General features: G+C 51.9%; 96 protein-coding genes. 53 read left to right on the forward strand and 43 right to left on the reverse strand.

Going from position 1 to position 115,343, the window contains the following annotated elements; all coding sequences use genetic code 11:
- From ACKWCC_RS03805 to ACKWCC_RS03815, 3 genes are all read right to left on the reverse strand, one after another.
- A partial coding sequence (locus tag ACKWCC_RS03805) for a transposase (RefSeq protein ID WP_413994579.1) occupies window positions 1-369 on the reverse strand: 369 nt, incomplete at its 3' end.
- A gap of 286 nt (window positions 370-655) precedes the next feature.
- The gene (locus ACKWCC_RS03810; RefSeq protein WP_413994580.1) at window positions 656-1,135 is read right to left on the reverse strand and encodes a CAP domain-containing protein; all 480 of its coding nucleotides are present in this window, start codon (window positions 1,133-1,135) and stop codon (window positions 656-658) included.
- A gap of 211 nt (window positions 1,136-1,346) precedes the next feature.
- On the reverse strand, window positions 1,347-1,835 hold the full coding sequence (locus tag ACKWCC_RS03815) for a CvpA family protein (protein WP_413994581.1): 489 nt from the start codon (window positions 1,833-1,835) through the stop codon (window positions 1,347-1,349).
- A gap of 84 nt (window positions 1,836-1,919) precedes the next feature.
- Between ACKWCC_RS03815 and ACKWCC_RS03820 the strand changes: the two genes are divergently transcribed.
- The 4 genes from ACKWCC_RS03820 (at window position 1,920) to ACKWCC_RS03835 (ending at window position 5,966) form a co-directional block, all read left to right on the forward strand.
- Window positions 1,920-2,276 carry a hypothetical protein gene (locus ACKWCC_RS03820; protein WP_413994582.1) on the forward strand — a complete coding sequence of 119 codons (357 nt, stop codon included), beginning with the start codon at window positions 1,920-1,922 and terminating at the stop codon, window positions 2,274-2,276.
- Entirely contained in the window at window positions 2,276-2,581 is a 306-nt protein-coding gene (locus tag ACKWCC_RS03825) for an antibiotic biosynthesis monooxygenase family protein (protein WP_413994583.1), read from the forward strand. Before ACKWCC_RS03820 ends, ACKWCC_RS03825 begins: the two co-directional genes overlap by 1 nt.
- A gap of 208 nt (window positions 2,582-2,789) precedes the next feature.
- Window positions 2,790-4,277, forward strand: a complete 1,488-nt coding sequence (gene glpK, locus ACKWCC_RS03830; protein ID WP_413994584.1) for a glycerol kinase GlpK — start codon at window positions 2,790-2,792, stop codon at window positions 4,275-4,277.
- 27 nt (window positions 4,278-4,304) lie between these two features.
- Window positions 4,305-5,966, forward strand: coding sequence for a glycerol-3-phosphate dehydrogenase/oxidase (locus ACKWCC_RS03835; RefSeq protein ID WP_413994585.1), 1,662 nt, complete (start codon window positions 4,305-4,307; stop codon window positions 5,964-5,966).
- Here ACKWCC_RS03835 and ACKWCC_RS03840 read toward each other — a convergent pair.
- Window positions 5,963-6,961, reverse strand: a complete 999-nt coding sequence (locus ACKWCC_RS03840; RefSeq protein WP_413994779.1) for an NAD(P)H-dependent glycerol-3-phosphate dehydrogenase — start codon at window positions 6,959-6,961, stop codon at window positions 5,963-5,965. The genes ACKWCC_RS03835 and ACKWCC_RS03840 overlap by 4 nt on opposite strands.
- Window positions 6,962-7,088: 127 nt before the next feature.
- Here ACKWCC_RS03840 and ACKWCC_RS03845 point away from each other — a divergent pair, with 127 nt between their 5' ends.
- Window positions 7,089-8,009, forward strand: a complete 921-nt coding sequence (locus tag ACKWCC_RS03845; protein WP_413994586.1) for a nicotinic acid mononucleotide adenyltransferase — start codon at window positions 7,089-7,091, stop codon at window positions 8,007-8,009.
- Window positions 8,010-8,416: 407 nt separating this feature from the next.
- Here the strand turns inward: ACKWCC_RS03845 and ACKWCC_RS03850 are convergent, their stop codons facing one another.
- Both ACKWCC_RS03850 and ACKWCC_RS03855 read right to left on the reverse strand, forming a co-directional pair.
- A complete protein-coding gene (locus ACKWCC_RS03850; protein ID WP_413994587.1) occupies window positions 8,417-8,734 on the reverse strand; it encodes a hypothetical protein in 318 nt (105 codons plus the stop codon).
- A gap of 326 nt (window positions 8,735-9,060) precedes the next feature.
- Window positions 9,061-9,909, reverse strand: a complete 849-nt coding sequence (locus tag ACKWCC_RS03855; RefSeq protein WP_413994588.1) for an AraC family transcriptional regulator — start codon at window positions 9,907-9,909, stop codon at window positions 9,061-9,063.
- Window positions 9,910-10,215: 306 nt separating this feature from the next.
- Here ACKWCC_RS03855 and ACKWCC_RS03860 point away from each other — a divergent pair, with 306 nt between their 5' ends.
- From ACKWCC_RS03860 to ACKWCC_RS03875, 4 genes are all read left to right on the forward strand, one after another.
- Complete coding sequence (locus ACKWCC_RS03860; protein ID WP_413994589.1) at window positions 10,216-11,196, forward strand: phytanoyl-CoA dioxygenase family protein; 981 nt, start codon at window positions 10,216-10,218, stop codon at window positions 11,194-11,196.
- 90 nt (window positions 11,197-11,286) lie between these two features.
- The gene (locus tag ACKWCC_RS03865) at window positions 11,287-12,873 is read left to right on the forward strand and encodes a SulP family inorganic anion transporter (RefSeq protein ID WP_413994590.1); all 1,587 of its coding nucleotides are present in this window, start codon (window positions 11,287-11,289) and stop codon (window positions 12,871-12,873) included.
- 67 nt (window positions 12,874-12,940) lie between these two features.
- Window positions 12,941-13,312 (forward strand): DUF2237 family protein, encoded by a 372-nt coding sequence (locus tag ACKWCC_RS03870; RefSeq protein WP_413994591.1) that lies wholly within the window; start codon window positions 12,941-12,943, stop codon window positions 13,310-13,312.
- A gap of 498 nt (window positions 13,313-13,810) precedes the next feature.
- Window positions 13,811-14,239 (forward strand): ORF6N domain-containing protein, encoded by a 429-nt coding sequence (locus ACKWCC_RS03875; RefSeq protein WP_413994592.1) that lies wholly within the window; start codon window positions 13,811-13,813, stop codon window positions 14,237-14,239.
- 346 nt (window positions 14,240-14,585) lie between these two features.
- On the opposite strand, the gene ACKWCC_RS03880 is transcribed toward ACKWCC_RS03875, so the two are convergent.
- The 3 genes from ACKWCC_RS03880 to ACKWCC_RS03890 all read right to left on the reverse strand — a co-directional run bounded on the left by ACKWCC_RS03880 (window position 14,586) and on the right by ACKWCC_RS03890 (window position 17,488).
- Entirely contained in the window at window positions 14,586-15,050 is a 465-nt protein-coding gene (locus tag ACKWCC_RS03880; protein WP_413994593.1) for a RidA family protein, read from the reverse strand.
- Between the two features lie 338 nt (window positions 15,051-15,388).
- Window positions 15,389-16,693 carry an alpha/beta hydrolase family protein gene (locus ACKWCC_RS03885; protein WP_413994594.1) on the reverse strand — a complete coding sequence of 435 codons (1,305 nt, stop codon included), beginning with the start codon at window positions 16,691-16,693 and terminating at the stop codon, window positions 15,389-15,391.
- A 111-nt stretch (window positions 16,694-16,804) separates the two neighbouring features.
- On the reverse strand, window positions 16,805-17,488 hold the full coding sequence (locus ACKWCC_RS03890; RefSeq protein ID WP_413994595.1) for a DsbA family oxidoreductase: 684 nt from the start codon (window positions 17,486-17,488) through the stop codon (window positions 16,805-16,807).
- A 390-nt stretch (window positions 17,489-17,878) separates the two neighbouring features.
- On the opposite strand from ACKWCC_RS03890, the gene ACKWCC_RS03895 reads away from it, so the two are divergent.
- Together ACKWCC_RS03895 and ACKWCC_RS03900 are read left to right on the forward strand one after the other, a co-directional pair.
- Entirely contained in the window at window positions 17,879-18,466 is a 588-nt protein-coding gene (locus ACKWCC_RS03895) for a TlpA family protein disulfide reductase (RefSeq protein ID WP_413994596.1), read from the forward strand.
- 226 nt (window positions 18,467-18,692) lie between these two features.
- A complete protein-coding gene (locus tag ACKWCC_RS03900; RefSeq protein WP_413994597.1) occupies window positions 18,693-19,031 on the forward strand; it encodes a hypothetical protein in 339 nt (112 codons plus the stop codon).
- Between the two features lie 107 nt (window positions 19,032-19,138).
- On the opposite strand, the gene ACKWCC_RS03905 is transcribed toward ACKWCC_RS03900, so the two are convergent.
- Genes ACKWCC_RS03905 through mutY form a run of 5 tightly spaced genes read right to left on the reverse strand, consistent with a single transcriptional unit; the run spans window position 19,139 to window position 23,546 of the window.
- Window positions 19,139-20,089: a pyridoxal-phosphate dependent enzyme gene (locus ACKWCC_RS03905; RefSeq protein ID WP_413994598.1), complete on the reverse strand. Its 951-nt coding sequence runs from the start codon at window positions 20,087-20,089 to the stop codon at window positions 19,139-19,141.
- Between the two features lie 11 nt (window positions 20,090-20,100).
- Entirely contained in the window at window positions 20,101-20,658 is a 558-nt protein-coding gene (gene gldD / locus ACKWCC_RS03910; RefSeq protein ID WP_413994599.1) for a gliding motility lipoprotein GldD, read from the reverse strand.
- Window positions 20,648-21,976 (reverse strand): gliding motility-associated protein GldE, encoded by a 1,329-nt coding sequence (locus ACKWCC_RS03915; protein ID WP_413994600.1) that lies wholly within the window; start codon window positions 21,974-21,976, stop codon window positions 20,648-20,650. The genes gldD and ACKWCC_RS03915 overlap by 11 nt, the downstream gene beginning before the upstream one ends.
- 22 nt (window positions 21,977-21,998) lie before the next feature.
- The gene (locus tag ACKWCC_RS03920; protein ID WP_413994601.1) at window positions 21,999-22,472 is read right to left on the reverse strand and encodes a single-stranded DNA-binding protein; all 474 of its coding nucleotides are present in this window, start codon (window positions 22,470-22,472) and stop codon (window positions 21,999-22,001) included.
- A gap of 24 nt (window positions 22,473-22,496) precedes the next feature.
- Entirely contained in the window at window positions 22,497-23,546 is a 1,050-nt protein-coding gene (mutY, locus tag ACKWCC_RS03925; RefSeq protein ID WP_413994602.1) for an A/G-specific adenine glycosylase, read from the reverse strand.
- A gap of 125 nt (window positions 23,547-23,671) precedes the next feature.
- Here mutY and ACKWCC_RS03930 point away from each other — a divergent pair, with 125 nt between their 5' ends.
- The 5 genes from ACKWCC_RS03930 (at window position 23,672) to ACKWCC_RS03950 (ending at window position 28,592) form a co-directional block, all read left to right on the forward strand.
- A complete protein-coding gene (locus ACKWCC_RS03930) occupies window positions 23,672-23,962 on the forward strand; it encodes an HU family DNA-binding protein (protein WP_413994603.1) in 291 nt (96 codons plus the stop codon).
- 266 nt (window positions 23,963-24,228) lie between these two features.
- A complete protein-coding gene (locus tag ACKWCC_RS03935) occupies window positions 24,229-25,776 on the forward strand; it encodes an Rne/Rng family ribonuclease (protein WP_413994604.1) in 1,548 nt (515 codons plus the stop codon).
- Window positions 25,777-26,566: 790 nt separating this feature from the next.
- The gene (locus tag ACKWCC_RS03940; RefSeq protein ID WP_413994605.1) at window positions 26,567-26,767 is read left to right on the forward strand and encodes a DUF4177 domain-containing protein; all 201 of its coding nucleotides are present in this window, start codon (window positions 26,567-26,569) and stop codon (window positions 26,765-26,767) included.
- Window positions 26,768-26,771: 4 nt separating this feature from the next.
- A complete protein-coding gene (locus ACKWCC_RS03945) occupies window positions 26,772-27,599 on the forward strand; it encodes a DUF3667 domain-containing protein (RefSeq protein ID WP_413994606.1) in 828 nt (275 codons plus the stop codon).
- A 483-nt stretch (window positions 27,600-28,082) separates the two neighbouring features.
- Entirely contained in the window at window positions 28,083-28,592 is a 510-nt protein-coding gene (locus tag ACKWCC_RS03950) for a regulatory protein RecX (RefSeq protein WP_413994780.1), read from the forward strand.
- Here ACKWCC_RS03950 and ACKWCC_RS03955 read toward each other — a convergent pair.
- From ACKWCC_RS03955 to bioA, 5 genes are all read right to left on the reverse strand, one after another.
- Window positions 28,582-29,088 (reverse strand): DUF6646 family protein, encoded by a 507-nt coding sequence (locus ACKWCC_RS03955; protein WP_413994607.1) that lies wholly within the window; start codon window positions 29,086-29,088, stop codon window positions 28,582-28,584. The two genes, ACKWCC_RS03950 and ACKWCC_RS03955, sit on opposite strands and share 11 nt — an antisense overlap.
- Before the next feature lie 44 nt (window positions 29,089-29,132).
- Complete coding sequence (locus tag ACKWCC_RS03960; protein ID WP_413994608.1) at window positions 29,133-29,996, reverse strand: cupin-like domain-containing protein; 864 nt, start codon at window positions 29,994-29,996, stop codon at window positions 29,133-29,135.
- Between the two features lie 65 nt (window positions 29,997-30,061).
- Entirely contained in the window at window positions 30,062-31,153 is a 1,092-nt protein-coding gene (gene bioB / locus ACKWCC_RS03965) for a biotin synthase BioB (RefSeq protein WP_413994609.1), read from the reverse strand.
- Between the two features lie 140 nt (window positions 31,154-31,293).
- On the reverse strand, window positions 31,294-32,469 hold the full coding sequence (locus tag ACKWCC_RS03970; RefSeq protein WP_413994610.1) for a beta-ketoacyl synthase N-terminal-like domain-containing protein: 1,176 nt from the start codon (window positions 32,467-32,469) through the stop codon (window positions 31,294-31,296).
- An 8-nt stretch (window positions 32,470-32,477) separates the two neighbouring features.
- Window positions 32,478-33,761 carry an adenosylmethionine--8-amino-7-oxononanoate transaminase gene (gene bioA / locus ACKWCC_RS03975; protein WP_413994611.1) on the reverse strand — a complete coding sequence of 428 codons (1,284 nt, stop codon included), beginning with the start codon at window positions 33,759-33,761 and terminating at the stop codon, window positions 32,478-32,480.
- A 183-nt stretch (window positions 33,762-33,944) separates the two neighbouring features.
- Here bioA and ACKWCC_RS03980 point away from each other — a divergent pair, with 183 nt between their 5' ends.
- A complete protein-coding gene (locus ACKWCC_RS03980; protein WP_413994612.1) occupies window positions 33,945-34,739 on the forward strand; it encodes a glycosyltransferase in 795 nt (264 codons plus the stop codon).
- On the forward strand, window positions 34,739-36,229 hold the full coding sequence (locus tag ACKWCC_RS03985; protein ID WP_413994613.1) for an ArnT family glycosyltransferase: 1,491 nt from the start codon (window positions 34,739-34,741) through the stop codon (window positions 36,227-36,229). The genes ACKWCC_RS03980 and ACKWCC_RS03985 overlap by 1 nt, the downstream gene beginning before the upstream one ends.
- 13 nt (window positions 36,230-36,242) lie before the next feature.
- Here ACKWCC_RS03985 and ACKWCC_RS03990 read toward each other — a convergent pair whose 3' ends face one another.
- The 3 genes from ACKWCC_RS03990 to ACKWCC_RS04000 form a co-directional block, all read right to left on the reverse strand.
- Window positions 36,243-37,217, reverse strand: a complete 975-nt coding sequence (locus ACKWCC_RS03990) for an NAD(P)H-dependent flavin oxidoreductase (protein ID WP_413994614.1) — start codon at window positions 37,215-37,217, stop codon at window positions 36,243-36,245.
- 258 nt (window positions 37,218-37,475) lie between these two features.
- The gene (locus ACKWCC_RS03995) at window positions 37,476-38,378 is read right to left on the reverse strand and encodes a DMT family transporter (protein ID WP_413994615.1); all 903 of its coding nucleotides are present in this window, start codon (window positions 38,376-38,378) and stop codon (window positions 37,476-37,478) included.
- A complete protein-coding gene (locus tag ACKWCC_RS04000) occupies window positions 38,375-38,728 on the reverse strand; it encodes an arsenate reductase family protein (RefSeq protein WP_413994781.1) in 354 nt (117 codons plus the stop codon). Before ACKWCC_RS04000 ends, ACKWCC_RS03995 begins: the two co-directional genes overlap by 4 nt.
- 82 nt (window positions 38,729-38,810) lie before the next feature.
- Here ACKWCC_RS04000 and ACKWCC_RS04005 point away from each other — a divergent pair, with 82 nt between their 5' ends.
- Entirely contained in the window at window positions 38,811-39,272 is a 462-nt protein-coding gene (locus ACKWCC_RS04005) for a DinB family protein (protein WP_413994616.1), read from the forward strand.
- Here ACKWCC_RS04005 and ACKWCC_RS04010 read toward each other — a convergent pair.
- On the reverse strand, window positions 39,269-40,012 hold the full coding sequence (locus ACKWCC_RS04010; RefSeq protein WP_413994617.1) for a DUF3298 and DUF4163 domain-containing protein: 744 nt from the start codon (window positions 40,010-40,012) through the stop codon (window positions 39,269-39,271). The genes ACKWCC_RS04005 and ACKWCC_RS04010 overlap by 4 nt on opposite strands.
- A gap of 207 nt (window positions 40,013-40,219) precedes the next feature.
- Here ACKWCC_RS04010 and ACKWCC_RS04015 point away from each other — a divergent pair, with 207 nt between their 5' ends.
- From ACKWCC_RS04015 to ACKWCC_RS04030, 4 genes are all read left to right on the forward strand, one after another.
- A complete protein-coding gene (locus tag ACKWCC_RS04015) occupies window positions 40,220-41,371 on the forward strand; it encodes a cystathionine gamma-synthase (protein WP_413994618.1) in 1,152 nt (383 codons plus the stop codon).
- 144 nt (window positions 41,372-41,515) lie between these two features.
- Window positions 41,516-42,859 carry an NADP-specific glutamate dehydrogenase gene (gdhA, locus tag ACKWCC_RS04020; protein WP_413994619.1) on the forward strand — a complete coding sequence of 448 codons (1,344 nt, stop codon included), beginning with the start codon at window positions 41,516-41,518 and terminating at the stop codon, window positions 42,857-42,859.
- A gap of 118 nt (window positions 42,860-42,977) precedes the next feature.
- Window positions 42,978-43,697, forward strand: coding sequence for a DNA repair protein RecO (gene recO, locus ACKWCC_RS04025; protein WP_413994620.1), 720 nt, complete (start codon window positions 42,978-42,980; stop codon window positions 43,695-43,697).
- On the forward strand, window positions 43,684-46,110 hold the full coding sequence (locus tag ACKWCC_RS04030; RefSeq protein ID WP_413994621.1) for a TonB-dependent receptor: 2,427 nt from the start codon (window positions 43,684-43,686) through the stop codon (window positions 46,108-46,110). Before recO ends, ACKWCC_RS04030 begins: the two co-directional genes overlap by 14 nt.
- 215 nt (window positions 46,111-46,325) lie before the next feature.
- Here ACKWCC_RS04030 and ACKWCC_RS04035 read toward each other — a convergent pair whose 3' ends face one another.
- Together ACKWCC_RS04035 and ACKWCC_RS04040 are read right to left on the reverse strand one after the other, a co-directional pair.
- The gene (locus ACKWCC_RS04035) at window positions 46,326-46,787 is read right to left on the reverse strand and encodes a hypothetical protein (RefSeq protein ID WP_413994622.1); all 462 of its coding nucleotides are present in this window, start codon (window positions 46,785-46,787) and stop codon (window positions 46,326-46,328) included.
- A gap of 295 nt (window positions 46,788-47,082) precedes the next feature.
- Window positions 47,083-47,787, reverse strand: coding sequence for a hypothetical protein (locus ACKWCC_RS04040; protein WP_413994623.1), 705 nt, complete (start codon window positions 47,785-47,787; stop codon window positions 47,083-47,085).
- A gap of 385 nt (window positions 47,788-48,172) precedes the next feature.
- On the opposite strand from ACKWCC_RS04040, the gene ileS reads away from it, so the two are divergent.
- The 4 genes from ileS (at window position 48,173) to ACKWCC_RS04060 (ending at window position 53,735) form a co-directional block, all read left to right on the forward strand.
- Window positions 48,173-51,613, forward strand: a complete 3,441-nt coding sequence (gene ileS, locus ACKWCC_RS04045) for an isoleucine--tRNA ligase (protein WP_413994624.1) — start codon at window positions 48,173-48,175, stop codon at window positions 51,611-51,613.
- Window positions 51,614-51,616: 3 nt separating this feature from the next.
- A complete protein-coding gene (locus ACKWCC_RS04050; protein ID WP_413994625.1) occupies window positions 51,617-52,000 on the forward strand; it encodes a TraR/DksA family transcriptional regulator in 384 nt (127 codons plus the stop codon).
- A 408-nt stretch (window positions 52,001-52,408) separates the two neighbouring features.
- Complete coding sequence (locus ACKWCC_RS04055) at window positions 52,409-52,972, forward strand: hypothetical protein (protein ID WP_413994626.1); 564 nt, start codon at window positions 52,409-52,411, stop codon at window positions 52,970-52,972.
- A gap of 31 nt (window positions 52,973-53,003) precedes the next feature.
- Window positions 53,004-53,735, forward strand: a complete 732-nt coding sequence (locus ACKWCC_RS04060; protein ID WP_413994627.1) for a lipoprotein signal peptidase — start codon at window positions 53,004-53,006, stop codon at window positions 53,733-53,735.
- Here ACKWCC_RS04060 and ACKWCC_RS04065 read toward each other — a convergent pair.
- Window positions 53,699-54,280 carry a 5-formyltetrahydrofolate cyclo-ligase gene (locus tag ACKWCC_RS04065; RefSeq protein ID WP_413994628.1) on the reverse strand — a complete coding sequence of 194 codons (582 nt, stop codon included), beginning with the start codon at window positions 54,278-54,280 and terminating at the stop codon, window positions 53,699-53,701. The two genes, ACKWCC_RS04060 and ACKWCC_RS04065, sit on opposite strands and share 37 nt — an antisense overlap.
- 502 nt (window positions 54,281-54,782) lie before the next feature.
- On the opposite strand from ACKWCC_RS04065, the gene uvrC reads away from it, so the two are divergent.
- The 9 genes from uvrC to ACKWCC_RS04110 all read left to right on the forward strand — a co-directional run bounded on the left by uvrC (window position 54,783) and on the right by ACKWCC_RS04110 (window position 68,583).
- The gene (gene uvrC / locus ACKWCC_RS04070; protein ID WP_413994629.1) at window positions 54,783-56,573 is read left to right on the forward strand and encodes an excinuclease ABC subunit UvrC; all 1,791 of its coding nucleotides are present in this window, start codon (window positions 54,783-54,785) and stop codon (window positions 56,571-56,573) included.
- Window positions 56,566-58,854, forward strand: coding sequence for a patatin-like phospholipase family protein (locus tag ACKWCC_RS04075; protein ID WP_413994630.1), 2,289 nt, complete (start codon window positions 56,566-56,568; stop codon window positions 58,852-58,854). Before uvrC ends, ACKWCC_RS04075 begins: the two co-directional genes overlap by 8 nt.
- Window positions 58,855-59,171: 317 nt before the next feature.
- Complete coding sequence (locus tag ACKWCC_RS04080) at window positions 59,172-59,969, forward strand: DUF3108 domain-containing protein (protein ID WP_413994631.1); 798 nt, start codon at window positions 59,172-59,174, stop codon at window positions 59,967-59,969.
- A 6-nt stretch (window positions 59,970-59,975) separates the two neighbouring features.
- Window positions 59,976-60,944 (forward strand): tryptophan 2,3-dioxygenase family protein, encoded by a 969-nt coding sequence (locus tag ACKWCC_RS04085; protein ID WP_413994632.1) that lies wholly within the window; start codon window positions 59,976-59,978, stop codon window positions 60,942-60,944.
- A gap of 2 nt (window positions 60,945-60,946) precedes the next feature.
- The gene (locus ACKWCC_RS04090) at window positions 60,947-62,239 is read left to right on the forward strand and encodes a M23 family metallopeptidase (RefSeq protein WP_413994633.1); all 1,293 of its coding nucleotides are present in this window, start codon (window positions 60,947-60,949) and stop codon (window positions 62,237-62,239) included.
- Window position 62,240: 1 nt separating this feature from the next.
- Window positions 62,241-63,878 carry a glucose-6-phosphate isomerase gene (gene pgi / locus ACKWCC_RS04095; RefSeq protein WP_413994634.1) on the forward strand — a complete coding sequence of 546 codons (1,638 nt, stop codon included), beginning with the start codon at window positions 62,241-62,243 and terminating at the stop codon, window positions 63,876-63,878.
- Window positions 63,879-64,127: 249 nt separating this feature from the next.
- Window positions 64,128-67,304 (forward strand): TonB-dependent receptor, encoded by a 3,177-nt coding sequence (locus ACKWCC_RS04100; RefSeq protein ID WP_413994635.1) that lies wholly within the window; start codon window positions 64,128-64,130, stop codon window positions 67,302-67,304.
- A 98-nt stretch (window positions 67,305-67,402) separates the two neighbouring features.
- Window positions 67,403-67,843, forward strand: coding sequence for a hypothetical protein (locus ACKWCC_RS04105; protein ID WP_413994636.1), 441 nt, complete (start codon window positions 67,403-67,405; stop codon window positions 67,841-67,843).
- Between the two features lie 146 nt (window positions 67,844-67,989).
- Entirely contained in the window at window positions 67,990-68,583 is a 594-nt protein-coding gene (locus ACKWCC_RS04110; RefSeq protein ID WP_413994637.1) for a 3-keto-disaccharide hydrolase, read from the forward strand.
- A 69-nt stretch (window positions 68,584-68,652) separates the two neighbouring features.
- Here ACKWCC_RS04110 and ACKWCC_RS04115 read toward each other — a convergent pair whose 3' ends face one another.
- A complete protein-coding gene (locus ACKWCC_RS04115; RefSeq protein ID WP_413994638.1) occupies window positions 68,653-69,726 on the reverse strand; it encodes an endonuclease/exonuclease/phosphatase family protein in 1,074 nt (357 codons plus the stop codon).
- Window positions 69,727-69,847: 121 nt separating this feature from the next.
- Between ACKWCC_RS04115 and ACKWCC_RS04120 the strand changes: the two genes are divergently transcribed.
- Both ACKWCC_RS04120 and ACKWCC_RS04125 read left to right on the forward strand, forming a co-directional pair.
- Window positions 69,848-72,577 carry a carboxypeptidase-like regulatory domain-containing protein gene (locus tag ACKWCC_RS04120; RefSeq protein WP_413994639.1) on the forward strand — a complete coding sequence of 910 codons (2,730 nt, stop codon included), beginning with the start codon at window positions 69,848-69,850 and terminating at the stop codon, window positions 72,575-72,577.
- 1 nt (window position 72,578) lies between these two features.
- A complete protein-coding gene (locus ACKWCC_RS04125; RefSeq protein WP_413994640.1) occupies window positions 72,579-73,961 on the forward strand; it encodes a DUF5689 domain-containing protein in 1,383 nt (460 codons plus the stop codon).
- Between the two features lie 7 nt (window positions 73,962-73,968).
- Here the strand turns inward: ACKWCC_RS04125 and ACKWCC_RS04130 are convergent, their stop codons facing one another.
- The 3 genes from ACKWCC_RS04130 to ACKWCC_RS04140 all read right to left on the reverse strand — a co-directional run bounded on the left by ACKWCC_RS04130 (window position 73,969) and on the right by ACKWCC_RS04140 (window position 77,347).
- On the reverse strand, window positions 73,969-74,376 hold the full coding sequence (locus tag ACKWCC_RS04130; RefSeq protein WP_413994641.1) for a response regulator: 408 nt from the start codon (window positions 74,374-74,376) through the stop codon (window positions 73,969-73,971).
- A gap of 554 nt (window positions 74,377-74,930) precedes the next feature.
- Window positions 74,931-75,326 carry a response regulator gene (locus ACKWCC_RS04135; protein ID WP_413994642.1) on the reverse strand — a complete coding sequence of 132 codons (396 nt, stop codon included), beginning with the start codon at window positions 75,324-75,326 and terminating at the stop codon, window positions 74,931-74,933.
- A 5-nt stretch (window positions 75,327-75,331) separates the two neighbouring features.
- Complete coding sequence (locus ACKWCC_RS04140; RefSeq protein WP_413994643.1) at window positions 75,332-77,347, reverse strand: PAS domain-containing sensor histidine kinase; 2,016 nt, start codon at window positions 77,345-77,347, stop codon at window positions 75,332-75,334.
- A gap of 897 nt (window positions 77,348-78,244) precedes the next feature.
- On the opposite strand from ACKWCC_RS04140, the gene ACKWCC_RS04145 reads away from it, so the two are divergent.
- The gene (locus ACKWCC_RS04145) at window positions 78,245-78,709 is read left to right on the forward strand and encodes an ankyrin repeat domain-containing protein (protein ID WP_413994644.1); all 465 of its coding nucleotides are present in this window, start codon (window positions 78,245-78,247) and stop codon (window positions 78,707-78,709) included.
- 17 nt (window positions 78,710-78,726) lie between these two features.
- Window positions 78,727-79,503: an amidohydrolase gene (locus ACKWCC_RS04150; RefSeq protein ID WP_413994645.1), complete on the forward strand. Its 777-nt coding sequence runs from the start codon at window positions 78,727-78,729 to the stop codon at window positions 79,501-79,503.
- Window positions 79,504-79,583: 80 nt separating this feature from the next.
- Here the strand turns inward: ACKWCC_RS04150 and ACKWCC_RS04155 are convergent, their stop codons facing one another.
- Both ACKWCC_RS04155 and ACKWCC_RS04160 read right to left on the reverse strand, forming a co-directional pair.
- On the reverse strand, window positions 79,584-81,206 hold the full coding sequence (locus tag ACKWCC_RS04155; protein ID WP_413994646.1) for an Ig-like domain-containing domain: 1,623 nt from the start codon (window positions 81,204-81,206) through the stop codon (window positions 79,584-79,586).
- Between the two features lie 47 nt (window positions 81,207-81,253).
- Entirely contained in the window at window positions 81,254-81,829 is a 576-nt protein-coding gene (locus tag ACKWCC_RS04160) for a ComF family protein (protein WP_413994647.1), read from the reverse strand.
- A 171-nt stretch (window positions 81,830-82,000) separates the two neighbouring features.
- Here ACKWCC_RS04160 and ACKWCC_RS04165 point away from each other — a divergent pair, with 171 nt between their 5' ends.
- Window positions 82,001-82,897, forward strand: a complete 897-nt coding sequence (locus ACKWCC_RS04165; protein WP_413994648.1) for a hypothetical protein — start codon at window positions 82,001-82,003, stop codon at window positions 82,895-82,897.
- Between the two features lie 37 nt (window positions 82,898-82,934).
- The gene (locus ACKWCC_RS04170) at window positions 82,935-84,476 is read left to right on the forward strand and encodes a glycine--tRNA ligase (RefSeq protein WP_413994649.1); all 1,542 of its coding nucleotides are present in this window, start codon (window positions 82,935-82,937) and stop codon (window positions 84,474-84,476) included.
- 207 nt (window positions 84,477-84,683) lie between these two features.
- On the opposite strand, the gene ACKWCC_RS04175 is transcribed toward ACKWCC_RS04170, so the two are convergent.
- Window positions 84,684-85,157, reverse strand: a complete 474-nt coding sequence (locus ACKWCC_RS04175; protein ID WP_413994650.1) for a glutathione peroxidase — start codon at window positions 85,155-85,157, stop codon at window positions 84,684-84,686.
- A 551-nt stretch (window positions 85,158-85,708) separates the two neighbouring features.
- Here ACKWCC_RS04175 and katG point away from each other — a divergent pair.
- Window positions 85,709-87,961, forward strand: coding sequence for a catalase/peroxidase HPI (katG, locus tag ACKWCC_RS04180; protein ID WP_413994651.1), 2,253 nt, complete (start codon window positions 85,709-85,711; stop codon window positions 87,959-87,961).
- Window positions 87,962-88,143: 182 nt separating this feature from the next.
- On the opposite strand, the gene ACKWCC_RS04185 is transcribed toward katG, so the two are convergent.
- Entirely contained in the window at window positions 88,144-88,956 is an 813-nt protein-coding gene (locus ACKWCC_RS04185) for a phytanoyl-CoA dioxygenase family protein (RefSeq protein ID WP_413994652.1), read from the reverse strand.
- Window positions 88,957-89,085: 129 nt separating this feature from the next.
- Between ACKWCC_RS04185 and ACKWCC_RS04190 the strand changes: the two genes are divergently transcribed.
- Window positions 89,086-89,943, forward strand: a complete 858-nt coding sequence (locus ACKWCC_RS04190) for a helix-turn-helix domain-containing protein (RefSeq protein WP_413994653.1) — start codon at window positions 89,086-89,088, stop codon at window positions 89,941-89,943.
- A 112-nt stretch (window positions 89,944-90,055) separates the two neighbouring features.
- Here ACKWCC_RS04190 and ACKWCC_RS04195 read toward each other — a convergent pair whose 3' ends face one another.
- The 3 genes from ACKWCC_RS04195 to ACKWCC_RS04205 are packed head-to-tail and all read right to left on the reverse strand — an operon-like array spanning window position 90,056 to window position 95,837.
- A complete protein-coding gene (locus ACKWCC_RS04195) occupies window positions 90,056-92,218 on the reverse strand; it encodes a glycoside hydrolase family 97 protein (RefSeq protein WP_413994654.1) in 2,163 nt (720 codons plus the stop codon).
- A gap of 15 nt (window positions 92,219-92,233) precedes the next feature.
- Window positions 92,234-93,721 carry a vanadium-dependent haloperoxidase gene (locus ACKWCC_RS04200; RefSeq protein ID WP_413994655.1) on the reverse strand — a complete coding sequence of 496 codons (1,488 nt, stop codon included), beginning with the start codon at window positions 93,719-93,721 and terminating at the stop codon, window positions 92,234-92,236.
- A gap of 43 nt (window positions 93,722-93,764) precedes the next feature.
- Complete coding sequence (locus ACKWCC_RS04205; protein WP_413994656.1) at window positions 93,765-95,837, reverse strand: TonB-dependent receptor family protein; 2,073 nt, start codon at window positions 95,835-95,837, stop codon at window positions 93,765-93,767.
- A 52-nt stretch (window positions 95,838-95,889) separates the two neighbouring features.
- On the opposite strand from ACKWCC_RS04205, the gene ACKWCC_RS04210 reads away from it, so the two are divergent.
- Window positions 95,890-96,654, forward strand: a complete 765-nt coding sequence (locus ACKWCC_RS04210) for an exodeoxyribonuclease III (RefSeq protein ID WP_413994657.1) — start codon at window positions 95,890-95,892, stop codon at window positions 96,652-96,654.
- 45 nt (window positions 96,655-96,699) lie between these two features.
- The gene (locus ACKWCC_RS04215) at window positions 96,700-97,740 is read left to right on the forward strand and encodes an aldo/keto reductase (RefSeq protein ID WP_413994658.1); all 1,041 of its coding nucleotides are present in this window, start codon (window positions 96,700-96,702) and stop codon (window positions 97,738-97,740) included.
- 118 nt (window positions 97,741-97,858) lie between these two features.
- Here ACKWCC_RS04215 and radA read toward each other — a convergent pair whose 3' ends face one another.
- The 5 genes from radA to panC all read right to left on the reverse strand — a co-directional run bounded on the left by radA (window position 97,859) and on the right by panC (window position 102,796).
- Window positions 97,859-99,220, reverse strand: coding sequence for a DNA repair protein RadA (radA, locus tag ACKWCC_RS04220; RefSeq protein WP_413994659.1), 1,362 nt, complete (start codon window positions 99,218-99,220; stop codon window positions 97,859-97,861).
- Window positions 99,221-99,407: 187 nt separating this feature from the next.
- Complete coding sequence (locus tag ACKWCC_RS04225; protein WP_413994660.1) at window positions 99,408-100,550, reverse strand: alpha/beta hydrolase; 1,143 nt, start codon at window positions 100,548-100,550, stop codon at window positions 99,408-99,410.
- Window positions 100,551-100,577: 27 nt separating this feature from the next.
- Window positions 100,578-101,543: a lysylphosphatidylglycerol synthase transmembrane domain-containing protein gene (locus ACKWCC_RS04230; protein ID WP_413994782.1), complete on the reverse strand. Its 966-nt coding sequence runs from the start codon at window positions 101,541-101,543 to the stop codon at window positions 100,578-100,580.
- Between the two features lie 43 nt (window positions 101,544-101,586).
- Window positions 101,587-101,937, reverse strand: coding sequence for an aspartate 1-decarboxylase (gene panD, locus ACKWCC_RS04235; protein ID WP_413994661.1), 351 nt, complete (start codon window positions 101,935-101,937; stop codon window positions 101,587-101,589).
- 13 nt (window positions 101,938-101,950) lie between these two features.
- Window positions 101,951-102,796, reverse strand: coding sequence for a pantoate--beta-alanine ligase (gene panC / locus ACKWCC_RS04240; RefSeq protein WP_413994662.1), 846 nt, complete (start codon window positions 102,794-102,796; stop codon window positions 101,951-101,953).
- Window positions 102,797-102,900: 104 nt separating this feature from the next.
- Between panC and ACKWCC_RS04245 the strand changes: the two genes are divergently transcribed.
- The 7 genes from ACKWCC_RS04245 (at window position 102,901) to ACKWCC_RS04275 (ending at window position 114,597) form a co-directional block, all read left to right on the forward strand.
- Window positions 102,901-103,710, forward strand: coding sequence for a glycogen/starch synthase (locus ACKWCC_RS04245; protein WP_413994663.1), 810 nt, complete (start codon window positions 102,901-102,903; stop codon window positions 103,708-103,710).
- A gap of 5 nt (window positions 103,711-103,715) precedes the next feature.
- Complete coding sequence (locus ACKWCC_RS04250) at window positions 103,716-105,620, forward strand: DUF4270 domain-containing protein (RefSeq protein ID WP_413994664.1); 1,905 nt, start codon at window positions 103,716-103,718, stop codon at window positions 105,618-105,620.
- Between the two features lie 332 nt (window positions 105,621-105,952).
- Entirely contained in the window at window positions 105,953-107,797 is a 1,845-nt protein-coding gene (glmS, locus tag ACKWCC_RS04255) for a glutamine--fructose-6-phosphate transaminase (isomerizing) (RefSeq protein WP_413994665.1), read from the forward strand.
- Window positions 107,798-108,130: 333 nt separating this feature from the next.
- Window positions 108,131-110,914, forward strand: a complete 2,784-nt coding sequence (locus tag ACKWCC_RS04260) for a TonB-dependent receptor (RefSeq protein WP_413994666.1) — start codon at window positions 108,131-108,133, stop codon at window positions 110,912-110,914.
- 19 nt (window positions 110,915-110,933) lie between these two features.
- On the forward strand, window positions 110,934-112,568 hold the full coding sequence (locus tag ACKWCC_RS04265; protein WP_413994667.1) for an SGNH/GDSL hydrolase family protein: 1,635 nt from the start codon (window positions 110,934-110,936) through the stop codon (window positions 112,566-112,568).
- 166 nt (window positions 112,569-112,734) lie between these two features.
- Window positions 112,735-114,243: a F0F1 ATP synthase subunit beta gene (atpD, locus tag ACKWCC_RS04270; protein WP_413994668.1), complete on the forward strand. Its 1,509-nt coding sequence runs from the start codon at window positions 112,735-112,737 to the stop codon at window positions 114,241-114,243.
- 75 nt (window positions 114,244-114,318) lie between these two features.
- Window positions 114,319-114,597, forward strand: coding sequence for a F0F1 ATP synthase subunit epsilon (locus tag ACKWCC_RS04275; protein ID WP_413994669.1), 279 nt, complete (start codon window positions 114,319-114,321; stop codon window positions 114,595-114,597).
- A gap of 186 nt (window positions 114,598-114,783) precedes the next feature.
- On the opposite strand, the gene ACKWCC_RS04280 is transcribed toward ACKWCC_RS04275, so the two are convergent.
- Window positions 114,784-115,230, reverse strand: a complete 447-nt coding sequence (locus ACKWCC_RS04280; protein WP_413994670.1) for a hypothetical protein — start codon at window positions 115,228-115,230, stop codon at window positions 114,784-114,786.
- Window positions 115,231-115,343 lie beyond the last annotated feature (113 nt).

The raw sequence follows: 115,343 nt of genomic DNA on the forward strand, positions 1-115,343 counted from the left end.
GTCGAAACTCTCGGCCCCCATCCTTTTCCTGATGTCCACGAACACCGTGGGATGGAACGGCTCCTTGGGCTGGAAGGCCGGAAGGCCGCAGAAGTACTGGAGGTAGACGTTCTCGGCGATCATGGCGACGGTGCCGCGGTCGTCGAGCCCCAACCTGTGCTTTACGATGATCGCACCTATCACCATGCGCACGTCGACGCTCTGACGGCCGCAGGTGCCGCTGAGCTTTTCCGAGTACACGGCGGCCAGTTCGTCCCAGGGAATCAGCGCCGCCAGTTTTACCCAGCGGTTGTCGGCCAAGAGCTCGTTCTCGAAAGGGGTGGAAAATCCGTTCAGCGTAAGTTGGTTCGATGGCGTATATTTGATCATAACTGCACGGGTCTGTTACCCTAAGTTAGGGAAACCCGTGCACTTGTACAACGGAATTCGTCGATTGTTCAAAAACAAAATGCTGATTGTTAATATCTTACGTTCCCGTTGATAGAAAATCAGCAAGCCCTAAGGTAAGGTTCATTTCGTGGAGTGGGGATTGCATCTTTCACGAAAAATTCGCCCGTACTTTTATGTGGCTGTAAAAGTCGCTTTTAAGGACGTGGTGGCCATCATGTTCTTTGTTGTTCTCAAAAGGGCTTGTGCTCCTTTATCTGGTATGGCCTTATTTTTTGTAGAACAGTTGGGTATAGTAGTAGTTGCCCGTGCCATCTTCCTTAACGCTCACCGCGGTATGGGTAAAATCATCTTCCATGGTCTGTTTGTGGGCGCTGCTGTTCTGCCAGGAGGCAAAGGCCGCTTCGGCCGTATTGAATTTGCGGGCCACGTTTTCCCCAACTTTTACGGCCTCGGATTCCGCGGCAATCTTGGCCGCCCTTGCGCTAAAATGATCGTGGCTCAGTGTTCCCTGGGCAATCATGTAATCCGTGTGCTCATTGGCATATGTATAGGCCACTGCACTGAATTCCAAACTGTTTTTGCCCAAGGATTTGCGGTGGGCATTGATCAAGGCCAGCACCTCCCCTTCCAATTGGGCATTGTTTGTGTTTTCTTCAAGAAAAAGTTCTTGGTCCCCCGCGTCCTTGGTGCATGAAAACAGCATCATCAACAACATAGGGACCGCATATAGCAGCCTCATTTTCATATTGCGTTCTATTGCAAGTAGGTACAAGTGGCCGTGTCAAAGCCTGTGGATAAGATGCGGGGCAACTGTGTTCTGGTTCCGGTGGGGAATCCCGGAAGCATAATGTTAGCCATTAAAATGGCGTGAAGGAGCAAGGTCACCCTTTTTTCGATGAAAAGCAAAAAAACGGGGAGGAAAGGTAAAGGGCAAGATGTTAATGGGGGGTCTAAGTTTAGGCCCTGCCTGCAAATATATAGTGGTGCACCACGGTACCAACATGATAAATGGGCCCATAGAGGGCAGATTCTTGCTTGGAGCTCTCCGGCAATACCCCCAGATCGTCGGTTACCCTTGTAAAATAAACCATTGTCATGCCCAGGACCACAGCTACTTTTAGCGCTCCGAAGAGTGCTCCAAATATTCTGTTCGGCAATCCCAAAAGAATGGCCTGCACCAATTTGGTGAGCACCTTTCCCGCTAGGTGAACGCCAATGACAATGAGAACAAACGTAAGCACAAAGGCAGCGACATGCACCGTTCCCTGTTCCCAATGGGTCCACTGCGCCAGCTGCTCCCCGGTAAGGTCAGAGAAATGGATGGCCCCATAGACCCCGGCCACCAAGGCCGCCAAAGCGGCAAGCTCTATGAGCAGTCCGTTTTTAAAGCCCCTGTACGCCCCCCATAGCAACAGTGCGCCCAGCAGAATATCCAAAGTGGTCATAAACAGATGTTTTCACAAATATAGAATTTTGATCACTACCTTTGCAGGGCACAATGCCATTGAGGTGTCAATCAATCTACAAAAATGTCAAGAGATACGGTCTTAAAGGAAAGATGGGAGCTGTTGGTGGAGAAGCTTTCGGCCAAGTTTTCCGATGGCGACCCCCTGGAGCTCGATGCCATTATCTACTTGGTTGGGGTACAGGAACTGGGGCAATACCACAGGAAGTACAAAAAAGATGAAAAGGTAAATTTAATGCACATTGCCATTTGTAGGCTATTGGAGCCCTATGGCTATTACGAGTTCCATTTTTTTGATGACGATGGATGGCCCCACTACACCGTTAAGGAAGAGCTGCCTCCCCTGAAGGCGGGAGAGCAAACCGTGCTGATGAAACAGGCCATTGTGGATTACTTTTTGGAAAAGGAAATCATCTCCTAATGACGTCCCCGCACTATTATGCCGTTATCTTCACCTCACTTCGTAGGGAAAACAGTCCAGGGTACGAGGAGATGGCCCGGGCAATGGAGGCCCTGGCCAGAAAGCAGCCCGGATTTCTCGGTATGGAACATGCCCGCCAAGAACTGGGCATTACCGTGAGCTATTGGGAGAACAGGGAGGCCATTGCGGCTTGGAAACGGCACGCAACCCACCAATTTGCCCAAGAGAGGGGAAAGGAAGATTGGTACGCTTGGTACCGGATAAGGGTGTGCCGGGTGGAAAGGGACTACGAGTTTAAATCCTGAACGTTTCAAAGCGCGCGAGGAGTATTTAAAAAGCCATGGGCGCACTGGCGTTCCCTGCCTGTAGCCTGGCTTTGCCAACCGGTGCGTTGGGCGTTGGCCACGGGAAGTTTCCCCCTTGCCAAGTTCTCAATTGAAGCGCAGATCTATTTGGATGGTCATTGTGCTTGCCCGTGATAATCCCTATCTTTAGGGTTCTTATTTCATAAAGATGGCAGAAGAATATATCATAGCCCTGGACCAGGGCACCACCAGCTCCCGCGCACTCTTGGTAGATGTGCAGGGCAAGATACAGGGTATGGTGCAGCGGGAGTTTCAACAGATTTTCCCCCAGTCTGGATGGGTGGAACATGACCCCAAGGAAATTTTGGAAAGTCAGATGGGCGTACTGCGGCAGTTGATAAAAGAAAAGAAGGTGTCCCCATCCCAAATAAAGGCCATTGGCATTACCAACCAACGCGAGACCACCGTGGTCTGGGACCGGCATACGGGAGAACCCGTGTACAACGCCATAGTATGGCAGGACAAACGCACCGCGGATATCTGTGAGCACCTAAAAAACCAAGGGCTCACCGAGCACGTTCGCAGCACCACGGGTCTGGTCATTGATTCCTATTTTTCCGGAACCAAGGTAAAATGGATCTTGGACCACGTGGAGGGCGCCAGGGAAAGGGCGGAAAAAGGAGACCTGCTCATGGGCACCATAGACAGTTGGCTGGTGTGGCACATGACCTCGGATAAGAGACATGTAACCGATTATACCAACGCCTCCAGGACCATGCTCTACGATATTGCCAAGTTGGATTGGGACAACACCCTATTGACCGCCTTGGGCATACCCAGATCCATGCTGCCCCAAGTAAGACCATCTGCCCACCATTTTGGCGATTACGAACTGGAGGGGGCCAAGGTGCCCATTGCCGGCATTGCCGGAGACCAGCAAGCGGCACTTTTTGGCCAGGGTTGTTTTGAAAAGGGAACGGCCAAGAACACCTATGGCACAGGATGTTTTATGTTGATGAACACCGGTACGGAGCCGCAATTCTCAAAAAATGGATTGCTCACCACCATTGCCTACGGCCTGGACGGTGAGGTGCACTATGCCCTGGAGGGCAGTATTTTCATTGCCGGCGCCGCCGTGCAATGGTTACGGGACGGCCTGGAACTTATTGAAAATGCCCACGAAACGGAAGCCTTGGCAAAATCCGTGCCCGGTGAAAATTCCGTTTACGTGGTGCCTGCCTTTGCCGGCCTGGGAGCACCCCATTGGGACATGTACGCCCGTGGGGCCGTTTTTGGCCTTACCCGGGATACCGGAAAGGCGCACTTGGCCAAAGCCACCCTGGAGTCTTTGGCCTACCAGACCAAAGACATTCTAAAGGCCATGGAGAATGACAGTGGGCTCCAATTGAAAAACCTAAGGGTAGATGGCGGGGCATGCGCCAATAACCACTTAATGCAGTTTCAGGCAGATATTTTGGACACCGAGGTGCACCGTCCGGAGGTCATTGAATCCACCGCTATGGGGGCCGCGTTTTTGGCGGGCATTCAAGTGGGCCTGTGGACGCAGACAGATATTGATCAGACCCGCCCCATAGACAGGATTTTCAAATCTACCTTTGATCGGGTAAAACGGAAACGCCTCTACGATTATTGGAAGAAGGCCGTGGAAAGAAGCAAGGGCTGGCTGGATCACTGATCGCCGCCCACAAAAAAAGAAAAAGCTATGAAGAACATTAAATTCTCCAAGGATGGGAGAAAAGACAGCATTGCCAAACTGGGCAGTGAAGCGTACGATCTTTTGGTCATAGGCGGGGGCATCACCGGGGCAGGCATTGCCCTGGACGCCGCTTCCCGGGGTCTGAAAACGGCCCTGGTGGAAAAGAACGATTTTGCCAGTGGCACCAGTAGCAAGAGCACCAAGCTGATCCACGGCGGGTTGCGTTACCTAAAACAGTTCGATTTTTGGTTGGTGAAGGAAGTGGGCTCGGAACGGGCCATTGTCCATAAATTGGCGCCCCATTTGGTACTGCCCGAAAAAATGCTGCTGCCCCTGATCGAGAACGGTTCGTACGGCAAATGGCTCACCTCCATTGGCCTAAAGGTGTATGATATCCTGGCCGAGGTGACCGGGGAAGACAAACGTAAAATGCTGGAGAAGAAGGAAGCCAAAAAATTGGAGCCCCTTTTGCCAAAAAAAATATTGAAGGGCGCCGGTTATTATGCAGAATACAGAACGGACGATGCCCGCCTTACCCTGGAAAACATCAAGACCAGTCTGCAGTACGGGGCAGACTGTCTCAACTATGCCGCGGTGAGAGCCTTTGATTACGATGACGGACAAGTGTGCGGGGCCCAAGTGGAAGACGTGCTCTCCGGTGAAACCTTCCACATAAAGAGCAAATACGTGATCAGCGCGGCCGGGCCTTGGGTAGATGAGCTCAGGAGCATCAACAATTCCAAAAAGGGGAAGCGCCTGCACCTCACCAAAGGGGTGCACTTGGTTTTTCCCCACCACAAATTGCCCGTAAGGCAATCGGTTTATTTTGATGTGCCAGATGGCCGCATGATGTTTGCCATCCCTCGGGGAAAGGTCACTTACGTGGGCACCACGGACACCAATTACCATGACAACAAGGACAAGGTGGGCACGGATGTGGCCGATGCCATCTACCTCATTTCAGCGGTGAACAACATGTTCCCGGACATCCAGTTGGAGATGGAGGACATTGTCTCCTCCTGGGCCGGCTTGCGCCCCTTGATCCACGAAGAGGGCAAGTCTGCCTCGGAACTTTCCAGAAAGGACGAGATTTTCACCTCAGATTCCGGCCTGATCAGCATTGCCGGCGGAAAGCTCACGGGCTACCGTAAAATGGCCGAGCGCGTGGTGAACCGTGTAACGGAGAAAATCAGGGAACAGGGGCAAAGCACCAAGGAATGCTCCACGGCCACCATACCCCTTTGCGGCAATGACTTCAAGAAGTTCAAGCACGTACAGAAATACATTGACGATGTTGCCACAAGGCTGGCAACCGATGGTTTTGAACGGTACCAGGCCTGGTATCTGGTCACCACCTACGGGAAACAGACCGAGACCATATTGGAGAACTACGCCAAACGAAAGGAAAAGGACCACGCCACCCGCCTACTACTGGCCGAACTGCAATTTGGGATCGATTTTGAGATGATCCACAACCCGGCCGATTTCTTTATCCGCAGAACCGGAAGGCTCTATTTTGACATTGACAGCGTGCGCACCTATCTGGACCCCGTGTTGCAAGAGTTTAAAACCGCCCACGGGGCCACCGAGGCACAATTGTTGGCGTGGAGGGAAACTATGGAGGAAGCCTTGACCGAACACTCGGATTTCTCCCTGCAAAGGGCCTAGTCCAATTGATCCGTCAGGGCCGTGAACGTTTGTTTTGCGTTGGCACCATGGTACAAAATGGCATGAACCGCATCAATGATGGGCGTTTCACAGGGCTTGTTAAAGTTCTCTTTTAAGATGTAGGCACTTTTTGTTGCATAATACCCTTCTGCCACCATGCTCATTTCCATCATGGCGCTTTTAACCGTATATCCCTTGCCGATCATGGTGCCGAACATCCGGTTGCGGCTAAAGGTACTGTATCCGGTGACCAATAGATCGCCCAGATAAGCAGAGTTGTTTATGTTCCGCTTCATCTTGTGCACGCGCTTTATAAAACGTTTCATCTCCCGTATGGCATTGCTCATGAGCACGCTCTGAAAATTGTCCCCGTAGCGCAGCCCGTGCGCAATACCGGCCGCCACCGCATAGATGTTCTTGAGCATGGCGGCATATTCCGTTCCTATGATGTCATCACTGATCTTTGTTTTAATGTGGTCGCTTTTCAGGGCATTGGCCAATTGGTGGGCCTTTTGGGCATCCGCACAGGCCAAGGTAAGATAGGACAGGCGCTCAAGGGCCACCTCCTCTGCATGGCAGGGACCGGTGAGCACGCCTATATTGTTGAATGGAACGCCATATTCATTGTGAAAGTGCTCCCCAACAATAAGTCCGGTTTCCGGAACAATGCCCTTAATCGCAGAAAACAGGGTCTTGTCCTTTAAGGGCACGGACAAGGGTTTAAGTTCGCTTTCCAAGAACGCCGAGGGAATGGCAAAAATGAGCACTTGGGCCTGGCTCACGGTGGTGTTTATATCGTGCGAGAGCTGCAGCATGGGCTTGGGGAACTCCACCGAGCTCAGATAATTGGGGTTGTGGCCAAAACGCTGCAAATGGGCAATGGCATCTTGGTTGCGCATGTACCATCCTATGGTATGCCCGTTTCCCGTGAGCATTTTGGCTATGGCGGTGGCCCAACTGCCGCCACCGATTACCGCAAAAGTGGTCTGTTTCATAAAGCTAAACTCCTTGGCCCACAAAACTACCAATTATTTATAAGCTTTTTAATCATTGATTTTCAATAACTTAGCTAATATGGCACGATGCTTGTTTTCCTTATGGTGAACCTTAAAACCATCTGTTATGAAAGCACTGAAGCACACCTTGGGACTCCTGCTAATGGCCGCCTTGCTGTTCTCCTGCACCAGGGAGGTCTTGGTCAGTGACAATTTCATAACGGCCTCGGCCTTCAATACGGAGCAAGTGCTGCAGTCCTTTGATCTGTGGTACGTGGATATCCACGCCACCCAGGGCAGGGGCGAGGTGCCCTTTCTGCAAAGGGCCTTTACCGTGTCCTTTGATCGGGGCACCCTTTACGCCAACAACAACATTGTGGGCATTGGTAAAACCGGTGGTGGTCTGGGCATTGATGTAGGGTTCTACCGCGCCCTGAACGGAGCCGTGGAAGTGGACCATGACGTGGACGGTCTGTGGACCTTGGAGATCTTTGCCGTGGATCGGGCCACTTTGGAGCTTTACGATCCCAGGTCCGACACTTCTTATTTTCTCATCGGTTACCAAAGAAATACCTTTGACTATGACCGGGTGTTCTACGAGAACATCAATTATCTTGTGCAGGAGTACGATGCGTGGGAAAAGACCTTTACCAGTAATGAAGGGGCCATCAACGATTTTGATCGCGAAAATTACCTGCAATTTCTCCCCTCCTTCTTCCGATCTTCCGTGGATTTGCCCGGAACACCGATCGGTGCCCTACAATGGGATTTTGAGGGGAATTACCAAGTGTACGATGTGGCCAATGACCCCAGTCTAAAGACCCTGACCCTGGAATATGATTTTATGGGGAACGATTATTTTGAGCTGTACGTGATCAACGACAGTACCATAGAACTGTACCACCCGGACAGTGGCACCGTGTACGAATTTAAGGGCAGGGGCTACCAGCAATATTTGAAGCGCGCCAAGGGTACGGCGGACAAAAAACGAAAGAAGATCAACAACCCCACTATGAGGGTGAAACGCAGTAGGGCAAGCGTGAAGTGAAGCAGCATCCAAGGAACAAGTATGGAGTATCAAGTACCGAGTATTGGGTACCAAGTATTGGGTACTGTGTGTCGAGAGCCCATTTTCCTGATTTAGGTTGAATGGAATTGATTTGGCGACACTATCCCACTGGGGAGATTGTTTTTTTTGATTTAGGATGATAACTCCGCTTACGGCACTTCGCTTCTGTCCTCGTTCCACCGTCTTGGCGAGGAGCCGGCAATGTGTTGAAGCCCGAAATAAGGCCTCCGGCGCCGCGGCCATGCTGTTGATATGTGGCCGATAGTTTTTGGTGGGCAGTTTTAGTCCGTGGAGGGTAGTCCCTTGGGATTTTACTTGTCCAGTCAAAGGTTTCAAATCTCAAATCTCAAATCTCAAGTCTAGTATCTACTATCTCCTTCCCCAAATCACTCCTTTGCCAGTTCCAGGGTCTGCACCGTTCGCGCGCCATCGGTGGACTTCCATTTCTGGTAACGGTTCTTGTCCTCCATTTTGATCCAGGTCTTGGATAGGTCGGAATTTTCACCGTCTATGGTCACCTGTTGTTCGGTGGCGGTCCACGTAAACGGACTGCTGTCCTTTTCGGTAACGCCCAAGAGGGAATAGTTCAGGTTTTTTTCACCGGTGCCATTTCGGTTAAAGGTAATGGTGCCTATGTCCATCACCGTCATTCCCTGTTCGCCGGCCGTGGTGCGATCGTACTTTTGAACATTCCAGGTGCCCACAATTTTTGGGGCACAGGAGCCTAAGAAAAGGAGTGTTGAACAAACAATAAGTGTGATTCTAAAAAATGTCATGGCAAAAATGGTTTGATTGGCACCGCCAAAGGGTTTGATGCTCCCAGGCTTGCCTCGAAATTAAAATCCAGTTTCTCATGAATGCCTCGTGGGCTTGCCCCCATGGTAGTTTACTTTTAACGGCTTACGGGCCTTCCCTTTGAAATTGACTTAAAGCCAAATGTCCTTAAAGGCCAACACCCAAGCTTTTAACGTTCCCTGGGCACCGGTACAAATATGGCAAAACTGCCTCTCCGGCATTGCGGCTATCGCATTTATTTTTGCTTCGTTCTCTTTTGGAAGGCAGACGGGTTTTCTCCGGTGAGGTTCTTAAAGACCCGGTTAAAGTAGGAAAGGCTCTCAAATCCGCAGGCAAAGCAGGCTTCGCCCACGTTACTCCCGTTCAAGAGCATGCGCTGTGCCTGTCCCACCCGGTATTGGTTTAAAAAAACAATGAAGGTGGTGCCCGTGTTTTTTTTAAAGTAGCGGCAAAAAGCCGGCTTGCTCAAATTGCAGAGCGCGGCCATTTCCGCCACGGCAATGCGCCTTTGGTAGTGCTCGTCCACATAGCTGTGTATGGCCCGCAGCCGCTTTTGTTCCTTTTGGTTGTAGCGGTTCACAAAGGGTTTTTTGTGCAACAGTTCAAATTCCGTGCTTTCGGAAAGTCGCTTTAACACGTGCATGACCTGCATAAAGAAGGGAAAGGGCTCCAAGCCGACCAAGGTCTTCATCAAGGCGCCCACTTCCTTTTTGGTATCCCCGTAAAAGGCAATGCCATATTTGGAAAGTTCCAAGAGGCGCTCTATCTGTTTAAGGTCGGCCAGCCCTTCCAAGATCACTTCCTTAAAAGTGGGCTTTATGTGCAGCACCTCCTTTTGGTAGGGGGTGGTAACACCGTGGTCAAAATTGAGATGGGGAATGTTGGAGCCAATGAGCACCAGGTCGTTTTCACGATATTCCGAAATATGGTCGCCCACCATCCTCTTGGCGGAGGCCCCCTCTATGTACACCAGTTCCAGTTCCGGATGAAAATGCCAATAGAAGAGGTGACTCAGCTTGGGGTTGTGCAACAGCCTGAACGGGCTGTTGGATTCTGGTGCAATGGTCTCTAGGGCTACTTTCATGGTTTTGCTCAACGTTGGCGTCACTAGGTTCAAGGGAACAATGAAACATAGACAAAAAAGGTGTAGGGCATCAAGCCATCGATTTATGCTGCAAGAGCGGCCATCGGTGCTTCGGTTTTTTCTCTTTTTGCCTGCTGTTCAAGGGATGGGTCATCCACCTAAACTTCATCAGAAATTATACAAAATATACTAATTTGAGACCATCGACCCAATTTAAAGTTAATATTGTTCAACTAATGAGCAATATCGGTAAATTTTTTCAAGGTTCAGGGTTTTATTTTTGATACCATTAAAAACGGAAAGAAAATGATGAAGCAAGAAGGGAGGCAGAATAGGGCCATGGCCAATAAGGACCATAAAGACATTCCCGGTAACCCGAGCACGGCCACCAGCAGCTCCCAAAAACTCAATGACCGGAGCAATGGAAAACCCTTGCGTGTCCTGAGCGAGGAAGATTGGGAATTTTGGAAGCACAACGGCTACATTGTCATAAAGAACGCGGTGCCCAAGGAACAGGTTGCGCAGACCGCAGCTTTCCTATGGGAATTTGATGAAAAGGATGCCGCTGACCCCAGCACTTGGTACGCCCCGCCCCGGGCAGAAATGAAGATGAAGGAGCTGGCGGGCACCGGAATGGTAGAGGTGTACAACCACCAGACCTTGTGGAACAATAGACAGACCCAGCGGGTGTACGATGCCTTTGTGGATGTCTGGGGCACCGAAAAACTATGGGTTACCATTGACCGGGCCAATCTTAATTTTCCGCAACGGGCCGGTGAGGAGCGGGACGGTTTTATACATTGGGACTACGACCCCGAGACCAAGCCCCAGAATGTGCAGGGCGTATTGGCCCTGGCCGATCAGACCGATGAGGAAATGGGAGGCTTTCAGTGTATTCCTTGGCTGTACCGCAACTATGACACTTGGAAAAAGGACCAGCCGGCGGACAGGGACCGCTTCCAGCCCAATCTGGAAGGCCTTCGGGACAAAATCGTTAAAGTGAAAATGGCCGCCGGAGACCTACTGATCTTCAACAGCACGGAGCCGCACGGCATAAGGCCCAATCGCTCCAAGGACAAGGTGCGCATGGCACAGTACATTTCCATGATGCCGGCAGAGGAAGACAACGAGGCCCTTAGGGACTGGCGCATACATTCCTGGAAAAATCGGGTGGCCCCAGAAGGCTATGCCTTTCCGGGAGATCCAAGAAACTGGGAACAGATCAAATACAACACTGCTGTCTTGAGTCCCTTGGGCAAAAAGCTGTTGGGGCTGGACAAATGGTAACAACGTATCTCCTTAATTTGGTTAAGTTGGTCCCATAATCCCTGCCCTGAGAATAAAATGGTATTTTTGCGCGCTTCAAAACAGCACGTAATGCGCAAGTACTTCAATCTTTTCGATTTTAAACAGAAGGTGAACTACAAGACCGAGATCCTTTCCGGTCTTACCGTGGCCCTTGCCCTGGTGCCAGAGGCCATTGCCTTTGCCCTAATCCCCGGGTTTTCTCCCCTTACCGGTCTTTACGCCGCTTTTGTCCTTTGTCTGGTGACCTCCATTTTTGGAGGACGGCCGGGAATGATCTCCGGGGCAACCGGGGCCGTGGCCGTAGTTTTCGTGGGCCTGATCCTGGAATTGAAACGCAATTTTCCGGACATTGCCCCCGAGACCATACTGAACTACGTCTTTGCAACCGTGATCATTGCCGGGCTGTTGCAGATCTTGGCGGGCGTGCTGCGCCTTGGAAAATTCATTCGCTTGGTGCCCCACCCGGTCATGTTCGGCTTTGTGAACGGCTTGGCCATTATCATCTTTATGGCCCAGTTCCCAAACTTTTACCAAAAGGGAACGGAAGAACTCTTGTCCTTTACGCCCTTTTCCGTGATGTTGGGACTTACGGTGCTCACCATGGCCATCATTTGGGGCCTGCCCAAGATCACCAATGCCGTGCCCTCTTCTTTGGTGGCCATTCTGGTGGTCTCCGCCATTGTCATTGGTTTCAACGTGGACACCCTTACCGTGGCCGATACCATGGGCGAGGGCGAGACCATAAAGGGAGGTTTTCCGCCCTTGTCCATTCCGCAGATTCCCATTACTTGGGAGACCTTCACCATTATTTTTCCCTATGCCGCCATTGTGGCGGGCGTGGGGCTGATCGAGAGCCTGCTCACCTTGAACATCATTGACGAGATCACGGATACCCGGGGCAGCGGCAATAGGGAGTGCGTGGCCCAGGGATCCGCCAATATCCTTTCCGGCTTTTTGTCCGGTATGGGCGGTTGCGCCATGATCGGCCAAAGTCTGATCAACACCTCTTCCGGGGCAAGGGCACGCTTGTCTGGCATTACGGCGGCGGTGATGCTGCTGGTCTTCATCATGTTTGGCAGCGGATTGATCGAACGCTTGCCCATGGCGGCCCTGGTGGGCCTTATGTTCATGGTGGCCATTGGCACCTTTGAGTGGGCCAGTTTCAGGACTTTTGGAAAAATGCCCAAGAGCGACGTGGTGGTCATGGTATTGGTTACCCTCATTACCGCGGTGACCCATAACCTGGCCGTGGCCGTGCTCCTGGGCGTGGTCATCTCTGCATTGGCCTACGCCTGGGAAAATGCCAAAAGGATCCGTGCCCGGAAATACGTTGATGAGCACGGCATAAAACACTATGAAATCTACGGACCACTGTTCTTTGGCTCCACCACCTTGTTCAACGAAAAGTTCGATGTGCCCAACGACCCCGAGGAGGTGATCATTGACTTTAAGGAAAGTAGGGTCTCGGACATGTCCGGCATAGAGGCGTTGAACAAGATCACCGAGCGTTACGCCAAGGTGGGCAAAAAGGTGCACCTGCGCCATTTGAGCAAGGACTGCATTAGACTGCTCAAAAATGCGGACAAGATCATTGATGTGAACGTTTTGGAGGATCCCACCTACAAAGTGGTGGTGGACCGCATCAGCCAAAAATAGGCAGGGATCGGGGCCAAGTTTTTGAACCTCTTCTTTTTTCGTCGTAATTTTAGAAAAACAAATGGTTATGGAGCGCAACGTGTTGGGAACTGAACTGCAGGAATGTTGCCAAAACCCAAAAACCGGGTTTTACAGGGACGGATTTTGCCGTACGGGAAACGAAGATGTGGGCACCCACGTGGTCTGCTCCATCATGACCGAGGAGTTTCTGGTGTACACCAAGGCCCAAGGCAATGACCTGAGCACCCCACTGCCCATGTACCAATTTCCGGGACTGCGGCCGGGCGATCATTGGTGTCTCTGCGCCAGTAGATGGAAACAGGCCTACTTGGCCGGAAAGGCACCCGAAGTGGTGCTGGAGGCCACCCACGAAAAGGCATTGGATTACGTGGATTTCCAATGGCTCTTGGAGCATAAGCATACGCCCGCCAAGGGGTGATATGGGCCTAAGAGGACGGCATTGATCATAGCCCACGGTTTAAACCGTGGGCTATGGGAAATCTACGGATAACCAAACCGTTTTAACGGTTTAAAAACGTGACGCTATGCCACACTCTCAATAAAATTTGGATTCACGCAATATGGTCCGCCAAGAATATGAGGAAAGGAGCAATCGGATATAAACAACACCATTCGTCCTGGTGAATCCAACCAAATTCCAATGCCCGGTCTTGACCTTAATTTACCGTAAGCAGGGCCGTGGCCTCGATCTCCACTTTCCAAGAATCCAGCCCCAAAATGGGCACGCCCACCAAGGTGCTGGCCGGCATATCGGTGTCACCGAGCAATATGTTCAGGGCAATCTTGAAAACCTATAGGAAGTGGTAAGAATCTATCACCCGTTATCCTGATATCATAAATTGTCATTTCAAAAACCTATTTTTACAAACCATCAATACAGACCGAATGAGCGATAAATTGGCCATAACTCTACCAAGTGGAGACCAAACAACTGAAAAGGCAGGTTCGCAGGAACATTGATCGGTTTCCAAAGGATTTTATGTTCGAGATCAACAAAGAGGAGTTCCAAAATTGGAGGAGCCAATTTGGCACCTCCAATGCATCAGACAAAATGGGTCTCCGATATGCCCCTATGGTGTTCACCGAACAAGGGGTCGCCATGCTATCGAGCGTACTCAACAGTCCAACGGCCATAAGGGTCAATATCCAGATCATAAGAGTGTTCACCAAGATTAGGGAAGTATTGACCGACAAGTTAAACCTAAAACTGGAAATCGAGGAGATCAAGAAGAAGCTCAGCAACCAGAGCAAGAACATTGAACTGGTTTTCAATTATCTTGACGAGCTTACCAAAAAGTTGGAGACACCGGAAAAGCCTCGGAACAAAATAGGCTACAAGAACTAGTCCCAAGGGAAAAAAATCCACACCGTTCATCCTTCACGGCTCACTCGATCTTTTTTTGTCCTTCCGTACCCAAAGGCCCATTGGGCTTTTTATGCGCCAAGCGCATTTGCAGCAGATTGTAGCGTGCTGGGCAACTCCGATCATCTGCGCCGTGGAGAAACCTGATGCATAAAAACCTACCCAAAGCAATTTACATAACGTTGTATTACGCCACCACCTGACCGCTCATAATAACGGGACGTAAAATTGCCCTCGCCCACACACTCAAAACTGAACCAAAATGGGCAAAAAAAGGCGTCACTCAAGATGTGTGCTCTTGGCAATAAAACGGATTAAGATTTACGATTTAGTTAACGGGAAGCACGGCCGTGGCCTCGATCTCCACTTTCCAGGAATCCAGCCCCAAAATGGGTACGCCCACCAAGGTGCTGGCCGGCATATCGGTGTCACCGAGCAGTTCCTTTCTCACGGCACGGAACACGGGCAGCATATCGGGCGAATAGTCCACCACATAGGTGTTGTACTTTACCACATCATCAAAACTGGCACCACTGTTTTCCAGGGTTTTCAAGAGTTTGCCCAGCGCATCCCTAAACTGGGCCTCAAAGGTGGGGCCTTCGCCCACTTGTCCCGAAATGTAGATGGTCTTGATGCCGTTGGCCTCCACAATGACGGCCTCGGAGTAGCCTTCCCTGGGATCCACGACCGTTTTTAACAGGGAGGTTCCGGTAGCTTCTTGGGGCGTAACTCGTTGGGGGGCTTCCTTACAGGCCATCAACAGAACAAAGAACAAAAGAAAGGTGTTTTTCATGGTGTAACCGTGTTTGCCGCGCCCATTGGGTACGCGCTGTGAATGATGTTGTTTTTACTAAGGTTGGTGCTACCACGAATGTTGTGGAAACGAAAATGGTTTTTGGCCAGACCAAGGATTTCAGAATGTAGCACGTAAGACCAAAAACACCTCCCATTACCAACACCCATAAAGTAAGTGGCCGTAATTTATGGAACTACAAATATAAAAACCTACGCCTTGGTCTTTCCGTCCTGGGTCAAAATTGTGAATCAGGATTTTTTGCCCACAAATGTAATGGCAAAACCCATCATTTGGGTTAAAAGGAAGGGCGCAGCCTAAAAAAAGCTGCCCGGCACCTACATTCCCTTGGCGTGGCGCAGTTCCATCCCCGTGGAAGAGCGCGGGACAAAACCTTCCCAAGTTTCCTCGTTGGAGTGCTGCGGAAGGCTCAGATATTTGCCGTAGTCCTGGTTTTTTAGGTGGATGCCCAAAAAGGCGCTTACAAAATGTTGGTTTATATTGTTTATTCTGCGCTGGTCCCAAGAAGGTTCGGCATAGCGGTAATATTCATCTATGTGCAATCCGGGCCGCAATGCCTCGGCCGGTGGTGGGTTCGGGGCCACGTTGTGCCTGGCGTTCAGGTAGGTGAGCAAGTAGCGATCGGCGTTCACACTGCCCTCATAAATGGCCTTCACCCCTTTTTCATAGCCCGAAATATCATCCTCGCTGCCGGCCACAAAAAAGGTGGGCACGGTAAGGCCCTTGAGTCCGTCCGCGTCCCAAATGCCCCTGGTCATGCCCCAGGGGGCAAAGGCCACAATGGCCTTGATGCGCGGATCCGATCCCCCTTGGTACGCCTCGTTGCCGGCCAGTAGCGGATTTATGGCCGTGCTGCCCCCGGTCATGCCGGCAAAAAACTGTCCCAGGCCAGCGCTGTAGCCGGCGCCGCCCACGTTGAGCACGCCATAACCGCCCATGGAATACCCTATGATGCCGGTATTGGACGTATCCATTATGCTGCCCAAGGGGTCGTTATCTCCCGATGCCTCCAAACGCGCCATGGCATCAACGGCGAAAGAGATGTCCTTGGCACGGTTCAATAAAGTACTGTGAAAGGCATTGGCATCCTTGAAAGTGGAATCTGTATGATCAAGGGCCAGTACCACATATCCTTTGGAGGCCAGGTTTTCCGTGAGGTAGGTCATGATATAGCGGCTGCCCACATATCCGTGGGAGACCACCACCAGGGGAAACTTCCCGTCTCCGGTGCTTGGTGGGGCGTCCCTATGGGCCCGGCCGTAAAACTGGAAGGGAACCAGGGGCCTAAGGCTGTCGCCCCGGGTGCCCATCACCTCTTTGTAGCTTTCCAGTTTGTCCTTGTGGGCACCAGCTTGGGCCGGGTACCAGATCTCTGCCCTGATGGGCCGATCGTACCGCACTTCCCTTTGGGGGGTGGAGTTCAAGATATCCAGTTGATCGGTGTGCACCAGGTCCAAGGTGCGGACACCAACGGCATAGGGTCCGCGGGCCGCCAGTTCTGGGGCGTCTGGCAGGGCATCACCGTACACAAAGGTGTCTTGCGCAAAGGTCGGGGCAAGGCATAAAAACAACCATAAAAAGAGCCATGGGCGTTGGGCCTTGTTATTATTTAAAAGTGACATATCGCAGCTGTTATCGTTGGTCTTTCAAGATAGCCATTTTTGGGCAATGCGTTGGGTTTTTCCAGTTTTTGGCAACCTCAATTTCCCCAGCATGCTTGTGCCACGGAAATTCTAGCAGCCGTCCGTACCGCATTGGTCGCCCTCAGAAATTGCTTTATTGGGGGCCAATGTGGCAAAAGCCTCCAAAAAGGCCTCTGGCGGTTGTGCCCCGCTGATGCCGTGGGTGCCGTTTATGATGAAAAAGGGCACCCCGGTGACCCCCATTTGCTGGTAATGCGCTATTTCCTGCTTTACGGCATAGGCCATTTCCCCATCGGCCATCACCTGCCTCGTTTTTTCTGGGCTCCAACCAAAATCGGCCATGATGTTTTCCAGTACATCGGGTTCGTTCAAGTGCTTTTTCTCCACAAAATAGGCAGACAGAAACCGCTCTTTGAGTGCTGCCTTGAACCCTTCCGCTCCGGCGGCGTTCAAGAGCTGGTGCAAGGGGAGGGTGTTCATGGCCCTTTGTTCCGGATTCCAGTTGAAATCGATGCCCACCGTCTTCCCAACCGATGTCAACCTGTTCAGCATGGCTTCGGTCTTATCGGCATCCCCAAATTTTTGGGCCAGATAATCAAAAAGGTTCAGGCCCTCTTTGGGCAATTGTGGGTTCAGCTCAAAAGGGTACCAACTCACTGTGATCGGGGTGCCTTTCCATTGGGACAGGGCTTTTTCCAGATTTCGTTTTCCAATATAGCACCAGGGACAGGCCACGTCAGAGACCACGGCCACCGTTAGGGTTTCTTCTTGCATCGTGTTTTTTTGTAAATGTCAAAATTAATCAAAAGGGGGCTAACCGCCAGCCTCGCAAAATATCTTTCAAGGGGAGGTGGGCAGGGCTCCTTTCCGGTGCTGCCACATCTATTTGGGCAGTACAGGTTTAGTACATCCAATATGATCTTCCAACTGTTTTGATCACCGGTACCGAAAAGGAACCCTGGGGCGGGCCCGCCCATACCGAAAGGCACGTTCGGGCGGGCCCGCCCGTAGCGCAAAGGAACATTCGGGCGGATGCCTCAATCGCAAAAGTCATGATTTTATGGGGCTTGGCCCACTCACTACGAAAGTCCAATACATCATCCGGGATAAAGCGATGTTAAAAAGGACCATCAACCTTTTTAAAAACAATAATTTTGTGGGGTGATGGAGAAAAAAAAGAAGAAATGGGACTACGGGAACGTGTTTTTGGGGATCTTTTTGATCCTGCTCCTGATCCCGCAGACCCGTACGCCGATCACCGTGGCCGTGAACCAATTGAAGATGATGGTCTTCTCCCCATCCGAGATGGATGCCAATGACCAACTTCAATTGGATGCCTTTGAATATCACGTGGCCGATCTATACGGAAACAGCCGTTCTTTTGGCATAGGCAAAGGAAGTCCTGTTTTCTTGGGCTACTGGGCCACCTGGTGCGGTCCCTGCATTGCAGAACTGCCCAGCATACAAGAGCTGCATGCAGATTATGGAGACCAAGTGCAGTTTGTGCTGCTTACCCAGGAAGCACCGGAGGTGGTGCGCGCATTCTTGGACAAAAGGGGGTTGGACCTCCCGGTGTTTTTTCCGCAAATGGATACGCCCAAAACACTCTATGAGAGCAGCATCCCCACCAACTATATCATTGATGGCCAGGGAACCGTACGGGTCAAGGAAACGGGGGCGGCCAACTGGAACAGCGGCAAAGTGCGCAAACTTTTGGACGGTATGCTAGGCAAACCGCTTTCAGCATGGTGAACCTATGCCCATTCGCGGATGCAATGCGCTTACAATTTTTTATCTTTGTGGGGGTTATGGATCACCATGACGAGACCGTTGCTTTCCCAAACCTCCCGCTTTCCGATGGAGCCATGACCATGCCTTAAAAATAAAAATGATGAGATACCTTTCCCTAAGTGCCGTATTGGTTTTTTTCTTGGCGTTCCAAAGTTGCCAGGAGGAAGCGCCCAAGCAAAACCCCCAAATGAAAAAAGTCATGGACATCCACGATGAGGTGATGCCAAAAATGGGTCATTTGGGCAGGTTGGTGGGCCAGTTAAAGCCCATGGCCGATTCCTTGGGGATGGATTCCCCCCACGGAAAAGCAATGCGCGACCTCCAAGATGCCAACACCACCATGATGGATTGGATGAGAGGTTTTGGCGATCGTTTTGGACCGGAAGAGATCATGAAGGGCAAGCCCTTGACCGAGGAAAAACAGGCTTGGTTGGATGAAGAGGAGGAAAAGGTAAAGGTGGTGAAGGAAAAAATAAACGGCAGCATTGCCCGTGCCGAAGCTCTTTTGAACGAAGGGGCCAACTGATGCTTGCCCCCTGTTTCCCGCACCAAAGTTGTTTATTGCCTTCCCGATTTTTAGGAATCTAAGGGAAAGCTCTGGGACCGCCGTTTTGTTGCCCCTTATGCTAATGGCTACCCAAAGGGCAGCCGGTCCAGGTCCACATTGCCACCGGAAATGATGACCCCCGTTTTTTTGGCCCTGTAGCGTTCCGGGTTTTCCTTGGCATCCCGCAGCAGGGCGGCCACGGTCACGGCGCTGGATGCCTCGATGACCATTTTCATGCGCTCCCATACCAGGCGCATGGCCAGCACAATTTCGTCTTCCGTGACCCGTACAATTTTTTCAACGTGTTGTTGTATGATGGGAAAATTCTTGTCGCCCAGTACCGTTTTCAATCCATCTGCGATGGTATCGGTACTGTCGTTGCCCTCTATTTTTCCGCTCAGCAGGGACCGGTAGGCATCGTCCACGGCAAAGGGTTCCCCGCCCAACACCCTGCAGTCCGTGCCCAAGTGGTGGGCCGCCAGGGCAGAACCGGCAATGAGCCCGCCACCGCCCACGGGGCAGAATATGGCCCGCAGTTGGGGCTGGGATTCCAAAAGTTCCACGGCCGCGGTACCTTGGCCCAAAATGACATCTTCATTGTTGGAGGGGTGCAGGAAGCTTGCCCCCGTTTTGGCCTTGATCTCCGCTGCCATACCTTCCCTGGCCTTCAGGTTGGGTTCGCACTCGTAAATGGTGCCGCCGTAGGCCTTGACCCCTTGCTTTTTGATCTTTGGTGCCGTTCGGGGCATGACAATGTGGGCCGGTACCCCCAAGGTTTGGGCCGCCAGTGCCAAGGCCTGGGCAAAATTCCCCGAGGAATGTGTTACCACCCCTTTTTTGCGCCGGGCTTTGGGCAGGCGCAAGATGGCGTGCGCGGCGCCCCGTATCTTGTAGGCACCGGCCCGCTGGAAGTTCTCGCACTTAAAGAAGACCTCGCCGCCCACCATGGCATTGATCTGCCGGGAAGTGAGCACGGGGGTGTTGTGCACATGCGGTGCTATGAGCCGGTGGCACTGCAAAAGGGCTTCTTGGGTCATTTTTTATGGTTTTATCGCCATTCCAGGGTTTCAATGATGTTCCGGACATCATTTTCCAGGTAGGTGGCTGCCGGTAAAATGGAATCGTAATTGGGTCGGGACTCAAAATAGATGGCCCCCGTCATGAAATGCTCGGTGCTGTCCGTGACAAAGAACTGGGACTGGGAGGCCGCATTCCCCTCTACCACAAAAAGGGAACCGTACACTTTTTTTTCCGGGTTTACATAAGGTTGTTCCATAATGTTGAATGCCTTTGCCGCATGTTCATAGCTCAGCTTTTTTGCGTCCCTGATGAGCGTCTCCAGGTCTTGGCCCACCTTTCTGTAGCTCAGGAAGATCGCGCCCTTCATTTCTGGATAGGAAATGGTGATCCCTTTGGGCCCGTTCATCTTGGCTTGGCCCACCGCATTGTACGAAAAGGCGAAATTCTCTGTTTCCAATGGGGCCAGTTTTCCCGCGGGGTAGTCCAGGCGCAACTGTGCCTTGGGCTTGGGCACCGGGGTTTCCTGGCATGCCGTGGCCAGTAGCAGCAAGCCCATCATCAACATAAAATAGCCTTTAGATTTCATGGGGCAGGGTTATTTTAATTCGCTTCAATCTTTTTTTGTCCAAACTTTCCACGATAAAGGTGTAGTTCTCAAAGCGCACTTTTTCCCCTCGCCTGGGAAAATTGCCGGCAATTTCCAGCACAAAGCCCGCTATGGTCTCAGACTCGCCCTTTCTTTCCTCAAAAAGGGATTCATCTTCCAGTTTTACCACCCGGTAAAAATCCTTGAGATTGGTTTTGCCATCAAAGACATAGTTGTGATCGTCCAATTTGGAGAAGACCAGGTCTTCGTCATCAAATTCATCGCTTATGTCGCCCACGATCTCTTCAATGATGTCTTCCAGGGTAACAATGCCGGAGGTGCCCCCATATTCATCGACCACCACGGCCAAGTGGTTCTTTTTTTCCTGGAACTCGTCCAAGAGGTCGTCCAATTTCTTGTTCTCGGGCACAAAATAGGGCTCTCGCAGCAGAGAGGTCCAGTTAAAGGATTTGCGCTCCAAATAGGGCAGCACGTCCTTTACGTAGAGCACTCCGGTAACTTGGTCCAAGTTTTCGGAATACACGGGAATGCGGGAGTACCCGTTGTTTTTGATCTCTTCCAGAACTTCCGGGAACTTGAGCTGGTCGTTCAGGGCAAAGACATCTATTCTGGGGCACATGACCTGTTTGGTGTCCGTGTTTCCGAAAGACACAATGCCCTCCAGTATCTTTTTCTCCTCTTTGGTGGTGTCCCCGTCCGTGGTGAGCTCCAGGGCCTGGGAGAGGTGGTTTACATTGAGGCTGGACTTTTCCCTGCCCAGCTTTTTGTGCAGAAAGAGCGTGCCCGACCGCATGGGCAGGCTCAGGGGCGAAAAGATAAAATCCAGCACGGCCAAGGGGTAGGCCATAAAATGCGAAAAGCTCAGCCGGTTCCTGTTGGCATAGACCTTGGGGAGGATCTCCCCGAACATGAGGATCAAAAAGGTGGCCACCACCACCTCCAACAAAAACCTCACGGAAATGAACTGGAAGAGTACTTGGTCCACGGAACGGAACAGGGTGTCGCCAATGGTGTTGAAGAGCAGCACAATGCCAATGTTAATGGTGTTGTTGGTGATCAAGATGGTGGCCAACAGCTTTTTGGGGCGTTCCAACAACCGTATGAGGATATTGCCCTTGGCGGTCTTGGTTTCGGCCACTTGTTTCAGTTCCGTTACGGAAAGGCCAAACAGGGCCACTTCGGAACCGGATATCATGGCAGAGCACAGTAGGAGCACCACCATGGCAATGATGTTGAATGTAAGGACACCGTCCAAAACCAGGGTAGGAGCGAGTGCTAAGAGGGGGTCAGGGTCCAATGTTGCCTATTTAGGGTCATGACTAGAAGGGAAGGTCCCCGTCCGGTCCGGGTTCGGATACCTGTGGGGCCTGTTTGGGTTCCGATGGGTTCTCTGGGGCGGCAGGTCGTGGCGCCGCTTGTTGCTGGGGCGCGGTAGGGGCTCCGGGCTCCGGGTTGTTCTTGGTGGAAAGGAAGGTAAATTCCTGAACGTGCACTTCCGTGGTATAACGGGTATTGCCATCCTCGCCCTGCCACTGTCTGTTCTTCAGGCGGCCCTCCACATAGACCTTGTCTCCCTTGCCCAAATATTTTTCACATATCTCCGCAGCCTTGTTGCGCACCACAATATTGTGCCAGTCCGTGTTGGTAACGCGTTCGCCGGTCTGCTTGTTGGTGTAGGTCTCATTGGTGGCCAAGGGAAAGCGGCCAATACAGCCGCCGCCCTCAAAATAGTGCATTTTGATCTCATCGCCCAAATGGCCAATTAGCATGACTTTGTTCAGTGTGCCGCTCATAATGGAAGTTTAGGTTCAAAAGTACTAAAATTTAAATGTTTTGATGAAGTCCGCGATCAAAACGGGCACGGGGTAGCGGTGCAGGTCTTCTCCTTTGATTTCGTTGGGCAGGGCCTCGTTGATGGGAACCGGCCAGAACTTGGTGTACAGGTGTTGGTGCGACAATTTGTGCACCACTTGCTTTTCGTTGTAGAGATGGGGTTGCGGCGTGTGCTTCACCGCAAGCACCTGCTTGGCCCCCAAGGCCACTTCGGGCTGTTGCAGTTCCCGGTCCGATTCCAGCAGCGGAAATTCCCACAGGCCCTGCCAAATGCCTTTTCCGGTGCGCTGCCGGAGCACGGTACGCATATGGCCATCGCCATCTTTTCTCACGGGAACGAGATAATTGAAATAACGTTTGCGCACCTTGTTCTTTTTGATCTTAACGGGCAGCACGCCCACTGTGCCATCCCTCAGGGCCACGCAGCCATCCTGCAGCGGGCACTTGGCACAATCGGGGTTTTTGGGCGTGCACTGCAGCGCCCCGAACTCCATCAGGCCCTGATTGTAGTCCCTGGCGTTCTCGCGGTCCATGACCTCTTGGGCCAAAGCGCGGAAATACTTGGTCCCGGCAGTACTGTTTATGGGCAGCTCCACCCCGTGGTACCTGGCCAGTACCCGGTACACGTTGCCGTCCAGCACAGCTTGGGCCTCGTTAAAGCAGATGGAGGCCACGGCACTGGCCGTATAATCCCCCACACCCTTTAGGGCCAAGAGCGATTTGTAGGTTTTGGGAAATTGGCCCCGGTGTTCATCCACCACCATTTTTGCGGCCGCATGGAGGTTCCTGGCCCGTGAATAATAGCCCAGGCCTTGCCACAGCTTCAAGACCTCTTCCTCGGTGGCCGCGGCCAAATGGCGCACCGTGGGAAAGGCGGCCACAAAGCGAAGGTAATAGGGCGTGCCCTGCGCCACCCGGGTCTGTTGCAAAATGATTTCGGACAACCAGATCCGGTAGGGGTCTTGTGTCTCCCGCCAAGGAAGTTTTCGCTTGTTCAGGGCATACCACGCCCCAATTTTTTTGTTAAAAGACATGCCCAAAAATACGAAGCCTTCCCAGAAGGCGTTGATGAACTTAAAATTAGCCCATTAGAAAGAAAGATTGAATTTAATTTATATATTTGCAAGCCTAAAAAACACAGAAATTCTAATTTAGTAAAATGACGAAAGCGGAAATTGTATCGAAGATCTCAGATAAGCTGGGAATGGAAAAAGGAGATGTGCAGGCAACGGTAGAATCTTTTATGGAGGAGGTAAAGACGTCATTGGAAAGTGGTGACAACGTATATTTGCGCGGTTTTGGCAGTTTTATCATCAAGACCAGGGCAGAGAAGACCGGAAGGAACATTTCCAAGAACACGACCATAAAAATCCCTGCGCACAACATTCCCGCCTTTAAACCGGCAAAGGTCTTCGTGGAGGGCGTAAAGAGCAATGTACAAGTTAAATAAATAATCTAAAAAGGAACTTTATGCCGAGTGGTAAGAAACGTAAGAGACATAAGGTAGCTACCCACAAGCGCAAAAAGCGTAGAAGAGCTAACCGACACAAGAATAAGAAAAAGTAGTTTTTTAACTACTTTTTCTTATTCTTGACGTTCTTTGACATAGGGGCCCTTGCAATGGGCTTCGGCAGATGGAACCACATCTGTTTCAATATTGTTTAATCCGTTTGCGGACCCATTTTATCCGGGTGCGTAAATACTAAATATATACAGGTGAATAGAGAATTAATCGTAAGATCAAATTCCGATGCCGTGGATTTTGCCCTGTTAAAGGACGGTAAACTGACCGAGCTGCACAAAGAGGAAGAGAACAACAACTTCTCCGTTGGCGATATTTTTTTGGCCAAGATAAGAAAACCCGTTACCGGGCTCAACGCGGCCTTTGTGAACGTAGGTTATGAAAAAGATGCCTTTTTGCACTATCACGATCTTGGGCCACAGCTCTCTTCCATGCTCAAGTTCATTAAGCAAGTGAGCACGGGAAAGTTAAAGGATTACGCCCTCAAGAATTTTCCTTTTGAGAAGGATATTGACAAGCACGGCGTGATCACCGATGTGATCAAGGCCAACCAGTCCCTTCTGGTACAGATCGTAAAGGAGCCCATTTCCACCAAAGGCCCCAGAATAAGTTCGGAACTGAGCTTTGCAGGCCGTTATTTGGTCATGGTGCCCTTCTCGGACCGTGTTTCGGTTTCCCAGAAAATTGGGAGCAACAAGGAAAAAGACCGTTTAAAACGTTTGGTAAAGAGCATTAAGCCCAAAGGGTTTGGCGTTATCATCAGAACGGTGGCAGAAGGCAAAAAAGTAGCGGAACTGGACAAAGATCTAGAGAATTTGCTGGATAAATGGACCGCCATGTGCGGCCAATTACAGCGTGCAAAAACACCCTCCAAAGTGCTTGTGGAAGTCAACAGGGCGTCATCCATCCTCAGGGATGTATTCAACGATTCCTTTACCGGGATTTTTGTGGATGACACCACCCTGCACCAGGAAATCAAGGACTATGTGGCAGAAATTGCCCCCGAGAAAGCATCCATAGTAAAACTTTATACGTCCAGGGTGCCCATTTTTGAAAAATTTGGCATTGAACGACAGATAAAGACCTCTTTTGGCAGAACGGCCACCATGAGCAGGGGCGCCTACTTGATCATAGAGCACACAGAGGCCCTGCACGTCATTGACGTGAACAGTGGCAACCGTTCCAACAAGGCCAAGAACCAAGAGGATACGGCTTTGGAAGTGAACCTTCTGGCAGCGACCGAAATAGCCCGGCAACTCCGTTTGCGGGACATGGGCGGCATCATTGTGGTAGATTTCATAGACATGGGCAAGCCCCAGCACAGAAAAAAGCTTTTTGAGCATCTCAGGGACGAGATGAAGGACGATCGCGCAAAGCACAAAATATTACCGCCGAGTAAATTTGGACTCATCCAGATTACAAGGCAAAGGGTACGACCCGAAATGAACATAAAAACAACGGAGGAGCACCCCAACCAGAAAGGGGCAGAAGTGGAAGCGCCCATTGTTTTGATAGACAAGATAAACGTGGATCTGGAGCGGCTTTTAAAAGGCCCCGCCAGGGACAACACCATCATTCTTAACATACACCCGTTCATTGCGGCGTACATTACAAGGGGTTTTCCCTCCATCCGCACCAAATGGTTCTTGGAGCACAAGAGGTGGATAAAAATCCAACCCAGGGACGCCTACACGTACCTGGAATACCGTTTTAAGAACAAAGACGGAAAGACCATTTATTGAGTGTCCCATCTTCTAGGGACATTCCATTTATGGAAAGATACCTTAAAAAGCGACCCAACTGGGTCGCTTTTTTTTTTGGATAAAAATCAAGGTATCCATCTGGGGGTAAATCCTTCATCCTTGCGCAAAAGGCTTTAACCCAAATTATGTATTGGAACTTCGTTATGAAGCTTCGAGATACAATGAATACTCGGGTTACATCGATTTTAGCATGGCACCGCTAGGGTTACATTGCAAAAAGTAGCGCAGCGGCAGTATTCGCCGTAGCTCGGGGCTGTAATAGATTTTCTAGTGCTATTTTGGGTTTAACGCTCCCTTTTTTTGGATCCGGTTCATCTTTCGTTTTGTGCTCCTGCGCCAGTATGAAGGCGTAAAGCGCAGGGCGTATGGCCTTAGATGGTCTGTTTTTAGTCGCCTTTGGGCGAAGTTGAAACCTATGTATGGCTAGTGCCCAACGTTCTGTGCAGTTTGGTCAATGGGAGGTATTGACCTGTGCATTTCAAATAGCTGTCACCATGGAACGGGGGTGTGCCAAGTGCTCCAAAAAAGCGAAAAGTGCTGCATGGCGAACCAAGCGATCAAAAAAACACCTATATTCATTCACCAAACCAAACCAAGCAGACCTAACGTGAAATGAGCCATAACAAACCTTGATGCCCACCGAAATCGCAGATTCAAGAGCGCCTTGTTCACAAAGGGGCAAGCTTGTGAGCACATGTTTGTTGGCTAATTGCACTCGCCTGAACCGGAACGGGCAGGCCTGACCCATAAAACCAATAAAAACCAACCGATGAAAGAGTATAAAGTGGCTTCCTTCCTTCTGTATTCAAAATTGACGCTGGACAGCAAGCATATTTTGAACGATTCCACCGAGCGTATTCAAGAACTTTTGGACGAGCACGCCGCCCAAGGCTGGTCCCTGGTCTCCACCGATGCCTCAAAATTTGGATACGCCATGTACTATTACCTCTATTTTCAGCGAACACGTTAAGGGCATGGACAATGAACAAGGGCAATTGATGGTGTTCTCGCAGTGTAGAAACTGCAGCACCCAAATGACGGAAGTTTCCAGTTTTTGCGCCTGCTGTGGTGCAAAAGTGATCCGCGAGCGCATTACGGTAAAAGGCCTATTGGCCAATGTGGCCCAGACCGTTTTGGGTTGGGACAACACCTATTTTGTTACCATAAGGCACATGTTGGCCAAGCCCGGGGTGTTGCTGCGCGCCTATATGGAGGGCACCCGAAAAAGATACATGAACCCCTTTTCCTTTCTGCTCATTGGCATGACCCTGGCCATATTCACCTTCAATTCTTTTGATGAGCACTTTGTGCGGATGAACCAAGATGTTCAAAAAAGCCAGATGGAGTGGATGGCTGAAACCCTTGGGGGGCCGTATGCCTCGGCCGAGTTCCAAGAGGAGCAGCTGGCGGACAGTGAGAGTGCCATACGATTTCAATTGAAATACTTTAACCTGCTCACCGTGCTGCTGTTGCCCCTTTATACCTACCTCGCTTTTTTGGTCTATGGCCGGCCCTATAATTTTGCGGAGCACCTGGTGGTGAACAGCTATGTGCAAGGGGTGAGCTTCTTGAGCATTACCTTGTTCTTCATGCTGAGTTTGGTGACCCATCCGTTCGTTTACATGGTCAATTTCCTCTTTTTGGTATGGCTGTACACCTATGCCTACGGCAAGCTTTATAACTTGTCCCTGGGGCAGTCCCTGCTCAAGGTGTTTGTGTTCTTGGCCCTGCTGTTGGTTTTCATCATGGGCATCGCCGTCATTTCTGTTGCGGCCGGTTTTCTTATCGGTTATTTAGGGTAGCGGAATGTACAGCACAGCTATACAGTGCTTGGCTGCTGTATTTGGATTGATGATGTAGGCTGTGGATTAACCCAGATTTTGCATTGGAAGTTCCCCGCCCGAAACGGAACGGGCAGGTATTACGGCTGCAAATCCCTTCAAAATCAATCGTTGCACTGACTTTTGCTCACTCACCATAGCGGTGGCTACCCGCCCGTACCGAATGGCACGTTCGGGCGGGCCCGCCCGACTGAGTCATTCAGGCGGGCGCCTCAATCGTAAAAGTCTTGATTTTATTGGGCTTTACACCCTGATAACGTAAGTCCAGTGCATCATCTGGGTTAAACGGTAGGTTTGCAGGGTTGGTAAATCAATGCTGTTCTCAACCAAAGCTGTAATGTACTGGCGCTACATTCAATTTTGCGTATGAATTGCCGAATGGTTACCCAAGCCATGGCAATACAGATGTCCTCCCTTGCTGCCATTTCCTATCTTTGTTTGGAGATGGTACCAACGCCCATCCGAGGACAGATCACTATGCAGCACAAGCACTACACGGTTCAGGAAGCCACTAAAAAAATGGAGCATTTTTGCGCCTACCAAGAGCGATGCCATAAAGAAGTGGTGGCCAAACTGAAAACCATGGGGATGATTCCCTTGGCGGTGGACCAGATCATGGGGCACCTTATCCAGGGGAACTACCTCAATGAAGAACGCTTTGCCCAAAGCTATGCCCGCGGCAAGCACAGAATAAAAAAATGGGGCAGAAAGCGCATTGAGCGGGAACTGAGGCAAAGGGACATCTCTGCCTACAATGTGCGCAGGGCCCTGCAGGAAATCCCGGAGGACACCTATCTGCAAACCTTGGAAGCACTGGCGCTCAAGAAATGGGAGCAGCTGGGCAAGGGCAACGTGCAGGCCAGAAAAAGAAAATTATCCCAATACCTCCTGTACCGGGGCTGGGAGCCCCATTTGGTGTACGATCTTGCCCACAGGCTCGGGGCTAAAGGTTAAAGCTCACCCCCAAACTAAAGAGAAATTGGTTCAGTAGTTCCTCTGCAGGGCTTACTATATCTGTCTTGTAGCGGGCTATGGGCGCGCCAATCTCAGTGTAAACACCAAAACCGTCCGAAAAGAAGTAGCGGGCGCCCAAGTGCCCCCCAAAATTCTTTAGCCCCAAGCTCAGGCCTGGATAAAGGTCAAAGTTGCCGCCGTTGTCGATCACATTGGCCAAATTGGCATTGAGGCGCACACGCAGATCAAAACGTTCCGTGAAATCGGCATTGAGGCTTTCCTTTACCCCGAGCACGTAAGAAGACCAAACACCTACGGAAAGGTTGGGCCCCACGCCATAGTCATAGGAGGCCACGATACCGGACCCGTTCTCCTGGAAGTTGGCCCCCAATTGAAATTTTACGTCCCCTTTGCCGTCAAAGGCCTGGCCTGTGGCGGTCCAAGCACTGCCCAGCATCGCTGCGACAAAGAACAAGTAGAGCTTCATGGTTTTCATAGTCAAGTGTTTTTAGGGTTAATGTTGGGGCAAAGATATTGAAATCATGAGAGGCCCCTTTGTTTTTCCGTGCGCAAAATGGCCTGTTCGTTCTTATGGTCTATCCACGCCTGTCCTTTCAGTTTTCGCATCAGCACATCGTAGTGGCGCATGATGGCCACATTGTAAACGGCCTTGGCCAGATGCCTCGGGTTTTTGGCCATGCTTCTAAGGCTCATGGAAAAGCCAGGGGTAAGGTACTTCATATAGTGCCAGTAACCTTCAGGCATGTACAGCACCTCCCCGTGCCCCAAATGGGTTACATATCCTTTGGCACGTTTCAGGGCCGGCCATTTGTCGTAGTCTGGATTGGAGAAGTCAATGCTCTCATGGGTGATCAGTGAGTGGGGCACTTTATAGAGGTGGGGTGTTTGTTCCTGTGAAAAGAGGATGCATTTTTTTTTGCCCTCAAAATGAAAATGGAAGATGTTGCCCAGGTCAATATCGTAGTGCATGAAGGTGTGGGAGTCCCTTCCTCCAAAAAAAAGCATGGGCAGCCCCTTCATGAACCGTAGGCCCATATCCGGATAGGAAAAATCCTGTTGCAGCTGGGGCACTTCCTTGAGCACGTTCCATAGAAAAATGCGGTATTTGGTGGGTTCTTTCTTCAACAGCGCCACATAATCGCGCATTTTCATCGTGGCATGGGGCTCGTTGAAACCGTCCTTGTGCTGCACGGGCCTATCGTCGTAGAGCGGCACTTGCTTGTCTCCGGCCACCTGGGCCATATAGTCCAAGTTCCATTTGTGGTGGGCAGGCCAATCCACAACGCCCTTTTCCAGAACAACGGGACGCTGCGGACGGTAATATTGCTCAATGAACGCCGTTTTGGTCAAGGCTTTTTCCCTTGGAATCTCTGTTAACGTCAAGACCTGTTCTTTTTAGCTGTTGTACACTGCCCGTAGGCGACATGGCCCAGGCATTTGGAACATCTTTAAATGGGTTTGGCCTTCTGCTTGGCCGCCTCGTTTCTTGGAATACTGTGCCCCGGCCGTGTCCATTTGGGCTTCTCGCCCTGGGGAGCGTACTTGGAGTCCGCTGCCTCCACGGTTTTGGGCTGGGATATTTTGGTGAACGGTTTTTGGGGTTTCAGTCCCAACAGGGCAAACATGTCCATGTCCTCGTTCACATCGGGGTTCGGGGTGGTCAATAACTTGTCTCCGGCAAAAATGGAGTTGGCGCCCGCGAAAAAGCACATGGCCTGTCCTTCACGGTTCATTTGGGTGCGGCCCGCCGATAGGCGCACTTGGGTCTCCGGCATCACAATGCGCGTGGTGGCCACCATACGGATCATTTCCCAAATGGGAATGGGCTCCATATCTTCCATTGGGGTGCCCTCTACCGCCACCAGGGCGTTGATCGGCACGGATTCCGGTTGTGGGTTCAGCGAGGACAGGGCCACGAGCATGCCCGCCCTGTCTTCCAGGGCCTCCCCCATGCCTATGATGCCCCCGCTACAAACGGTGACATTGCTCTTTCTTACATTGTCAATGGTTTCCAAGCGGTCCTCGAAGGCACGGGTGGAAATGACATCCTTGTAATAGTCCTCTGAAGTGTCCAAGTTGTGGTTGTAGGCATACAGCCCGGCCTCTGCCAACCGTTTGGCCTGGTTCTCCGTGACCATTCCCAGGGTGCAGCAGACCTCCATCTCCAGCTTGTTTATGGTGCGCACCATTTCCAGTACCCGATCAAATTCCGGACCGTCCTTTACGTTGCGCCAGGCGGCACCCATGCACACCCGCGAGCTTCCGGAGGCTTTGGCCCTCAGGGCCTGTGCCTTTACCTGGGCCACGGTCATCAGGTCGTTGCCCTCAATATCCGTATGGTAGCGGGCCGCTTGTGGGCAGTAGCCGCAGTCTTCCGGGCAACCGCCCGTTTTTATGGAGAGCAGGGTGCTCACTTGCACGGTGTTGGGGTCATGGTGCTCCCGGTGCACGGTGGCGGCCTCGTAAAGGAGTTCCATCAAGGGCTTGTTGTAGATGGACAGTATTTCTTCCTTGGTCCAATTGTGTCGTGCTTTGATCATTTTTGTTGGGTTGTATGGAGCATCAAAAATAGCTGAAATGAATTTAAAAATACAATTACGGGGACGGAATACCGTGCCGTGCCGCATATTCTTTGGCGGGCGCACCGTCCGTTGGGGCACAGGGCCCGGACGCAACGGACCTAGGCCCGCTCCAGCAGGATGCTCACGGCATTTCCTCCAAAACCCACAGCGTTCACCATGATGCGCTCCAGCCGCTGTGGTTGTCCCTGCTCCGGAACAAAGGGCACGGGCACGGCGCGCTGTTGTTGCAGCATGCACAGGGCCAGCTCAAGGCTCAACATCCCGGAGGCGCCAAAGGTGTGCCCCAGTTTCCATTTGTTGCCGGTCATATAGGGCTTTTTGGTCCCAAACACCTTGTTTATGGCCCCCAGTTCGGACAGATCTCCCTTTATGGTGCCCGGGGCGTGCATGACAATGGCGTCCACATCCTCGGCGGAAGATTTTCCCAGGGCCATCTTCATGGCCCGTTGAAAACAGACGGCGTCGGTGGACAGGGATACGTTGTGCTGCAGGGGCTCCGTGGCATAGCCCACGCCAACAATGTGGGCCAGGGCCTTTGCCGCCCCTTGCGGTTCCAGGCAGGCCATTGCCGCGCCCTCTCCCAAGATCATGGTGTTTTTTGTTTTGGCAAGGTCCAGGCTACGGCAGGGATAGTGGTGTGCCGGTCCGGCCTCGGGAGGGTGCTCCGCGTATATTTTCAGGGCCCGCATCTGGGCCACCGTAAATCCGGTCAGGGGAGCTTCACTGCCGCCCACCAAGAATTTTTGGCACATGCCGCTCTGTAGCCATGCAACTCCGTTCAGTACGGAATGCAGCGCGGTGGAGCAGGTGATGGAATGGGAGATGTCCGGGCCCTGGGTGCCCAGGTCATGCGCCACCCAAGAGGAGATGTTGCCCAAGGTGGTGGTGGGCGATGCCAAGGTGGGCGTATGGCCTTTTTCCAGAAAAGCGGCGTGGTATCTTTCAAATAGGGAAGTGGCCCCACGGGAAGAGCCAATGTTCACCCCAAAGGCGTCCTTGGGGCTCCAACCGGCGTCACTCACGGCCTTCCTGGCGGTATAAATGGCGAAGAGAACGCTATCATCCAAGGTCTTGTACTTGGGCTCGGAGGTCTTGAGCGCCGCTATGCCCTTTTTGAGGTCTTTGGGCAAAGGGGCCACGAGGGCGGTGTTGCCGCCAAATGTCATGGGAGCAAAAAAATGGCTGTCCCGGCCGTAGTTTTCCCATATTTGTGAAGGTTCGTCTCCCAGTGGCGAGATGGAGCGCAATGCGGTAATGGCTATTTTTTCTTTCAAAGCAGCGGTTACAAGGTGTGCAAAAGTTCCCAGATGGCGTCGTAGATCTTTTCCAGTTGGGCATTGGTGATCACATAGGGCGGCAAAACGTACACGGTATTGCCCAAGGGTCTCAGCACAATGCCGCGTTCCATAAAAAACCGGTACAGCCGATCCCGGAGACTGCCGTAGCGGGCCATGGACATGTTCAGGTCCAGGGCCATGATCACGCCCATGCTCCGGGCATTGGTTACCTTGGGGTGCCCCTGTACCTTGGCCACAAAGGCCCTATGGGCTTTTTCCAAATAGGCGCGCCGCTCCAGAATGGGGGCAGATTCCAGAAGGTCCAATCCGGCAAGGGCGGCCGCACAGCCCATGGGGTGGGCACTGTAGGTATGGGCGTGGAAGAACCCCTTGGCCACCTCGGTGCTCAGAAAACGGTTGTACACCGCTTGGGTGCAACTGGTAATGCTCAGCGGGAACATGCCCGCCGTCAGGGCCTTGCTCAGGCAAATGATGTCGGGCAAGTGGGCCATGTTCTCAGAGGCAAAATGCTTTCCGGTCTTGCCAAAACCGGTCATGATCTCGTCCGCAATGCAGAGAATGTCGGCTTCCTTGCACAGCCCCAAAAGCGCATTGAGCCCGGGGGCACTGTGAAATTTCATCCCTGCCGCGCCCTGAACCAAGGGTTCGTACACAAAGGCCGCGCACGCGTTATGGGCAATTACGGACCGCAATTGGGCGGATACCTCTTCCATGTTCTCTTCCGTTGGGGTGGGAATACGGATCACCTTCAACAGAAAATCTTCAAAGGGGCCATTATAGGAAGAAAGCCCCGAGGCACTCATGGCACCGAAGGTATCTCCGTGAAACCCGTTTTCAAAGGCAATGAGCGTGTCCCGTTTTTCCCCGTTGTTGTGATGATACTGTAGGGCCATTTTTATGGCGGCCTCCACAGCGGTGGAGCCGTTGTCGTTAAAAAAGAGCTTCTCCTGGTTCTGGGGCAATAGTCCCACGAGCCTTTCGGCCAGGTTCACTGCGGGGGCATGGGTAAACCCACTGAAGAGCACAAAGTCCAAGGTTTTCATTTGCTCGGAAATGGCCTGGACAAGGTGTTCGTTGCCGTGCCCGTACATACAGGTGTACCAAGAGGCAATGCCGTCTATGTACTCCTTTCCATCCTCGTCCCACAACAGGGCCCCCTTTGCCTTGACAATGCCCAAGGCGGGCGCCGCCGTTTGGTGCTGTGTGAGCGTATGCCAAAGGTGACCCTGGTCTCTGAGGGAAAGATTTTTGGTGTCCGTGGCGTCCATGTGCTAAGGTATTTCTCTATCTTGCAAAGGTGCTAATTTTTTAAACGTTTACCTGCAATGCAATGGGCTTTTCCTTATTCCACAACTGGTCCGGGAACCGCAATGGGGCTCCTTGGTGCTTTGCCTTTTGGCCTGGGGTCCTTTGTAAGGGCTACTGGGCGTTATTGCTCTTATTTTTTATAAATGGATAGCTATCATCTGGCCATTGTCATTCCCTGTTACAATGAATATGACAGGTTGGAGGTCTCGCACATCAGCGAGTTTTTGGACGTGAACACGGACACGGCCATCTGCTTTGTGGACGATGCTTCCAACGATGGCACCGCAACGCATTTGGAGGCCCTTTGCACGGCCTATCCCAACAGGGTCCAGGCGCTAAGCAATGCCAAAAACCTGGGGAAGGCGGCTTCGGTGCGCAAAGGGGTGCTGCACTGTTCAGAACAGCGGCTCGCCCACAACTACGCCTATCTGGATGCCGATTTTGCCGTGTCCCTGACCGAGTGCCGTTCCCTGCTCCATCATTTGCAAGGAGAAAAGCAATTCGTGTTCGCTTCCCGCATTTTAAAGGTGGGCTCCGTGGTGGAGCGCAAGTTTTCCCGATTTTTGTTCGGGCGCGTCATTGCCACCTTTATTTCCAATATCCTGGACATCAAGGTGTACGATACCCAGTGTGGGTGCAAAGTGTTTGGTGCGGGCACGGTACCGATACTGTTCAAGGAGGCCTTTATTTCAAAATGGTTGTTTGATGTGGAGCTGTTCAGCCGATTGCTGTGCGCCCACGGCAAGGAAAGGGCCTTGGAGGTCATGGATGAGATTCCGGTGAGGAGATGGGTGGACAAAGGGGAGTCCAAGGTAAAAATGACCTATGTGTTCCGACTGTGGTACGATCTGTACGCGATCAGAAAAACGCACCGGGCCAACTATGCCCAAGTTGTTGGTCCGCACCCGGCCGAAGACACCAATGCCCCCGACGAGTAATGGAAAAGAGCACTTCTTTTATCTGGCGTTTACAGGACCGATTTGGCAACAGGGCCATTTTCTTGCTGCTGCTGCTGATTTCCTTCCTGTTCCGGTTGCCCTTTTTCTTTAGGGACTATGTAGATCGGGATGAGAGCACTTTTATCCTTGTGGGACAATCTTGGGTGGACGGCCATTTGCCCTATACCGAACTTTGGGACATTAAACCGCCCTTGCTCTTCTTTTTCTTTGCGGGCATCATCTCCGTTTTTGGCAAGAGTTTTTTTGCCATCAGAGCCGTGGGCGCCCTGCTGGTGGCCACTACCGCTTTCTTCACCTATAAATTGGGCACAAAGGTAGCTTCCAAAAGAACGGCCTTGGTCCTGGGCGTGGCCTGTGTGGCACTGCAGAGCTTGTTCGGGAGCATTCAGGGGGTCATGTCAGAGCATGTGGGCATGGTCTTCTTGGTTCCGGCCATCTACATTATGGTTACCAGAAAGACCTGGCCCTGGCTGGCCCTGGCCGGACTGTTCATGGGCATCTCCTTGATGGTAAAGCTGAACATGGCCTACACGGTGCTGTTCCTGGGCCTTTATTTGATCTATCGGTTTGCGTTGGAAAAACGCTTGGCCAAGAATTTGGCGGGCATTCTGGCGTACGGATGCGCTATCCTTTTGGTCATTGCCCTCACTTGCCTGCCCTATTATTTGGAGGGGCTCCAGGCCCTTTGGTGGAAATCCGTGGTCCAGGCGCCGTTGGACTATGCCTCCGCGAGGCGGGCCTCCGTTCTCAACATGTTGCCCTGGTTCCTTTCCCTGTCCGGGTTCTTCTATTTGGCCTGGCGCAAAAAGTGGTTGGATGTCAAGAACCCCAGTATCCAGTTGTTACTGGTGGCCTTGATCGGCGTCATGTACTCTTTTTTCAAGGGAGGGCGCATCAACAGTCATTATTTGATACAGCTGTACCCCGTGCTGTTGGTCCTGGTGGGTGCCGTGGTGGGCCAAATGCCTTTTTTTAAGACCTTTGTCATGAAAAGGGCGTATTGGTGGTTGTTGTTGTTGGTGCCCATGGAGAGTTATCTGGAGTACGTTAACATTGCCAAGCACAAACTGGAACGCGGCAGCTTTTACAACGGTGAGGGCATCACCGTTCCCAACTACCTCCAAAGCAACGGATTGGATAGTGAGAACATCCTTTTTTTGGGCTACCACATAGGGTATTGGGTGTTGGGGGAAAACCCGCCCACCAAAGCCGCCACGCACCCCAGCAACATTGGCAAACCGGAAATGTTCGCGGCCTATGACAACCCCAGAAAGACCGCTATGGAAGAGTTGCGGCACATCATGGAGGTGGTGGTGCCCAACACCGTGGTGATCCGTAAGAACCGCTCTATCTTCGATCCTGAGCTCGTGGCCGAGAACGCGTACATCAATGCACGTTTAAAAAGTCATTATGCCCCCCCTATCACAGTGGACAAGGCCGAGGTTTTCAGGTTGAAGAAAAGGCCTTAGGAGGGTGGCCCGTTTATTTGGGATAGGTTTCCAAGAGCTGGGCCTGCCGGGTCACGGCCTGCTTAAACTCCGTCTTGAGCGATTGCACCAGCTGGGCCACGGGCAGGGTGTCATGGATCAGGGCCGATCCCTGACCGGCAGACCAAATGGTCTTCCACGCCTTGGCCTCGGTGTCCAATTCCTTTCCAAAGTCGATCTTGGTGTCTTTTTTAAGGTCTTCCTCTGTGATGCCCGCCGCCTTTAGGCTGGCACCCAGAAAGTTGGCGTGCACGCCAGAAATGGCGGCGGTATAGACCACGTCACTGGCCCCGGCCTCAATGATCATGTCCTTGTATTCCTGGGTGGCCTTGCTCTCATCGGTATTTATGAACCGGGTGCCCATATAGGCCAGATCGGCCCCCATCTGCATGGCAGAGGCTATGTCCTGCCCCGTGCTGATGCATCCAGAAAGGATAATGGTCTTGTGAAAAAAGGCTTTTATCTCTGCCACCAAGGTCATTGGGTTTATGGTGCCCGCGTGCCCACCGGCTCCCGCGGCCACAAGGATCAGGCCGTCCACGCCGGCTTCCGCAGCTTTTTCGGCATGCCTTTTCTTAATGATATCGTGAAACACCAGTCCGCCATAACTGTGAATGGCATCCACCACCATGGACACGGCCCCCAGGGAGGTAATGACAATGGGCACTTGGTGCTTTACGCACAGTTTCACATCGGCCTCCAGCCTGGGGTTGGTGGGGTGCACAATGAGGTTTACCCCAAATGGCGCCGCCTTTTGTCCGGTTTCCTTTTCAAAATTGGACAGGGCGGTCTTTATCTCGATCAACCAGGCCTCAAAACCTTCGCTGGTGCGTTGGTTCAATGCGGGAAAGCTGCCCACAATGCCGTTCTTGCAGCACTCAATGACCAATTGGGGCCCTGAGATCAGGAACATGGGGGCGGCAATGGCCGGAAGGGATAGTTCGTTTATGAATTGGGGCTTGGTGTCCATAGGGTCTGTTTGTTTAGGGGGGATGGATTGCTGAAATCCAAAGCTAGGGTATTTTTTTGAAGTATTATGCATGCATAGTAAAAAAATCGCCTCCAAGGATGATGCAACTCAGGGGGTCGGGACTTGGAAGATAGCATTGAAACTGGTTGAAAAGATGGGATGGGGAAAAGCACTTGCATCAAAACCAACAATGGCATCTTTGTATGTTTAGGGGTCCATCAACAAGATACCATCCCCAGAAAAAACAAAGGCAACATCTTAGCTGTGCCGCCGCCCCATTCTGGGCTTTCGGCTGGCCAGGTACACCCCCAACAACACCAGCCCCGCGGCCACCATTTTTACCGTGCCAAGGGTATCCTGTCCGCTGAGCACGGCAAAGACCATCCCGATCAGGGGCTGTACATAGACAAAGGCGCTCAGGGTGGAGGCCCGTAACTGGGAAAGGGCAAAAACATTGAAGAGGTAGGTGAGAAAGGTGGTGCCCACCACCACAAAAACAATGCGCCACAGGGCATCAAAGGGCAGCGCGGGCCAGTTGATCTGCACAAATTCACCATACCCAAAGGGTAGGCAGATCAGAATGCCCAGGGAAAACAGCCACTTCATAAAAGTAAAGGGGTGGTATTTGTCCGTGAGGGTCTTGACCACAATGAGGTAACTGCCATAGAAGATGGAATTGGCAAAAATGTAGAGGTTGCCCAAGGGCACGTTGGGGGCGTCCACCCGTTGTTCGGCACCGAAAACAATGAGGCCCACAGCTCCGAGTAGGCCTATGGTAACACCGGTGAATTTCCGTGGCCCAATGCGTTCCTTGATGAGAACGGCGGAGAGCAGCACCACGATAATGGGGGTAATGGTAATGAGCACCGCACTGTTTATGGGCGTGGAGAGGTCCAAGCCCTTAAAAAAGGCCAACATGTTGAGCCCCATGCCAAGGAAGGCACAGAGCAAGATGCGCAGGTAATCTTTTTTGGCGATCCGTTCCTTGGGGCCAAGGAAAGATATGGCCCAAAAGAGCAGGGCCGCCCCAATGACCCTGACCATGATAAAACCGTAGGGCTGTACATAATGGGGCATGGCCCCTTTGGCAATGGTGTGGTTAAGGCCGTAGATGGTGGTGGCCCCTAGGGCGGCGGCAATGGCCAGGGTGCGCTTGCTCACGGATGTATGGCCGCTTTGGCCGCAGCCACCTCCTTCTTGCTGTTGCCAATAAAAATCCGATCGTTGAGCACCAACACCGGTCTCTTTAAAAAGGTGTAGTGGTCCAAAATGGCGTTTTTGTAATCGGTGTCGGTAAGTTCCCTTTGGTGCATGTTGCGTTCGCGAAAGAGCCTGGCCCGTTTGCTGAACAGTGCTTCATAACCCGTTGTCAAGGCCCGCATGCCCTCTAACTGTTCGGGGGTAAGTGCATTGGTTTTTATGTCCTGCAGCTCAAAGTCGTCCAGGGGCTCCAGTTCCTTTAGGATCCTTTGGCAGGTGTTGCAACTGCCCAGGTGGTAGATTTTTTTCATCATTGAACATACTTTAGGGCACAAAGAAACCCAATTCCCGGTAATTACCCTATTTTTGATGGCCAACCAACACCCTTTTTCCTTGAAAAACATACTGGAATTTACCCGACAGCACCGAAAGAATCTTCTAAACGTTTTGGACCATACCGATCAGGCCATGCTCCATAAAGTGCCCAAGGGCTACAACAACAACATCTGGTGGAACGTGGCCCATACCGTGGTTACCCAACAGCTGTTGGTCCATAAGCTCAGTGGATTGCCCATGCAGGTGTCCAGTGCTTTGGTGGAGCGCTATAAAAAAGGGACATTTCCGCAGCAGGAGGTGTCTTCTGAAGAGATTGAAAACGTAAGGGAGCTTTTGCTCACCACCTTGGACTGGACCGAGACCGGTCTGGCCAAAGGACAATTTACCCATTTCACGCCCTATACCACCAGTGCAAGGGTTACCCTGACCTCTGTGGAGGATGCCGTGTGCTTCAACCTGTTCCATGAAGGCCTGCACTTGGGCAGTATTTTGGCCTTGCGCAAGGCCTTGGGAATTTAGGACGCGGCGCCTATGGACAAATAGGGCAGGCACACTTCCAGGGGAAGGGTAAGCACAATGGGCCCGTCTGCAAACGCGGCAATTTCATAAGGGGCGTAGTACAATTGTAGCCCCTCTTCCGTAAAGCCCATGTTCTGCGGCAAACGAAAGACATTGTTTTCAAACATCAGCCCCGTGCTGTTAATGGGGGCATCGGGGGCTATCTGTTGTTGCGCCCGGAATCTTTGCTCCACAAAGGCCGTAAAACCCGGGAGGTCCGAGATGAGGTCGGCAGGCTCCAGTTCCACCTCCTTTTCTTTGTCAAAGTTCATAAAGATCACCTCTCCGTAGCCGTGCGCGCCGCCGGTGTAGATGTAGGTGTTTAGCTGTATGGTCATTACCCTGGCGTCCTCATAGGCCAGGTTGCCCTCAATGCTGGCTTCCCAGGGCATGGCCGTTTGCATGATCTTGGTCTCCAGTTGGCGCTGCCCCTCCAAGAAGGACTGGGCGGCACTCTCCAGATCGGTCACTGCGAGGCTGTCATCAAAATGTAACATGGAAATGATGGTTTCCGTCAATGCCGTATTGATGGTGTTCACCAATCTGGTCTTCCCCACGGCCCTTGGAATCTGTATGGCCACTTCGGAACAGTCCGTACAGGTCTTTTTTTCAATGAGGAGGGGCTCAAAGGTCAGTGCCTTTTCCGAGGCGCACCCCAAGAGGAGCATCAGCATGGGCACAAAATAGAGGTATGGGCGCATAACTTGGGCGTTAAAAGGGTGCTGCCGTAAATTTCTTCCAAGCTTCCGGCGGAAAACGAGGTCCGTAAAAAGCTTTTCAACAAAAAACACAAAAATAACACTTCGTAGCTTTGCCGGGAAGATAACAAGGACATGGTTTAAACTTTTCGCTTAAAAGAAAAAGTTTAAACGACTTCAATACATTTGTGGGTGTAACGAACGGGAAAGATGGAAGAACAGGAACTGAGGTTCAACAGCAAGACCATTCACGGTGGTCAGGCCCCGGATAAGGGCTACGGGGCGGTGATGCCGCCCATTTACCAAACATCCACTTACGCACAGCGCAGTCCCGGGGAACACCTGGGCTATGCCTACTCGCGCAGTGCCAACCCCACCCGTAGCGCCCTGGAGAAGGCCGTGGCCAGCCTGGAGGGCGGTGCGCACGGCTTGGCCTTTGGCAGTGGCCTTGCGGCTGTGGACGCCGTCATGAAGCTCTTGCGGCCGGGAGATGGGGTGATCTGCACCAACGACCTCTATGGCGGAAGTTACCGCCTGTTCACACAGATTTTTGAAAAGTACGGCATTGTGTTCCATTTTATGGACATGCAAGATCTGGATCAGGTGGCGCAACACATTGGCGAGAACACCAAGATGCTCTGGATCGAGACGCCCACCAACCCCATGATGAACATCTTGGACCTTAAGGGACTTGCCCGGTTGGCCGGGGAACACGGTCTTTTAATGGCGGTGGACAATACCTTTGCCACGCCCTACTTGCAACGGCCCCTGGAACTGGGGGCGGATATTGTGATGCACTCCGCCACCAAGTACCTGGGCGGGCACAGTGACCTGGTGGCCGGAGCCCTGGTGGTGAAGGACGGGAACCTGGCAGATCAACTGTATTTTATACAGAACGCCAGTGGCGCCATCTGTGGCCCCATGGACAGTTTTTTGGCACTGAGGGGCATAAAGACCCTGCACGTGAGAATGGAGCGGCATTGCCAGAATGCGGAGGCCATTGCACACTTTTTACAAGGGCACAGGGCCATTGAAAAAGTGTACTGGCCCGGACTGCCACAGCACCCCAACCACCATATTGCCAAGCAGCAGATGGGCGGTTTTGGGGGCATGCTCTCTTTCTTGCCCAAGCGTGGGGGCCGTGCCGCTGCCTTGGGTTTTTTGGAGCGCTTGCGCGTCTTTACCCTGGCAGAGTCCCTTGGGGGCGTGGAGAGCCTGGCCGGACACCCCGCCACCATGACCCACGCCAGCATTCCCAAGAAAACCAGGGAGCGCCTGGGGGTCACCGAGGGCCTTGTACGGCTCAGCGTGGGCATAGAGGACGTGAACGATCTCATCGAAGACCTGGACCGTGCCCTGTAGCCAAGGGGCCGGGGCTTGTGCGGGAAGACGGTGCCGCAAGCCCCATAATGGGATTTTTTTTGAAAAAAGGCCCACTTTTTGTTTTAATGCCATAATTTTATCCAATTCTTAAAAATTACATAACCCTTTTAGCTTTTAATGTATATGGATGAGATCATCAAGGGATTCATGGATGAGGTGAGGGACAGAAACGGTCACGAACCAGAATTCATCCAAGCCGTGCAGGAAGTTGCGGAGACCGTTATCCCCTACATTGCACAACACGATATTTACTACGGCAAGAACCTTTTGTTGCGCATGGTGGAGCCCGAGCGGCTCATTAGCTTTAGGGTGTCCTGGTTGGATGACGATGGCGAAATACACGTGAACCGGGGCTACCGCATACAGATGAACTCGGCCATTGGGCCTTACAAGGGCGGTCTCAGGTTTCATCCCACCGTAAACGCCAGTGTGCTCAAGTTCCTTGCCTTTGAGCAGGTGTTTAAAAATAGCCTCACCACCTTGCCCATGGGCGGGGGCAAGGGCGGATCGGATTTTGACCCCAAGGGCAAGTCGGATGCCGAGGTGATGCGTTTTTGCCATGCCTTCATGGCCGAACTGTGCCGGCACATTGGGCCCAATACCGATGTGCCCGCGGGAGACATAGGGGTGGGCGCCCGTGAGATCGGGTACCTATTTGGCATGTACAAGAAAATGAAGAACGAGTTCACCGGTGTGCTCACTGGAAAGGGACTCTCCTGGGGCGGGTCTTTGATCAGGCCAGAAGCCACCGGTTACGGCAATGTCTATTTTGCAGAGAGCATGCTGCGCACCCGAAAAGATTCCCTAAAGGGCAAGAAGGTGGTCGTTTCCGGATCGGGGAACGTGGCCCAGTACGCTGCGGAAAAGGTCTTGCAGTTGGGCGGCAAGGTATTGACGTTGTCCGACTCAGGGGGATACATTTATGACAAAGATGGCATTGATGCCGACAAACTGGCCTATGTTATGGACCTAAAGAACAACAGAAGGGGCCGGGTGTCCGAGTACGTGGAAAAGTACCCCGCTTCGGAGTACCACCAGGGGAAAACCCCATGGCAGGTGCCCTGTGACGTGGCCATGCCCTGTGCCACCCAAAACGAACTCAGTGGGGAAGATGCCCAAGCGCTGGTAAAGAACGGCTGCATCTGCGTGGCCGAGGGCGCCAACATGCCCTCGACCCCAGAGGCCATCCATACCTTTCAGGAAGCCAAGATCTTGTTTGCGCCCGGTAAGGCATCCAATGCTGGCGGCGTGGCCACTTCCGGGCTGGAAATGTCCCAGAACTCGCTCAGGATCAGCTGGTCCAGGGAAGAGGTGGACAAGCGCTTAAAGGACATCATGGAAGACATACACCAATCTTGCGTTGCCTACGGAATGGAAGAGGACGGGTATTGCAATTATGTAAAAGGAGCCAATATCGCCGGATTTGTCAAAGTGGCCGATGCCATGCTGGCCCAAGGGGTCATCTAGCCATTGGCCGGGCCAAGGTTTCTCCCATTGCTTTTTTACCGCCCGGGCATGTTCACCGACAAACGCTGTTCCCAAAGTTGAATGAAGCCCCCTTGGGGCCATCAGAAGGTGCAATGAAATGCAGGTAACCACAAAAGCCATAGTGTTCAGTGCCCTGAAATACGGCGACACCAGTTTGGTGGTCAAGGCATTTACCGCCACGCACGGGGTCATGTCCTATTTGCTCCAAGGGGTGCTCACTGCCAAAAAAGGCAAGGTGAAACCGGCTTATTTCCAGCCCCTGGCACAACTGGAACTGGTGGCCAACCACCGCAACAATGCCAATTTACAGCGTATCCGTGAGGCCAGGGTACACTATCACTACCAGACCCTGCACACGGACATGGCCAAAAATGCCCTGACCCTCTTTTTGGCCGAAATGCTGCGAAACAGCATTCATGAAGAAGAGGCCAACCCCGCACTTTTTCAATACTTGGAGACCGCCCTCCAGTGGTTTGACGGGGAAAGCAAAACAGCCAATTTCCACATCGCCTTTTTGCTCACCTTGACCAAGTATCTGGGCTTCTATCCCGATGCAAAAAACAGGGAATGGGCCTATTTTGACCTATTGGAGGGCGGTTTTGTGGCCTCGCCCACCTTAAACCCTCTCCTTCAGGGCCAGGTGTTGCAACACTTTAAACGCTTTTTGGGCACACCTTTTGAGGCCTTGGACAGCATTAAGATGAACAGGACGGAACGGCAAGAACTGCTGTTGCAGATGATCAACTATTTTGAGCTGCACCTGCAAGGGTTTAAAAAGCCACGCTCCCTGGGGGTCTTACATGATGTTTTCCATTAGTATGCGCAGTTTTACGTGTTTGTTGTCTTTTATGGTGATGGGGGTGCTGTACCCGCAAATGGCGGTGGTTTTGGACGCCGATTCCCGTTCCCCCATTGTGGGCATGGCCATTTTTAACGAGGACAACACCAAACTGGCCATGAGCGATTTTGACGGGGCCTTTTCCCTGGACCAGTTCAACGGGGATGAAGCCCTTTTCTTTAAGCACATGGGCTATGAGACCAGGCGTCTCTCCAAGGAACAGATCGCGAAAATGGGGTTTAAGGTGTTCATGGTCATGCGCCCCCACCAGCTCCAGGAAGTGGTGCTGTCCGTGAGCAAATGGGAACAGCAGAAAAAGAATGTGCCCAACAAAGTGCTCTCCCTAAATGCAAGGACCATTGCCTCCGGCGCCCCACAGACCGCGGCAGATCTGCTGCAACAGAGCGGCAAGGTATTTGTGCAAAAGAGTCAGCTGGGAGGCGGTAGCCCAATGATACGGGGTTTTGCCACCAACCGCTTGGTGCTTTCCGTGGACGGGGTGCGCATGAACAATGCCATCTTCAGGGGCGGCAACATACAGAACGTCATTTCCATTGATCCCTTTACCATAAGGAACACCGAGGTCATCTTTGGTCCCGGATCCGTGATCTACGGAAGCGATGCCATTGGCGGGGTGATGAATTTTTACACCAAGGAACCGCTTTTTTCCAGAACGGACAGTGTAGAGGTCAGGGGCAATGCCCATTACCGGTTCGCCTCGGCCAACCGTGAGAACACCCTGCACGCCTCCCTGAATCTGGGCGGGAAAAAGTGGGCTTCCCTCACCAGCCTTACCCGCAATGATTTCCAGGATCTGAGAATGGGCCGCCACGGGCCGGATGCCTATCTACGGGAGGTGTTTGCCAAACGTATCGGGGATGGGGATTTTTTGGTGCGCAACAAGCGGCCCAGGCAACAAGTGGGCACGGCCTACGATCAGCTTAACCTGAATCAGAAAGTACGCTACAGGCCCAATTCCACTTGGGATGCCCAGTTGGGGCTTTACTATTCAGAGACTTCGGATTTTGGCAGGTACGATCGTTTGGTCAGGCCCGTCGCATCTGGTTTTGGGCTGCGGTCGGCAGCATGGTATTACGGACCCCAGAAATGGTTCATGGGCAACATGCAGGTGAACCAAAAAGGAAACGGAAGGCTCTATGACCGCCTAAGGGTAACCACGGCCTACCAAAACTTTCAGGAAAGCAGGAACAGCCGGGATTTTGGGAGTCCGTGGCTGTACGCCACCCAAGAAGCGGTGGATGCGTACAATGTAAATCTGGACCTGGAACACCAGAGTTACGGCAACCTTAAACTGTATTACGGGGCGGAGTACATCCACAACAAAGTAAAGAGCGAAGGACGGGAGCGGAACCTGGAAACCCAGGTTTCCGTGGCCGCCCCTTCCCGTTATCCCGATGGCGCCACATGGCAGAGCCTTGCTGCTTATGTACAGGGAGAATATGGGGCCAGGCCCAACCTGTCGCTATTGGGGGGGCTACGGTACAACCACATTTGGTCCCGGGCCGTTTTTGACACCCGTTTTTTCAATTTTCCGTTCACGGAATCCCGTTTGGGTACCGGGGCCTTCACGGGAAGTCTCGGAACCAGTTGGTTTCCCAAGAAAGACCTACAGCTCACGGCCAACCTCTCCACGGGCTTCAGGGCACCCAATATTGACGACATCGGTAAGGTCTTTGACTCCGAGCCGGGGGCCGTGGTGGTGCCCAACCCCAATTTAAGACCGGAGTATGCCCATAACGTGGAAGTGGGGGTACGAAAGAATTTTGGCGATGCCGCGGTGTTTTCCGGGGCGGCCTACTATACCTATTTAAAGGATGCCCTTGTGCGAAGGAACTTTGCCCTGAACGGAAACGAAGTGCTGCTTTTTGGGGGCGAAATGAGCAGGGTGCAGGCCATACAGAATGCCGCCAATGCGTATGTCTATGGGTTTGAGTTTGGCCTGGAGCTTTTTTTTGGTAGGCATTGGAGCTTTGTCACCAACCTTACCTTGACCACCGGGGTAGAGGAAGAGGAGAATGGCGAGCAAACCCCGGCAAGGCACGCTCCGCCAACTTTTGGAGATGTGCACTTGGTGTGGAAGAAGAACAAATGGAGGGCCAACCTTTTTTTTAACTATAATGCTGAGGTGGCCTTCAACGATCTTGCCCTTTCCGAGCGGGCCAAGGATTTCATCTACGCCACAGATACCGATGGCCGTCCTTTTTCGCCGGCTTGTCACACGCTTAACCTGAGGGCCCAATATGCCCTGAACGACCGGATCGATGTGCTTTTTGCTTGGGAGAACCTTACCGATCGGCGCTACCGCCCCTATTCCTCTGGTCTGGTGGCACCCGGCAGCAATCTGGTGTTGGGCCTTAACTACGCTTTTTAACCCAGAGGGATGCCTCGAAAATTCCATCACGGTTGCACATCCCTGAAAGAGTGATCGCAAAAATCTTCATTTTTTGCGAGGGGTGCACCCCCTCACTGAAGTTCGATACATGCTATGGGCTTAAGGAGCTTTCCACGGGGTTGGCCTGTGCCCGAATGGGGCCATAACAAAAAAAGCCCGGCACTGCCGGGCTTTCCATAATATTGGAAAAGAACTTAGTTTTTTACGGCGTTCTTTACTTCCTTGGCCTTGTCAGATACTTTGTTGGCTGCATCACCAGCGGCATCCTTTACATCATTGCCGGCCTTTTTGGCAGCGTCAATGGCGTCTTTGCCAGTTTCTTTGGCCTTGTCCATGGCGTCCTTACCGGCCTCCATGGCACCTTCACCGGCCTCTTTGGCCGCATCCATGGCGCCTTCACCAGCTTCTTTGGCGGCATCCACGGCACCTTCGCCAGCTTCCTTGGCAGATTCAAGGGCCTCACCAGCGCCTTCTTTTGCTTTGTTCACGGCCTCACCAGCGCTGTCAAGGGCGCCTTCGGTGGCCTCACCGGCCTGCTCAATGGCATTGGCCGCTGCATCACCGGCCTCTTTTGCCTTGTCTGCGGTCTCCCTACAGGAAACAAAGGACATGCTCATGGCCAACATTACTACGGTACTTAAGATTACTTTTTTCATGGTGTTAATTGATTTTAGTGTTTGTGCAATATTACGCAGACATATACGCACATTAAAGCCCTTTGGATGTTTTATGTTAACAAATGTTGAAAAAAGTGGATTTCAAGATCTTAATTTCCTGTAAATGGGCATTTTGACCCTAAAAGTAAGCTCTGGGAGTCTTGAATTTTAGTTTGGAATCTCCCTTAGGATTGCCCCAATGGAGCACTTTTGCACCTTACGGGGCCTGTTGGGGCCACGGTTCCTTTTGGCGAATGGCCCCCAATGGGGTTGCTCTTGGAAAGGCCCTGTGAGGTCACTGTCCGTAATAATGTTCCAGTACTTTTTTTAGCCCCTCGGGAGATTTTAGGTCGGGGCGGTGCTTTTTAAAAAAACTTTTTAGGTTTTTCTCCGGAAAGGCTTTGATAAAGACATTCTTGGAAGTGGGCAGTTCCACCAGGTCACCGTTGGCACCTTCGTTCACGTAAAATCGGTCTTTTGTCCGTTCAAAACGGGGAGGGATGTCTTGCTCCAAACTGCTCTTGGCCAGCTGTCCCTTCACAAATTTTATGAACTCTTTTTTGTAGAGCACCTTGTCTTTGCCCACGCTGCCCAAGGGTATGAAATAGCCGTTCTTTTTTTCGCCATCCTCTAAAAAGACATGGTTTTCATATACCTTTCCGGAACCGTCCTTTAAGGCCACGCGATACCGGATGGCTTTGGAAAGTACCATGGCAGAGCCATCGTCCTGCATCACCTCCATCAGGTCTTGGGCGGCATTGTAGCGCATAAGGCTGGTTTTTTCCAGGTTGTTCACCTGGGCGGGCGAAAAGGTGTCGTCAATGTAGGGACTGCCCTCGGCTTTCTGGTTGATGTTCCTTGGGGGCGCCATCAACAGCACATCATCCGGGTTGTTCAGGTTGGCCTCGGACACCTTGTTGCCCAAATCCTGGGCCGTGGTTTGGCAGGGAACCGTCAAAAGTGCCAATAAAACAAGAAATATGGGATACAGATGTTTCATTACGGGTTTGTTTAGGGGTGCACTTCCCTTTCAACCAAAAACAGTTTTACATGGGAGCCCCAACTGTTGTCAAATTTAAAAAAGGAAAAGCGCACGTCCGGTATTTGTTGTCTAAAGTTAGGTTAAAAAAACCATATGGTCCTTGGTATAAAAAAGGCCCGTAAAATGAGGGAGGGGACAACCGACTCCACCAGATGACAGGAAGAAGAATTTAACGGGGACGCCCCTGGCCACGGGGCACGCTACCTTACCCTAGTGGCGCCCAGCCGGCCATGGGTTGTGGGAAATGGGGAAGGAGTGTTACTTCCTCCCCAAAAGCATCCCATATAATGGCTAAATTTAGTAGTTTTGCAGCCTTTTAAAGCCAGAACCACAAGCATTTCGCATGAAATTCGCAACATACAAGGGATTGGACCTGCCCCAGGTGGCCAAAGAGGTATTGGAGTCTTGGAAGTCCGGGAACGTCTTTGAAAAGAGCGTAACCTCCCGGGAGGGCAAGGAACGCTATGTCTTCTATGAAGGCCCCCCCTCGGCCAACGGAATGCCGGGCATACACCACGTCATGGCGCGTACCATAAAAGATATTTTTCCGCGGTACAAGACCATGAAGGGCCATCAAGTGAAGCGCAAGGCGGGCTGGGACACCCATGGGCTGCCCATTGAGCTGGGCGTGGAAAAGGAGCTGGGCATCACCAAAGAGGACATTGGCACCAAAATATCCGTGGAGGCCTACAATGAGGCCTGTAAGAAAGCGGTGATGCGCTACACCGATGTGTGGAACGCCATGACCGAACAGGTGGGCTATTGGGTGGATATGGAGAACCCCTACGTTACCTACACCCCCAAGTACATGGAATCTGTCTGGTGGCTTTTGAAACAGATCTATGACAAGGGGCTCATTTACAAGGGCTACACCATACAGCCCTACTCGCCCAAGGCGGGCACGGGACTCAGTTCGCACGAGCTCAACCAGCCCGGTACCTACCAAGATGTCACCGACACCACCGTAACGGCCCAGTTCAAAAGTGCGCTCACCGCCAAGGGCAATGCCCAGAACGACCTGGCCACCGCTTTTGGACTGGATCGGAACCGCTATGGTTCCCAGGACGAATTTTTCTTTTTGGCGTGGACCACCACCCCTTGGACCCTTCCTTCCAATACGGCCCTGACCGTGGGCCCCAAGATCAGCTATGTGTTGGTAAAGACCTTTAACCAATACACCTTCAAGCCCATTTACGTGGTACTGGCCAAAGATTTGGTGGCCAAGCAATTTAGCGGGAAATTTTTTGAAGCGGAGGATATGGCCGCGCTGGACGCCTATCAGGGCGGGGCCAAAAAGATCCCTTATGTTGTCGTGGGGCAATGTACGGGCCAAGATTTGGTGGGCGTGGTGTACGAGCAGCTCATTGATTATGCGCAGCCCTATGCCCACGCTGAAAATGCCTTTAGGGTCATTGCCGGGGATTTTGTGACCACCGAGGACGGCACGGGAATTGTGCACACGGCGCCCACTTTTGGGGCGGACGATGCCTTGGTGGCCAAACAGGCACGGCCAGAGATCCCGCCCATGTTGGTCTTGGACGAACACGGCACTCCGGTGCCCCTGGTGGATCTCCAGGGACGTTTTAGGCCAGAAATGAGGGAATGGGCCGGTAAATATGTTAAAAACGAGTACTACGGGGAAGGCGAGGCCCCGGAACGCTCCATAGATGTGGAGATAGCCATTAAGCTCAAGGAAGAGAACAAAGCCTTTAAGGTGGAAAAGTACGTGCACAGCTATCCCAACTGTTGGCGCACGGACAAGCCCATTCTCTATTATCCGCTGGATTCCTGGTTCATAAAGGTGACCGGTGTCAAGGAGCGCATGTCCCAATTGAACGACACCATCAACTGGAAGCCCAAGGCCACCGGAGAGGGCAGGTTTGGCAACTGGCTGGCCAATGCCAACGATTGGAACCTTTCCCGGTCCCGCTACTGGGGCATTCCATTGCCCATCTGGAGAACCGAGGACGGTACCGAGGAAATGATGGTGGGGTCCGTGGCCCAGCTCAAGGAAGAGATGGGGAAGGCCGTGGAGGCGGGAGTGCTCCAGAAAGACGTTTTTGCCGATTTTGTGGTGGGCGACATGTCCGATCAAAACTACGAAAGAATAGACCTCCACAAGAACATTGTGGACCAGATCGTTCTGGTTTCCCCTTCCGGAAAGCCCATGAGGCGCGAAGCGGACCTTATCGATGTCTGGTTCGACAGCGGTTCCATGCCCTACGCCCAATGGCACTATCCCTTTGAAAACAGGGAAATGATCGATGGCGGAAAGGCCTTTCCGGCAGATTTTATTGCAGAAGGGGTAGATCAGACCCGCGGCTGGTTCTACACCCTGCACGCCATAGCCACCATCGTCTTTGATTCCGTGGCCTATAAGAACGTGGTCTCCAACGGCCTGGTACTGGACAAGGAGGGCAAAAAAATGTCCAAGCGCCTGGGCAATGCCGTGGATCCGTTCCAGACCATGGACCAACACGGGGCGGACGCCACCCGTTGGTACATGATCGGCAATGCCAACCCCTGGGACAACCTTAAGTTTGATCCCGATGGCATTGTGGAGGTGAAACGCAAGTTTTTTGGAACGCTCTACAACACCTATTCCTTTTTTGCGCTCTATGCCAATGTAGACGATTTTGGCTACCGTGAGGAGGAGGTGCCCCTTAGCGAACGTCCGGAGATCGATCGTTGGATCCTCTCCGAACTGAACACGCTCATTGCAACGGTGGATGCCGCGTACGACGAGTACGAGCCCACCAGGGCCACCAGGGCCATATCTGACTTTGTACAGGAAAACCTTAGCAATTGGTACGTGCGCTTGTGCAGAAGACGTTTTTGGAAGGGCGAGTACGGACAGGACAAGATCAGTGCCTACCAGACCCTTTACACCTGCCTGAAGACCGTTGCCAAACTGGCCGCTCCCCTGGCCCCGTTCTATATGGACCGCCTGTACCGGGACCTTAATGCCACCACCCAAAGGGAAACCTTTGAAAGCGTGCACCTGGCCCATTTTCCAGAGCCCGACCCACAAACGGTGGACAAAGAACTGGAAACACGTATGAACAAGGCCCAGCGCATAAGTTCCTTGGTGCTCTCCATACGCCAAAAAGAAAAGATAAAGGTAAGGCAGCCCTTGCAGAAAATAATGATCCCCGTAATGGGCACCGCGGACAGGGAAGACATTCTGGCCGTCTCGGAACTGATAAAATCCGAAGTGAACGTCAAGGAAATTACCCTTTTGGACGATGCTTCGGGCATATTGGTAAAGCGCATAAAGCCCAATTTTAAGGTGCTGGGCCCCAAATACGGTAAGGAAATGAAGGAAATTGCGCAGGCCGTGGCGCAGTTTTCACAAGAAGACATCCAAAAATTGGAACAGGAGAACGAAATATCCGTTGCACTGAAAAATAAAAGTATTAATTTACAGTTACAGGATGTAGAAATAAGCAGCCAGGATATAGAGGGCTGGTTGGTGGCCACCTCCGGGAAGCTCACCGTTGCCCTGGACATTACCATGAACGGCAACTTAAGGAAGGAGGGCATTGCCCGTGAGCTGGTGAACAGGATCCAAAACCTGAGAAAGGATTCCGGACTGGAGGTCACGGACAAAATTGACATCAGTGTACAGAAAGACGGTTTGGTGGAAGAGGCGATCAACAGTAACTTGGAATATATAAAAACAGAGACATTGACGGCCAACCTCAATTTTTGGGAGCGGTTGGACAAAGGCACCGAAATAGCCTTTGATGAAGTGAACACAAAAATATTGATAGAAAAACATTAGGAGATGGGACAAGATTTAAAAGTAAGATATCCGGACAAGGACCTGGCGGAGTTCAGGGCCTTGATCGAAGAAAAAATTGAAAAGGCGAACAAGCACCTGCAATTGCTAAAGAGTGCCTATATGAACGACGGCAACAATGGCACGGACGATACCTCGCCCACCTTTAAGGCCTTCGAGGAAGGCTCCGAGACCATGAGCAAGGAGGCCAATACCCAACTGGCCATACGCCAAGAAAAGTTTATCCGTGACCTTAAAAATGCCCTGCTGCGCATAGAGAACAAGACCTACGGGATCTGCCGCGTAACCGGGAAGCTCATTAACAAGGAACGGCTAAAGCTGGTACCGCACGCCACATTGAGCATTGAGGCGAAGAACATGCAATCTTAAGGAACAAAAACGCCGAAAGGCGTTTTTTTGTTCATCCTACTTTAAAGGGAGGGAGCCCATGGGCCACGATGGGCCCAATCGCGCTTTTTTGGGCCCAAATGAGGTATTGGAGGTTCGCAACTCGGGTAGCCTTCGCCACGGTGGTCCAGCGGAAGACGGCCCAGCGATCGGTTTTGTTGGGATTTGTGGCCGCAATGGAATTTTTAAGGCATGATGTGGGTTAAACTTTTAACGGGAATGTGCCCCGCGGTATCTCATCTAAACGTACCTATGCTTTGCGTATCGCCTAAAGATGTCCCCAAATTTTGGCCCAACAAGGGTCTGGGGAGCTTAGTGCCCACATCCCTCAAGTGGTGCTGTCTGGCAATAATTTTACTGGGCCTGCCCTATGCTCACGCCCAGAAAACGGTGCGCACCACGCTGGTGGACCAAGACATTTCCCTTATCCAAATTGATGTGACCCACTGTTTTGAGCTCCATTTGCACACGGATTCCGAAAGGAATGACACGGTGGAACTGCAGGCACAAATGGATGGTGAATACGGCCCGGACCTGTACGTGGACAGTTATGTGGAAGGAAGTACCTTGTTCATTGTTGCGGGCTTTCATCTGGAATTTGTGCCCCCGGAAGATAAGCTTGGCGCCCACAAGGTGGTGTCCATATCCCTGGATGTGAACCTTCCGGCCCACAAAAAAGTGAACGTTATGGGCACATCTGCCCATGTGGTGGCAAAGGGCAGCTACCAAGAGCTCAACGTGGCCCTGGCCGATGGGCCGTGCGAATTAAGGGACGTGTACGGCAGGGCAGGGGTGCGCACCCAGAGCGGCCCCATTGCCGTGTATGGACGGGCGGCCAACATCAGGGCCCGGACCAAATTTGGAAGCCTGGCCGCCAACCCCATTCCCCTTGGAAAGAGCACCTTGGACCTCTACTCGGTCACGGGCAACATCGAACTTTATAAAACCGAATAATATAGTTATTTTTGCGGCTTATCCCTAAGAGATGAGCCTAAGGAAATCGCTACTGCTCATTGCATTGATCCTGGTGATCGATCAGTGGAGCAAAATCTACATCAAGACCCATTTTATGCTCGGGGAGAGCGTGGAGGTTTTCAGTTGGTTCAAGATCTTGTTCATAGAGAACGAGGGGGCGGCATGGGGTGCCAAGCTCAGTGATGTTTTCCCCATTGCGGACCGCACGGGGAAGCTCATTCTCACCATTTTTAGACTGTTTGCCATTGTGGGCATTGGCTACTGGCTGTACGATGTGATCAAAAAGAACACCTCTACCACCTTGACCTTGGCGGTTTCCCTCATTTTTGCCGGTGCCATGGGAAACATCATCGATTCTGTTTTTTATGGGCGCATCTTTAACGAGAGCTATAACGAGGTGGCCACCCTTTTTACGGAAAATCCCTACGCGGATCTGTTCTACGGAAAGGTGGTGGACATGCTCTATTTCCCCTTGATCGACACCACCTGGCCCAGTTGGGTGCCGTGGTTGGGCGGGGAAAACCTACGCTTTTTTGAGCCGGTCTTCAATATTGCGGATACGGCCATAAGCACCGGGGTGGGCATTTTGTTGGTCTTTAACAAGAAGGCTTTTCCCAAGGAGGGGGAGGTAGCCACCGCGAGCGAGGAACTGCCCACCACGGGAGCCAGTGACCCTACCGTTGCCGATGCAGCGGAAACGACAGCTCAAGATGCCGAGGCACCGGAAGGCGGAAAGGTGTAGATCTTTTCTGGCGTAACACAAAAATCCAACCTAACATCTTCAGCGTTGCTGTCCGTGATGGCTTTTTCTGGAGGGTATAGTGATAGCCCCACCTTGATGACATCTTTTCGGCAAGCCTTTAAAAACCGGTCATAAAACCCTTTCCCGTAGCCCACTCGGTGGCCCTTTTGGTCAAAGGCAAGCAGGGGCACAAACACAACGTCTAACTGCTGCGCCGTTACCCGGAGCCCATTTTGTGGTTCCGGAACGCCCCACGGGTTCGCCTTTAGCAAGGTGTTGTCCGTTAAAAGGTAGTGCTCAAGTTCATTGCCCTCCATCTTGGGGACCACCACGTCTTTGTCCTTGCCCTGTAAAATGGACAGCAGGTAAGCCGTATCGGGCTCGTTCTTGGAGGGAATGGATAAGAAGATGTGGTAGTAGTGGCCTTGCCAGATGTCCAGGCCCAGCGCTTTGTTGGACATGGCCAAACTTTGGGAAACGATATAGGCTTTGGAATGCTCCTGCCTAAGGGCCATATATTTTGTCCTTAAGTCTTTCTTTAACATAACGGAAAGATAAGGAAAAAATGGCCTTCGGGACAATTACTCTTTTACCGAAACGGCAAAGAAAACCTTGAAGAATAACATTAAGATCAAATAGGTTCCAAGGGTTATGATATAGCTTTCCATTTCCGGGGGAATTTATCGTTATGGCATAAATGTAATAAAAAAATCCAATAAGAACTCTTTTAAAGGGCTGTTTTTCCCGTTAAAATGCACTAATTATTTAATAAATTAACGTTAAAATTAATGGATAAACAATTTGCCGACCTCCAAAATATTAGAAACCAAGACGTTAGGGTGCCCGGCGGGCCAAGGCTCTTTTTTTGTGCGGAGATGGGGCGGCACGGTGATTTTTTTTAACGGCGGAGCCCTTTTGCAAATGCGGTCCCGGTGAAGGGCCATATCCAATGGACTTTGTTAAAACCAAAAAATGATGCCCCCAATGCACAGCCGTCTTACCACTTAATGATTAATTTTATGCCTTTGAGCATCACCCTCTTTTTCTATGGAGCAGATACCCTTGGACATACAGTTGCGCGCCCTTCCCGATGCCCCCGGGGTGTACCAGTTCTATGACCTGGACCATAGGATTTTGTATGTGGGGAAGGCCAAGAACCTAAAAAAAAGGGTAAGCTCTTATTTTACCAAGACTCACGCCAACGGCAAAACAAGGGTCATGGTAAAAAAAATAAGGACCATTAAGCACATTGTGGTCTCCACCGAATCTGACGCCCTTCTGTTGGAGAACAACCTTATAAAGGAGCACAAGCCCAGGTACAATGTACTGTTAAAGGACGATAAGTCCTACCCTTGGATCTGCCTGAAAAAAGAGCGTTTCCCCAGATTGTTCCCCACACGCCGTGTGATCAGGGACGGCTCTGAATATTTTGGCCCGTACACCAGTATGAAGACCGTGCGCACCCTGTTGGACCTCATAAAGAGCGTGTACCCCTTGCGCACCTGTAACTATGACCTGTCGGAGGCCAAGGTACAGGCCGGCAAGTACAAAGTTTGCTTGGAATACCATTTGGGAAACTGCAAGGGCCCCTGTGAAGGCCTCCAATCTTTGGAAGACTATGAAAAACAAATTGAAGACATACGGCAAATTGTAAAGGGGAACTTTAGATCGTCCCTGAACTATTTCAAGGGACAGATGAAGCTGCTTGCCGCAGAGATGAGGTTTGAGGAGGCCCAGGCCGTGAAGGACAAGATCGACATTTTGGAGAATTACCAGGTAAAGACCACCATCGTGAACCCCAAGATCAGTGATGTGGATGTGTTTTCCATCATTTCGGACAATGCCTATGCCTACGTAAACTTCCTCCAAATTGCCCACGGCTCCATCATACGCTCCCACACCATGGAAATTAAAAAGAAACTGGACGAGGAGGATGCGGACCTGTTGCAACTGGCCATCATTGATATGCGCAAGCGGTTCCATGCCAGCTCCCGGGAACTGTACCTGCCCTTTGCCCTGGAGGTGGGCGAGGGCCTGAAGATCACCGTGCCCAAATCGGGCGACAAGCGGCGCATTCTGGAGCTTTCGCAGCGCAACGCCAAATTTTATAGACAGGAACGCTTCAACCAGTTGCGCATCATTGATCCCGATCGGCACACCAACCGGATCATGGCCCAGATGAAAAAGGATCTACGGCTCTCCGCGGAGCCCAGGCACATAGAATGTTTTGACAATAGCAACATACAGGGCACCAATCCGGTGGCGGCCTGTGTGGTCTTCAAGGACGGGAAGCCTTCAAAGAAGGAGTACCGCCACTACAACATAAAGACCGTTACCGGCCCCGACGATTTCGCCTCCATGGAAGAGGTGGTGTTCCGGCGCTACAAACGGTTGCTAAATGAAGATGGGCCCCTGCCCCAGCTCGTGGTCATCGACGGCGGCAAGGGACAGCTTTCCTCTGCCCTGAAAAGCTTGGAGGTGCTTGGACTCAGGGGCACCGTGGCCATTGTGGGCATCGCCAAGCGCCTGGAGGAAATATACTTTCCCGAAGACCCCGTGCCCCTCTATCTGGACAAACGCTCTGAAAGCTTAAAGATCATTCAACAGCTCCGAAACGAGGCCCACAGGTTCGGGATCACCCTGCACCGGAACAAAAGGAGCAAGGCGGCCGTTAGCTCTGCCCTGGAAGGTATCGATGGGGTGGGCGAAAAAACGGCCACCCGTTTGTTGAAACATTTTAAATCGGTCAAACGGATCCGCGAAGCTTCCGTGAACCACTTAACGGAAGTTGTTGGCGAGTCCAAGGCAAAAACCATTTACAAAGCCCTTCATGCATAAGAACGCACCTTATTTTTTCCACAGCATCCTGCCATGGGCCTGGATGGTGCTTTTTTGGGCCGCACCGGCCCTTGGACAGGAAGTTCAGGGCACCGGGGGCAAAAAGGTGGGTGTGGTGCTCAGCGGCGGGGGCGCCAAGGGACTTGCCCATATTGGGGCCTTAAAGGTGATCGAGGAGGCCGGTGTGCAGGTGGACTATATTGGCGGAAGCAGTATGGGGGCCATTGTGGGGGCCCTCTACGCGGCCGGTTATTCGGCCTCGGAACTGGATTCTTTGTTCCGGGCCCTGGATTTTGTGAACATCATTGAAGACATACAGCCCAGAAGCGCCAAGACGTTCTACGAAAAGAGGAGTTCGGAACGCTACGCCCTTACCCTGCCCTTCAACAAATTCAAGGTCAGTGCGCCATCTGCCTTTTCCGGCGGCCAAAATGTGTACAATGAGCTGGTGCGCATCCTCTATCCCGTAAAGGACATCCGGGACTTCTCCAAGTTGCCCATTCCTTTCATTTGTATGGCCACCGATGTGGAAACGGGGGAAGAGGTGCTGTTGGACCAGGGCTACCTGCCGGAGGCCATTATGGCATCGGGCACCTTGCCCTCGCTTTTTGAACCCGTTTATATGAACGGCCGTGTGCTCATTGATGGCGGTGTGGTGAACAACTATCCCGTGGAAAGGGTGCGCGAAATGGGCGCCGACATCATCATTGGAGTGGACGTTCAGCACGGCCTGGCCGATCGGGATGCCCTGGACTCTGCCACCGAAATCCTGCTGCAGATCAACAATTACCGCACCGTGGCCCAAATGGTGGAGAAAGCCGCGCAGACGGACATTTACATAAAACCGGACATAGCGGCCTATTCCGTGCTGGATTTTGGCCAGATAGACCAGATCATACAGAACGGGGAAACAGCGGCCAGGGAACAGCTCTCCGAGCTTAAACGGCTGGCTACGGACAAAGGGGTTTCCAAGCCATCCATTACCGCCCCCAAAATGCAGGACAGCATCATCATAAACAGGCTCATCCTGGAAGGGGAAGATACCGATCGCGGTTTTGTAAAGGGCAAGCTGAGATTTGGACTGGGCCAGCCCGTGACCTTCACCAAATTGAACCAGGGAATGGCCAATTTGGCGGCCACCAACAATTTTAGGACCAATCGCTATAAACTCACTTCCAACGGTATGGGCAACGACCTGGTCATGCGCCTGGCAGAGTCTCCCACCAAATCGCTGCTGCGCCTTGGGGTGCACTATGACGACCTCTACAAGAGCGCGGCCCTGATCAACTACACCACCAAGGGCCTGGCCGCAAAAAACGACCTCATTTCCCTGGATCTGGTGTTGGGCGACAACCTGCGCTATAACTTTCAGTACTTTATTGACAAGGGGAGCTATTGGAGTTTTGGCATCAATTCCCGCTACAATGATTTTACGGAAGAACTGAATTACGATATCATTACCGGCAACTTTGACGTGCCCGCCCTGTTGAACGTGAACACCATAAATTTGGATGTGGTGGACCTTACCAACCAAATGTACGTGCAGACCTTGCTTCAAGAGGAATTTGCCTTTACCCTGGGCGTGGAGCACAAGTTTTTAAAGTACAGCACCCGTACCTTGGGAGATTTGGAGACCAATCCCGGGGACCTCACCATAGACGGCACCAATGGCCGCACCATCTTTGAACGCAGTCATTATTACAGTGCCTTTGGCCAGTTGGTGCTGGACACTTATGACGACAAATTTTTCCCCTCTAAAGGACTGCTCTTTGAGGGAGATTTCCATTATTACCTGTTCTCATCTGATTTTAACGAGAATTTCAAGGACTTCTCGGTATCCAAGGCCCGTTTGGGAACCGCTTTTCCCCTGGCCAAGCGGCTCTCCCTGAACGTGGAGACCGAGGGCGGTTTTAAGTTGGGCACTTCCAGTGTCACCTCCTTCGATTTTGTGTTGGGGGGCTTTGGGGCCGCGCTCATCAACAATTTCATCCCCTTTTATGGCTATGATTTCTTGAGTTTGCCCGGGAACAGCTTTGTAAAGGCCCATGCCCGGTTGGACTATGAGTTTGCCAAGGACAACCACCTGCTCTTTGCGGCCAACTACGCCAACGTGGAAGACGACATTTTCCGTACGGGGGAATGGTTCACGGCGCCCAATTTCAGTGGGTATGCCGTGGGCTACGGGTGGGAGTCCTTCATTGGCCCGGTACAACTTATGTATTCCTGGTCCCCGGAGGCCAATAACAACAACATCTTTATCAGTGTGGGCTTTTGGTTCTGATGCCTTTTTGGTCCAAAAAAAGAGCACAAAATTCTTAAGAGAAGGCTAAATGGCCGGCCCAAACGTAAATAACTGTTAAGGTAATCGTTAAAGTACGTTAAAAGGTATTTCAGGGTCTTTTTCTTGTTTAAATTTGTAGTGCAAGGGGTGGTTCCCTTGCAACTTTAAGTATTGGTTTTTCATAATTTAAAGTTTGGTTGGTTATTTAGGAAAAGCCCAGTTCTACGACTGGGCTTTTTTTATGCAATACTTTGGAACAAATTTTGTTTTACTATCTGTGGGGGGCCATCATCTCCCAGTAACAAAGTGTACACCTTATGCCCGGAAGAAAACTAAAGAACATACTCTTTGCCACTGTGCTCACCCTGTGCTTTACATCCGTGGGGGCACAGCACAGCCACAAGGCCTTTAAGGCGGGAGAGTGGTTAAAGTTCAGGATGCACTACCTGTTTCTCAATGCCAGCTATGCCACCCTGCACGTTAAGAACGCCACGATCAACGACAAGAGCGTCTATCATGTGGTGGGCCATGGCGAGACCACGGGCATGGCCAGTCTTTTTTTTAAGGTGGACGACACCTATGAAAGTTATTTTGACAAGGAAGACGGGAAGCCCTACCGCTTCATTAGGAACATTAACGAAGGCGGCTACACCAAAGACGTGGAAATCAATTTTGACCACGAGAAGAATAAAGCGGTGCTAAACGATAAAAAACACGATAAAAAATATAATTTTGCATTTCCAGAAGGGGTACAGGACCTCATTTCGGGCTTTTATTACCTCAGGAACAATTATGACCCCAAGGAGCTGGAGGTGAACGAGGTCATTGACCTTAACATGCTGTATGACGATGATGGCATTTTTAAGTTTAAGCTGAAGTATTTGGGAAAAGAGGTCTTGAGGACCAAGTTTGGCAAAGTGGAATGCCTAAAATTCCGGCCCATGGTACAATCGGGCAGGGTCTTTAAGGAAGAGGAGGGCTTGGCCCTTTGGGTCTCCAATGACGACAATAGGATCCCCATACGGATCAAGGCCGATATCGTGGTGGGCTCCATAAAGGCCGATCTGGACGCCTACAACGGACTCAAGCACCAATTTAAAATTATAATGGATTAGCGCACAATGGAGGACAATGAGCAGGTAAGATTACAGATCGCCAAACTTGCCGAGAAGTACAAGGATTCCGGACAGGACCTGGGTTCCTATCTGGACGGATTGCTCCACCAACGCTACCTCACCTATTGGGACTACATTCACCTGGACACCCTCCTGAGCCTTCAAGTGCCCCGCACCCATTTTCCGGATGAGGAAATCTTTATCATGTACCACCAGATCACGGAGCTTTATTTTAAGCTGATCCTGCACGAGCAAAAACAACTGGTGGACGACAAGACCCAGGCCCTGGACTTTTTCATTGAAAAGCTGCGCCGCATCAACAGCTATTACAGCGCCCTCATTTCTTCCTTTGGCATCATGATCAAGGGAATGGAAAGGGAACAGTTTCTGCAGTACCGCATGGCCCTGTTGCCCGCCAGTGGTTTCCAGTCTGCCCAGTACCGGATGATAGAGCTCTACGCCACGCCCTTGGAGAACTTGGTGCACCACAGTGAACGCGGCTCCTTTTCGGAAAAAGACGGGATAGAGGCCCTCTACGCCCATATCTATTGGAAAAAAGGCGCCACGGATGTGCGCACTGGAGAAAAGACCTTGACCCTAAAACAGTTCGAGTACCGGTACACCCCGCGCTTGGTGCGCATTGCCAAGCAGGTAAGGAAAAGTACCATCTACCATAAATACCTGAACCTGGGCGCGGCGCAAAAAAAAGATCCGGCCCTGGTCAAGGCCCTCAAGGAAATGGATGTGAACGCCAACGTTAACTGGCCCTTGGTGCACATGGGGTCCGCACACCGGTATCTGGGCAAGGAATCTGGCAACCTTAGCGCCACGGGGGGCACCAATTGGAAGGAATTTTTGCCGCCCAGTTTTCAGAAGGTCGTTTTTTTTCCTGAGCTTTACAGCGAGATAGAATTGGAGGAATGGGGAAAACAATGGGTAAACCATATGTTCAACCCCGAAAAAAGGACTACCTGACGATGCGGAAATACTGGGGCATTTTACTGATAGCGATCATTTTTACCTGCTGCAAGGAAGCGCAAGAGGTGCAGAAAGCAGATGTTGCCCCTGTGGATGCGCTCGCCGAGGACGCGCCCGTGGACACCCAATACGGTTTTGACCTGGAAGCCTTCAAGGTGCTCAAGGACACCATAAGGAACGGCGACAGTTTTGGGGAGCTCATGTTGAAGCACCATGTGGACTACCCCAAAATTGTAAGGATAGCGGAAGACTACAAAGACACCTTTAACGTAAAGCTCATTAAGGTGGGCAAGCCCTATGTGATCCTAAAATCCAAGGACAGCCTGGAGCGGGCAGAGGTCTTTATCTACGAGAACGACCGCATCAATTACACCGTGGTTGATCTTAGGGATTCCGTAACGGCCTACACGGACAAGAAAAATGTGACCTACAGGCAACGGGAAGTGGCCGGGGTGATCCAAAACCACCTTTCCGGGGCACTGGACACCTTGGGCGTGGACTATGCAGTGACCATTAACCTCTCCGAGATCTATGCCTGGACGGTAGATTTCTTTAAATTGGAAAAGGGGGACAAGTTTAAGCTGCTCTACAAGGAACGCTACATCAACGATTCCATCTATGCCGGTTCCGAACCCATTGAGGCCGCCTATTTTGAGCACAAGGGCGTGCCCATCTACGCCTTTCCCTATGCCACGGATTCCCTGAAACAAATGGCCGATTATTACGATGATGAATCCAACAACCTGCGCAGCACCTTTCTAAAGGCCCCCATAAAATTTGGCTACCGGGTATCATCGCGTTACAACCTAAAAAGGCGCATTGCCTACTATGGGTACAAGTTGCGGCCGCACAGGGGCACGGATTATGCCGCGCCCATAGGCACGCCCATCATTGCCACCGCAGATGGCACCGTGACCGAGTCCAGACGAAAGGGCGGAAACGGCAAGTACGTTAAGATAAAGCACAACGGCATGTACAGCACCCAGTACCTGCACATGAAGGACCGGAACGTTAAAAAAGGCCAATTTGTGCGCCAGGGCGACGTGATCGGTTGGGTGGGCATGACCGGCAACACCGGAGGACCGCACGTGTGCTACCGTTTTTGGAAGAATGGGGTGCAGGTAGATCCGCTGCGCGAAAAACTGCCCACCGCAGACCCCATACCGGACACCTTGAAGACGGCTTACCTAAACCACATTGCCCCCATAAAGGAACAATTGGACTGTTTGGAGTATCAAGTCTGGAACAACGAAGATGCCGGGAACAACAAATTGATCACACAGAACCCATAACATGAGCTTACCCAAAATAGACCCCACCTCCACGGCCGCCTGGGCCAAATTGCAAGACCATTTCAAGGCCACACGGAACGAGCACATGAAATCGCTCTTTGAGGCCGGTGCCGATCGTGCCAAAAAACTGTCCATTTCCTGGCAGGACTTCTTTGTCGATTTTTCAAAGAACCGCATCACGGACCACACCCTGCAACTCCTCTTGGACCTGGCCCGTGAGGTACAGCTCAAAGAAGCCATGGAGGCCTATTTTTCCGGGGATGCCATAAACGAGACCGAGCAGCGCGCCGTGCTGCACACCGCACTCAGGGCCCAAAGTGGCGACCAAGTGCTGGTAAACGGCGCCAATGTGGTGCCAGAGGTCTTTGCCGTGAAACAAAAGATCAAGCATTTTTCCGAGGCCATCATCGGCGGGGAGCGCAAAGGCTACACCGGAAAGCCCTTTACCCACGTGGTGAACATTGGCATAGGGGGATCGGACCTTGGTCCCGCCATGGTCACCGAGGCCCTACAGTATTACAAAAACCATTTAAAGGTGCACTTTGTGAGCAATGTGGACGGCGACCACGTGCATGAACTGCTCCGGGAGATCGATCCGGAGACCACCTTTTTCGTCATTGTTTCCAAGACCTTTACCACCCAAGAGACCCTTAGCAATGCCACCACCATTAAAAAATGGTTCTTGCGGCATGCCGAACAGGCGGACATTGCCAAACATTTTGCGGCAGTGAGCACCAACACCGAAAAGATCGCCGAGTTTGGCATTTCGCAAGACAACGTGTTCCCCATGTGGGATTGGGTGGGAGGCCGTTTTTCCCTTTGGAGCGCGGTGGGCCTGTCCATTGCCCTGGCCGTTGGCTACGATCACTACAACGCCCTGCTAAAAGGGGCCAATGCCATGGACACCCACTTTAAGGAGGCCCCCTTCAGGGAAAACATTCCCGTGGTACTGGCCCTGTTGAGCGTTTGGTACAACAATTTCCACGGGGCGGAGACCGAGGCGCTCATTCCCTACACCCAATACCTGGACAAACTCTCTGCCTACCTCCAGCAGGGCATCATGGAGAGCAACGGCAAGCGCGTGGACCGTGGCGGCAAGGCGGTACACTATGAAACGGGCACCATTATCTGGGGCGCCCCGGGCACCAACGCCCAGCACGCCTTTTTTCAGTTGATGCACCAGGGCACCAAGCTCATTCCCACTGATTTCATCGGTTTCAAGAAATCCTTGCACGGCAGTGCGGACCACCACCAAAAATTAATGGCCAATTTCTTTGCCCAGACAGAGGCCTTGATGAACGGGAAGGACCTGGCCCAGGTACGGGCAGAACTGGAGACCAAAGGATTGTCCGGAAAGGAACGGGAGCGCCTGGCGCCGTTTAAGGTGTTCACGGGCAACAAGCCCACCAATACCCTGCTCATAGAGCAACTTACACCCAGGTCCCTGGGCGCCCTCATTGCCCTTTATGAGCACAAGATCTTTGTGCAGGGCGTGATCTGGAACATCTTTAGCTACGATCAATGGGGCGTGGAACTGGGCAAGGAATTGGCCGGGACCATCTTAAAGGACATCCAATCTCCGGAGGTTGGCGCACATGACGCCTCCACATTGCAACTTCTTCAGAAATTTAAGAGTTAGGGCACGTATTTTTCAATTCTTAAATTTAAGCCAACAAACTCGGCCAAATCTGCCCCATACCCCTCTTTTTGTTCTATTTTTGCATGGATTTATTTAACGTTCACTTAACCGTGGTCACGGGGAATAAACTCACTTTTGCAACGGAGTACAAACTAACAAACACAAGAGAAAATGAAAAAGATGTTCTTGGCATTTGCGATGTTTTTTATGGCCGCAAGTGCATTTTCGCAGGGGGTTACTACCTCGAGTATGCAAGGAAGCGTTTTGGACGATTCAGGAGAATCGCTCTTTGGCGCCAACGTTGTGGCCACACACACTCCTTCAGGGACCGTGTATGGGGCCATTTCAAACGAAGACGGCCGGTTTTACCTTCCCAATATCCGGGTAGGGGGCCCCTATACCGTGAAAGTGACCTACATAGGCTTTCAAGATAGGACGTATGAGGGCATTACCCTGGGCTTGGGACAAAGCTATAACCTTAAGGTTGTCCTGAGCGAGGGCCTTGAGCTGGAGGAAGTGGTGGTCACTTCCCAAAGGGGCAACCTCATTGATCCGGACCGCACCGGGGCCTCCGTGAACCTCTCCCGGGAAAAGATAGACGCCCTGCCCACCATTAACCGTAGCATCAATGATTTTACCCGGTTAACGCCGCAGAGCAACGGCACCTCCTTTGCCGGTACCAGCAGCAGGTTCAACAACTACACCATAGACGGCAACATCTACAACAACAACTTTGGTCTGGGTTCGGGACAATTTGCCGGCTCCAATCCCATTTCCTTGGATGCCATTGAAGAGGTACAGGTGAACCTGGCGCCCATGGACGTAAGATTGTCAGGTTTTACCGGTGCTTCCGTGAATGCGGTAACCAAATCGGGAACCAATGAGTTCAGGGGGTCCGTTTATTATTACTACAGAAATGAGCAGATGGTGGGCGACCGTCTTCGTGATCTGGAGCTCAACAGGGGAGATTCCCAAAATGATATCAAAGGGGTGAGCCTGGGCGGCCCCATCATCAAGGACAAGCTCTTTTTCTTTGTAAGTTATGAGGAAGAGCAGGAAGCGGTTCCCGGTTTTCAGCGCCAGGCACAACGTGGTGGTTTGGTGCCCGATGGACTCACCATATCCCGGGTTCCCGCTTCTGACCTGGATTTTATACGTCAGAGCATGCGCGATATCTATGGCTACGAGACCGGGCCCTATGAAAATTACCCCTTTGCCTCGGAACAGACCCGTTTTAACGCCCGCTTGGACTATAACCTCAACCAGAACAATAAGTTTTCCTTGAGGTACAACCGTTACAACGCTTCCGCCGATGTTCGCATCAACGGAAACTCCAATCGTTTTTTGCCCACGCGCTACAGAAATACGCGTAGAACCGAGATTGAGGCCATGACCTTTGCCAATGCCAACTATACCAACGATCGTTTGGTGCAGTCGTTGGTGGGGGAATGGAACGCCAAGGTGGCGGACAATATGAGCAACCAATTGAACATTGGCTATACCTCTATCCAGGACCCCAAAAGGGGAGTTCCCGGCGGACAGGCCTTTCCCTTCATTGAGGTGTTGGAGCCGGATGAGTCTGGAAACCTTTTGTACTACACCGCCCTGGGGAACGAGCTGTTCACGGTAGGAAATTTATTGGAGAACGATGTCTTTAACGTGACCAACAATTTCTCCATTTATTCTGGCGACCACACCTTTACCATTGGAGCCAATTTGGAACTCATGACCTTTAGAAATGCCTTTAACCCGGTCTTCAATGGCTTTTACAGATTTACCAGCCGCGACAGTTTTGTGGAAACGGTGATCAACAGAACCCCGGGGGCCTTCCCCGATGCCTTCGCCAAGAGTTTTGCCTTGGACGGCTCTACCACGCCGCCGGTCGATGAGACCAACTTTGGCCAGTTCGGGGTCTATTTCCAGGACGAGTTCCAAGTGAACGATGACTTAAAACTTACGGCGGGACTCAGGGTCGATTTGCCTTTCTACACCACGGACATTCCCAGGAATACCCTGTTGGACGACTTGAACAAGACCTTTGTTGATGCCGATGGGGACAGCTTTACCCCAGATGTGAGCCAATTTCCCAAGGTGCGCCCGCTTTGGTCTCCAAGAATTGGGGTCAACTGGGATGTGAACGGCAAGGGCATTACCCAGGTTAGGGGCGGCACCGGTGTTTTCTCTGGCCGTATTCCCTTTGTATGGATGAGCAACCAGGTAAATGGTTCTGGTGTAGTGCGTGGCGGTTTGGGCTTTGAAGGAGCCGAAGTGGCCGATGAGTTTGGTCCTGGCTATGTCTTTAATCCAGATGTTACTTTTGGGAATCCGGAAAATCCGAGCCAAACACTATCCAACGAACTCAACCTAACCGACCCCAATTTTAAACTGCCACAGACCTGGCGAACCAATATTGGGGTAGACCATAGGTTGCCTTGGGGCATAGATGCCACAGTGGACTTTATTTACAATAGGGATGTTTCTGTTCCCATTGTTTACAATCCCGTGCTCAGGGAGCCAGACGGCACCTTGGCCGGTCCGGACGCCAGACCCTATTGGGACGGGGGCTACAGCAATGACCCTGACTTTAGAAACGTATTTTTGTTGACCAATGCAGGCAGGACTCCAGATTATGTTTCCTTGAGTGCCACCGTGTCCAAGCAATTTAACAACGGCTTTTTTGCCTCCTTGGCCTACACCCGATCGCGCGCCAGGGATTTGGATGCTGCGGGTGGCTCCCAGGCAGGATCTTTGTGGACGGCAACCGTCAATGAGAACCGTAACGATCCAAGACTTGGTTTTGCCGGTTTTGACCAACCCAACCGCTTTGTGGGTATCTTGAATTATCAGAAGGATGGCACCACCATTGGCTTGCTTTGGGACGGCGGGGAGAACGGAAGGTACTCTTATACCTATTCCGGAAACTTCGGCGACAATTCCGATCGCTTAATGTACATACCCAATGACGCCGCAGAACTCAATTTCCAGGAATACAATGCTGGTGGCCGCCTCATTACCGAGCAGGAGCAGATCAATGCCTTTAACCGTTACATTGAGCAGGACGAGTACCTGAGCGAAAACAGGGGCAGGGTCATGGAGCGAAATGGGGGTAAAAATCCTTGGTTAAACCGTTACGACCTGCGCATTACCCAGGACATTGAAATGACCAAGGACAACAAGAATACCATTCAATTGTCCATGGACTTTTTGAATGTGGGCAACATGCTCAATTCAGATTGGGGCGTGCCTCAGTTTGTTTTTGAGGAAAACCTATTGCGTTACCGGGGCCGTAACGGTGCCAATGAGCCCATTTATAGTTTGAACACCGTAAGGGGCACCTCGGACCTGCCCAGGGAAACTTTTAGGCCCTCATCCAGTATAGGGGCCACCTGGAGGTTACAGGTGGGTATCCGTTATATGTTCAATTGATGGGAATGGAAAAGGTATAAGAGAAAAGGCCCTGCACCCGTGCAAGGGCCTTTTTTTATGCCCAAAATTCCCTATTTTTAAGCACTAAAACCTAAACGATGTACCAAACCCTTCAAACCCTGCACTCCTACCTGGCCTACGTGGCCCTTGCCATTTTGATCTTGGCCGTGGCCAACGCCATTTTTGGCCTGCTCTCCAAAAGGGTCTTTAACATGCACAAAGACCTGCGGCTTAGCCTTTACGCCCTTATTTTTGTACACATACAGCTGTTGCTTGGGCTGGTCCTTTGGTTTGTTTCCCCCAGTGGCCTCAATGCCATACAGCAATTTGGTATGGGAGACCTTACCGCTGCGGCCAGATTGTTGGCGGTAGAGCACCCTTTCATCAACATCATTGCCATTGTGCTCATTACCATTGGTTGGTCCCGGCACAAAAAGTTTATGGAAGGCCACAAAAAGTTCAAGAGCATTGCCATATTCTACGGTATTGGCCTGCTGTTCATCCTCAGTAGGATCCCGTGGGCCGTTTGGCTCAATTAAACGGACTGCCCAGCCCCGACCCTGGCGTACCGTTTTGCCCAGGGGCCAAAGCCCAGGTAATGGGCCAGTTTTCTCCCATGGCAAGAGCAAGGTCTGGTCTTGCATATCCTGGTTTTCAAAAAAAAAAAATCCATAAAACACAACAGATGAACAAATTGGCCCTAATGTGCGTCCTACTCTTTTCGGTGGGCGCATCCGCACAGAAAATATCGCTCTTCAATGGAGAGAACCTGGAAGGTTGGACCATTTACGGAACCGAGAAATGGTATGTGGAAGACGGGCTCTTGGTCTGTGAAAGCGGACCGGACAAGGGGTACGGATACCTTGGCACCGACCAGCAGTACAAAAACTTTATCCTTACCCTGGAGTTTAAGCAAGAGGCCAATGGCAATAGTGGGGTGTTCGTCCGCTCCACGGTTAACGGTACCACGGTGAGCGGCTGGCAGGTGGAGATTGCCCCGCCCGGGGCGCATACCGGCGGGGTGTACGAATCTTACGGCCGCAACTGGCTCATAAAGCCCGATCCGGAAAAGGACAGCGCCCTAAAAATGGGCGAATGGAACACCATGAAGATCAAGATGGATGGGGACCGACTTACCTCTTGGTTAAACGGCACTGAAATGGTTTCCTTTGATGACGCCATCATAGGCGCGGGGGAGGGTTCCGTGTTGTTGCAGATACACGACGGTGGCGGCATTAAGGTGAAGTGGCGCAACTTGGAGCTGGAGCCCTTGGATTGATGCCATCTCCCACCCAATCCAGGGAAAGGCCGCTACAGCTGGTTGGGCAACCGGGCTATCCCTGATTTTTCAGCGGAAGGACCCACTCGTTTCCTTTTGTTGGGATCCCGCTTCCCTGATCAGGTGCACATACACCGGGAAGTGATCGCTGTACCCGCCCACATAACTGCCCCCGGCATAGGTGCGCAAGGGATAGCCCTTGAACCTTCCCTTGGGATCGGTCAGGTACGCGGGGGCAAAAATGCCCGCCTTCCAAAACGTATAGCGCTTTCGGTTGCCGTGAACCAAATTGGCGGTGAGGTACACTTGGTCAAAAAGGTTCCAACGGTCGCGGTAGGCCAATGAGCCCTCCCCTTTTTTGAACAGCTTTTCCATGGGGCCAAAGAGGTCCAGGGAGTCCAATCGGTGCTTTTTTCCCTTCACCTTGAGCACTTTTTTAAAGCTGGGATCAATGGGGTCATCATTGAAATCGCCCATCCCGATGATGCGCGCCCCGGGATTTGCCCTTCGCAGGGAATCAATGATGCGTTTGTTCAGTTGGGCGGCGGCCAATCGGTAGGGTCGGCTCCGCGCCTCCCCGCCGCTTCTGGAGGGCCAGTGGTTCACAATAAAATACAGGGGTTCATTGTCCAACAGGCCCTCTACCACCAATTGGTCCCGGGTATGGTCCCGGAAACCTTCCGCATTGAACAACAGCAACCGCCTACTGTTAAAAGCCGTGGGAATAAAGGCCGATTTCCGGTACAGCAGGGCCACATCAATGCCCCTTTCGTCCGGGGAATCAAAATGTACCAGTCCGTAGCCATACTTTTTTAACCTGGGATGGTGAATGAGGTCGTTCAGCACCGCTTTGTTTTCTGCCTCGCACACGCCCAGTACGTCCGGCGGGCCCGGACTGGTGGGGCTGCCTATCTGTGAAATGACCTTGGCCAGCTGGGAAAGCTTGTGTTCATAGCGGGAAGTGGTCCAACGATCCTTTCCTTCCGGGGTGCGGTCATCGTCATAAGTAAGGCTGTCGTTCCGGGTATCGAACAGGTTTTCCAGGTTGTAAAAGGCCACGGTGCGCAACTGGTAATCTTTGGGCCCTTGGCCCCAGAGCGGAATCTGGCCCATCAACATTAAAAAAACAAGCAGCTGTCGCATTTACAGGGTTTTATATCCGAAAATATACGGCAATAATCGGAAAAAGTCCTCACCTTTCCCATTTTTGGATATCTTATGGCCCATCAATCCAATACGCCATCCACTAGCCATGTACAAGAAGATGTTGCTTGTATTGCTTTTGTATGCTCCATGGCTCGGGGCTTTACAGGCCCAAAGCGTTCTTTACGGAACGGTGCTGGACATGGCCACTAAAAAGGTGATCGTTGGGGCCAAGGTGGCCGTGGAGGGCAGGCCCTACGCCACGGAGACCGACCTCAACGGAAGGTTTTCCCTGACGGTGCCGCTCCAGGGCGATCATATCCTGCAAATTGGCTATGTGGGGTACGAGACCCAGCGTATCCTCCTGCTGTTGAACACGGCCGAGATATCGCTGGGACCGCTGTACCTCGTGGCCGACCTGACCCTGGAAAAGCAGGACAATCTCATTACCCTGACTGATGCCGAGCTGTTGGAAGATGGCAGTACGGACAACGCCTTGGGCCTGTTGCAGGCTACCCGGGATGTTTTCCTTACCCGTGCCGCCTTTGATTTTGGACAGGCCTTTTTCAGGGTGCGGGGCTATGATTCCCAAAACGGCACGGTGCTCCTGAACGGTATCCCCATGAACAAATTTTTTGACGGAAGGCCCCAATGGAACAACTGGGGCGGTCTCAACGATGTGATCCGGAACCAAGAGTTCCACCACGGTCTGGAGGCTTCCCCCTTTATCTTCGGAGGGGTCTTGGGCACCACCAATATGGATTTGAGGCCATCGGGGCTGCGGCCGGGGGTTCGCTTGTCTTCCTCGGCCAGCAACAGGACCTATACGGGCAGGCTAATGGCCACCTATAATTCCGGAGTGGACGGCAACGGGCTGGCCTATATGGCCTCGGCATCGCGGAGATGGGCGCGCCAGGGCTATATGGAGGGCACCTTGTACGATGCCCATTCCTTTTACGGGGCCCTGGAATATCAGCTAGATGATACCAACAGTATCATGCTCACCGCCATGGCCGCCACCAACCGAAGGGGACGCTCCTCTGCCGTTACGGAAGAAGTGCACGCCCTGGTGGGCAGGCGGTACAATCCGTATTGGGGAGAACAGAACGGCAACATCAGGAATTCCAGGGAACGCCTTATCTCGGAGCCCCTGGTACTCCTTAACTATTTTCACGAAAGCAAGAAAGGCAACCTCAATGTGGGCCTGGCCTACCAAACGGGTGTCCGCAGCCGGAGCAGGGTGGGCTATTACAACGCCCCCAATCCGGACCCCACCTTTTACCGCTATCTCCCCAGTTTCCATGTAAACAGTGGCATTGGCGCCAATTTTGTGAGCGCGGATGGCGCCCGGCAACGGTTTTTACGGGCACCCCAATGGAACTGGCAGCAAGCCTACACGGCCAATGGCAGCGCTTCTGCCAACGGAAGGGCGGCCTATGTGCTCTATGATGATGTGGTAAAAGACAACCAGCTTACCGCGCGCATTCACGGCGGCTACAAAATGGGCAAGGCCCTTCAATTGCATTTTGGGGCCACGCACCGGCAGCTCCGTTCCAGGAATTTTGCCCGGGTGAACGATTTGTTGGGGGCCGAATTCCATACGGACATCGATCCCTTTTCAGATACCCGGAACGATGTGGAAGGCCCTTTGAATCGGGGAGAGGGCGATACCTTTAACTACAACTATGAGTTTCGTTCGGGGCAGTCCACCGCATTTGCGCAACTGCAGTGGGAGCAAAGGGCTTGGACGGCCTTTGTGGCGGCCCAGTACCAAGGCACCTCCCATCTGCGCCAGGGCTTGTTCAAGAACGAGCGTTTTCCGGACAATTCCCTGGGCAAGAGCCCCAAGATCACGTTCCATACGGTCGGGGCAAAAGGGGGGCTCTCAAGAAAGATCACGGGCAGGCATTGGGTGGCCGCCCATGCCGCGTTCATGGAGCGGCCACCGCTGTTGCAGAACGTATTTATAAACCCCAGGGAAAGCAACGCACAGGTGCCCCAACTGCGGCCAGAGGCCCTGCGGTCCCTTGATGTGAACTATTACATCCGAATGCCCAAGCTCACGGGCAGGCTCAGTGCCTACCATACCCTGTTCCAAAACACCACGGACGTGAATTTCTTTTTTGTGGACAGCGGGGTGGGCTCTGATTTTGTGCAGGAAGTGCTCACCGATCTGGATCGCCGGCACCAGGGGCTGGAACTGGGCCTGGAATACCAGCTTTCTGCCGCGGTAAAACTCTCTGCCGTGGCCGCTTTGGGCCGGCATACCTTTGCCAGCGATCCCAAGGTGACCATAAATTTCGATACGGCCGCCGCAGATGAGGAACTGATAGACGTGAGCGGAACCAAGGAATTGGGAGCGGCCAATGTACGGGGGCTGCGCTTGGCACAGGGGCCCCAGACCGCGGTTGCCCTTGGTCTGGAATACAGGGACCCCAAATATTGGTGGGTGGGGATGACCACCAACTATCTGGCAGACAATTATGCCAATATATCTGCCATTACCCGCACGGCCAGTTTTCTGCTGGACCCCGAGACCGGACAGCCCTTCCCCGATGCCACGCCCGAAAATGTGGCCCGTTTGTTGGCCCAGCGTCCGCTGGACACGTTTTACCTGCTCAATTTGGTGGGCGGGAAGTCCTGGTTGAAGAACGGGAAGTACATTGGGCTGTTCGCCAGTGTGAACAATCTTTTTGACACGGTGTTCAGGACCGGGGGCTACGAACAGAGCAGAAACGGCAATTACGGGCAGTTGCGGCAGGACACCTTGGGGGGATCGCCCTCATTTGCCCCAAAATATTGGTACGGCTTTGGGCGTACCTTTTTTCTGAATTTGGCCTATAGTTTTTAAGATGGCGGCAAGGACGAACCTATGGAGAAGATGTTTTGCAGGGTGCCTCGGGGCAGCCCTTCTGCTGCTTTTTGGCCATTGTGTAAAAGATCGCGGTTTTGAGCCGCCGCCGGGGGCGTGTTCCAACGGCTTGCAGGCCAATATTACCTATTCGGAGCTACGGGAACAGTATCCAGGGGAAACGGTGCAGATCCAGGAAGATCTGATAATGGAGGGCTACGTCTCCTCCTCCGATGCCAGCGGGAACTTCTTTGGCGTGATCCATTTTCAGGATGCGCCCGAAAACCCCACGGACGCCTTTCAATTCTTGACCGACCTGCGGGATGCCCATTTGTTCTTTTCGCCGGGAGAAAGAATCTTCATTAAGCTCAAGGGGCTCTATTTGGGACGATCAAAAGGGGTGTACAAAGTGGGGGGATCCTTTTCTTCCTTTGGCAATGTATCCGTGGGGCGCTTGCCAAGCCAGGTTATTTTTGACCATGTTTTTGTGGCTTGCGGGCAACGCAGGGAATTGAGGCCAAGGCTGCTTTCCCTCACGGACGATCTGGGCCCGCACGCCCACACCCTGGTACGGTTCAACGACCTTGAATTTTCTGAATCCGAACTAGGGATGGCCTACGCCGTACCGGAAGAAGAGACCCTGAGGACCTTACTGGACTGTGAAGATAGGGCGTTGGCACTGCGCAACAGCGGTTTCTCGGATTTTAGGGAAGAACAGCTCCCGGAGGGCAAGGGTAGCATAACGGGGATACTGTTGCGGGAAAACAATGATTTCTTTCTACAGATAAGGAGCCTGGCCGATGTGGATTTCAACGGGGAACGCTGTCCGGAGTTTGTGGACGAGTTTACCTCCCAGAATTTGTTCTTTTCTGAATTGGCAGACCCCAATAATAACCCAAATGCCAGGTTCATAGAGCTCTTCAATGCTTCAGAAGCATCAATATCGCTAAAGGGATGGCGCATTGAACGCTATACCAACGCGGCTGTGGAGGTAAGTTCGCAACTGGACCTTTCCGGCCTTTCCATAGGGCCGCAGAGCACGCTCGTCATTGCCGCCGATGCCGGGGTGTTCGCCGCGGTTTACGGTTTTGAGCCCGATCTGGTGGCCGGTAAGAACTCTCCCGCAGACAGTAATGGGGACGATAATCTTGCCTTGGTGGATCCCTTTGGCACCGTGGTGGATCGTTTTGGGGTGGTGGGTGTGGACGGTACGGGAACCGCACATGAATTTGAGGACGGCAGGGCCTTGCGGAACAGTGGGGTGGTGCAGGGAAATACGGTGTTCAATGCCCTGGAATGGACCATTTACAATGACAGTGGTGGCAACGGGACCATCAATGCGCCCCAAAATGCCCCGGACGATTTCTCTCCCGGCTCCCGATGATGGCCGCTCACTGCACGGCCTTTTTGGCAATTTGCATTAATTTCTCCTCGGTAAGCGGCTTTGTAATGTAGTCATCTACAATGCCTTCGTATTCTTGTGCCTTCGCCATACCACTGGGACTGCTAAAGGAGCTTATGATATAGAGCTGGGTATGTTTGCGCTTGCTTTGGGGAAGGGCCTTGTACTCCTTTAAAAACTCCCATCCGTTCTTCTTTGGCATGTTCAGGTCCAACAAAATCACCTGCGGAAGCGCAATGTCCTCAATGATAAGGCCCACCAGGGCATCTATGGCCTCTTGGCCATTGGAATAGTGCAATATATTATCGCAAAAACCACTTTTTTGCATCAGTCTTTTGGTGTTGAAAAAGAAAAAGGCATCATCATCGATCACACAACAACTTTCGTACATACTCATAGGCTCAACAATATCTAAAAAAGTTAATAATTTTTTGACACTTTAACAACTGATCTGTGTTAATTCTGGGTCATATCGAAATCATTTTATGGATATGGGATTTTTCTCTGTTTAACAATGACCGTGGTGCGAGATCTTTCCATTTTTGGTTGCAACGCCATAGATAAATTCTTGGGGTCCGTACATAGTTGCTTTTTTAAATTGAGTTGATAACCAGAATGTGAGGTTGAGCCCCTGCCTGAATTGTAGTCGAGGCAGGCAGTCGAAGCCTCCTATGGCTGGCGAATGGCTCTCAGCTGCCTGCCCGTGCGGCCGGCGGGTGCTCGAACTGACAACAGTAAAAACCCTTATTGATGGAATAGTGGGATAATTACCTTGTTTGATTAATACGTGTTTATCCACTGACCGCTATTAAATGCCATTGAAAGGCTCCTTTGTCTTGAAATGGAATGGGTTGAGCATCAAATGGAAACCCATAAAACCCTATCCAAAAAGTAAAGCACAAAAATAGGGGGCGCAGTGTTTGGAATAGTCCATAAAATGGGCCCGGGAGTTCAATCTTTCAATACTTTTTCAAGATCGGCCGGGGTTATGGGCTTTAGGATGTAGTTGCTGACCAAGGCATAATCGTTTACTTTGCTTATGTCCTTTGGGTCCACGGATGAGCTTATCACATAAACCAATGTTTTTGAAGAGTTTGGAGGTCGTATCTTAATGAATTCATCCAAAAAATCCCATCCGTTCATAATGGGCATGTTCAGGTCCAAGAAAATGACCTGTGGCAGTTTGTCATGGCCTTCCCTCATTTCCCGGAGCCCGTCAAGGGCGTCTTGGCCATTGTTGTAAACCGTGACGTCCTTGCAGAAGTCGATGTCTCGCATCATTCTCTTTATCCCATAGATAAAAATGGGATCGTCATCTATGACGCAGCAGTTCTCTATTTTGGCCATATGGGTTAAAGTGCTTTTTTCAAGGTTATGGTAAAGGTGCTTCCCACATTGGGTGCGCTCTCCACGTTTATGGAACCCTGCATGGCCTCTACCTGGTTTTTGGTTATGAACAAGCCAATTCCCTTGGCGTCCTTGTTCTTGTGAAAGGTCTTGTACATTTTAAACAGGTGTTTTCCATGACGCTCCAAATCAATGCCCAGGCCGTTGTCCTCAAAGGAAATATGGACCAAGTCCCGCACCGTCCGGGCGCTTACCCATACTTTGGGCCTTCGTTGTGGTGCCTGGTATTTAATGGCGTTGGTAAAAAGGTTGAGCAAAATGCTTTCCAGGTAGGCCGGCACTGCCCTTACACTGATCTCCGGGGACACCTCCAAGAGGGTCTCCACACGGTTCTCAATGATGATGCTGCCAATACTGTCCTGTATCCTTTTTAAGGTGGCCAGCAGCGGAACGTTTTCCATTTCATCTGCCACCTTGGTCTTCACCTTTACCACTTCATTAAGGTGGTGCACGGTTTCCGTAAGGCTCTCCGTGGCGTTCTGCAACAGTTGCAACAGTTGTATTTTTTCCTGTTCATCTTCCTCTTCCACCAGAAACTTATGGAGCATGGAAAGATTGCTGGTATGGGACCTTAGGTTATGGGAAACAATGTGGGCAAAGTTCAATAAGCTCTCGTTCTGGTGTTTGGAGACTTCCAGTAGGTCGTTCAGTTGGTTTTCTGCCAAGATTCTGGGCGTAAGGTCTAAAATCTGGACAATGAAATGGGATAGGTTTCCCTGTGCGTTCCTCACCACCGTTACCGTTACAATGGCGTGTACCGTACCCCCATTTTTATGAACATATCTCTTTTCTATTTGGTAGTTTTCCAAAGCGCCCGCAATGGCGCCGTCTATGGTCTTTTGGGTAAGTTGCAGATCATCCTGGTAGGTGGTTTCATCTATGTGCATGGTTAAGAGCTCCTCTTCTGAATATCCCAAGATATGGCAAAGGCTGGCATTCACTTTCAACCATTTTTTGTCCGGGCCCACGATCGCCATTCCTATCACAGCGTTTTTAAAGCTCTCGAAAAAGGTTTCTTGGCTCTGTTGCAGTTTTTGGCGTGTGGTGCGGATGTCTGTAATGTCCCAAGTGGCCCCTATCATTTTGGTGGCGTAGCCAAGGTCATCATAAAGGGTTTTGCCCTTTGTTTTCAAGGTTCTGATTTTTTTGTCGGGCAAGGCCACCCTGAATTCCGAACTAAAGTCGCTTTTGTCTTTCAGTGCTTTTTTAAACCTCTGTTCGTTCACTTTTCTGTCTTCCGCAAAAACGTGTTTCCCCCAAACATCATTGAGCCCAGGGATTTTGTTTTTTCCTCCGGATAGCGCTGGCATATTGCGGACCCAAACCAGTTTTTGGGTTTTTACATCAAGTTCCCAAATACCTATGTTGGCAGCTTTGGTCGCGGTTTGTATGCGTTGGGCGATGTGTTGGCGCTCCAGCTCATCTTTCTTTTTGGCATTGATGTCCTGAAAAGTTCCAAAGATCCGAACACATTTGTCTTGGTGCATTTCTGCCTCTCCCTTGGCCCGTACCCAAACCTCCCTTCCCTTGGCGGTAATGATGATCAGCTCCTGGTCCCAAGGCGTCCCTTTTGCTATGGCCGCCCCCACCAGTTCCCTTATTTTTTCCCGGTGTTGCCCTTCCTTGTAAAAATTAATGCCCTCCTCCAGATTGGGTCTGTAGCGCTCGGGCACTTCGTGTATTTTTTTGGTCATGGGGCTCCAATACACCTCATTTTTGGCAAGGTCCAATTCCCAGCCCCCTGTGCGGGACACCCGTTCCGCTGCCAGGAGCAACTCTTTGTCCCGTTTCAGTGCGGTTACGTCTTCCAGGCAAAGCATGGCGCCCACCTCATTTTCAAGGCCTTTTTGCCAAGGACGCACCCACCATTTCCACCACTTTAGGGTGCCGTCCGGACCGGGGCATTTAACCTCTTTGGCTTCTTTTTCTTCGCCCCGTAAGGCCGCTGTAATGTCGTTCATTAAGGCTTTGGGAGCCTGCGGATAAAGATCATGGAGGGTAAGCACCCCTTTTTTTTTGGTTTTAAATGACGCGGGCAAAGGCCAATTTTTGGAGTGTTCAAGGACATGCCCGTTTGAATTGATCAGGGTAAGCGGCTGTGGCCAATCTTGCACAAAACGATATAAGTTGGTGGCTTTCAATCACATTTCGTTGATATAGCAAAGGTACAGTTTTCCATTTTAGTAGGAATTTTTATGTTAAAAAATAATGGAAACCATACAAAAGAAGGGACGGTGGGGCAGCATACGTGCGGAATTCCACGCGATTTTGAACTTTTATGCCTCATTTTGCTTCAGAATCGTTGGTTTTTTGGGTGTCCCTATTTGTTCTTGGCCTGTTCTCGCTGTTTTTGCTGCATGCGCACCACAAATAGGACGATTAAAAGGGAACAACGCCCGCGGGTAGAGCATCCTTGACCTTGCCCCACTTTGGGCGAAATGCAATCCCATCCTTTTTGATGTTATCTCCTTGATGATGTGTTTTCATCTAGCGGTTTGTGGCCCTGGCCTGAGGCGGAACCGAGGGTGGCCCCGTTGTTTTGCGGGAAGAGGTCTTACCGCCCCGGGTGCATTGGAATACCACTTTCCAAACTTGCGTGCAGGGTCAACTAGGGCGTGGCCCCCACTTACCAGTGCACATGGTTTGTGGTTGTTTTTACACCTTGTTGTTTTTGGGGGGCTACCGGTCTTTTTTAGATCTTCGCGCGGGGTTGGCACCATGAAGCTTTTTATTTGTGGGCAGGGCGGTGTATCTTAGCCCAAGCAAAGGTCAAGAGAGCTTTGCGGTGCGTGAAGCGGCCGTGAATACCATGGCACCAGCAACTCTTGGATGGCTTTCTTTTAATTTAAAACAACGATATGACAACCTTTTTTGATGCCATAAGGCAAGGCATGGCCGATTTGGTACAAACCCACCTGGAAGGCGATCACGCTTTATTGCAGGCCAAGGACCAAAGGGGCTCCACTCCCTTGTTGTTGGCCACGTATTATGGCCAAGAGAAAATAGTTGGGCTGTTGCTTCACAAAGGGGCCGCGGTAAATGAGCGTGACGCTTCCGGAAACACCGCCTTGATGGGTGTCTGTTTCAAGGGTTTTGCCCATTTGGCCACCTTGCTCCTGGAGCACGGTGCAGACCCCAACCTTAAAAATGCCATGGGCGGCACTGCCTTGATCTACGCGGCCACGTTTGGCCACGAGGAGATGGTTGCGACGCTGCTCTCCCACGGCGCCGATCGTTCAGTGAAGGACGCCAGGGGGCAAACCGCACTTGATCATGCCTTGGCCCAAGGTTTTACCAAGATCGCCAGTTTGCTCAAGGCCTAAACCATAAAACAAGATTCATGGAACACCGTTTACAAGTAGCTTTGGTGCAGACCCCCCTGCACTGGGAAGCCCCTGGGGAGAATAGAAGAATGCTGGCCCGGAAACTCAAAGAATTGGCTAGCGGTGTGGATCTGGTGGTCTTGCCCGAAATGTTCACCACCGGATTCACCATGTTCCCTGAAAACGTTCCCGGCAGTGAAGGGGCGGCCACCTTAGCCTGGATGCGCCACTGGGCCAATGAAAAGCATGTGGCCCTTTTGGGGAGCATCATCTACCAAGAGGGGCATACCTACTTCAACAGGCTCTTTTTTGTGGAGCCCAATGGCAAACAGTACCAGTATGACAAGCGACATACATTTACCTTGGCGGGGGAGCACAAAAAGTATGAACGCGGCACGGAGCGCATCACCATAACCTATAAAGGTTTCGTCATTTGTCCGCTCATTTGCTATGACCTCAGGTTCCCCGTTTGGAGCAGGAACACGGAGCACTATGACGTTCTAGTTTACGTGGCCAATTGGCCAAAACCGAGGATCAATGCCTGGGATGCCCTTTTAAAGGCCCGGGCCATTGAGAACATGGCCTATGCCATTGGTGTGAACCGGACGGGGGAAGATGGCAACGGACATGCCTATCCGGGCCACTCCGCGGCCTATGATGTGCTGGGGAAGGAGTTGGTCTTTTCCCGGAAGGAGGAAATCCTGTACACGTCTTTATCCTTGAAAAAGGTGCAGGAACACAGGAAAAAACTGGGTTTCTTGGAAGATAGGGACAGTTTTACACTAGGGGGATAACCTTTCTTTGGCACGATGGGCATCTGCCAAACCGTTAAGTATAACAGGTTTTGGAACCGTTTTTCGCCTTTGGCCCGTGTTCAATCCAATATGGTAAAGGTCTCAATGACCTCCCAATTGGCCCGGATCTCCAAGGGTGTTGGGTAGTAGGCAATGCGTTCGGGCTGTCTTTTCTCCAATAAGCTTCCCGTGTCCCATTTTCCGTTTTCGTTCTCATCAAAAATGACACGTACTAAGTAATTGGCCGGCTTAATGGCATTGAACTCAAAGGTGGTTGGTTCGGTGGCGTATTGCTCCCGCTGGGTTTCACCTTTGTCATTGGTGAGCTGCACCAACACCGGATAGGTTAATGAGGCCCCGGCGAGATTAATGCTCAGATTGCCGTAATCTGCCAGGCTTTTTGTGTTGAAAGCGTAGTTCAAGGTGTCATTGGCAGTGCCAAAGAAGTCGGTTACGGCCCCTGGCAAGAGGGCCAAGCCATAAGCGGTTTCCGGCTCTTTTTCAAAATTTAGGCTTATGGTGTTCTTTGCGCTGTCCAGCAGCACCTTAAACGATATGGGAATTGAATCTTGCTTTTGCATGCTTACCTTGGTGGTGTCCAACATCTTGATCGGTGTGTTCGCGCTAAGCGTAACGGGGGTGCCAAAATCCAGTTCCCCCCGTTGGTTTATGGACAGGGTGAGTGAATCTGCCTCCACCTTGCGGGCAATGACGTTAAAGGTGTCCTTGACCATCAAGGCCTCGTGGGTCACTTCAAAGACAATGGAATCCATTTCAAAGGGCGTGAACCAGAAGTTCAGGGTGTCCTTGTCGTTCTCTTTCAGTACGGTGGTGCGCACGCTGTCCGGCAACGGGGTCAAGGGTTTTATGTGCATGCCGCTGCCATCGCCATAATATCCAAAACTAATCTTGTTCCGTGCCACCATACTGGGAACAATGACCGAATAGTCGGGGACTTCCTTGAAGAGGTTCAATAGGTATATGGAGTCTGTTGGGAGGGTTATGGTGTCCTGTAAAAAACCAATTTTGTCCGTTTTTTGATCAAAAATATTGTCCTTGGAAGCGTCCTTGAGTCCAAAGATGGCATAGTTTCCCTCTTTTAAATTCTTCAGTTCAAACACAATGGCACTGTCCAGGGTGTTGGTCAGGTAGGTGGGCGGTCTTTTGTACACCGTGGAGTCGTTGTAGGTACTGTCTATCTTGTAGAGCATGACACTGATAAAGTCATCGGGCTCCTTGTTAAAGGCATCCTTTACCACGCCCCTGAGCACCAGGGAATCCAAATAATCGCCGGTGGAAAACACATAGTTGAGGAAGGCATTGGCATTGCCCTCATTGTTGTCCACGATGCTCTGACCAAAATTAAAGGTGTAGGTGGTGTTTTCCAGCAGGGTGTCCTTCAGGATGATTTCTATGAACTTGTTGGCGCCCCCTTGGGGGGTTATTTCCGGAAGGTATTTCAACGGGGGGGAAATGATGAGCTGCTCCTGTACATCTTTCAACTGTATGAGTTCGTCAAAGTACAAGCGTATTTTTTTGGTGTTGAAATTGATGCTCATGTTCGGTGGGTCTGCCCTGAGCAATACCGGTGCGGTCTCATCCTTGGGCCCCCCAGTGGGCGCCCCTCTTCTGGCGCATTGGTAAGAGGCCATTACAATGAGGGCCACAAAGGCAAAGGCCAATATTTTTCTGAGTACCTGCATAGATTCAAAACACAAAGTAACGACATATTTTTAGAAGAAACCGGTCTTTAGGGCACTACGGCCATACTGGCCACATAGAGCGTTAGGCCCTCTATGTCCTTGAAGGTGTTGGCGCAGATTTCAATGGTGGCCCCGGTGGTAATCACATCGTCCACCAATAAAATGGTTTTGCCCCGAAGGGCCTGGGTATCGGTAAGTTCGTAGAGCGATCGGTTGTCCAGCCAACGCGCCAAGCGTCCCCTTTTGGTCTGTGTCCTGGTGTTGGCCGTTTTGATCAACAGGTCTTCCCTGCAGTGGCAATTGAGGTGTTGGGCCAAGGTACTGGCAAAGAGACTGCACTGGTTGTAGCCCCTTTTGGCCAACTTTTTCCTGTGCAGGGGCACGGGGATCACCATATCCACATGGTGCAAATAACCATTGTCCTTTATGGTCTGTCCGTACCAGTGCCCCAAAAAGGCCCCCACTTGTTCTTGGCCCTTGTACTTTAGATGGTGTATAAGGCTCTTGGTAATGCCAAAATCTGTGAAAAAAAGGAAGGAAGATGCTTTTTTTATGTTAATACGGCCGTAAAAAATACGGTCTACCGGGTTTTCGTCGTTAAAGGTATATTCGGTGAGCGGCATCTGATGTCGACAAACGGTGCACAGCATTTGCTCTCCTCTGATTAAACGCGCATTACATCCAAAACATGCCAATGGCAATAGGACGGTGTTTATATCGTTTAGTATATTTGAAAGCTTGGTGAGCATCGTTTTCCAGTACCCAAATTTAACCTACTAAGGCCTTTGTTTTAGATGGAGAGTCAAGATAAGAAATTAAATTACAACATTATATTGGCGGCATTGGTGGCCGTTATCCTTGGCATCCTCATTGCCTTCTATTACAGCTATGCCCAATCTGAGAGCCAAATCAACTTTTTGGAACAGGAAAAGGCCATATTGGTCAAGGACCTGACCCTGATGAAGGCCGATGTGGATCGCTTGTCTGCCCTGAACGAGGTGAACGATATTGAGCTGCAAGACGCCAAATACGAAGTGCAACAGTTGTTGGACTCCGTGGGCAAGCTGAATTTTACCGTGGGCCGCCTCAGGGAATTCAAGACCGAGCTCCGAAGGTTGGAGGCCAAGAACGACAGCCTAAAGCTGAAGAACAATTTCTTGCGTTACAACAACATGCTCCTTACGGACAAGTACGAGAAAAGCCAACGCGAAGTGGAGGCCCTGAGGGCAAGCAGCACCTCCTTGGCCGAGGCAGAGGCCCTGCAGCGCCGAAAGATCTTGGAGCTTAACCAACAACTGCGCACCAAGAGCTACCTGAAGCTGGAAAAGCCGGAAGCGGCCACTTACAGGTTAAGGGGGGGCAGGCCCATAGAGACCAACAAGGCCTCTACCATAGAAAGGCTCAGGGGCTGTGTTACCGTATTGGCCAACCCAGAGGAGGCCAACAAGGAAAAAGTGCTCTACCTGCAGTTCCTTGACCCGAACAAACAGGTCATAGAGGACAATGCCAATACCATTACGGTGAACGGCAACGTGTACAGCAAGCGCGTGGAAGTCTTTTTTACCGGTACGGAGATGCCGGTATGTGACTTCATAAGCATTCCGGAAGAATCCCTCGAGGGGGGAGAGTACACCCTGAACGTCTTTGAGGACGAACGTCTTTTGGCCTCTGCCCAATTTCAGCTGAAATAAATCCTTTTTATTTTGGGTATTATTCTATTTTTGCCGCATGGCAAAGCAAGATGACGATTTTAAAAAGGTAATTTCCCACGCAAAGGAATACGGCTATGTGTTCCAATCAAGCGAAATATATGACGGCCTCAGCGCGGTATATGATTACGGCCAGAACGGGGCAGAGCTCAAGAAGAACATCCGGGATTATTGGTGGAAGGCCATGGTGCAGCTCAATGACAATATTGTGGGCATTGATGCGGCCATCTTCATGCACCCCACCACTTGGAAGGCCTCCGGTCACGTGGATGCCTTTAACGATCCGCTCATAGACAACAAGGATTCCAAAAAAAGGTACAGGGCAGACGTGCTGGTGGAAGATTATGTGGGAAAATTGGACGCCAAAATAGAAAAGGAGGTGGCCAAGGCCAAAAAACGCTTTGGGGACGCCTTTGACAAGGAGCAGTTTCTGGCCACCAACCCCAAGGTCGCCGAATACAAGGAACGTGGCGATGCCATTTTAAAACGATTGGGCAAGTCCCTGGAGGCAGAGGACCTGGAAGATGTCAAAGCGCTCATTGAAGAGCTGGACATAGCCTGCCCCATGTCCGGTTCCAAGAATTGGACGGACGTAAAGCAATTTAACCTCATGTTCGGCACCAAATTGGGCGCCAGTACGGAGAACACCACCGATCTTTACCTGAGACCGGAGACCGCCCAGGGCATTTTTGTGAATTTCCTAAATGTGCAGAAGACCGGCAGAATGAAGATCCCCTTTGGCATTGCCCAAACCGGGAAGGCCTTCAGGAACGAGATCGTGGCACGGCAGTTCATTTTTAGGATGCGGGAGTTTGAGCAGATGGAGATGCAGTTCTTTGTACAGCCCGGTACCCAAAAGGAATGGTACGAGGTGTGGAAGGAAAAACGCATGAAATGGCACCTTTCCCTGGGCTTGGGCGCGGACAATTACCGCTTTCACGACCATGAAAAACTGGCCCACTATGCAGATGCGGCCACGGACATAGAGTTCCGCTTTCCCTTTGGCTTCAAGGAATTGGAGGGCATCCATTCCAGAACCGATTTTGATCTGGCCAGCCATGAGGAATTTTCCAACAAGAAGCTCCAGTATTTTGATCCGGTGGAAAACAAGAATTACGTGCCCTACGTCCTGGAGACCTCCATTGGCCTTGACCGCATGTTTTTGGCCGTTTTCTCCAATGCCTTGCGGGAAGAGACCCTGGAGAACGGTACCACAAGAACGGTGCTGAAGCTTCCCGCCGTGCTGGCCCCCGTAAAAGCGGCCATACTCCCCCTGGTGAAGAAAGATGGCCTACCCGAACTGGCGGGCCGTATCTTGGAAGACCTGAAATGGGACTATAACGTGAGCTATGATGAAAAGGACGCCGTGGGCCGTAGGTACCGCCGCCAAGATGCCAATGGCACGCCTTTCTGCATTACCGTGGACCACCAGTCCCTGGAGGATGGCACGGTTACCCTTAGGCATAGGGATTCCATGGAGCAAGAGCGCATTAAAATTGCCGATGTCAACGCCATCATAGGCAAGGAAACCGACATGCGCCAATGGCTAAAACGGATCTAAGCGTTTTCTTGCGCACAAGGTACGTTTTGGGCCTAACCGTTACTTTCGCTGGCGCCACCGGGTTTCCAATGGATCAACAAGCTTGTTCCCCGCGGCACCCAACCACCGATAGGGTTGTTGTGTGTTGGGCGTGGTTCCAAAGAAGCGGGGCCCATCACCAATGTTTTGGCCGGTAGGTTTTTTTTGATCTCGTCTGTACTTTGGTTGTCAGAGCAGTTTCTTCAAAGTGGCCTCCATGGCCTTGGGCTTGGTGGTTGGGGCAAACCGTTTTACGGGCTTACCCTCCTTGTCAATGACAAACTTGGTGAAGTTCCATTTTATACCGCTGCCCAGTAATCCGCCCAAGCGCGATTTTAAAAATTTAAAAATGGGGTGGGCCCCGCTGCCATTGACATCCACCTTGGCGAACATGGGAAAGCTAACCCCGTAGTTGGCCTCGCAAAAACTGGAGATTTCCGCCGCGCTTCCCGGTTCCTGCCCCCCAAATTGATTGCACGGAAAGCCCAACACCACCAAACCGTCTTCCTTGTATTTGGCATAGAGCGCTTCCAAACCTTCATATTGTGGGGTAAGCCCGCATTGGCTGGCCGTGTTCACCACCACCACGGTTTTGCCCTTATAATCGGACATGGATACTTTTTTTCCTTGCAATGTTTCGGCCTCAAGATCATAAAATCCCATAATCATCTTTTTTTAATTCGGTTTTGTTGCCCATAAGGCTTCGTTCCCAATCGTTTGTGCCCGTTTAGCACCTTGGTGGAACCATCTTCCTCTGGGGTCAGGGAATACCCTGTGCCAGACTGTTGCCTACCGGAATTGCAAAGATAGAACACTATCGCCGTGGGGAACATCAACTTAACCCCTAAATGAACAAAAAGGCCATCAAGCCTGGAAACGGCCCCGCGATCCTTAAGCTCCCACGGGCAAAGGGCATCTGATGGTGGGGCTGCTGATGTGTGCAAAACCATATTTTGGCAGCGAAGCGCTCCGCTTATAGGTTTCCTTTCCATCCCGAAAAAGGGAAGGAGGGTTGCCCATAAACTACAGAAGATGTGCGCAACACTCCATACCGCAAGGTACAACAATAGCTGTTGGCGATTGTTGTTAAGAATGAAATAGATAATACTGATGAACAGATAATACAATTGAATAAGAAGGCTTACGATGTATTGATTATTAACCTTAATTTTATGGTGAAAGAACAGCAATATTAACCTAAAAATAAGTACACCATGGATCCCAACAAGAACACCAATGGCACGGATGCCCACGCATGGCAGGCCAATGACAGCTCTGCCAAATGCCCCTTTCTGAACGGGGAAATGAACCAAGCCGCCGGAGGCGGTACCACCAACCGGGATTGGTGGCCCAATGCCCTTAACGTAAGTATCCTTAGGCAACATTCCGAGTTGGCCGACCCCATGGACAAGGATTTTGATTACAAAAAGGCCTTTGAGGCCCTGGATCTGGAGGCGGTTAAAAAGGATTTGACCGAGCTCATGACCGATAGTCAGGATTGGTGGCCCGCAGATTATGGTCACTACGGCCCCCTTTTTATAAGGATGGCGTGGCATGCCGCCGGAACCTACCGAATTTCAGATGGCCGCGGCGGCGGATCAACGGGCTCACAGCGCTTTGCCCCTTTGAACAGCTGGCCGGACAACGCCAACTTGGACAAGGCCCGTCTGCTCTTGTGGCCCATTAAGCGAAAGTACGGCAAAAGCCTGTCCTGGGCCGATCTTTTGATCCTGGCGGGCAACGTGGCGCATGAATCCATGGGACTGCCCATGTACGGGTTTGCCGGTGGCCGGGAAGATATTTGGCAGCCGGAAGAGGATATCTATTGGGGCTCCGAGACCGAGTGGTTGGGCAACAGGGAACGATATGATGAGGACGGGAAATTGGAGCAGCAGATGGGAGCGGCCCATATGGGACTGATCTATGTGAATCCCGAAGGACACAACAGCAACCCCGATCCGGTGGAAGCTGCCCAGTACATCAGGGAAACCTTTGGCCGTATGGCCATGAACGATTACGAGACCGTGGCCTTGATCGCCGGGGGGCACACCTTTGGCAAGACCCACGGCGCGGCAAGCGATGCCGAGAATTTGGAGGCAGAGCCCGCAGGCGCCCCCATTGAGATGCAGGGCCTGGGCTGGAAGAACAACTTTGGCAGTGGAAAGGGCGCAGACACCATTACCAGCGGTTTGGAGGGCGCCTGGACCGATACGCCCACCCAGTGGAGCCACAGCTATTTCAAAAACCTTTTTGAGTACGACTGGGAGCTTACCAAAAGTCCGGCCGGGGCATGGCAGTACAAGCCCAAGGACGGTGCCGGTGCCGGTACGGTCCCCGATGCGCACGATCCCAACAAAAAGCACGATCCCTTTATGTTGGTCACGGACCTTTCCCTGAGAATGGACCCGGCCTACGAGAAAATTTCCAGACATTTTTACGAGAACCCCGAGGAATTCAAGGAGGCCTACCAAAAAGCTTGGTTCAAGCTCACCCATAGGGACATGGGCCCCGTTTCCCGCTATTTGGGGCCAGAAGTGCCCAAGGAAGCGCTCTTGTGGCAAGACCCCATTCCGGCCGTGGACCACGAGCTGGTCAATGACGCCGATGTGGCACAACTAAAAGCCAATATCTTGGCAAGCGGCCTTACCGTCTCGGAACTGGTCTCCACCGCTTGGGCATCTGCGTCCACTTACCGGGATTCGGACAAACGGGGCGGGGCCAACGGTGCCCGTGTACGTTTGGAACCACAGCGGCACTGGGAGGCCAACAACCCCAAACAATTGGCCAAGGTCCTGGACACTTTGGGACGCATACAAAAAGAGTTCAATGATGTGCAAGAGGGCCATAAAAAGGTATCCCTGGCCGATCTCATTGTTCTTGGCGGATGCGCCGCGGTGGAACAGGGGGCCAAAAATGCCGGATACGACCTTACCGTGCCCTTTGCCCCTGGCCGTATGGATGCCAGCGCGGAACAGACCGAAGCCGAGTCCTTTGACGTTCTGGAGCCGCAGGCAGATGGTTTCAGGAACTACAAGAAATCCAACGTGAAGGTAAAATCCGAGGAACTGTTGGTGGACAAAGCACAACTGCTGTCCCTGACCGCACCTGAGATGACGGTGCTGGTGGGCGGTATGCGCGTGCTGGGCGGCAACTATGACAATGGAAAACACGGTGTTTTCACCGATAGGGAAGCGTCCCTTACCAACGATTTCTTTGTGAACTTATTGGATATGGGCATTACCTGGAAACCCGTATCCGAAGATGAGGAAGTGTTTGAAGGGAGCGACCGCAGAACGGGAGAGGCACGTTGGACGGGGACGCGGGCAGATCTTATCTTTGGCTCCAACAGTGAGCTCAGGGCACTGGCCGAAGTCTATGCCTGTGATGATGCCAAGGACAAATTTGTTCACGACTTTGTGGCCGCCTGGAACAAGGTCATGAACCTAGATCGCTTTGATCTAAAGTAGCCGCAGAAAGTATCATCATGAGAAAAGCATCCCGGTTTTGTATCGGGATGCTTTTTTTATTGCTCTTATCTGGAGCCATTTTGATGCTAAGGGCTGATCAAAGCGTATATGGCCTTGTCACTTGCTTCTGGGACCGCACGGGTGCAAATGGACAACACCATCAATGGCACAAATACCCATCTTCAGCTTTGTGGATAAAGCACCGGGTTCAGTGGGGTGTCTATCACCTCTCCCACGGTTGCCCCTGTGCACCATTTTTCCCAGTCCATCTGCTGATTTTCGTTCAAGGGCTTCTGCAGCACCATTTCCTTGTCCATATAGATAATGGTCATGACCTTGCGGGTTTCGTTGGTACTGTTGGCGCCCGCCCTGTGAAAAATCCAACCGGAATGGAAACTTACTTCCCCCAGGTCAAAAGGCGCTATGATGTGGGGAAAGTCCGATACTCTTAATTTTTTCCCCAAAACGGTTTCACTCTCATCCCCAATGGACAGATCCCTGCCTTCCGTGATCCTGTGGCTGCCGGCACTGAATTCCAACGGGCCCATCTCCAAGGGAGTGGCCTGTAGGGGGATCCAAGCGGTAATGGTGTTGTCATTGCCCAGGGGCCAGTAGTATTGATCGGCATGCCATGGGGTAATGCCGCCGCCCGCTTCTTTGAACAGGGCTTGGTCATGATAAAGACGCACCCCGTCCACTTGCATCAGATCGGCCGCAATTTTGGCCAGTCTTTCATGGAACACCAGTTCTTTGATGCCCTCGTCCTCTTGCCAGAGATTTCCCAATTGCACAAAGGCCTTCCCGTAGGTGTCGCGTTCATGCAAGGGCACACTTTCTTTGTTCAGCTCCTCTACCTTCTCGGAGATAAGCTGATTAAAATGGGCAATCGTCTCGCCGTCCAATACCTGTTTCAGTTTAATGAATTTGTTCTTTTCATAGAAATCAATCTGATCTTCGGTCAGGGTATATGGCTTTTGGAGCTTGGTGCTGTTCATCGTACGGATTTTAGGAGTCCAAATTAGAACATGTCTTTTGAGCAAGATTGATGGATTTAATCAAGATATAAACGTATATTGACAAAAAGAGGGCTTTCAGTCAATTAAAAAAGTTAATTTGTAATTATTTTGAAGGCATTTTTAGAAACAATACGGCACCAGAACCCAACGGCTTCCTTTCATTTTTTTGTAAGGGAAGAAAGGCAATTTGATTCGTTCAGGCATTTTCACCCTCAAATGGAACTTACTTACATTGAAAGGGGAAGGGGCATCCGCTACATTGGGGATCACATCCACACCTTTGTTCCCGGTGATCTGGTGCTCATCGGCAAGAACCTGCCGCATGACTACGTGGCCGTGAGCGCTGAGAACAAAGACCTCCCCAAGGCCCATGTTATACAGTTTTCCCAAGAGTTGTTTTCGGCCCTGCCCGAGTACCGGATGCTGCGCTCCCTTTTTGCCGAGGCGCTCTTTGGGCTGTACTTCCATGCGCCCAAGGCGTCCTTGATGCATAAGATAACCTCCCTCTCGCACAAGCCCTCATTGCGCAATCTTATTCTGTTTTTGGAGATTCTGGAAGAACTCAATGCTACCGATAACAGAAGGAAGCTCTCCACCATTACCTTTTCGCAGTCCCATTCCCAACCGTACAAACAGGCCAATATCATTAAGATCACAAAGCTAATTTCCGAACGTTACCAAGAACGCATTACGGTGGGCGAAATGGCACGGGAGGTGCACATGTCCCCTTCTGCTTTCTGCAGATGGTTCAAGCAGGCCACCGGAAGTAGTTTTGTTACCTATCTCAATGCGGTGAGGGTGGAAAAAGCCTGCCAACATTTGCTACAGACACAGGACCACATGAAACAAATAGGGTTTTCCGTGGGTTTTGATTCCATTGCCCATTTCAACAGAACGTTCAAAAAAATCAAGGGACAGACACCCATGTCTTATCGCAACGTCCGTAGGGAACACCTTATCCGGTAAAAAAACGAAACGTGGTTAAGGGGCCTTGGACCATTTCCTGCGCGGGGAAGCGCTGGCGTACGGCATTGCGCCCGGCCGGCCATATTCCATTACAAAACAACGGAAGGGGCCCCTAGGGCGCCAGCAAGCTCAGGGCAAAGCCACCACCGGCGGCCATGTCCACGGAGATGACATCCCCTTTTTTGTAACTTGCCTTGGCAATGACCAATGCCTCGGGATTGGTTTTGTAGTGTGCATCTTCCGCGTCTTGGTAGATGCGGCCCTCATAGGTTTTTCCTTCTTCCAAAAAGTCCAGGACAATGGAGACGCTGCGCTCCTCTTGGTCCGTGATGCCGCCCACAAACCAATTTCCGGTTTCCCGTTCTTCCCGGGCAATGGTTACAAAATCTCCCACTTCCCCGTTCAGCACCAGGCTTTGTTCCCAGTCCACCCCCACATCCCTTATGAACTGCAGTGCCGGATGGCCCTCATAGTGATCCGGCAGATCGGCGGCCATTTGTACGGGACTGTAAATGACCACATACAGGGCCAATTGTTGGGCTAGGGTGGTGTTGATCTGGTTGTTGGGCTTGGTGGGCAAGGACATATCGAACACGCCGGGGGTAAAATCTATGGGCCCGGAGATCATTCGGGTAAAGGCCACAATGGGCAAATGTTCCGGGGGGTTGCCGCCGTCCGTGGCCCAGGCGTTGAATTCTTGGCCACGAAGGCCTTCCCGGGCAATGGCATTGGGATAGGTGCGCCGCAGCCCCGTGCCCTTGATGGGCTCGTGGGCGTTGATGGCCACTTCGTATTTGGCGGCGGTCTCCAAGACCTTGCGGTAGTGGTTCACCATCCACTGTCCGTGGTGGTACTCCCCCTTGGGGATGATCTTGCCCACATACCCCGTTTTTACGGAGTGCATGCCATATTTCTGCATTAGGGCATAGGCGGCTTCCAGCTGTTGCTCGTAGGTGCGGGGCGCAGAACTGGTCTCGTGGTGCATGATCATTTCCACGCCTTTTTCCTTGGCGTAGCGGTTTACCTCCTCTATGTCATAATCGGCATAGGGGGTAACGAAGTCGAATACGCCTTCGCGGTCCTCAAACCCGATCCAGTAATCCCAACCGGTGTTCCATCCTTCCACCAAGACCCCGCCAAATCCATTTTCGGCCGCAAAATCTATGTACCTTTTGGTGTTTTCGGTGGTGGCCCCGTGTGCCGTGCTGGTCTGCTCCTTGCCCAAGGTGGCAAAGGTGTTCATGTCCTGGGTGCCCTCCATGTCCCAGGTGCTAAGGCCCAAGTGCATTTCCCACCAAATGCCCACGTACTTCATGGGCGTGAACCAAGAAACATCGCCCAGTTTGTTGGGTTCGTTCAGGTTTTCGATCAATCGCGATTCTATGAGGTCCCCTGCCCGGTCTGCCATTTGGAGGGTACGCCAAGGTGTTTTGGCGGGCAGGGCTTTTTTTACCTTGTGGCCCAACCGGTCCGAACCCACCAGTTCGCTGCTAAGCGATAGGTTTTCATTGTCCACCTTCAGGGTCATTCCCGCATAATCTGTGAGGTCCGCTTCGTGGAGCACCAAATGAAGTCCATTGTCCCCGCGGAAGGTCACCGGAGTGTTCACTGCATTTTCAGGGATATATGTGGCCGCAAGATCGGGATGGTTTTGTTTGGACAGGGCATCTATTTCAGATACCCGGGTGGTATTGTAGAGGTGCTCGTACAGGTCCCAGTCTCCCGGGATCCACCACGCGGTGTGGTCTCCCGTCAGCTGAAACTGGGTATGCTCGTCCATAATGGTAATACTGTCCCGGCCCTGCTGTTCCAAGAAAACATACCTAAAGGCCACCCCATCGTCATAGGCCTTGAAGTGGACCTCCACTTTGCGCTGTGGGGCCATGGTTTCCTCCAGGGTCACGACCATGCCATTATAATGATTGCGCACGCTGCGCTGTTCTCCCCAGGGCATTTCCCAGGTTTCGTCCAGGCTGTTTTGCACCACCTTCACCATGTCAAGGGCCTTGCCCCAACTGGGTTGGTCTTTAAAATCGAAGCCCATGGTAGAGGGCGCAATCACGGTGTCTTGGTCGCGTACCACGGTGTACATCGGTGTGCCCTCTGCATCAATATGGAAAACGATGTGGTTCTTCCCGTTCGGGGAGCCCACGGTGGCCGAGCTTGCAACGGGTTGGCAACTGTTTAGGCAAAGGCAGCAGTACAAAAGCAGCCCCATGGCCATGGTGGTTGATCTAAAGGGGATCTTTCCCGTTCTTTGGTTGATGGAAGCCATAGAGGTGCCCACGTTTTAGTTTATGTTTGAAGTTGCTGTCAGTTCTTCCCCAACATGCTTTTTGTAAAATTTCCAGACCTCATGCGCCACGTCCCTGCCCAATTGCAGGCCGGCCACATTGTCTGCCTGGATATGGTAACCGCCCAGAACACGGGATATACCGGCCATTTCCGCGGTTTCCGTGAAGGTGGGGAACGTCAGTGTGACCTGGGCACCCAAATGGTCGGGTTCGGTGAGCGCTCCGGCCACCAGGGTCACTTGTTCCCCAAAGTGGTCGCTTCCCGTCCAAAGCTTCAATGCCTCTGCACAGCCAGCGCTCACGGTACTGTGGCCAGAGGTGTAGCTCGGGAACGGCGGGCATAAAAAGATGTCTGGGGAGTAGGGCCGCCACTGTGATCCGTCCATTTGTACCATTCCCTTACCGGGCCCGCCCCATCCGGTAATGGTCTTGCCGCCGTAGTACTCGTGCACCAGGGCATAGGGCCTTGCATAATCATAGTACATCTTGGAGTCCCAAGAGGCTATGAAGGCATCCATGGCCACCACTTGGTTGTAGAAGTACATTTTTACATCCTGGTCCAAGGTGTGCCGGTCCCGGCGGGAAACGTCCTGGGCAAATTTTAGCCAGTGTCCCGCTTGTTGCACTGACTTTGGCCCGTCTCGCATAAATTCCACCAATGCCTTTTCCTCATCGGTCAACTTGCCTTGCATTTCAACCACTTCGGCCACTTCCTGCGCCAATTGTTCCGATCCCACCAAGGGCGGTGGTCCCGGGCGGAACTGATCGGGAGAGGTCAGGGCCATGGGCCTTACCTTGTCCCAAAAGGGCGTTAGGCACTCGGGGGCAAAGGAACCTCCCTCTCCATCTGAAAAGTATTTGGGCTGCCAGCGGTTAATGTCCACATTCTCATCGGCCGTGTTCACTGGCCGGTACCCCACGTAGTTGGCATAGGGTTCCCCGTTCGATCCCGCTTCTTCACCGTATTGGTTGGCGCCATCATTTTTTCGAGCGGCGATCACCGCCTGCGCGGCCAGGTTACCGATGCCCACGGCAGTGTTGGGATCGGTGGAGGTGTCCATGGGATCCAAGCCCAGACTGTCCTCCATAAAACGTTGAAAGAGCGCCTTGTCCGAGTAATAATATTCTTCCATGGTCCTCAGTGCGGCATAGCTAATGGCAATTTCCTTTTGCCTCAGGGTACGCTCGGTTTCGGGCTGTCTGGGCACCTCTTTTAGAAATACGGGAATGGCCTTGTCGTCATACCGCGACCACGCATCAAAGACCGCCGTGAAGATGAGCCCCAAATATCGGGAGGTAATGGTGGGCCTGGGAAAAAAACGTTCCGTGTCCAGGGCGGTGGCCTCCAGGGCCATTTCGCCCCATTGATAGGCCACATTGTTTTTGCCCAGCGGCTCTTTTTCTTGTTCCGCTGTTTTTTTGGTAGGTTCACCACAGCCCAGGAAGAACAGGGCTATGGTAAAGCTGAAAAATAAACGTTTCATATCATTTTTAATAAGGAAATACAGGGTATCCAAAATTATGGAATTATAGTGAATAGGCCATACGTATCCCAGCATAGTAATTTCGGCCATTGCCAGGATAGAAATAGCGTGGCGCACTCCCGCCAAAGCCCACTGCATTGATCAATACCGACTGTGCGTAAAGGGTGTCGAAGATATTGTTCAGTCCTACATTGAGGCCAAGTGAGAGGTGTTTTCCCAATGTGTGCTGCGAGCGCAGCTGTAGGTTCAAAAGATGGAAGGCCTCGCTGTTCAGGGTATTGGCATCGGTAAGGGGAATCTCATCCACAAATTGATGGGTGATCAAGAGCTGCGCCCACTTTTTGTACCGTAGGGTTGCCCCGGAATTGATGCGGTTCTTGGGCACGCCCGTAAGCGGGTTTCCCGAAAAATCATCGTCCTTGTCCTTAAAGTCAATAAAACTATGGTCGTTAAGGGTATAGCTAAAAAAAGGGGAGAGCATGAGCTCATCGTTAAGGCGCAGCTGGTAGGCCAGGTCCAGTTCCAGGCCTTGGTGCCGGGTCTCGCCCGCATTCCTTCCAATGAACTCGTCCTGCCCAATGCGCTCTGCCACCAACAGGTTCTCAATGTGCATGCGGAACAGGGTGGCATGGAGCTGTAGGGTATTGTTGAACCAAGAGAACTGTCCGCCCAGTTCATAGGATAAACCGGTTTCCTGTAAAATATCCGGGTTAAGGGTCCCATCTGGCGTCAGGGTCTCCTCCAGGCTGGGGTTGGAGAAGCCGCGGCCCACTTGGGCATGGAGGGAGCCCTGTTTTAATTGGTACCGTAGGCTTAGGCTGGGCAGGAGCAGACCATTGAAATCGCGTGCCGCGGAGACATTGGCCGCCCCGGTATTGAAAAGGTCCCTGAAATCCCATTGGGTCTTGTTGTAATTGAGCCCCAACTGGGCATTGAGCTTTGGCGCAAGGGCGTACCCCAGCGTGCCAAAAAGGTTAAACTGGTCCCGAAACTCGCGGTTCTGGCCCAAGCGATTTCCCTTTAGGCTACCGTTGCCATTGTTGTTCCTGAAAAGATTCTCAAAAACGCCCCAATGGTACTCGTCCTTGTACAGTTCGCTGCCCAGGGTGTAGGTCCATTTGTTCCGTTCCCCTTCAAACAGGGTGCGGAAGCCAAAACCGTTGGTGTATTCATCCAAAATATTGAAGGGCCGCGGTTCATAATGGTCCAAATAGGTGTAGAACACGCTTGTTTTGTTGCTGAGCCCCGTAGAAAACCTATGGGAGTAGGTAAGTCCGGCCAGGGTATATCTGTTGTCCTCAAATCCTTGGGCCGCCAGCCAATTGCCATCGGCCTGGGTGGGGTCTGTTTGGAAGTCGGTGGCGTTGAGGCTGCTGGGTATTTGGGCATTGTAATCAATGTGGTTGAAAAGAACGTCCAATTTCCCCCTTTTTCCCAACCTCATGGCGGCGGTGAGCAAGAGGCCATCGCGAACAAAGCGGTTGTTTTGCCTATAACCATCGGTCTGTAGATGATTGTAACTCACGCTCAGGTTGAAATCCTTGCCGTAGTGCCTAAAGGACAGGTTGTCCTTGAAAAGATGGTAGGAGCCTACGGATACCTCGTTGGTAAGTTGCGTGGAGCCCACTTCCGGTGCTTTGCTGTTCAAAATGATGGCCCCGCCCAGATTGCTGCCAAAGGATGTGCCCTTGGGTCCCTTTATGACCTCAATGGCGCCTAGGTTTTGTAGGTCATAGGCCTCCAGCTCGGAAGTTCCCGTGCCATTGGTTATGGGAATGTTGTTGAAGTACATGCGCAGTTTGTTGGTGCTGAACGGTGTTCTGGCCCCCACCCCCCTGATGGTGATGCGGTTGGTGTTCAACGCTCCGGAGAGCATGTACACCCCGGAGATCTGGTTTACCGAACTGGCTATGTCCACGGGCCCAAAACGCTCCAGTTGCTCCGTTTGCAGTCGTTGGGACACGGTAATGCCCTTGGCATTTTTTAGAATGCCCCTTTCGGTGAGCACTATTTCATCCAGGTTGGTCACGGAATCACTTACTGTTTCGGGTCTGTTTTGGCCCTGGGCCATATAGGTGAGCAAGAGGAGCAGGATAAGGGAGGAAATGGGCTTCATTGGGCTTTTTTAGGGTGCAAAAATACCTATATTTAGGCCCTAAAACAATGGAATGAAGATAGTGTCCTATAATGTGAACGGCATCCGTGCCGCCATAAAAAAAGGCTTTTTAAGCTGGCTGCGGGCGGTGGGCCCGGATGTGGTCTGCCTGCAGGAAATAAAGGCCATGGAGGGGCAGTTGGACCTTTCCCTTTTCCAAGAGGCCGGGTATGGGCACAATTATTGGTACAGTGCCCAGAAAAAGGGATACAGTGGAGTGGCCCTCCTTTGCAAGAAAAAGCCAGATACCGTGGTGTACGGCACGGGAATGGACTATATGGATGCCGAGGGGAGGAACATCAGGGCAGATTTTGGAGATGTTTCGGTAATGAGCATGTACTTGCCTTCCGGAACCAATTTGGCCCGGCTGGACCTGAAACTGCAGTATATGGCCGATTTCCAGAAATACGCCGATGAACTTCGTAAGACCCATCCCAACCTAATTGTTTTGGGCGATTACAACATTTGCCACCAGGCCAGGGACATCCACGACCCGGTGCGCAACAAGAACGTTTCGGGGTTTTTGCCGGTAGAGCGCCAATGGATGGACCGCTTTTTGGGCAGTGGTTTTGTGGACAGTTTTCGGGAATTTAACCAAGACCCGGACCATTACACCTGGTGGAGCTACCGGGCCAACGCCCGCAACAACAACAAAGGGTGGCGCCTGGACTACGGGATGGTGAACGAGACCCTGAGGGACAGAATTGTGCGATCCGTTATTTTGTCCGAGGCCAAGCACAGCGATCACTGTCCCATTTTGCTGGAGATTGATGGCTGAAGCCGCAGTGCTTTTCGTAATTTTGCCTCATTATTGAGTTATAATATGGTTTACGAAAAACTCCCGCACACGGATATTGAAGTGAGCAAAATTTGTTTGGGCACCATGACCTGGGGCAAACAGAACACCGAAGCGGAAGGTCATGAACAAATGGATCATGCCCTGGAACAGGGCATCAATTTTTTTGACACGGCCGAACTCTACCCCATTCCCGCACATCCGGACCTGCACGCGGTCACGGAAAGCATCATGGGCAATTGGTTCAAAAAAAACCGGAACCGGGACAAGGTGGTACTGGCCAGTAAAATAGTGGGCAAGGCCCCATTCACCAAGTTCATCCGCACCACGGGATTTTCGCGGGAATCCATTGTCAGTGCCGTGGAGGGCAGCTTGCAAAGACTGCAAACAGATTACATAGATCTTTACCAGTTGCACTGGCCGGAACGGAACACCAATTACTTTGGGCAACGGGGCTATGATGCCTCCGTTACCGATCATTGGGAAGACAACATACACCAGGTCCTGGAGACCTTGCGCGACCTGGTGAGACAGGGAAAAATACGCCATGTGGGGCTCAGCAACGAGAACCCCTGGGGCACCATGCGGTTTTTGGAAGAAAGCAAGGTGCACGCTTCACTGCCCAGGATGTTAACGGTACAGAATTCCTATAACCTGCTCAACAGGCTTTTTGAGGTGGGCATGAGCGAGATCTCCATGCGGGAACAAGTGGGGCTCTTGGCCTATTCCCCTTTGGCCTTTGGGGTGCTCAGCGGCAAGTATTTGGGCGGAAGGATGCCAGAGGGTTCCCGTTTGGCCCTTTTTCCGCAGTATGCGCGGTACAGTGGCAAGAGGGCCATGGAGGCCTGCCAGCGCTATTATGAGCTGGCCCGTGCGCACGATCTTTCCCTGCCCCAGATGGCATTGGCCTTTGTAAACTCCAGACCCTTTGTTACCAGTAATATCATCGGGGCCACCAGCATGCGGCAGCTCAAGGAAAATATTGGGAGCATTGATGTGCAGCTGTCCCAAGCAGTATTGAACGAAATAGAGCATATTCACAATGATATTCCCAATCCCGCACCTTAAATGATTGCACTGTTCTCCCTAAGAGTTGGTCTTGGCCAGATTCTCTTGATCGCTGCCGTGATTCTCATTATCCTCTTTGTGGCCCGCGTGATCAGGAGCAAAAAGTAGCGCTGTCCGTTTAACCAAACAAGTGGGAGACAAGGTCCTCTATCTTGGCAATGCGGACAATGCGGATACCGCTATCCTTTAGCCCTATCTTGTTGTTTTTTGAAACGATGATTTCCCCATAACCCAGTTTTTCCGCTTCCAAGATACGCTGATCTACCCGCTGTACGGGCCTGATCTCGCCTGCTAGGCCTACCTCTGCCGCAAAGCAGATGCCTTGCTCCAGGGCAATGTCCTCGTTGCTGGAGAGGATGGCCGCGATCACGGCCAGGTCTATGGCGGGATCGTCCACGGAGATGCCCCCGGTAATGTTCAGGAAGACATCTTTGGCCCCCAGTTTAAAACCCGCCCTTTTTTCCAGTACGGCCAACAACATGTTCAGTCTTTTGGCATTGTAGCCCGTGGCAGAGCGTTGGGGCGTGCCATAGACCGCCGTGCTCACCAAGGCCTGTATTTCCACCAACAGGGGGCGCATGCCCTCGATCGTGGCCGCCACGGCCGTGCCGCTGAGTCCGTCCTTGTTGCCGGAAACCAATATTTCCGAGGGATTGTTCACCTCCCTAAGGCCGCTGCCGTGCATCTCGTAAATGCCCAGTTCTGCCGTGGAGCCAAATCGGTTTTTTAGAGATCGCAGAATGCGGTACACATAATTCCGGTCGCCCTCAAATTGCAACACGGTATCCACCATGTGTTCCAATATCTTGGGTCCCGCAATGGAGCCGTCTTTGGTAATGTGCCCTATGAGGATCACCGGGGTGCCGGTCTCCTTGGCAAATTTGATCAGTTCTGCCGTGCACTCCCTTACCTGGGAGATGCTGCCCGCGGCAGATTCAATATAATCCGTGTGCAGGGTCTGGATGGAGTCGATCACCAAGATGTCCGGGACAATGGCGGCCACCTGTTTAAAGATGTTTTGGGTCTTGGTCTCGGTGAGCACAAAACAGGTGCTGCTGTCGGGGGCAATGCGATCGGCCCGCATCTTGATCTGTTTTTGGGACTCTTCCCCGGAGACATAGAGGGTCTTATAGGGCAGTTTAAGGGCAATTTGCAACAAGAGGGTGCTCTTGCCCACGCCGGGTTCCCCGCCCAACAGCACCAGGGCGCCGGGTACCAGGCCACCGCCCAGAACACGGTTGAACTCTTGGTCATGGGTGTTAAGGCGGGGTTCTTGCTCCGTGCTGATCTCATTGACCAACAAGGGCTTGGCTGCGCGCTTGGCCGTATTGGAGGGTGCCTTCCAAACTGGTTTTTCCTCTTTTTGGAGCACCTCTTCCACCAAGGTGTTCCATTCCTTGCAAGCCGAACACTGGCCCACCCATTTTGCATACTGGGTGCCGCAGTTCTGGCAGAAAAAAGCTGTTTTGGTCTTGGCCATACCTACTGTTTTGAACAGTGGTAAAGGTATGAAGAAGTTGGTTAAGCCATTCTTGTGCGGCAAGACATGGCTGCCCCTTGGGCAGGGCTCCATTTCAGGGGGCGCGCTTGGCCCGGCAAACCCATATGGTCAGGACAAGCCTACAAGGGGGCCTTGCACCATGATCGTTTAGGTGGCCATAACGGTCTTAAAAACCAAAATCGGCCTTGATGGCATCCATCTTTTCCAATGCCATATCCTTGGTAAGGAAGTCTATTTCCTCCATCAAAAAGGCCTTCTCAAAGGTTTTCAGCGCTTTTTTGGGTTCTCCCATCTGCTCGTAGTATTCGGCCTCAAAATAAAAGCCCAGCATGGTTTCGGGATATTCCGCTTTACAAACATCGCTCAGGGGTTTCAAAGACTCAAAATCCTCCTTTTTCAGGGAAGCGGCATAGATGGCCATAATGTCGTTCAGGGCCACTGGTTTGCTGAATCCGAAGAGTTCCTCTATGCCCTTGTACTTGTTCTCCAGATAGTCAAAAACAGGTTCTTCCGAGGTCAATATCTGGGTCTTGTATTCCTCCGGACTGATGGGTTTGAACATGCCAAAAATATTGTCGAACGCCTTTCCAAGACCGTAGGTGGCAATGGATATGTCATCTGCTCCCCCATATTCGGTAAAAGCATAGTGCAGGGTTTCCTTTTCCACTTGCTTCAAGTTGTCGTTCAAGGCCAAGATGGCCGCCCTGTCCTTGTTCTTGTCCGCCTCAACAATGAGGTGGTAAAAGATTTGTTTGTCAAATGCCTGTAGCCTGGTGGGCACGCGGTTCTCCATTTCGGGGGCCAAGCTGGGCGAAATGGCCACGTAGGCGTTAAAAAGGGAACGGTCCTTAAACAGCCAATAGTTCATAAAATTGGCCGTTATGTCATACCCAACGATCATTTTAAAGGGGGCGGTGCTGTAGTTCAGGTCCAGGTACGGGATCATTTCCATCCCCAGAAACTCAAAGAACTTGCTGCCCTTTTCGCTGGGCAGGCCACTCTCCGGGTCAAAGGCACAGTCTTCCAACCTAATGTCGTCCTTGCTTTGGGAAACGCCCACCACAATGCTTTCCGGCATGCCGTGAAACCGACTGTAAAACTTGGAGATGGCCACTGTTTGATCAAACAGGTAATCGGCATCCAGCACCACAATGAGCGGATAGCGTTTATCGGCATCCATTTGGGGGGGAAAGTAATAATGGACATCCCTGCGCTCCTGCAGTTTAAAGGATTCAAAGATTTCCTGTGTCACTTGGGCCTGGGAAAAGGAGACCACGAGCAAAAAGATAGATAGGGCTAAACGCTTCATAAATTAAATGGTAATGGCGGTTGCCCGCTATTTTGTTCGGTTCAATAACGGCAATAGCAGAAAAGATATTGCGCCAAACACCACAACCATGGCCGTTTGGGCGATCCACATGATCCAGCCAAAGGCATCTCCAGAGACCGCGCTGATCCCATAGATGCCCAGTGCGCCGCTCACCACAATGGGGTACACGCCTATGCCGCCATTGGTGGTGGCCATGGCAAAGGCGCCCGCCACAAAGGCCACCATCAGTTGGCCCAAGTCCAAGGGAACGGTCTCGGGAACGGTGTATTTAATGACCCAGAGCATGCCAATGTAACAGGCCCAGATGAACAGGGTATGGAAGACAAAGGACCATTTTCGTTTCATTTTAAAGATGCTGAACACCCCGTCCAGCAGCCCGTTCACAAAAGATTTTATTTTGAGGGCCACCGGATGTGCCGATTTTTTAATGAGCAGCACAAAAATCAAGAGCGCGGCCATGCCCGATCCCAGCAGCACAAAAATGCCGTTCATGTCCCATCCCTTTTCTTGCAGTAGGGCTATGATGACCTCGGTCTGCAAAAAAAGCGTGATGACAATGATGAGCAACAGCATGAGCACGTCAATGACCCTTTCGGTGACAATGGTGCCAAAACCTTTTTCAAAGGGAACGCCCTCATAGGTGGTCAGGGCGGTGGCCCTCAAAATTTCGCCCGTTCTGGGCACGCCCAGGTTGGCCAGGTAAGCCATGAAGATGAGGAGCACATTGTTTGTTAATTTGGGCCTGTGGCCCAAGGGTTCCAAGAGGTAGCTCCATCGAACGGCCCGGGAAATGTGGCCCAGAAGGCCCAATACCAAGGAGAGGGTAACCCACAAAGGATCGGCCTGTTTTATATGGTACACGATCTGTTCCCGGTCTTCCGGTGCCGTGCTTTGGTACCAATAGACCACCAAGAAGACCCCGATCAAGATCGGAACCACGGTTTTAAGGGTTTTTTTCAGGGCGGGCGTCACAATGGTTCTGGGTTGCATGCTCCATGCCGCCCGGGGTTTTGGGTTATTGAAGTAAATTGTTGGCTTCGTTGGGGAAGATCAACCAGGGGTTAAAGGACTTGGCGGCCTCCAGGTCCATTCTGGCGTAGGTGATCAGGATCAGAACATCTCCCACGGCCACTTTACGGGCCGCGGCGCCGTTCAAGGTAATTTCCCCACTGCCCCGGGGTCCCGGGATGGCGTAGGTTTCCAGGCGTTCCCCGTTGTTGTTGTTCACGATCTGCACTTTTTCGCCCTTTATGATGTTGGCGGCATCCATCAAATCCTCGTCAATGGTAATACTGCCAATATAGTTCAGGTCGGCACCGGTCACTTTTACCCGGTGTATCTTGGATTTTACGACTTCGATCTGCATGCGGCAAAATTAGTTAATTCATGGCCATATTGTCAATGAGCCTTACATCTTCCAGGTAAACGGCCATAAAGGCCCTGTAGGCGGTACCCTTTTGTTTTTTGTTTGCTGGCGTCAAGGTGTCCACATCGGCAATTTCCAGATATTCCAGGGTAAACCGTGGGAGCGCATCAAACACCCCCTTGGCCCATTCCTTTACCTCTAGAACACTTTCCGTGCCAAATTTTTCCTTGGCAGTGGTCAAGGTTTGGTGAATGATCCCCGCCCGTTGCCGTGCCTCCGGGCTCAATCTTTCGTTTCTGGAGCTCATGGCCAAGCCATTGGCCTCCCTGACAATGGGGCAGCCCACAATGTCCACGGGGAGGTTCAGGGTCTTTGTGAGTTTTTGTACGATGCGCAATTGTTGAAAGTCTTTCTCCCCAAAATAGGCCTTTTGCGGGGCCACTAGCCGCAAGAGCATTTCCACCACGGTGCCCACCCCATTGAAATGGTCGTCCCGGAAGGCGCCTTCCATCACTTTGTCCAGGCCGTGGAAATCATAGGTCTTGGGGCTGGGGTCCTGGGTGTACATTTCTGCCACAGAAGGTGAAAAAACAAGGGCATTTGGGGCAATGGCCCTTATGAGGTCAAGATCCGCCTCCGCGGTGCGGGGGTAGTGCTGTAGGTCGGCCTGGTTGTTAAACTGGGTGGGGTTCACAAAAATGCTCACCACCGTATGGGCGTTCTCCCGTGCCGAGCGCTCAATGAGCGAGGCGTGTCCCTTGTGCAGTGCCCCCATCGTGGGCACCAGTCCAAGGCTCCCCTGGGCACGAAGTTTTACCAGTGTTTTCTGAAGTTCCCGTTTGGTTTGTACCCGCTGCATCCGGTGTTGGCATTAGCCGGCAAACTTACTATAATTAGCGCTAATCTCTTTATTTTTTGTAATTTTGCGCCTACGTTCAAGCAAAAAACAAAAATCAGCCCTTTATGAATGGTAAAAAGATATTGTTCGTATCTTCAGAATTAGTGCCTTACCTACCCGAGAACGAGGTCTCCCTAATGTCTTATGAGACTCCCAGGATGGTAAACAGCAACGGAGGGCAGATCAGGATCTTTATGCCACGCTACGGCAACATCAATGAACGTAGGCACCAATTGCACGAGGTCATACGCCTGAGCGGGATGAACCTGGTCATTGATGACATGGACATGCCCTTGATCATCAAAGTGGCCTCCATACCAAGGGAGCGCATCCAGGTGTACTTTATAGACAATGACGAGTACTTTAAGCGCAAGGCCACCTTTGCGGACAAGGAAGGCAAGCTCTTCCCTGACAATGACCAACGGGCCATTTTTTTTGCCAAGGGGGTCATGGAGACGGTGAAAAAACTGAACTGGTCACCGGACATTATACACGTGCACGGCTGGATGGCCAGCCTGCTTCCCCTGTACCTAAAAAAATATTATTCGGACGAGCCCCTTTTTGCAGATAGCAAACTGGTACTGTCCGTTTACGGGAAGCCCTTTGAAGGCTCCCTGGACAAGGACATGCTCAAAAGAATCACTTTTGACGGCATTCCCGAATCCGAGATCGCGGAGCTGGGCGATCCCACTTACAATAATTTGTTAAAGGTGGCCATAGATCATTCAGATGCCATTATTTTAGCTTCGGAAGAGATACCTGAAGCACTTACTTCCCATATTGCCAATCAAGAAAAACCAGTGTTGCCCTATGTCTCCATTCAGGAATTTGAGGAGGCCTATGCGAATTTTTATAACACGGACGTTTTAAAATAATCCGAATGAATCTTCATCTCAACTCTGGCGTGGCCCGGGCAGCGGCCCTGTTTTTGGCGATTTCCCCAATGGCTTCCTGTGAGGAGGACCTGGGCACCATTGGTGGCAGCGTTGTGGGCTCAGAGCCCTTTGTCACGGGCAAGGAGGTCTTTGATGTGTTTGCCTACAATAAAAACGTGGAGGCCGTGCGCACCAACAAACTCCCGGTGTACCAGTTGGGCACCTTTAACGATCCCGTTTACGGAAAGACGGAGGCCTTCGTTACCTCGCAGCTTACCCTGGGCAGCCCCAGGCCCACCTTTGGCCTGTTGTCCCAGGCAAGGGAAGATGAAAATGTTGCGGACGATCTGGTCACCACCATAGACGAGAACGAAACCGTCACCGAAGTGTTCCTGTACATACCCTACCTGACCAAGGAGGGCAATAGGGACACCGACCAGGATGGGGTGGACGATATTTTTGACGATGCCCCGGAAGACCCTGAGAACGACAGTGACAATGATGGGGTGCCCAACAGGAACGAAACGGCCGGAAATACCGATCCCTTGGATGCCAACAGCGTGGATGCCAATGGAGACGGCATCAATGACACGGACGACACCCCCATTTTCCCCAACACCTTTGCCAAACGGGTGGAGCTGGACAGTGTCTATTACAACAACCGGGTCTATGAGGATTTTAGTGGGGAAGAAATCTCCTTTAACCTAAAGGTGGAGCGATCCACGTTCTTTTTGCGCGATTTTGACCCGAGCGCCAACTTCCAGGAGGCACAGGCCTTTTATTCCTCCATGGAGTTTTCGCCCGCTTTTACCACCGATGTTCTGTTCGATGGCCCCCATACCTTCAGTGATATGGAGATCCTGCTGCCCCAGGAAGATGATGAAAGCACGCAGAATGTGGATGAATCCCAATCCTTCCAAAAACTGGCGCCCGGCATCCGTATTCCCCTGGACACCGAGTTCTTCCAAGACAACTTATTGGACAAGGAAGGCAGTTCGGAGCTGTTGAGCCAGGCCAATTTCAACAACTTTTTGCGTGGGCTGCACCTCTCCCTTGATGCCGGGTCCGGCAATGATTTTCTAATGCTCTTTGATCTTAACGCGGCCAACATCACCGTAAGTTACACCTACAACAGGTACAACAACAACGGCACTGCGGACGATTTGACGGATGACACCGTGGATGAGATCCCCCGAGACTACCAGTTGCGCTTTTTGGTGCGCAACCCCCAGACCAGGGCGGTTACCGGAAATGCCGTGAACACCTTTGGCAACCAGGCCTATCCAGCCGATATTGCCAATGCGCTGGACAACGGTGAGAACGCCTCCAGAATCTACCTCAAGGGCGGTGCCGGAACCGTGGCCAAGATCAATTTGTTTGAGCCCGTGGACGGCGGGCAGGACCTTATCAACGAAATAAAGAACAACAATTGGATCGTTAACGAGGCCCACCTGATCTTTTATGTGGACCAGAACACCCTTAATGGCCAGACCGTGGAACCGCCAAGGCTCCACCTTTACAATGCCGATACCGGTGCCCCGCTCATTAACCCGTCCAAAGAACAGAACAACACCGAAGCACCGGCACTTTTTGGGTCGTTTTTGGGCTATGACGGCATTATTGAAAAAACAGCGGGCAGGGGGGTAAAATATACGGTGCGCATCACGGACCACATCAACAACATCATTGTGCGGGATTCTTCCAATGCCGTGCTTGGCCTTACCTTGCTCGCCGATGTGGCTGGCTTGAACACCGCCGAGGCCATTCTTGCCCAGGAAAAAGCCAATGTGCCCGTCTCCGCAACCTATACGCCATTGGGCACGGTGCTCTTTGGCCCCAATGTACCGCCTTCCGATCCGGATCATGACAAGAGGCTGCAATTGGAAATTTTTTACACGGAAATAGATTAGTAGTGCCAAAAAAAAGCTGAAATAACGCAGCAGACAAGCGTGCAATTTCGCTAAACCGAACATTGACAGCCAGCTTTGGGGCCAATGAAGGGCTTTGGGGCCGATCAATGGGCCCTGCCCCCACGGCACATCAACCCATACAGCACGTCTGGTGCGCTCCCCCTCTTTGATTATGAACGGATTAAGATAAAAATGGGCGCCTTGGCATACCACTTTAAAGAATTTAGACGTTTTACATCTAAATAATGGTGGGCACAACCCAGGAGCACCTTATTTTTGCGGCATCAAACAATCAAGCAAACAAGTAACAATCATCACCAAACAATAAAGATATGTGTGGAATAGTAGGATACATTGGCCACCGGGAAGCCTTTCCCGTGATCATCAAGGGGCTTCAACGACTGGAGTACAGGGGCTACGACAGTGCTGGCATTGCCCTTTATGACGGTACCCAGATCAATATGGCCAAGACCAAGGGCAAGGTGGAGGACCTTAAGAAAAAGAGTGCCAAAATTTCCCAGGCCGGCCATTTGGGCATTGGCCACACCCGCTGGGCCACCCACGGGGAGCCCAACGATGTAAACTCCCACCCCCACTATTCCAACTCTGGAGAGTTGGTGATCATCCATAACGGCATCATAGAGAACTACGAGGCCATTAAGCAAGAATTGGGCACCAGGGGCTATGTGTTCCATTCCGATACGGACACCGAGGTGCTGGTGAACCTTATTGAGGAAGTTAAAAAAACAGAAGGGGTAAAACTGGGCAAAGCCGTACAGATCGCCCTGAACCAAGTGGTGGGCGCCTATGCCATTGCGGTGTTCGACATTAAAAAACCAGACGAGATCGTGGTGGCCAAACTGGGCAGTCCCTTGGCCATTGGCATTGGCGATAACGAGTTCTTCATAGCCTCGGATGCGTCTCCCTTCATAGAGTTTACCAATAATGCCGTTTATCTGGAGGATGAGGAAATGGCCATAGTGCGCCTGGGCAAGGAGATCAAGCTCAGAAAGATAAAGGATGATGCGGTGGCCTATCCCCGCATTTTGGAACTGCAGATGAATTTGGAAGAAATTGAGAAGGGCGGCTACGAGCACTTCATGCTCAAGGAGATCTACGAGCAGCCACGGGCCATCCAGGACACCTATCGCGGTCGGCTGTTGGCAGACCAAGGCTTGATCCGTATGGCGGGGATTGACCAAAATCTGGAAAAGTTCATCAACGCCAACAGGATCATCATTGTGGCCTGTGGCACTTCTTGGCATGCCGGTTTGGTGGCCGAGTACATCTTTGAGGACCTGGCACGCATTCCCGTGGAGGTGGAGTATGCATCGGAGTTTAGATACAGAAACCCCGTCATTACGGATAAAGATGTGATGATTGCCATTTCGCAGTCCGGTGAAACCGCAGACACCTTGGCCGCCATTAAACTGGCCAAGGAAAAGGGCGCGTTTGTCTTTGGGGTCTGCAACGTGGTGGGCTCCTCCATAGCGCGCGAGAGCCATGCCGGTGCCTATACCCATGCCGGTCCCGAGATCGGTGTGGCCTCCACCAAGGCCTTTACCACCCAGATCACCGTGCTTACCCTTATGGCCTTGAAATTGGCCAAGGAAAAGGGGGCGTTCTCTCAGTCCAGGTTCCACGAGTACCTTACCGAGTTGGAGACCATTCCCAGCAAGGTGGAAAAGGCCCTGGAGAGCAACCCCCTGATCGAGATCATTTCAGATGTGTACAAAGATTCGCCCAACTGTCTCTACTTGGGCAGGGGCTACAATTTTCCCGTTGCCCTGGAGGGCGCATTGAAATTGAAGGAAATAAGTTATATCCATGCCGAAGGCTACCCGGCGGCGGAGATGAAGCACGGCCCCATTGCCCTGATCGATGAGCAAATGCCCGTGTTTGTCATTGCCACCAAAAAGGGCCACTACGAAAAAGTGGTGAGCAACATCCAGGAGATCAAGTCCAGAAAGGGCAAGATCATTGCCATTGTCACGGAAGGGGATGAACAGGTACGGGAATTGGCGGACCACGTCATTGAGGTGCCCGAGACCTTTGAGAGCTTTACGCCATTGCTCACCACCATTCCGTTGCAACTGTTGTCCTACCACATTGCCGTGATGCGCAACTGTAACGTGGACCAGCCCAGGAACTTGGCCAAATCCGTAACGGTGGAATAGTCCCAAGAACCTTTTTGCAGAAGGTTGCACCAAGCATTGAACATGGCCCGGACGCGCACGCTTCCGGGCCTTTCTGCATCCAATGCCCAGGTTGGGCTGGGCCGGCTGCCGTTGTGGCAAAGGCCATGGTGCATTCGCTTTGGCACATCCTTATTTTTGAGGGCATTGGATCATCAAAAAAATATTATGCACGCATAATTTCCCGGTATTTCTTATTTTCAGTTTAAAATAATCATTATCTTCGATGTTAATACGGTCTTAAAAACAGCTTGTAGGGCCAGAGAAAACCTTTTAACTTCATAGAAACCCCGAACTAAACTAACGCAACAACGAATGAGAACAGTACTTCTTTTAACATTGATGTTGATGGGCTCCCTTGGGCACGCCCAAACCACCATCAACGGAACCGTCATGGACGAAAACAATGTTCCAATTCCCGCCGCCAACATTGTGGTGGTGGGCACCACCGTGGGCACGGTGACCGATTTTGACGGGAACTTTGCCCTGAACACTTCGGAAACGCCCCCCTTTGAGCTCCGGATCACCAGTTTGGGATACACCGAGGAAGTGGTGCCCGTGACCCAGAACAACCAGACCATCAATGTGATCCTAAGGGAGGCACAGACCTTTTTGGACGAGGTGGTCATCTCCGCTTCCCGTACCCCGGAGCGTATTTTTGAATCGCCCGTAACGGTAGAGCGCATGGGCCTCGAAGCGATCAGAAATACCGCTTCGGCCGATTTCTACGGGGGTCTGGAGAACCTCAAGGGTGTGGACATCAATACCAACAGTTTAACTTTTAAATCGGTCAACACCCGTGGTTTTGCCACCTTTGCCAATACGCGCTTCATGCAGTTGGTGGATGGGATGGACAACAGTACCCCCGCACTGAACTTCCCCATTGGGAACTTGGCCGGACTCGTTGAGCCCGATGTGCTCAGCGTGGAACTGCTGCCCGGTGCGGCCTCTGCCCTGTACGGGGCCAACGCCTTTAACGGCATCCTGTTCATGCGCAGCAAGAGCCCGTTCGACTATACCGGGATCAGTGCCTCGGTAAAGCGCGGCTTTACCTCCCAAGAGGCGGCCGGGAACAATGCATACACCGATGTAGGCATTCGCGCAGCACATAAATTCAGTGACAAATTTGCCATAAAGTGGAACTTTGGGTACCTGGACGGCACCGATTGGGCCGCCACCAGTGAGGTGGACCGTTTCATGCCCGGTAGAACACGGGACGCCCTCAATTACGATGGCATCAACGTTTATGGGGATGAGGTTTCAACGGACATCAAGGATGTGGCCCTTACCTTGGAAGGCCTGGGCATCCTTCCGGCCGGGGCCAATGCCCTGGTGCCCTCGGTGCAAGTGAGCAGAACGGGGTACAACGAACGGGATCTAACGGATTATACCGCACAGAGCATCAAAACGGATTGGGGCTTGTTCTATCGCCCCATAGAGGGCAATAGCCTGGAACTTTCCTATGTGGGGAAAGTGGGCACGGGAAACACCATTTACCAAGGTACCAACCGCTATAACATTGCCAATTTCTTTCAAGAGCAACATAAATTTGAAATCAGGAACGATAATTTCTTTGTCCGCGGCTATATGGTGGGCGATAAGGCCGGGGATTCCTATGACATGGTCTTTACCGGGATCAACATCAACCGTTCGTGGAAGGATGACAATACCTGGTTTGGCGAATATACGGGCACTTTTGTACAGGCCACCTTGGCCGGTGCCACCCAAGAGCAGGCACATGCCGCGGCCCGGGCCCAAGCGGAGACAGGAAGGCTGTTGCCCGGAACGGCCGGTTTTCAGGAGGCCTTTGACCGGGTGATTCGCGATCCGGACCTTTCCCGTGGCTCCCAGTTCAGGGACGCCTCCAAGTACTACCATGCGGATGCCAACTACAATTTTGGACACCTGTGGGATTGGGCCGAGGTGCAGGTGGGCGGTTCCTTTAGGCAGTTTAGGTTGAATTCCTTTGGCACCATTTACACGGATACGGACGGGCCCATTGAATACAATGAATTTGGTCTGTACACCCAGATGCAAAAAAACATTGAGTTGGCCGGAGACCAGAGCCTGAAGCTCACAGGGTCCTTGCGCTACGATAAAAATCAGTTTTTCGATGGCTTTTTCTCACCCAGATTTTCAGCAGGCTATACCCTGAACAGAAACCACAACATCAGGGCCTCCGTACAGACAGGCTTCCGAAACCCCACCACCCAGGACCTCTTCATTGGCCTAGATGCCGGTAGGGCCATTTTGGTGGGCGCGGCACCGGACAATTTGGACCGGTACTCCAGGGAATACGAGGTGAGCCGTGGCGGCCAATTGTTGGGGCAACCGGCCAATCTTACCCAAACGGGCAGGGCCGCCTATGAAAATTCCTTCTCCGCGAACTCCGTACAGCGCTTTGCCGCCAGTGGCAATGTTGCGGACATTGAAATTGGCAGCCCCGATGTGGTGCAGCCCGAGCAGGTCACTTCCGTAGAGGTGGGGTACCGGGGCAAGGTAGATAAACTGGTCATTGACTTTAGCACCTATTACAACCAGTATCGGGACTTCCTGTCTCCAGAGAACGTCATTGCCCCCTTGTACGGCACGGTGGGAGACAACTCCCTTTCTTTGGCGGCCTTGGCCAATAGTGATTTTGTCACCTACCAGGCCTACACCAATTCCGATGCCGACATTGCCTCCTACGGTGCTTCCCTGGGCCTCAGTGCCAAGGTGTTGGGCGGTTTTGACCTGAGCGGTAGCTATACCTTTACCCGTTTGGATTTTGATCGCGCCGCCAACCCCGATTTTCAGGTGCAGTTCAATACCCCCGAGCATCAGTTCAAGGCCTCCTTTGGCCACACGGAACTGTTCAAGAACTTCGGGTTCAACGTGAATTACCGGTTCAGTGACGACTATTATTGGGAAGCCACTTTTGGCAACGGGCTCATCCCCGAGTTCCATGTGGTGGACGCACAGATCAACTATGCGGTGCCCAAGATAAAATCGGTCTTTAAGATCGGGGCCAACAACCTCTTGGGCGATGAGTACTTCACCGCATTTGGAACGGGCTTTGTCGGTTCCATTTACTACGCCTCCTGGATCATCAACAACTAACGGAAAACACTCAATTACCATGAAAAGATTTAAATATATAGCGCTGGCCGCAGTGCCCTTTTTCTTTGCCGCTTGCAACGATCCCGAAGATGTGGACCTGAACCCCATTATGGAGGCGGCGCCCTTACCGGAACTGAGCGCCGGATCGGCAGATTTCTCCAATTATGTGGCCGTGGGCAACTCCCTTACCGCAGGGTTTACCGATGGATCGCTCTTCAGGGCGAGCCAGAATTTCTCCTTGCCCAACCTTCTTTCCCAGAAATTTGCCCTGGCGGGCGGCGGTAGTTTTGCCCAGCCGCTCACCAGTGACAATTTTGGTGGCCTGGCATTGAATGGGACACGCATTCAAGACCCTAGATTGGTCTTTGGAGGGGCCGGCCCGGTGGGCTTGGAAACCGTTATCGGTGAGGTTACCGTAGGGACAGACATTGTACTGAACAACCCCACGGGCCCTTTCAACAACATGGGCGTGCCCGGGGCCAAGAGCTTCCATTTGCTGGCGCCCGGTTATGGCAATGTGGGCAACGTGGCCTTGGGGCTGGCCAATCCCTTCTTTGTGAGGATGACCGGGAGCACCCCGGATGCCAGCGTCATTGAACTGGCCCTGGCCCAGCAGCCCTCCTTCTTTTCCCTGTGGATCGGCAACAATGACGTACTGGGCTATGCCACCACCGGTGGCGATGGCACCAACCCCATCACTCCCGTTAGCGGAGCGCCCGGGGTGGGCTTTGATGGCACCTATGGTGCTTTGGTGGCCCTGCTTACCGAAGGGGGCCGCCAAGGTGTGGTGGCCAACATCCCAGATGTTACGAGCATTCCCCACTTTACCACCGTACCGCACAACCCTTTGGATCCCACAGATGAGGCCTTTGGGCCCCAAATCCCCACGCTGAACGGCATCTTTGGCCAGCTAAACCAGGTGTTTGCCTTTTTGCAGGTTCCCGAGCGGGCCATTGAATTCTCCACTACGGAGGCGAGTGAGGTCATTATCAGGGATGAGACCCTGCCCGACCTTGCCGCGCAGATCACCGGGGTGCTGCTGGCCAGCCCCACCTTTCCTGCCTTTGTGCAGTCCTTTGGCCTGCCGGCACAAGCGGCGCCCTTGGTGGCCGGGCTTTTGGGAACCACCTACGGACAGGCGCGTGAGGCCACGGAGGACGATCTTTTTGTACTGACCAGTGCCTCCGTCATTGGCACGCCCAACATGGACGTGGTGGCCGGGCTGGTGGCCCAGGGGTTGCCCCAGGCACTGGCCGGGCAGTTTGCCGTGGAAGGCATTACCCTGCCCCTGGAAGACAAATGGGTGTTGCTTCCCTCGGAGCAGGAAGAAATTGCCACCGCCACGGCGGCCTTTAACCAGATCATTGCCAGTGTGGCCAGTAGCGCCGGACTTGCCTTTGTGGATGCCAACGCCCTGTTGAACCAACTGGCGGCGGGAGGCATTACCAGCGGAGACTACACCCTTACGGCCAACTTGGTCACCGGAGGTGGTTTCTCCCTGGATGGCATACATCCCACCGCCAGGGGATACGCCCTGATCGCCAATGAGTTCATGAAGGCCATTGACGCCACCTATGGCTCTAATTTTGAAGCCAGCGGCAATCTTTTGGATGTGGGCGATTTCCCCACCAATTTTTCGCCCGCCTTACCGTAAACCCCTTGAAATAAGCACGGAAAAGCGCCTTTTTTGGGCGCTTTTTGCGTTGGTCAAAAAAGCAGGGGAAACTATTTCCGGTTAAAATGGAAAGGCCTATCTTTGCAGCCGGAAAATACGGCCTTTTCCACGGCCAATTCAACATAAAATAAAAATAGCTTAGGCAATGGCAAAAGTAACAGGTAAGGTTTCGCAAATCATTGGTCCCGTGGTGGATGTGGCGTTTGATTCAGGTTCGGAAATCCCAAAAATCTATGATTCGTTGGAGATCGCACGGGAAGATGGTTCCAAATTGGTGTTGGAGGTGCAGTCGCACGTGGGTGAAAACACCGTGCGCACCATTTCCATGGATTCCACCGATGGATTGAGCCGCGGCACCGACGTAGTGGCCACCGGAGCGGCCATACAGATGCCCATAGGGGACGATGTGTACGGACGCCTGTTCAACGTGATCGGTGACGCCATTGACGGATTGGGCGATCTGCCCAAGGCGGGCAAGGACGGCCTTCCCATTCACCGTGAGGCACCCGCTTTCGAAGACCTGACCACCACTACCGAAGTGCTGTTTACCGGAATCAAGGTCATTGACCTTATTGAGCCCTATGCCAAGGGAGGTAAAATTGGCCTCTTTGGCGGTGCCGGGGTGGGCAAGACCGTACTGATCCAAGAATTGATCAACAACATTGCCAAAGGCCATGGCGGGCTCTCCGTGTTCGCCGGGGTAGGGGAACGCACCAGGGAAGGAAACGACCTGCTTCGCGAGATGCTGGAGTCTGGCATCATTAAATATGGGGACGACTTTATGCACTCCATGGAAGAGGGCGGTTGGGACCTTGCCAAAGTGGACAAAAAAATGATGAAGGAGTCCAAGGCCACCTTTGTCTTTGGGCAGATGAACGAACCTCCCGGGGCACGTGCCCGTGTGGCCCTGTCCGGACTCACCATTGCGGAGTATTTCCGTGACGGTGCCGGCGAGGGACAGGGCAAGGACGTACTCTTCTTTGTGGACAACATTTTCCGCTTTACCCAAGCGGGATCGGAAGTGTCCGCCCTATTGGGCCGTATGCCCTCTGCGGTGGGATACCAGCCCACACTGGCCACCGAAATGGGGGCAATGCAAGAACGCATTACCTCTACCAAAAGAGGTTCCATTACCTCGGTACAGGCGGTGTACGTGCCCGCGGATGACTTAACGGATCCGGCACCGGCCACCACCTTTGCCCACCTGGATGCCACTACCGTACTTTCCCGTAAAATTGCCGAGTTGGGAATTTATCCCGCCGTGGATCCCCTGGACTCCACCTCCCGTATCCTTACGCCCGAGATTTTGGGCAATGAGCACTATGACTGTGCCCAGCGGGTAAAAGAGCTGTTGCAACGCTACAAGGAATTGCAGGACATCATCGCCATCTTGGGGATGGAAGAACTGTCCGAAGAAGATAAACTGGCCGTGGGCCGTGCACGACGGGTGCAGCGCTTCCTGTCGCAGCCCTTCCACGTGGCAGAGCAGTTCACGGGAATCCCCGGGGTTCTGGTAGATATCAAGGAAACCATTAAAGGCTTTAACATGATCATGGATGGTGAGTTAGATCACCTCCCTGAATCTGCTTTCAACCTAAAAGGAACCATTGAAGAGGCCATTGAGGCCGGAGAGAAAATGCTGGCCGAAGCCTAAATTTTAGTACAAGGTGCAAAGTAATGGGCAGTAAGCACTTTTTACTTTCTACCGCGTACGCAATACCTTAAAAATATGTATTTAGAAATTGTATCCCCGGAAGCTACCTTGTTCTCAGGTGAGGTCATATCCGTTACCGTGCCCGGCGTGAATGGGGAATTTCAGATGCTCAAGGACCACGAGCCCATTGTATCGCTTTTGCAAAAAGGACAGGTAAAGTTGGAAGGAACCGTTTCCATTGCAAAAGAGCACAAAGACAAATTCACCGTGGATGCCGCCGGCAGAACCCTTTTGTCCATTGGCAGCGGTACCCTTGAAATGAAGAACAACCGGGCCATTGTCCTGGCAGATTGAGAAATTTTCACAAATAGAAACTACTTACCTCGGCCCTCTGGCCGAGGTTTTTTGGTTAAGACCGGTTCTCTTTTGGAAATCAGCCAAGGAAATTGACCTTTTTTTTGCCTTCGACAAAGAAAAAATAAGGCACCCCAGTTTGGTTTAGGTTCAATTGAAAAATGGTATTGTCTCCCTGACCATTCCCTATTCCATATTTTCAGGTTTTTGCCCCGCCAATACGGGGAGAGAGCATTTTTTGGAAAAACAAGGCGGTACTGTCAAAGAGCTTGGGTTTTCATCCAAGACTATTGTTCTTTTCATTGGCACCGCCAAAGGGTTTGATACTCCGAGGCTTGCTTCGAAATTAAAATTCAGTTTCTTGTGAATGCCTCGTGGGCTTGCACCGAGGTAGTTTACTTTTAATACGACCCTTAAACGGCTAAATGGGGCATTAAAACGATGTTTTTGTGCGTTGGAACGAAAGAAGCACTTTATTGTCATATTATTCATCACTAGCCAAACCATGAAAAAGAAAATACCCGCAAGAAAGCGGCGTTTCATACGAAACGCGCTATTGCTTTCAATGCTCCCTTTGTTTCTTGCCTTTACCTTTTTAAAGCCTTTTTTTGGTGACCCCGGCGTTACCTCCATTGCCCCGATGGGTGCTTATTTAAATGGCACCTTTCCAGATAACCTCAATACCAGTTGGACTTGGGCGGAACAAAGTGCCACGGATATGGAGAACGTGATTTCCGCCAGGAGAA

Origin of the sequence: Maribacter aquimarinus (assembly GCF_047345505.1) — a bacterium.
GTDB lineage: Bacteria > Bacteroidota > Bacteroidia > Flavobacteriales > Flavobacteriaceae > Maribacter.

Bases quoted from the DNA above. Each gene is read 5' to 3' on its own strand.
- ACKWCC_RS03810 (WP_413994580.1), bottom strand. From the start codon at position 1,135: ATGAAAATGAGGCTGCTATATGCGGTCCCTATGTTGTTGATGATGCTG.
- ACKWCC_RS03815 (WP_413994581.1), bottom strand. From the start codon at position 1,835: ATGACCACTTTGGATATTCTGCTGGGCGCACTGTTGCTATGGGGGGCG.
- ACKWCC_RS03820 (WP_413994582.1), top strand. From the start codon at position 1,920: ATGTCAAGAGATACGGTCTTAAAGGAAAGATGGGAGCTGTTGGTGGAG.
- ACKWCC_RS03825 (WP_413994583.1), top strand. From the start codon at position 2,276: ATGACGTCCCCGCACTATTATGCCGTTATCTTCACCTCACTTCGTAGG.
- glpK (WP_413994584.1), top strand. From the start codon at position 2,790: ATGGCAGAAGAATATATCATAGCCCTGGACCAGGGCACCACCAGCTCC.
- ACKWCC_RS03835 (WP_413994585.1), top strand. From the start codon at position 4,305: ATGAAGAACATTAAATTCTCCAAGGATGGGAGAAAAGACAGCATTGCC.
- ACKWCC_RS03840 (WP_413994779.1), bottom strand. From the start codon at position 6,961: ATGAAACAGACCACTTTTGCGGTAATCGGTGGCGGCAGTTGGGCCACC.
- ACKWCC_RS03845 (WP_413994586.1), top strand. From the start codon at position 7,089: ATGAAAGCACTGAAGCACACCTTGGGACTCCTGCTAATGGCCGCCTTG.
- ACKWCC_RS03855 (WP_413994588.1), bottom strand. From the start codon at position 9,909: ATGAAAGTAGCCCTAGAGACCATTGCACCAGAATCCAACAGCCCGTTC.
- ACKWCC_RS03860 (WP_413994589.1), top strand. From the start codon at position 10,216: ATGATGAAGCAAGAAGGGAGGCAGAATAGGGCCATGGCCAATAAGGAC.
- ACKWCC_RS03865 (WP_413994590.1), top strand. From the start codon at position 11,287: ATGCGCAAGTACTTCAATCTTTTCGATTTTAAACAGAAGGTGAACTAC.
- ACKWCC_RS03870 (WP_413994591.1), top strand. From the start codon at position 12,941: ATGGAGCGCAACGTGTTGGGAACTGAACTGCAGGAATGTTGCCAAAAC.
- ACKWCC_RS03880 (WP_413994593.1), bottom strand. From the start codon at position 15,050: ATGAAAAACACCTTTCTTTTGTTCTTTGTTCTGTTGATGGCCTGTAAG.
- ACKWCC_RS03885 (WP_413994594.1), bottom strand. From the start codon at position 16,693: ATGTCACTTTTAAATAATAACAAGGCCCAACGCCCATGGCTCTTTTTA.
- ACKWCC_RS03890 (WP_413994595.1), bottom strand. From the start codon at position 17,488: ATGCAAGAAGAAACCCTAACGGTGGCCGTGGTCTCTGACGTGGCCTGT.
- ACKWCC_RS03895 (WP_413994596.1), top strand. From the start codon at position 17,879: ATGGAGAAAAAAAAGAAGAAATGGGACTACGGGAACGTGTTTTTGGGG.
- ACKWCC_RS03900 (WP_413994597.1), top strand. From the start codon at position 18,693: ATGAAAAAAGTCATGGACATCCACGATGAGGTGATGCCAAAAATGGGT.
- ACKWCC_RS03905 (WP_413994598.1), bottom strand. From the start codon at position 20,089: ATGACCCAAGAAGCCCTTTTGCAGTGCCACCGGCTCATAGCACCGCAT.
- gldD (WP_413994599.1), bottom strand. From the start codon at position 20,658: ATGAAATCTAAAGGCTATTTTATGTTGATGATGGGCTTGCTGCTACTG.
- ACKWCC_RS03920 (WP_413994601.1), bottom strand. From the start codon at position 22,472: ATGAGCGGCACACTGAACAAAGTCATGCTAATTGGCCATTTGGGCGAT.
- mutY (WP_413994602.1), bottom strand. From the start codon at position 23,546: ATGTCTTTTAACAAAAAAATTGGGGCGTGGTATGCCCTGAACAAGCGA.
- ACKWCC_RS03930 (WP_413994603.1), top strand. From the start codon at position 23,672: ATGACGAAAGCGGAAATTGTATCGAAGATCTCAGATAAGCTGGGAATG.
- ACKWCC_RS03940 (WP_413994605.1), top strand. From the start codon at position 26,567: ATGAAAGAGTATAAAGTGGCTTCCTTCCTTCTGTATTCAAAATTGACG.
- ACKWCC_RS03945 (WP_413994606.1), top strand. From the start codon at position 26,772: ATGGACAATGAACAAGGGCAATTGATGGTGTTCTCGCAGTGTAGAAAC.
- ACKWCC_RS03950 (WP_413994780.1), top strand. From the start codon at position 28,083: ATGGTACCAACGCCCATCCGAGGACAGATCACTATGCAGCACAAGCAC.
- ACKWCC_RS03955 (WP_413994607.1), bottom strand. From the start codon at position 29,088: ATGAAAACCATGAAGCTCTACTTGTTCTTTGTCGCAGCGATGCTGGGC.
- bioB (WP_413994609.1), bottom strand. From the start codon at position 31,153: ATGATCAAAGCACGACACAATTGGACCAAGGAAGAAATACTGTCCATC.
- bioA (WP_413994611.1), bottom strand. From the start codon at position 33,761: ATGGACGCCACGGACACCAAAAATCTTTCCCTCAGAGACCAGGGTCAC.
- ACKWCC_RS03980 (WP_413994612.1), top strand. From the start codon at position 33,945: ATGGATAGCTATCATCTGGCCATTGTCATTCCCTGTTACAATGAATAT.
- ACKWCC_RS03985 (WP_413994613.1), top strand. From the start codon at position 34,739: ATGGAAAAGAGCACTTCTTTTATCTGGCGTTTACAGGACCGATTTGGC.
- ACKWCC_RS03990 (WP_413994614.1), bottom strand. From the start codon at position 37,217: ATGGACACCAAGCCCCAATTCATAAACGAACTATCCCTTCCGGCCATT.
- ACKWCC_RS04000 (WP_413994781.1), bottom strand. From the start codon at position 38,728: ATGAAAAAAATCTACCACCTGGGCAGTTGCAACACCTGCCAAAGGATC.
- ACKWCC_RS04010 (WP_413994617.1), bottom strand. From the start codon at position 40,012: ATGCGCCCATACCTCTATTTTGTGCCCATGCTGATGCTCCTCTTGGGG.
- ACKWCC_RS04015 (WP_413994618.1), top strand. From the start codon at position 40,220: ATGGAAGAACAGGAACTGAGGTTCAACAGCAAGACCATTCACGGTGGT.
- gdhA (WP_413994619.1), top strand. From the start codon at position 41,516: ATGGATGAGATCATCAAGGGATTCATGGATGAGGTGAGGGACAGAAAC.
- recO (WP_413994620.1), top strand. From the start codon at position 42,978: ATGCAGGTAACCACAAAAGCCATAGTGTTCAGTGCCCTGAAATACGGC.
- ACKWCC_RS04030 (WP_413994621.1), top strand. From the start codon at position 43,684: ATGTTTTCCATTAGTATGCGCAGTTTTACGTGTTTGTTGTCTTTTATG.
- ACKWCC_RS04035 (WP_413994622.1), bottom strand. From the start codon at position 46,787: ATGAAAAAAGTAATCTTAAGTACCGTAGTAATGTTGGCCATGAGCATG.
- ACKWCC_RS04040 (WP_413994623.1), bottom strand. From the start codon at position 47,787: ATGAAACATCTGTATCCCATATTTCTTGTTTTATTGGCACTTTTGACG.
- ileS (WP_413994624.1), top strand. From the start codon at position 48,173: ATGAAATTCGCAACATACAAGGGATTGGACCTGCCCCAGGTGGCCAAA.
- ACKWCC_RS04050 (WP_413994625.1), top strand. From the start codon at position 51,617: ATGGGACAAGATTTAAAAGTAAGATATCCGGACAAGGACCTGGCGGAG.
- ACKWCC_RS04060 (WP_413994627.1), top strand. From the start codon at position 53,004: ATGAGCCTAAGGAAATCGCTACTGCTCATTGCATTGATCCTGGTGATC.
- ACKWCC_RS04065 (WP_413994628.1), bottom strand. From the start codon at position 54,280: ATGTTAAAGAAAGACTTAAGGACAAAATATATGGCCCTTAGGCAGGAG.
- uvrC (WP_413994629.1), top strand. From the start codon at position 54,783: ATGGAGCAGATACCCTTGGACATACAGTTGCGCGCCCTTCCCGATGCC.
- ACKWCC_RS04075 (WP_413994630.1), top strand. From the start codon at position 56,566: ATGCATAAGAACGCACCTTATTTTTTCCACAGCATCCTGCCATGGGCC.
- ACKWCC_RS04080 (WP_413994631.1), top strand. From the start codon at position 59,172: ATGCCCGGAAGAAAACTAAAGAACATACTCTTTGCCACTGTGCTCACC.
- ACKWCC_RS04085 (WP_413994632.1), top strand. From the start codon at position 59,976: ATGGAGGACAATGAGCAGGTAAGATTACAGATCGCCAAACTTGCCGAG.
- ACKWCC_RS04090 (WP_413994633.1), top strand. From the start codon at position 60,947: ATGCGGAAATACTGGGGCATTTTACTGATAGCGATCATTTTTACCTGC.
- pgi (WP_413994634.1), top strand. From the start codon at position 62,241: ATGAGCTTACCCAAAATAGACCCCACCTCCACGGCCGCCTGGGCCAAA.
- ACKWCC_RS04100 (WP_413994635.1), top strand. From the start codon at position 64,128: ATGCAAGGAAGCGTTTTGGACGATTCAGGAGAATCGCTCTTTGGCGCC.
- ACKWCC_RS04105 (WP_413994636.1), top strand. From the start codon at position 67,403: ATGTACCAAACCCTTCAAACCCTGCACTCCTACCTGGCCTACGTGGCC.
- ACKWCC_RS04110 (WP_413994637.1), top strand. From the start codon at position 67,990: ATGAACAAATTGGCCCTAATGTGCGTCCTACTCTTTTCGGTGGGCGCA.
- ACKWCC_RS04115 (WP_413994638.1), bottom strand. From the start codon at position 69,726: ATGCGACAGCTGCTTGTTTTTTTAATGTTGATGGGCCAGATTCCGCTC.
- ACKWCC_RS04120 (WP_413994639.1), top strand. From the start codon at position 69,848: ATGTTGCTTGTATTGCTTTTGTATGCTCCATGGCTCGGGGCTTTACAG.
- ACKWCC_RS04125 (WP_413994640.1), top strand. From the start codon at position 72,579: ATGGCGGCAAGGACGAACCTATGGAGAAGATGTTTTGCAGGGTGCCTC.
- ACKWCC_RS04130 (WP_413994641.1), bottom strand. From the start codon at position 74,376: ATGAGTATGTACGAAAGTTGTTGTGTGATCGATGATGATGCCTTTTTC.
- ACKWCC_RS04135 (WP_413994642.1), bottom strand. From the start codon at position 75,326: ATGGCCAAAATAGAGAACTGCTGCGTCATAGATGACGATCCCATTTTT.
- ACKWCC_RS04140 (WP_413994643.1), bottom strand. From the start codon at position 77,347: ATGAACGACATTACAGCGGCCTTACGGGGCGAAGAAAAAGAAGCCAAA.
- ACKWCC_RS04145 (WP_413994644.1), top strand. From the start codon at position 78,245: ATGACAACCTTTTTTGATGCCATAAGGCAAGGCATGGCCGATTTGGTA.
- ACKWCC_RS04150 (WP_413994645.1), top strand. From the start codon at position 78,727: ATGGAACACCGTTTACAAGTAGCTTTGGTGCAGACCCCCCTGCACTGG.
- ACKWCC_RS04155 (WP_413994646.1), bottom strand. From the start codon at position 81,206: ATGCAGGTACTCAGAAAAATATTGGCCTTTGCCTTTGTGGCCCTCATT.
- ACKWCC_RS04160 (WP_413994647.1), bottom strand. From the start codon at position 81,829: ATGCCGCTCACCGAATATACCTTTAACGACGAAAACCCGGTAGACCGT.
- ACKWCC_RS04165 (WP_413994648.1), top strand. From the start codon at position 82,001: ATGGAGAGTCAAGATAAGAAATTAAATTACAACATTATATTGGCGGCA.
- ACKWCC_RS04170 (WP_413994649.1), top strand. From the start codon at position 82,935: ATGGCAAAGCAAGATGACGATTTTAAAAAGGTAATTTCCCACGCAAAG.
- ACKWCC_RS04175 (WP_413994650.1), bottom strand. From the start codon at position 85,157: ATGGGATTTTATGATCTTGAGGCCGAAACATTGCAAGGAAAAAAAGTA.
- katG (WP_413994651.1), top strand. From the start codon at position 85,709: ATGGATCCCAACAAGAACACCAATGGCACGGATGCCCACGCATGGCAG.
- ACKWCC_RS04185 (WP_413994652.1), bottom strand. From the start codon at position 88,956: ATGAACAGCACCAAGCTCCAAAAGCCATATACCCTGACCGAAGATCAG.
- ACKWCC_RS04195 (WP_413994654.1), bottom strand. From the start codon at position 92,218: ATGGCTTCCATCAACCAAAGAACGGGAAAGATCCCCTTTAGATCAACC.
- ACKWCC_RS04200 (WP_413994655.1), bottom strand. From the start codon at position 93,721: ATGAAACGTTTATTTTTCAGCTTTACCATAGCCCTGTTCTTCCTGGGC.
- ACKWCC_RS04205 (WP_413994656.1), bottom strand. From the start codon at position 95,837: ATGAAGCCCATTTCCTCCCTTATCCTGCTCCTCTTGCTCACCTATATG.
- ACKWCC_RS04210 (WP_413994657.1), top strand. From the start codon at position 95,890: ATGAAGATAGTGTCCTATAATGTGAACGGCATCCGTGCCGCCATAAAA.
- ACKWCC_RS04215 (WP_413994658.1), top strand. From the start codon at position 96,700: ATGGTTTACGAAAAACTCCCGCACACGGATATTGAAGTGAGCAAAATT.
- radA (WP_413994659.1), bottom strand. From the start codon at position 99,220: ATGGCCAAGACCAAAACAGCTTTTTTCTGCCAGAACTGCGGCACCCAG.
- ACKWCC_RS04225 (WP_413994660.1), bottom strand. From the start codon at position 100,550: ATGAAGCGTTTAGCCCTATCTATCTTTTTGCTCGTGGTCTCCTTTTCC.
- panD (WP_413994661.1), bottom strand. From the start codon at position 101,937: ATGCAGATCGAAGTCGTAAAATCCAAGATACACCGGGTAAAAGTGACC.
- panC (WP_413994662.1), bottom strand. From the start codon at position 102,796: ATGCAGCGGGTACAAACCAAACGGGAACTTCAGAAAACACTGGTAAAA.
- ACKWCC_RS04245 (WP_413994663.1), top strand. From the start codon at position 102,901: ATGAATGGTAAAAAGATATTGTTCGTATCTTCAGAATTAGTGCCTTAC.
- ACKWCC_RS04250 (WP_413994664.1), top strand. From the start codon at position 103,716: ATGAATCTTCATCTCAACTCTGGCGTGGCCCGGGCAGCGGCCCTGTTT.
- glmS (WP_413994665.1), top strand. From the start codon at position 105,953: ATGTGTGGAATAGTAGGATACATTGGCCACCGGGAAGCCTTTCCCGTG.
- ACKWCC_RS04260 (WP_413994666.1), top strand. From the start codon at position 108,131: ATGAGAACAGTACTTCTTTTAACATTGATGTTGATGGGCTCCCTTGGG.
- ACKWCC_RS04265 (WP_413994667.1), top strand. From the start codon at position 110,934: ATGAAAAGATTTAAATATATAGCGCTGGCCGCAGTGCCCTTTTTCTTT.
- atpD (WP_413994668.1), top strand. From the start codon at position 112,735: ATGGCAAAAGTAACAGGTAAGGTTTCGCAAATCATTGGTCCCGTGGTG.
- ACKWCC_RS04275 (WP_413994669.1), top strand. From the start codon at position 114,319: ATGTATTTAGAAATTGTATCCCCGGAAGCTACCTTGTTCTCAGGTGAG.
- ACKWCC_RS04280 (WP_413994670.1), bottom strand. From the start codon at position 115,230: ATGGAGGTAACGCCGGGGTCACCAAAAAAAGGCTTTAAAAAGGTAAAG.